Source organism: Vibrio galatheae (assembly GCF_000967545.1).
Classification (GTDB): Bacteria; Pseudomonadota; Gammaproteobacteria; order Enterobacterales; family Vibrionaceae; genus Vibrio; species Vibrio galatheae.
Genome location: NZ_JXXV01000011.1, coordinates 57,672 through 173,014 on the forward strand (window position 1 = coordinate 57,672; position 115,343 = coordinate 173,014).

Annotated in this window: 103 protein-coding genes and 5 pseudogenes (2 of these 108 cut by a window edge); 55 read left to right on the forward strand and 53 right to left on the reverse strand. The window is 44.2% G+C overall.

Going from position 1 to position 115,343, the window contains the following annotated elements:
* The 3 genes from lpxL to coaBC all read right to left on the reverse strand — a co-directional run.
* Positions 1-402 carry the 5' end (the start) of an LpxL/LpxP family Kdo(2)-lipid IV(A) lauroyl/palmitoleoyl acyltransferase gene (gene lpxL, locus TW81_RS04800; RefSeq protein WP_045954592.1) on the reverse strand. The gene continues 549 nt to the left of window position 1, outside the view, so the window shows 402 of its 951 coding nt (coding positions 1-402); the start codon lies at positions 400-402; the stop codon falls past the left edge of the window.
* A gap of 5 nt (positions 403-407) precedes the next feature.
* Positions 408-998, reverse strand: coding sequence for a nucleoid occlusion factor SlmA (slmA, locus tag TW81_RS04805; RefSeq protein ID WP_045954593.1), 591 nt, complete (start codon positions 996-998; stop codon positions 408-410).
* Positions 999-1,120: 122 nt separating this feature from the next.
* Entirely contained in the window at positions 1,121-2,326 is a 1,206-nt protein-coding gene (gene coaBC / locus TW81_RS04810) for a bifunctional phosphopantothenoylcysteine decarboxylase/phosphopantothenate--cysteine ligase CoaBC (protein WP_045954594.1), read from the reverse strand.
* Between the two features lie 237 nt (positions 2,327-2,563).
* Here coaBC and radC point away from each other — a divergent pair, with 237 nt between their 5' ends.
* The 5 genes from radC to mutM all read left to right on the forward strand — a co-directional run bounded on the left by radC (position 2,564) and on the right by mutM (position 5,590).
* Complete coding sequence (gene radC / locus TW81_RS04815; RefSeq protein ID WP_045954595.1) at positions 2,564-3,232, forward strand: RadC family protein; 669 nt, start codon at positions 2,564-2,566, stop codon at positions 3,230-3,232.
* 452 nt (positions 3,233-3,684) lie between these two features.
* Positions 3,685-3,921 carry a 50S ribosomal protein L28 gene (rpmB, locus tag TW81_RS04820; protein WP_004743834.1) on the forward strand — a complete coding sequence of 79 codons (237 nt, stop codon included), beginning with the start codon at positions 3,685-3,687 and terminating at the stop codon, positions 3,919-3,921.
* Positions 3,922-3,934: 13 nt separating this feature from the next.
* Entirely contained in the window at positions 3,935-4,105 is a 171-nt protein-coding gene (gene rpmG / locus TW81_RS04825) for a 50S ribosomal protein L33 (RefSeq protein ID WP_004410866.1), read from the forward strand.
* Between the two features lie 141 nt (positions 4,106-4,246).
* On the forward strand, positions 4,247-4,732 hold the full coding sequence (locus TW81_RS04830) for a hypothetical protein (RefSeq protein WP_045954596.1): 486 nt from the start codon (positions 4,247-4,249) through the stop codon (positions 4,730-4,732).
* Between the two features lie 51 nt (positions 4,733-4,783).
* On the forward strand, positions 4,784-5,590 hold the full coding sequence (gene mutM, locus TW81_RS04835) for a bifunctional DNA-formamidopyrimidine glycosylase/DNA-(apurinic or apyrimidinic site) lyase (protein WP_045954597.1): 807 nt from the start codon (positions 4,784-4,786) through the stop codon (positions 5,588-5,590).
* 26 nt (positions 5,591-5,616) lie between these two features.
* On the opposite strand, the gene coaD is transcribed toward mutM, so the two are convergent.
* A complete protein-coding gene (gene coaD, locus TW81_RS04840; RefSeq protein ID WP_045954728.1) occupies positions 5,617-6,111 on the reverse strand; it encodes a pantetheine-phosphate adenylyltransferase in 495 nt (164 codons plus the stop codon).
* 107 nt (positions 6,112-6,218) lie between these two features.
* On the opposite strand from coaD, the gene TW81_RS04845 reads away from it, so the two are divergent.
* Positions 6,219-7,253, forward strand: coding sequence for a glycosyltransferase family 9 protein (locus TW81_RS04845; protein ID WP_045954598.1), 1,035 nt, complete (start codon positions 6,219-6,221; stop codon positions 7,251-7,253).
* 43 nt (positions 7,254-7,296) lie between these two features.
* Here TW81_RS04845 and TW81_RS04850 read toward each other — a convergent pair whose 3' ends face one another.
* Both TW81_RS04850 and TW81_RS04855 read right to left on the reverse strand, forming a co-directional pair.
* The gene (locus TW81_RS04850; protein ID WP_045954599.1) at positions 7,297-8,085 is read right to left on the reverse strand and encodes a glycosyltransferase family 2 protein; all 789 of its coding nucleotides are present in this window, start codon (positions 8,083-8,085) and stop codon (positions 7,297-7,299) included.
* Positions 8,082-9,137, reverse strand: a complete 1,056-nt coding sequence (locus tag TW81_RS04855) for a glycosyltransferase family 9 protein (protein WP_045954600.1) — start codon at positions 9,135-9,137, stop codon at positions 8,082-8,084. Before TW81_RS04855 ends, TW81_RS04850 begins: the two co-directional genes overlap by 4 nt.
* Before the next feature lie 105 nt (positions 9,138-9,242).
* Between TW81_RS04855 and TW81_RS04860 the strand changes: the two genes are divergently transcribed.
* Complete coding sequence (locus tag TW81_RS04860) at positions 9,243-9,950, forward strand: 3-deoxy-D-manno-octulosonic acid kinase (RefSeq protein WP_045954601.1); 708 nt, start codon at positions 9,243-9,245, stop codon at positions 9,948-9,950.
* Here TW81_RS04860 and TW81_RS04865 read toward each other — a convergent pair.
* From TW81_RS04865 to waaF, 8 genes are read right to left on the reverse strand one after another with little or no spacing between them, the layout of a single operon-like run.
* The gene (locus TW81_RS04865) at positions 9,947-10,870 is read right to left on the reverse strand and encodes a WavE lipopolysaccharide synthesis family protein (RefSeq protein WP_045954602.1); all 924 of its coding nucleotides are present in this window, start codon (positions 10,868-10,870) and stop codon (positions 9,947-9,949) included. The two genes, TW81_RS04860 and TW81_RS04865, sit on opposite strands and share 4 nt — an antisense overlap.
* 4 nt (positions 10,871-10,874) lie before the next feature.
* Positions 10,875-11,609 carry a glycosyltransferase family 2 protein gene (locus tag TW81_RS04870; protein WP_045954603.1) on the reverse strand — a complete coding sequence of 245 codons (735 nt, stop codon included), beginning with the start codon at positions 11,607-11,609 and terminating at the stop codon, positions 10,875-10,877.
* On the reverse strand, positions 11,606-13,189 hold the full coding sequence (locus TW81_RS04875; RefSeq protein WP_045954604.1) for an aminoglycoside phosphotransferase family protein: 1,584 nt from the start codon (positions 13,187-13,189) through the stop codon (positions 11,606-11,608). Before TW81_RS04875 ends, TW81_RS04870 begins: the two co-directional genes overlap by 4 nt.
* Positions 13,180-13,560 carry an HAD-IIIC family phosphatase gene (locus TW81_RS04880; protein WP_045954605.1) on the reverse strand — a complete coding sequence of 127 codons (381 nt, stop codon included), beginning with the start codon at positions 13,558-13,560 and terminating at the stop codon, positions 13,180-13,182. Before TW81_RS04880 ends, TW81_RS04875 begins: the two co-directional genes overlap by 10 nt.
* A gap of 12 nt (positions 13,561-13,572) precedes the next feature.
* Entirely contained in the window at positions 13,573-14,841 is a 1,269-nt protein-coding gene (gene waaA, locus TW81_RS04885; RefSeq protein WP_045954606.1) for a lipid IV(A) 3-deoxy-D-manno-octulosonic acid transferase, read from the reverse strand.
* Positions 14,842-14,843: 2 nt separating this feature from the next.
* On the reverse strand, positions 14,844-15,620 hold the full coding sequence (locus tag TW81_RS04890) for a glycosyltransferase family 32 protein (RefSeq protein WP_045954607.1): 777 nt from the start codon (positions 15,618-15,620) through the stop codon (positions 14,844-14,846).
* Between the two features lie 18 nt (positions 15,621-15,638).
* On the reverse strand, positions 15,639-16,664 hold the full coding sequence (locus TW81_RS04895; RefSeq protein ID WP_045954608.1) for a glycosyltransferase family 9 protein: 1,026 nt from the start codon (positions 16,662-16,664) through the stop codon (positions 15,639-15,641).
* Complete coding sequence (gene waaF / locus TW81_RS04900) at positions 16,645-17,700, reverse strand: lipopolysaccharide heptosyltransferase II (protein ID WP_045954609.1); 1,056 nt, start codon at positions 17,698-17,700, stop codon at positions 16,645-16,647. The genes TW81_RS04895 and waaF overlap by 20 nt, the downstream gene beginning before the upstream one ends.
* Positions 17,701-17,891: 191 nt before the next feature.
* Between waaF and TW81_RS04905 the strand changes: the two genes are divergently transcribed.
* Positions 17,892-18,617 (forward strand): glycosyltransferase family 25 protein, encoded by a 726-nt coding sequence (locus tag TW81_RS04905; protein ID WP_045954610.1) that lies wholly within the window; start codon positions 17,892-17,894, stop codon positions 18,615-18,617.
* The gene (locus TW81_RS04910) at positions 18,617-19,780 is read left to right on the forward strand and encodes an O-antigen ligase family protein (protein ID WP_045954611.1); all 1,164 of its coding nucleotides are present in this window, start codon (positions 18,617-18,619) and stop codon (positions 19,778-19,780) included. The genes TW81_RS04905 and TW81_RS04910 overlap by 1 nt, the downstream gene beginning before the upstream one ends.
* Positions 19,781-19,797: 17 nt before the next feature.
* Here the strand turns inward: TW81_RS04910 and TW81_RS04915 are convergent, their stop codons facing one another.
* The 3 genes from TW81_RS04915 to rfaD all read right to left on the reverse strand — a co-directional run bounded on the left by TW81_RS04915 (position 19,798) and on the right by rfaD (position 23,166).
* Positions 19,798-20,352 (reverse strand): acyltransferase, encoded by a 555-nt coding sequence (locus tag TW81_RS04915; protein ID WP_045954612.1) that lies wholly within the window; start codon positions 20,350-20,352, stop codon positions 19,798-19,800.
* Positions 20,353-20,361: 9 nt separating this feature from the next.
* A complete protein-coding gene (locus tag TW81_RS04920; protein ID WP_045954613.1) occupies positions 20,362-22,128 on the reverse strand; it encodes a bifunctional glycosyltransferase family 4 protein/polysaccharide deacetylase in 1,767 nt (588 codons plus the stop codon).
* Between the two features lie 96 nt (positions 22,129-22,224).
* The gene (gene rfaD, locus TW81_RS04925; protein ID WP_045954614.1) at positions 22,225-23,166 is read right to left on the reverse strand and encodes an ADP-glyceromanno-heptose 6-epimerase; all 942 of its coding nucleotides are present in this window, start codon (positions 23,164-23,166) and stop codon (positions 22,225-22,227) included.
* Between the two features lie 833 nt (positions 23,167-23,999).
* On the opposite strand from rfaD, the gene cysD reads away from it, so the two are divergent.
* The 25 genes and pseudogenes from cysD to TW81_RS18980 all read left to right on the forward strand — a co-directional run bounded on the left by cysD (position 24,000) and on the right by TW81_RS18980 (position 50,638).
* A complete protein-coding gene (cysD, locus tag TW81_RS04930) occupies positions 24,000-24,911 on the forward strand; it encodes a sulfate adenylyltransferase subunit CysD (protein WP_045954729.1) in 912 nt (303 codons plus the stop codon).
* 78 nt (positions 24,912-24,989) lie between these two features.
* On the forward strand, positions 24,990-26,639 hold the full coding sequence (locus tag TW81_RS04935; RefSeq protein ID WP_239424286.1) for an SLC13 family permease: 1,650 nt from the start codon (positions 24,990-24,992) through the stop codon (positions 26,637-26,639).
* A gap of 19 nt (positions 26,640-26,658) precedes the next feature.
* Positions 26,659-27,285, forward strand: a complete 627-nt coding sequence (cysC, locus tag TW81_RS04940) for an adenylyl-sulfate kinase (RefSeq protein WP_045954616.1) — start codon at positions 26,659-26,661, stop codon at positions 27,283-27,285.
* Between the two features lie 2 nt (positions 27,286-27,287).
* On the forward strand, positions 27,288-28,253 hold the full coding sequence (locus TW81_RS04945) for a hypothetical protein (RefSeq protein ID WP_045954617.1): 966 nt from the start codon (positions 27,288-27,290) through the stop codon (positions 28,251-28,253).
* Between the two features lie 9 nt (positions 28,254-28,262).
* The gene (gene cysN / locus TW81_RS04950) at positions 28,263-29,675 is read left to right on the forward strand and encodes a sulfate adenylyltransferase subunit CysN (protein WP_045954618.1); all 1,413 of its coding nucleotides are present in this window, start codon (positions 28,263-28,265) and stop codon (positions 29,673-29,675) included.
* A 64-nt stretch (positions 29,676-29,739) separates the two neighbouring features.
* Positions 29,740-31,008, forward strand: a complete 1,269-nt coding sequence (gene tviB, locus TW81_RS04955; RefSeq protein ID WP_045954619.1) for a Vi polysaccharide biosynthesis UDP-N-acetylglucosamine C-6 dehydrogenase TviB — start codon at positions 29,740-29,742, stop codon at positions 31,006-31,008.
* A 12-nt stretch (positions 31,009-31,020) separates the two neighbouring features.
* Positions 31,021-31,968, forward strand: coding sequence for a Gfo/Idh/MocA family protein (locus TW81_RS04960; protein WP_045954620.1), 948 nt, complete (start codon positions 31,021-31,023; stop codon positions 31,966-31,968).
* 8 nt (positions 31,969-31,976) lie between these two features.
* Positions 31,977-32,567 carry an acyltransferase gene (locus TW81_RS04965; RefSeq protein WP_045954621.1) on the forward strand — a complete coding sequence of 197 codons (591 nt, stop codon included), beginning with the start codon at positions 31,977-31,979 and terminating at the stop codon, positions 32,565-32,567.
* 13 nt (positions 32,568-32,580) lie between these two features.
* Positions 32,581-33,678 carry a DegT/DnrJ/EryC1/StrS family aminotransferase gene (locus TW81_RS04970; protein WP_045954730.1) on the forward strand — a complete coding sequence of 366 codons (1,098 nt, stop codon included), beginning with the start codon at positions 32,581-32,583 and terminating at the stop codon, positions 33,676-33,678.
* An 8-nt stretch (positions 33,679-33,686) separates the two neighbouring features.
* A complete protein-coding gene (locus tag TW81_RS04975) occupies positions 33,687-34,631 on the forward strand; it encodes a sulfotransferase family protein (protein WP_156980916.1) in 945 nt (314 codons plus the stop codon).
* Between the two features lie 7 nt (positions 34,632-34,638).
* Positions 34,639-35,610, forward strand: coding sequence for a GNAT family N-acetyltransferase (locus TW81_RS04980; RefSeq protein ID WP_045954623.1), 972 nt, complete (start codon positions 34,639-34,641; stop codon positions 35,608-35,610).
* Positions 35,611-35,616: 6 nt separating this feature from the next.
* Positions 35,617-36,897, forward strand: a complete 1,281-nt coding sequence (locus TW81_RS18825; RefSeq protein ID WP_052706148.1) for an MATE family efflux transporter — start codon at positions 35,617-35,619, stop codon at positions 36,895-36,897.
* 71 nt (positions 36,898-36,968) lie between these two features.
* The gene (locus tag TW81_RS04990) at positions 36,969-38,351 is read left to right on the forward strand and encodes a DUF7033 domain-containing protein (protein WP_052706150.1); all 1,383 of its coding nucleotides are present in this window, start codon (positions 36,969-36,971) and stop codon (positions 38,349-38,351) included.
* 224 nt (positions 38,352-38,575) lie between these two features.
* Complete coding sequence (locus TW81_RS04995; protein WP_045954624.1) at positions 38,576-40,399, forward strand: glucosamine 6-phosphate synthetase; 1,824 nt, start codon at positions 38,576-38,578, stop codon at positions 40,397-40,399.
* A 23-nt stretch (positions 40,400-40,422) separates the two neighbouring features.
* Entirely contained in the window at positions 40,423-41,679 is a 1,257-nt protein-coding gene (locus TW81_RS05000) for a glycosyltransferase (protein ID WP_045954625.1), read from the forward strand.
* Positions 41,680-41,683: 4 nt separating this feature from the next.
* Complete coding sequence (locus tag TW81_RS05005) at positions 41,684-42,883, forward strand: hypothetical protein (RefSeq protein WP_156980917.1); 1,200 nt, start codon at positions 41,684-41,686, stop codon at positions 42,881-42,883.
* Positions 42,884-43,093: 210 nt separating this feature from the next.
* Complete coding sequence (locus tag TW81_RS05010; protein WP_045954627.1) at positions 43,094-44,083, forward strand: acyltransferase family protein; 990 nt, start codon at positions 43,094-43,096, stop codon at positions 44,081-44,083.
* Positions 44,083-44,973, forward strand: coding sequence for a glucose-1-phosphate thymidylyltransferase RfbA (gene rfbA, locus TW81_RS05015; RefSeq protein WP_045954628.1), 891 nt, complete (start codon positions 44,083-44,085; stop codon positions 44,971-44,973). Before TW81_RS05010 ends, rfbA begins: the two co-directional genes overlap by 1 nt.
* The gene (gene rfbC / locus TW81_RS05020) at positions 44,970-45,515 is read left to right on the forward strand and encodes a dTDP-4-dehydrorhamnose 3,5-epimerase (RefSeq protein WP_045954629.1); all 546 of its coding nucleotides are present in this window, start codon (positions 44,970-44,972) and stop codon (positions 45,513-45,515) included. The genes rfbA and rfbC overlap by 4 nt, the downstream gene beginning before the upstream one ends.
* Positions 45,516-45,528: 13 nt before the next feature.
* Positions 45,529-46,593 carry a dTDP-glucose 4,6-dehydratase gene (rfbB, locus tag TW81_RS05025; protein WP_045954630.1) on the forward strand — a complete coding sequence of 355 codons (1,065 nt, stop codon included), beginning with the start codon at positions 45,529-45,531 and terminating at the stop codon, positions 46,591-46,593.
* Position 46,594: 1 nt separating this feature from the next.
* Positions 46,595-47,452 carry a dTDP-4-dehydrorhamnose reductase gene (rfbD, locus tag TW81_RS05030; RefSeq protein WP_045954631.1) on the forward strand — a complete coding sequence of 286 codons (858 nt, stop codon included), beginning with the start codon at positions 46,595-46,597 and terminating at the stop codon, positions 47,450-47,452.
* The gene (locus TW81_RS05035) at positions 47,440-48,201 is read left to right on the forward strand and encodes a glycosyltransferase family protein (RefSeq protein ID WP_045954632.1); all 762 of its coding nucleotides are present in this window, start codon (positions 47,440-47,442) and stop codon (positions 48,199-48,201) included. The genes rfbD and TW81_RS05035 overlap by 13 nt, the downstream gene beginning before the upstream one ends.
* A gap of 11 nt (positions 48,202-48,212) precedes the next feature.
* On the forward strand, positions 48,213-49,163 hold the full coding sequence (locus TW81_RS05040) for a UDP-glucose 4-epimerase family protein (RefSeq protein ID WP_045954633.1): 951 nt from the start codon (positions 48,213-48,215) through the stop codon (positions 49,161-49,163).
* 2 nt (positions 49,164-49,165) lie between these two features.
* The gene (locus tag TW81_RS05045) at positions 49,166-49,714 is read left to right on the forward strand and encodes a sugar transferase (protein ID WP_045954634.1); all 549 of its coding nucleotides are present in this window, start codon (positions 49,166-49,168) and stop codon (positions 49,712-49,714) included.
* 168 nt (positions 49,715-49,882) lie between these two features.
* Positions 49,883-50,638 (forward strand): annotated as a pseudogene (locus TW81_RS18980) (integrase core domain-containing protein).
* Positions 50,639-50,720: 82 nt separating this feature from the next.
* Here TW81_RS18980 and TW81_RS05050 read toward each other — a convergent pair.
* Both TW81_RS05050 and TW81_RS05055 read right to left on the reverse strand, forming a co-directional pair.
* Positions 50,721-50,971 (reverse strand): annotated as a pseudogene (locus TW81_RS05050) (DUF6444 domain-containing protein); the annotation flags it as partial.
* A gap of 144 nt (positions 50,972-51,115) precedes the next feature.
* On the reverse strand, positions 51,116-53,074 hold the full coding sequence (locus TW81_RS05055; RefSeq protein ID WP_045954636.1) for an acyltransferase family protein: 1,959 nt from the start codon (positions 53,072-53,074) through the stop codon (positions 51,116-51,118).
* Between the two features lie 172 nt (positions 53,075-53,246).
* Here TW81_RS05055 and TW81_RS05060 point away from each other — a divergent pair.
* From TW81_RS05060 to TW81_RS05070, 4 genes and pseudogenes are all read left to right on the forward strand, one after another.
* Positions 53,247-53,532 (forward strand): annotated as a pseudogene (locus TW81_RS05060) (transposase); the annotation flags it as partial.
* 41 nt (positions 53,533-53,573) lie between these two features.
* Positions 53,574-53,848 (forward strand): annotated as a pseudogene (locus tag TW81_RS19515) (IS110 family transposase); the annotation flags it as partial.
* A gap of 223 nt (positions 53,849-54,071) precedes the next feature.
* Positions 54,072-54,775 (forward strand): annotated as a pseudogene (locus TW81_RS05065) (IS3 family transposase); the annotation flags it as partial.
* 126 nt (positions 54,776-54,901) lie between these two features.
* Positions 54,902-56,839: a polysaccharide biosynthesis protein gene (locus TW81_RS05070; protein ID WP_045954637.1), complete on the forward strand. Its 1,938-nt coding sequence runs from the start codon at positions 54,902-54,904 to the stop codon at positions 56,837-56,839.
* Positions 56,840-56,888: 49 nt separating this feature from the next.
* Here the strand turns inward: TW81_RS05070 and pssA are convergent, their stop codons facing one another.
* The 3 genes from pssA to murB all read right to left on the reverse strand — a co-directional run bounded on the left by pssA (position 56,889) and on the right by murB (position 60,344).
* The gene (pssA, locus tag TW81_RS05075; protein ID WP_045954638.1) at positions 56,889-58,229 is read right to left on the reverse strand and encodes a CDP-diacylglycerol--serine O-phosphatidyltransferase; all 1,341 of its coding nucleotides are present in this window, start codon (positions 58,227-58,229) and stop codon (positions 56,889-56,891) included.
* Between the two features lie 109 nt (positions 58,230-58,338).
* A complete protein-coding gene (birA, locus tag TW81_RS05080; protein WP_045954639.1) occupies positions 58,339-59,301 on the reverse strand; it encodes a bifunctional biotin--[acetyl-CoA-carboxylase] ligase/biotin operon repressor BirA in 963 nt (320 codons plus the stop codon).
* Positions 59,298-60,344 carry a UDP-N-acetylmuramate dehydrogenase gene (gene murB / locus TW81_RS05085; RefSeq protein WP_045954640.1) on the reverse strand — a complete coding sequence of 349 codons (1,047 nt, stop codon included), beginning with the start codon at positions 60,342-60,344 and terminating at the stop codon, positions 59,298-59,300. The genes birA and murB overlap by 4 nt, the downstream gene beginning before the upstream one ends.
* Positions 60,345-60,412: 68 nt before the next feature.
* Here murB and TW81_RS05090 point away from each other — a divergent pair, with 68 nt between their 5' ends.
* The 7 genes from TW81_RS05090 (at position 60,413) to TW81_RS05120 (ending at position 66,399) form a co-directional block, all read left to right on the forward strand.
* Positions 60,413-60,826 (forward strand): GNAT family N-acetyltransferase, encoded by a 414-nt coding sequence (locus TW81_RS05090; protein WP_084715804.1) that lies wholly within the window; start codon positions 60,413-60,415, stop codon positions 60,824-60,826.
* Between the two features lie 66 nt (positions 60,827-60,892).
* Positions 60,893-61,525, forward strand: a complete 633-nt coding sequence (locus TW81_RS05095) for a helix-turn-helix transcriptional regulator (protein WP_045954642.1) — start codon at positions 60,893-60,895, stop codon at positions 61,523-61,525.
* Positions 61,526-61,631: 106 nt separating this feature from the next.
* Entirely contained in the window at positions 61,632-61,967 is a 336-nt protein-coding gene (locus TW81_RS05100) for a DUF3135 domain-containing protein (RefSeq protein WP_045954643.1), read from the forward strand.
* A 111-nt stretch (positions 61,968-62,078) separates the two neighbouring features.
* Entirely contained in the window at positions 62,079-62,849 is a 771-nt protein-coding gene (locus tag TW81_RS19520) for a GNVR domain-containing protein (RefSeq protein WP_045954644.1), read from the forward strand.
* 213 nt (positions 62,850-63,062) lie between these two features.
* Complete coding sequence (locus TW81_RS05110; RefSeq protein ID WP_004410737.1) at positions 63,063-63,353, forward strand: co-chaperone GroES; 291 nt, start codon at positions 63,063-63,065, stop codon at positions 63,351-63,353.
* Between the two features lie 74 nt (positions 63,354-63,427).
* A complete protein-coding gene (groL, locus tag TW81_RS05115; RefSeq protein ID WP_045954645.1) occupies positions 63,428-65,074 on the forward strand; it encodes a chaperonin GroEL in 1,647 nt (548 codons plus the stop codon).
* A 155-nt stretch (positions 65,075-65,229) separates the two neighbouring features.
* Positions 65,230-66,399, forward strand: a complete 1,170-nt coding sequence (locus TW81_RS05120) for a nucleotide sugar dehydrogenase (protein WP_045954733.1) — start codon at positions 65,230-65,232, stop codon at positions 66,397-66,399.
* Here the strand turns inward: TW81_RS05120 and TW81_RS05125 are convergent.
* Both TW81_RS05125 and TW81_RS05130 read right to left on the reverse strand, forming a co-directional pair.
* Positions 66,396-66,980 (reverse strand): uracil-DNA glycosylase family protein, encoded by a 585-nt coding sequence (locus TW81_RS05125; protein ID WP_045954646.1) that lies wholly within the window; start codon positions 66,978-66,980, stop codon positions 66,396-66,398. The genes TW81_RS05120 and TW81_RS05125 overlap by 4 nt on opposite strands.
* A gap of 41 nt (positions 66,981-67,021) precedes the next feature.
* Positions 67,022-67,948 (reverse strand): D-2-hydroxyacid dehydrogenase, encoded by a 927-nt coding sequence (locus TW81_RS05130; protein WP_045954647.1) that lies wholly within the window; start codon positions 67,946-67,948, stop codon positions 67,022-67,024.
* An 84-nt stretch (positions 67,949-68,032) separates the two neighbouring features.
* Between TW81_RS05130 and TW81_RS05135 the strand changes: the two genes are divergently transcribed.
* Complete coding sequence (locus TW81_RS05135) at positions 68,033-68,620, forward strand: YjaG family protein (protein ID WP_045954648.1); 588 nt, start codon at positions 68,033-68,035, stop codon at positions 68,618-68,620.
* Between the two features lie 189 nt (positions 68,621-68,809).
* Here TW81_RS05135 and TW81_RS05140 read toward each other — a convergent pair whose 3' ends face one another.
* Positions 68,810-69,925, reverse strand: a complete 1,116-nt coding sequence (locus TW81_RS05140) for a CNNM domain-containing protein (protein ID WP_045954649.1) — start codon at positions 69,923-69,925, stop codon at positions 68,810-68,812.
* Between the two features lie 331 nt (positions 69,926-70,256).
* On the opposite strand from TW81_RS05140, the gene hupA reads away from it, so the two are divergent.
* Both hupA and TW81_RS05150 read left to right on the forward strand, forming a co-directional pair.
* On the forward strand, positions 70,257-70,529 hold the full coding sequence (gene hupA, locus TW81_RS05145) for a nucleoid-associated protein HU-alpha (RefSeq protein WP_045954650.1): 273 nt from the start codon (positions 70,257-70,259) through the stop codon (positions 70,527-70,529).
* Positions 70,530-70,616: 87 nt separating this feature from the next.
* The gene (locus TW81_RS05150) at positions 70,617-71,312 is read left to right on the forward strand and encodes a DUF1481 domain-containing protein (protein WP_045954734.1); all 696 of its coding nucleotides are present in this window, start codon (positions 70,617-70,619) and stop codon (positions 71,310-71,312) included.
* An 80-nt stretch (positions 71,313-71,392) separates the two neighbouring features.
* Here TW81_RS05150 and purD read toward each other — a convergent pair whose 3' ends face one another.
* Together purD and purH are read right to left on the reverse strand one after the other, a co-directional pair.
* Positions 71,393-72,682 (reverse strand): phosphoribosylamine--glycine ligase, encoded by a 1,290-nt coding sequence (gene purD / locus TW81_RS05155; RefSeq protein WP_045954651.1) that lies wholly within the window; start codon positions 72,680-72,682, stop codon positions 71,393-71,395.
* A gap of 155 nt (positions 72,683-72,837) precedes the next feature.
* Complete coding sequence (purH, locus tag TW81_RS05160) at positions 72,838-74,430, reverse strand: bifunctional phosphoribosylaminoimidazolecarboxamide formyltransferase/IMP cyclohydrolase (protein ID WP_045954652.1); 1,593 nt, start codon at positions 74,428-74,430, stop codon at positions 72,838-72,840.
* 285 nt (positions 74,431-74,715) lie between these two features.
* Between purH and zntR the strand changes: the two genes are divergently transcribed.
* Positions 74,716-75,132 carry a Zn(2+)-responsive transcriptional regulator gene (gene zntR, locus TW81_RS05165; RefSeq protein ID WP_045954653.1) on the forward strand — a complete coding sequence of 139 codons (417 nt, stop codon included), beginning with the start codon at positions 74,716-74,718 and terminating at the stop codon, positions 75,130-75,132.
* A gap of 26 nt (positions 75,133-75,158) precedes the next feature.
* Here the strand turns inward: zntR and TW81_RS05170 are convergent, their stop codons facing one another.
* The 10 genes from TW81_RS05170 to TW81_RS05215 form a co-directional block, all read right to left on the reverse strand.
* Entirely contained in the window at positions 75,159-76,139 is a 981-nt protein-coding gene (locus TW81_RS05170; RefSeq protein ID WP_045954654.1) for a GGDEF domain-containing protein, read from the reverse strand.
* A gap of 176 nt (positions 76,140-76,315) precedes the next feature.
* Entirely contained in the window at positions 76,316-76,612 is a 297-nt protein-coding gene (gene fis / locus TW81_RS05175) for a DNA-binding transcriptional regulator Fis (RefSeq protein WP_000462885.1), read from the reverse strand.
* A gap of 73 nt (positions 76,613-76,685) precedes the next feature.
* Complete coding sequence (gene dusB / locus TW81_RS05180; RefSeq protein WP_045954735.1) at positions 76,686-77,648, reverse strand: tRNA dihydrouridine synthase DusB; 963 nt, start codon at positions 77,646-77,648, stop codon at positions 76,686-76,688.
* Between the two features lie 138 nt (positions 77,649-77,786).
* Positions 77,787-78,674: a 50S ribosomal protein L11 methyltransferase gene (gene prmA, locus TW81_RS05185; RefSeq protein ID WP_045954655.1), complete on the reverse strand. Its 888-nt coding sequence runs from the start codon at positions 78,672-78,674 to the stop codon at positions 77,787-77,789.
* A gap of 177 nt (positions 78,675-78,851) precedes the next feature.
* A complete protein-coding gene (accC, locus tag TW81_RS05190; protein WP_045954656.1) occupies positions 78,852-80,195 on the reverse strand; it encodes an acetyl-CoA carboxylase biotin carboxylase subunit in 1,344 nt (447 codons plus the stop codon).
* Positions 80,196-80,210: 15 nt separating this feature from the next.
* Entirely contained in the window at positions 80,211-80,672 is a 462-nt protein-coding gene (accB, locus tag TW81_RS05195; RefSeq protein ID WP_045954657.1) for an acetyl-CoA carboxylase biotin carboxyl carrier protein, read from the reverse strand.
* A 79-nt stretch (positions 80,673-80,751) separates the two neighbouring features.
* Positions 80,752-81,201, reverse strand: a complete 450-nt coding sequence (aroQ, locus tag TW81_RS05200) for a type II 3-dehydroquinate dehydratase (RefSeq protein WP_045954658.1) — start codon at positions 81,199-81,201, stop codon at positions 80,752-80,754.
* Positions 81,202-81,497: 296 nt separating this feature from the next.
* Entirely contained in the window at positions 81,498-83,447 is a 1,950-nt protein-coding gene (gene acs, locus TW81_RS05205; RefSeq protein WP_045954659.1) for an acetate--CoA ligase, read from the reverse strand.
* 211 nt (positions 83,448-83,658) lie between these two features.
* A complete protein-coding gene (locus tag TW81_RS05210) occupies positions 83,659-84,291 on the reverse strand; it encodes a 3'-5' exonuclease (RefSeq protein ID WP_045954660.1) in 633 nt (210 codons plus the stop codon).
* An 11-nt stretch (positions 84,292-84,302) separates the two neighbouring features.
* A complete protein-coding gene (locus TW81_RS05215) occupies positions 84,303-86,129 on the reverse strand; it encodes a DUF294 nucleotidyltransferase-like domain-containing protein (RefSeq protein ID WP_045954661.1) in 1,827 nt (608 codons plus the stop codon).
* A gap of 233 nt (positions 86,130-86,362) precedes the next feature.
* On the opposite strand from TW81_RS05215, the gene TW81_RS05220 reads away from it, so the two are divergent.
* Positions 86,363-87,547, forward strand: coding sequence for a 3-phenylpropionate MFS transporter (locus TW81_RS05220; RefSeq protein WP_045954662.1), 1,185 nt, complete (start codon positions 86,363-86,365; stop codon positions 87,545-87,547).
* Between the two features lie 109 nt (positions 87,548-87,656).
* Positions 87,657-91,085, forward strand: a complete 3,429-nt coding sequence (locus tag TW81_RS05225) for a PAS domain-containing hybrid sensor histidine kinase/response regulator (RefSeq protein ID WP_045954663.1) — start codon at positions 87,657-87,659, stop codon at positions 91,083-91,085.
* A 99-nt stretch (positions 91,086-91,184) separates the two neighbouring features.
* On the opposite strand, the gene TW81_RS05230 is transcribed toward TW81_RS05225, so the two are convergent.
* From TW81_RS05230 to aspA, 15 genes are all read right to left on the reverse strand, one after another.
* On the reverse strand, positions 91,185-91,667 hold the full coding sequence (locus tag TW81_RS05230; protein WP_045954664.1) for a hypothetical protein: 483 nt from the start codon (positions 91,665-91,667) through the stop codon (positions 91,185-91,187).
* A gap of 95 nt (positions 91,668-91,762) precedes the next feature.
* A complete protein-coding gene (locus TW81_RS05235; RefSeq protein WP_045954665.1) occupies positions 91,763-93,490 on the reverse strand; it encodes a sodium:solute symporter family protein in 1,728 nt (575 codons plus the stop codon).
* A gap of 12 nt (positions 93,491-93,502) precedes the next feature.
* Positions 93,503-93,766 (reverse strand): DUF4212 domain-containing protein, encoded by a 264-nt coding sequence (locus tag TW81_RS05240; protein ID WP_045954666.1) that lies wholly within the window; start codon positions 93,764-93,766, stop codon positions 93,503-93,505.
* A gap of 217 nt (positions 93,767-93,983) precedes the next feature.
* Positions 93,984-94,610 (reverse strand): MarC family protein, encoded by a 627-nt coding sequence (locus TW81_RS05245; RefSeq protein ID WP_045954667.1) that lies wholly within the window; start codon positions 94,608-94,610, stop codon positions 93,984-93,986.
* Positions 94,611-94,714: 104 nt separating this feature from the next.
* Positions 94,715-95,350, reverse strand: coding sequence for a response regulator transcription factor (locus TW81_RS05250; RefSeq protein WP_045954668.1), 636 nt, complete (start codon positions 95,348-95,350; stop codon positions 94,715-94,717).
* A gap of 231 nt (positions 95,351-95,581) precedes the next feature.
* Complete coding sequence (locus TW81_RS05255; protein ID WP_045954669.1) at positions 95,582-97,369, reverse strand: protein-disulfide reductase DsbD; 1,788 nt, start codon at positions 97,367-97,369, stop codon at positions 95,582-95,584.
* A gap of 157 nt (positions 97,370-97,526) precedes the next feature.
* On the reverse strand, positions 97,527-98,015 hold the full coding sequence (locus TW81_RS05260) for an arginine repressor (protein ID WP_045954670.1): 489 nt from the start codon (positions 98,013-98,015) through the stop codon (positions 97,527-97,529).
* 296 nt (positions 98,016-98,311) lie between these two features.
* On the reverse strand, positions 98,312-98,776 hold the full coding sequence (gene pyrI / locus TW81_RS05265; RefSeq protein WP_045954671.1) for an aspartate carbamoyltransferase regulatory subunit: 465 nt from the start codon (positions 98,774-98,776) through the stop codon (positions 98,312-98,314).
* Positions 98,777-98,793: 17 nt separating this feature from the next.
* On the reverse strand, positions 98,794-99,723 hold the full coding sequence (pyrB, locus tag TW81_RS05270; RefSeq protein ID WP_045954672.1) for an aspartate carbamoyltransferase: 930 nt from the start codon (positions 99,721-99,723) through the stop codon (positions 98,794-98,796).
* A gap of 425 nt (positions 99,724-100,148) precedes the next feature.
* Positions 100,149-101,159: an ornithine carbamoyltransferase gene (locus tag TW81_RS05275; protein WP_045954673.1), complete on the reverse strand. Its 1,011-nt coding sequence runs from the start codon at positions 101,157-101,159 to the stop codon at positions 100,149-100,151.
* A gap of 175 nt (positions 101,160-101,334) precedes the next feature.
* Positions 101,335-102,246, reverse strand: a complete 912-nt coding sequence (gene arcC / locus TW81_RS05280; protein WP_045954674.1) for a carbamate kinase — start codon at positions 102,244-102,246, stop codon at positions 101,335-101,337.
* Between the two features lie 57 nt (positions 102,247-102,303).
* Positions 102,304-103,527 carry an arginine deiminase gene (arcA, locus tag TW81_RS05285; RefSeq protein ID WP_045954675.1) on the reverse strand — a complete coding sequence of 408 codons (1,224 nt, stop codon included), beginning with the start codon at positions 103,525-103,527 and terminating at the stop codon, positions 102,304-102,306.
* Between the two features lie 720 nt (positions 103,528-104,247).
* Positions 104,248-105,696, reverse strand: coding sequence for a YfcC family protein (locus tag TW81_RS05290; protein WP_045954676.1), 1,449 nt, complete (start codon positions 105,694-105,696; stop codon positions 104,248-104,250).
* 480 nt (positions 105,697-106,176) lie between these two features.
* A complete protein-coding gene (locus TW81_RS05295; protein ID WP_045954677.1) occupies positions 106,177-107,484 on the reverse strand; it encodes an anaerobic C4-dicarboxylate transporter in 1,308 nt (435 codons plus the stop codon).
* Between the two features lie 150 nt (positions 107,485-107,634).
* Positions 107,635-109,086, reverse strand: coding sequence for an aspartate ammonia-lyase (gene aspA, locus TW81_RS05300; protein ID WP_045954678.1), 1,452 nt, complete (start codon positions 109,084-109,086; stop codon positions 107,635-107,637).
* A 505-nt stretch (positions 109,087-109,591) separates the two neighbouring features.
* Between aspA and TW81_RS05305 the strand changes: the two genes are divergently transcribed.
* From TW81_RS05305 to TW81_RS05320, 4 genes are all read left to right on the forward strand, one after another.
* Positions 109,592-110,623: an HD-GYP domain-containing protein gene (locus TW81_RS05305; RefSeq protein ID WP_045954679.1), complete on the forward strand. Its 1,032-nt coding sequence runs from the start codon at positions 109,592-109,594 to the stop codon at positions 110,621-110,623.
* Between the two features lie 93 nt (positions 110,624-110,716).
* Positions 110,717-111,220 (forward strand): FxsA family protein, encoded by a 504-nt coding sequence (locus TW81_RS05310; protein WP_045954736.1) that lies wholly within the window; start codon positions 110,717-110,719, stop codon positions 111,218-111,220.
* 345 nt (positions 111,221-111,565) lie between these two features.
* Positions 111,566-114,163, forward strand: coding sequence for an ExeM/NucH family extracellular endonuclease (locus TW81_RS05315; RefSeq protein ID WP_045954680.1), 2,598 nt, complete (start codon positions 111,566-111,568; stop codon positions 114,161-114,163).
* A gap of 127 nt (positions 114,164-114,290) precedes the next feature.
* Complete coding sequence (locus TW81_RS05320) at positions 114,291-114,893, forward strand: aminodeoxychorismate/anthranilate synthase component II (protein ID WP_045954681.1); 603 nt, start codon at positions 114,291-114,293, stop codon at positions 114,891-114,893.
* Here the strand turns inward: TW81_RS05320 and TW81_RS05325 are convergent.
* Positions 114,890-115,343, reverse strand: partial view of an NAD(P)/FAD-dependent oxidoreductase gene (locus TW81_RS05325; protein WP_045954682.1) — the final stretch only. 836 nt of this gene lie beyond the right edge of the window; only the last 454 of its 1,290 coding nucleotides appear in the window; the start codon falls outside the window, past its right edge; its stop codon occupies positions 114,890-114,892. The two genes, TW81_RS05320 and TW81_RS05325, sit on opposite strands and share 4 nt — an antisense overlap.

Genomic DNA, 115,343 nt, shown 5'->3' on the forward strand with positions numbered 1-115,343 from the left:
TAGCAGCGCGCCTTTGCCTTGTTTGTCGAGTTGTTTGAGTATTTCTACATCTTTCGCTACCAAGATGCGTTTGAAGCGCCAAGTTGGCCAAAACCAAGTAATGCCAGTTTCGATTAACGCCATCCCAGTATTCTTGAAATTTTCCTCAACCACACGTTCAATTTCAGCTTGCTCCATGTCGGGAAAGGCAAGTTCTAGGTTACGTCGAGCAATTCGAACTCGTGACTTACCAAAACGCATCCCAATGCGACCTATGCTTTGGCCTAAACGTAGCAGAAGGGCATAAGGGAGTAGGTTGACAATCAGGGCGAGCAGTCCGAAACCTAGCCATACCCCCCAATACTTAGGGTGCAATAAAGAGAGGGAAAATGGCGGTGCCTGATTGAACTTATCTTTACTCATAGTGATTACTTAATTTGTGCACTCAGTAGTGACCAATATTCTTCAAAATTAGCGGTTGGTTGATATTTAAAGTCGCTGCGAACAAAGCGGTTTAAGCTACCTTCCACTTGACCTAACAGTTGCGCTGCCAGTACTTTTTCATCGACAGGGAAAGCTTTGCCTTCACGTAGCATGCGCTCGCGCAAAATCTGACGGATTGAGGTTTCGATGCGTTCAAACAGTTGATTGATGCGCTCGCGTAAGCGTTCATTTTCAAACATTAGCGCATGCCCAGACAAAATGCGGCTCAGGCCCGGATTACGCTCCGCAAAAGCCAAAATCAATTGCAGTACTAAGCGGATACGAGTCAGGGTGTCTTTCTCTTCATCCAAAATACGGTTTATTCTCGACATCAAAGACTCTTCAATAAATTCGATTAAGCCTTCAAACATGCGAGCTTTACTTGGGAAGTGTCGATACAGCGCGGCTTCTGAAACGCCAACTTGTTTAGCCAGTTTTGCGGTTGTAATGCGTGAAGCCCCTTCGTTAGACTCCAGCATTTCAGCCAGTGCTTGCAAAATTTCATCTCGGCGGTTGGTTTTTCTTGTTCCAGCCATGAACCTTTTCCTTATTGTTACCATTCTGAATAAAGGCTTTGAGTGCGTGCCTCAAAGCCAAATGAGTTATGACAAATCCATTTATCGCGAAGTTCGACTCTTACAGAGCTGATGTATGAGCTTTACGCTTCTAGTTTTTCCGCGATGGTCATAACGATTTGTGTTGCAATGTGCTGCTTTGATGCAAGGGTAAGTGATTGCTTACCATCTTTCCAGTATAAGGTGATTGCGTTGTTGTTGCTATTGAAGCCTTGCCCTTCGACGGAGACGTCATTGGCGCAAATCATATCGAGATTCTTTTTACTCAACTTAGTTCGTGCGTAGTGTTCGACATCCTGAGTTTCAGCGGCAAACCCAACTGTAAATGGGCGATGCTCGTTAAGTGCAGCCACAGAGGCGATGATGTCTGGATTTTTGACCATGGTAATAGTCATTTGATCGCTCTCATCGGTCTTTTTGATTTTGTGCTCTGCGACGGCTTGTGGGCGATAGTCAGCCACCGCTGCACAGCCTATAAATATGTCATGCTTTGTGGCTTGAGCTAGAGCCGCGTCATGCATGCTTTGCGCGCTATCAACATCAATGCGTTCTACACCCACCGGGGTGGCTAAGGCGACTGGCCCGGCAATCAAAGTAACTTGTGCTCCTTGCATGGCAGCAGCTTGAGCCAAGGCAAAGCCCATTTTTCCTGAACTGTGGTTAGAGATATAACGTACTGGGTCAATTGCTTCACGCGTTGGCCCTGCGGTAATCACAACCGACTTACCTTTAAGTGGCTTATCGGCAAAAAATAGCTCACAACGCTCAACCAATTGCATCGGCTCAAGCATGCGCCCTGGGCCTACATCACCACACGCTTGCTCGCCCGCTGCTGGGCCCCAGATATGCATGCCACGACGTTCAAGGGTGGCGATGTTTTCTTGGGTGGCAATATTACGATACATCTGCTGATTCATTGCGGGAGATACCGCAACAGGAGAATCCGTTGCCAACACTAACGTCGTTAATAAATCATTGCCCATGCCAGCTGACATACGAGCAATGAGGTCTGCCGTAGCAGGAGCAAGCAGCACTAAATCCGCCCACTTAGCAAGCTCGATATGCCCCATTGAGGCTTCAGCCGCCGGGTCTAGTAAGCTATCGGAAACTGGCCTGCCAGAGACGGCCTGCATAGTCAGCGGGGTGATGAACTCTTTGGCGGCGGTGGTCATAACGACCTGAACCTCTGCACCGCGTTCGATGAGTCGGCGAGTCAATTCGGCGCATTTATAAGCAGCAATACCGCCGCTAATACCTAGTAGGATCTTTTTACCTGCGAGTGTTTGCATGATGATCTTCCTTAAAATTTCTGCCCGTAAGATACCACGGCTGACAATTATGTGCCTAGGGTGAGGAGGTGAGTTGGCCGTTTTGAAGCTTGATATGGCGCAAAGTTTGCCATACTGAAGGCGCGCGCAAGTTGCATGGTTAATTTTTGTCTGCTCGCACACTGCTACTCTATATTATGGCGACTAAGCCTCTTTCATTACTCTGTGCTGAGATGTTTGCCTGATAAAGAGAGATAAATGAAGCTGCTACCCAAAGAGTCTATGCCAAGAGAGAAATTGCTTTCCCATGGTCCACAAGCGCTAACCGATGCCGAACTACTGGCAATCTTCCTTAGAACGGGCACGCAGGGAATGAATGTATTAGCGCTGTCTGACCATCTGATTAAAGAGTTTGGTTCGCTAAGAAAGCTGTTTTCTGCTGATTTAAGCAGCTTTTGCCACCACAAAGGATTAGGCGTCGCAAAATATGTCCAGTTGCAAGCCGTACTTGAAATGACCCAACGTTATCTGGCCGAAGCACTTCAGCGCGGTGAAGCGCTCACCAGCCCAGAGCAAACGAAGCTTTATCTTTCTGGCTTACTAAGAGATAAACAGCGCGAAGAGTTTTTTGTCTTATTTTTAGACAACCAACATAGAGTCATTTGTGGTGAACCTTTGTTTCAAGGCACGATTGATTCGGCTTCAGTCTACCCGAGAGAAATCGTCAAACGCGCTTTAGAGCATAATGCCGCCGCTTTGATTTTAGCCCACAATCATCCGTCTGGTATTGCTGAACCAAGCCAGAGTGATCGCCGCATCACTCGTCGAATATGTGATGCATTGGCATTGGTCGATATTCGTGTCCTCGATCATTTTGTGGTCGGGGATGGAGAGATTGTTTCCTTCGCAGAACGTGGTTGGATATGATTTTTAGCTTGGGTTGATTGAAATTGAAGACGTTAAGCGCACAGATAGCTCAATCCGTGAGATAAGTAAGATGTTTTCTTGGATGATTTGAAGTAAATCCGGGGTGCTTAAGTAGCTGTAATCTCTCTAGGAACTAGGTACTAGGAACTCGTATCTATTATTTTCTGTGATTTTGTTTAAGTTTTGGTTGTGAGAGCGCCGATTTCTGCTACAATCCCCCGACATTTTTTAGCACATAAATCAGCTCTGCCTAAAAAAAGATCACGAAAACCTGTAAAAAGGATCTGTTCGGGTCTTGAGCAATGGTACTCAAGTTAGTATAATGCGCGACCTTTGATAGCCTTGTATGGGTTTCCATAGCGGTATAAGACCTCGACATTCTTCTTTGAGAACTAGAGAGGTTCGGCCACCAAGGTTGATATCGAGCTGAAACGATTTTGGAGAAGACATTCATGTCACGAGTATGCCAAGTAACTGGTAAGCGTCCAGTAACGGGTAACAACCGTTCACACGCACGCAATGCTACTAAGCGTCGTTTTCTGCCGAACCTACAAACTCATCGTTTCTGGGTAGAGAGCGAAAAACGTTTTGTTAAACTACGTCTATCTGCTAAAGGTATGCGTATCATCGACAAGAAAGGCATCGATGCTGTTCTTGTTGATATCCGTGCAAACGGCGTAAACGTTTAAGAGGAAATAGACAATGGCAAAGAAAGGCGTACGTGAGAAAATCCGTCTAGTATCTTCTGCAGGTACTGGTCACTTCTACACGACTGATAAGAACAAGCGTAACATGCCAGGCAAATTTGAGATCAAAAAGTTTGATCCAGTAGTTCGCCAGCACGTTATGTACAAAGAAGCGAAAATCAAGTAATTGATTCTTCTTTGAACTTCCCTCGGGAAGCGTGAATTGAAACCCAATCATAGCAATATGGTTGGGTTTTTTATTAGCTGCAATTTATACTCGATGTATCTGATTCAAATACTTAAGTGGTCATTCACTAAAGGAAATGATATGCGAGTTTCACCATCACGCCGTCGGCGTTGGAACAATATTCTTATCTTAGGCATTATTGCCTTTATTGCCTTGCTTAACCTTCCGACCCTAATTAAAACGTATTTGATTGAGCAACCTGTAGTGGAAAGTGCTCACCCATATCTATTGAATCCGCAAGCCGATCTGCAAGCCTTGTACTTTTCCAACTGGTCGCTTGAGAAAAATCAAGGCCGCTGGCGCAGCACCATTCATACCTCGATTCCAGAACAAGAGCTTGCTGAGCGTTGGATGAATTTAGTCGGAACCGAAGTCAGCCCTGAAAATTTTGCCAACTTAAAGCCACAGTTAGGTCAGCCGAGCTCAATTGAAGTGTGGTATCTCGATCAAGAAGAGCCGCAAAGGATCACGTATTATCAAACTTCGCAATTTTGGTTGTTAAAAAACTGGCAAGACAAGTGGATAGCGATTTCGGTGGATAGTGGTTATTTAGTTCCTAGAGATTAACGGCTAGAAACTCTACACTAGGCGCTACGATTTCTATGCTAGGAACTCTTTATGCCGGAACTACCAGAAGTTGAAGTTAGCCGAATGGGCATTTCTCCTCATCTAGTTGGTGAGACTGTTGCTAAAATAACCTTTCGTACGCCAAAACTCCGTTGGGATATTCCTCAGGATCTTAAAAAAATGCAAGGCCAAGTGATTCGCAACATCACGCGTCGAGCCAAGTACTTATTGATAGAAACGGATGTTGGTTGTGCGATTGTCCATCTTGGGATGTCTGGCTCTCTGAGAGTACTTGATGCCGAGATCTCACCCGCTAAACATGATCATGTTGATCTCAAACTAACTAACGGCAAGGTGCTACGTTATAATGACCCAAGACGTTTTGGCGCATGGTTATGGACTGAAGATGGCACACACGCCGCACTAGGTAAGATGGGGCCAGAGCCGCTTACCTCTGAGTTCAATCATGGCTATATGGTTGAAAAGGCGAGCAATAAGCGTGTCGCGGTGAAGCAGTTTATTATGGATAACAAAATTGTTGTTGGGGTGGGGAATATCTATGCCAATGAGTCGTTATTTAGCTCAGGAATTCACCCCACACGATCAGCAGGTACGCTGACCGCGAACGAATGGCAAAGGCTGGTCTATGAAATTAAGCGCGTGCTCGATACCGCAATCAAGCAAGGTGGCACAACGTTAAAAGATTTCGCTCAAGCGGATGGTAAGCCCGGTTATTTTGCTCAAGAGCTACAAGTCTATGGTAAAGCGAGTGAGCCTTGTCCAACGTGTGGCGAACTAATCGAAGAGCAGAAGATTGGCCAACGCAATACCTTCTTTTGCAATCAGTGCCAGAAGTAAAACAAGCGGCGAATCAGCCGCTTGTTTTATATGTGTGCTTTGCTTTTTAATGCCTCAGCGACCACCTCAGGGACAAAGTTGGTCACATCGCCGCCATGGATAGCGACCTCACGGACTATGGTCGACGAAATAAATGCGTGCTCTTCCGCTGGGGTTAAAAAGACACTTTCTAAACCTGGCATCAGCCGACGATACATATTGGTTAGGCCGAACTCGTACTCAAAGTCGACAGTGGTGCGTAAGCCACGAATCAATACGTTAGCTTGCTCTTGCTTGGCAAAATCAACCAACAGGCCAGAGAAACCTTTGGAGCTGACATTATCCAAATGCTTTGTCACCGTTTGTGCAAACTGAACTCGCTCATCCAATGTGAACATGGTGTTCTTACTTGGGCTGGCGGCGACCGCGATAATCACTTCATCAAACATATCCGCTGCGCGCTCGATAAGATCTAAGTGCCCGTTGGTAATAGGATCAAAGGTACCCGGATAAATCACTCGGGATAGGCGTTTTTTGCTCACGATAAAGATACTCAATTCATTCCATCTGTTTCAATACTAACAAAAAGGCTCACAATTACCCACTGAAGCCGCTATCATTGGGGCAAAAGAACCGTGTGGAAAGAGTGATGAAAAAAATACTGGTTGTGCGTAACGATAAGATTGGCGACTTCATGCTGGCTTGGCCAAGCTTTGCTATGTTGAAATCCTCACTACCAGATAGTCATATCACTGCGTTAGTCCCTAACTATACGGTGGCGTTAGCTGAGCTATGTCCTTGGATTGATAGTGTGTTGGTTGACCCGACAGAGAAAAGTGACAAAGCAAAACAAACCGAATTGATAAAGCAGATCCGCTCCGAGCAATTTGACGCCTCAATCAATCTATTCTCAACCACTTATAACGCCAAGTTAGTTTGGAAAGGCAAAATTCCTTACCGTTTAGCGCCCGCGACTAAGCTGGCGCAGATTTTCTACAATAAGCGTATTAAGCAGAAGCGTTCGCAATCTGCTAAACCAGAGTTTGAATATAACCTCGATCTTATTCGCGCTTTTCTGACGGATAACGGCGTGAAGATTGTCGAGCCCTCTGCTCCTTTTCTTTCATTTACTGCTCCGCAACTTACTGAACAAAAATCAAAACTGGCTCAGCAGTTAGATTTGAACGCTGATAAGCCATGGATTTATGTGCATGCAGGAAGTGGCGGCAGCGCCAATAACTTATCATTGCACCAGTACACTCAGCTTGTAGGTGGCTTAGAGGGCGACTTTGAGGTGATACTGACCGCTGGTCCTGGTGAAGAGCAAAAAGCCGCTGAGCTGCAACAATTATTAGCTGTGAGCGGTCGTAGTGCTGCGCTTTATGACAAAAATGATGGCTTAGTGGATTTCTCTTGCTCGATTGCGTGCGCAGATATGTTTATCGCTGGCTCTACTGGACCGCTGCATATCGCCGCAGCAATTGATGTTCCTACCGTTGGATTCTTCCCGAGTAAACGTTCTGCGACACCGCTGCGCTGGCAACCGATTAACTCACAAGGTAAGCATATCGCGTTTTGCCCACCGCAAGCGGAGGATAAAGCGAGTCAGGAAGATATGGCGCGTATTGATATTGCTCAAGTGTTAGAGCAGCTCAAACCTTGGGTACACCAAGTACTGAAATGACAAAGGGCTCTGATGAGCCCTTTTTAATGCGCTTAACGGTGACTTATTGCTTATAGTGAGGATCGTTATCGCGTGCCCATAAATCTGCGTACTTAACAAAGGTCGAGTGAGCAGAAAGCACCGCGATCAAGAAACCCTGTTTGCCATCAAGGAAACCACGTTTAAGTAGATACATTTTCAGGAAGCAACCTAAAGCATGAATAATCCCTTGCGACAGAGATGCCTTTTTGCCACGCGCTTGGCGTTGATCGGCCCACGCTTTGGCGTAGCCTGCCGACTTAACTAGGTAGTGATTTAGATTTTGATACGAGTAGTGAAGAATATCGCCATCTAACTCGGCCACCTTGCAACCTTCTGGAATAATCACCGACTCGTGTACTAGGTTGTCGTTGTACTTGGTGAGTTTATTTGGGTAGAGGCGTACGTGACGGTAGTACCAGCCTGAGTGTTTAAGGAAACGGCCAAATACCCAAGTAAGCTCGTTGAGGTTATATACCGTATTTTCAGGTGGGCTTTCTAGCATTGTGAGGATGTTTTCACGCAATGTCTCGTCAATACGTTCATCGGCATCTACTGCAAGAATCCAATCACTGGTGGCATAACTTTGCGCCAACTGCTTCTGTTTACCAAATCCCGGCCACTCGGCATTAACGTAAAAATGCTCGGTATACTCACGGGCGATAGCTTCAGTATTATCCGTACTACCTGAGTCAACGATGATGATCTCATCGACCCAACGTAAACTCTCTAGGCAATCGCGCAGACTGTCCTGCTCATTCTTGGTAATAATGACGGCGGCAATCGTCGCTCGGTTTTGACTGGCTTGATTCATAATAATGACTCTTTTTCACAGACCAAGTCGAACATAGTGATGACTTGATCAGAAGTAATTCTGTTCATGGCTTGTTTGTCTTTCACTCGCGATCGCCAACTCAATTGTTCGGCAGATTGACCTGTTTGCTCTTCGATCGCCCTTTGCCAAACACTGACCACATAGTCGAGGTATTGATATGGGCCGGTTCGCTGTGGATTGTGATGTGCGTACAAGCCAATCACGGGCGTATTCATCGCATTCGCCATATGGGCTGGGCCTGTATCTGGTGCGATCACTAAATCACATTTGTCTAATAAAGCGAGCATCTGCATCAATGAGCTCTGTCCGACAAGGTTGGTCACCTCACCTAGGCACAGTTCAACAACTTGTTCCGCCAAATCCGTTTCAACTTTGGCCGGACTGCCCGCTAAGATGACATTCCAGCCTTTACTTCGCGCATGCTTAATGAGTTCGCTATAGCCTTGCGCATGCCAGTTTTTATATGACTTGCTTGCTCCGGGTACGAGTACCAAGTTACGTTTACTGGTACTTAAGTGGCTTTGTGCCCATACGCCATCCTGCTTTGAATAACTTAACTGCCACTTAGGTGTTATATCATCAACACCAATCTTGTGAGCAAAAGCCATTAACCCATCAAGGACATGAGGCTTGCTCGGAGAGGGCACTTTGACATTGGTAAACAGGGTTTGAAAATCTTGACTACGCTTTGCATCAAATCCGATCTTATATCTGGCTTTGATACCTAATGTAGCAATGCTTGCTCTGAATGCGTACTGCATATGTAGTAGCGCATCGAACCGATGTCCTTTGAGCTGGGACCATAATTGCTGATAAGCTCGCCAGCCTTGTTTTTTATCAAAAACAATCAGTTCAACCCCATCGATACTCTCAAGCAACTTTGCTTCGAGTGCTCCTGTTATCCAAGTTATTTTGGTATTTGGCCACTGTTCTTGAATGGCCTGAACCGCGGCGATGGTATTACACACATCGCCAATTGCAGAAAGGCGCAATATACATAGAGAATGTGGAGCGGTATCAAAAAGTGCCATAGCATTGAGTAACTCATTGTTAGTGATATCGAATTATGCAGAGCTAACGAATAAATGTAAAATAGAACCGATTTTCGCCAATTTTAGGTCGCGTTGCTAAGTACAATGAAGAGTGTCACCGAGAACAACCAAGCGTTTTGGTATGATGAACAACTACTGAAAGAGCCAGTAGAAAAAGCCTTTGATGCCGAGTATTGGCAGCAAGCGGGCAAAGTGATTGGCAGTGCGGCAGGTCGCGGGACAACTTGGTTTGTGCAAACCGAGACCGTTGCGGCCGCGCTACGCCATTACCGTCGTGGCGGCCTGTTTGGCAAGTTGGTCGCAGACAGTTACTGGTTTTCTGGCTGGGAGAATACTCGTTGTTACCAAGAGTTGCAGTTGCTCAAAGCACTGCGTGAAGCTGGTGTGAATGTGCCTAAGCCTCTCGCTGCGAGAGCCATACGCACAGGTTTCACTTATCGCGCTGACTTGCTGAGCGAAAAAATCGCCAATGCGCGTGATTTAGTCGCGATCTTAACTGAAGCTCCACTCGGCGCTGAGATGTATAAAAAAATTGGTCAACAGATCCGAAAAATGCATGACGCTCAAGTCAACCACACTGACCTCAATATTCACAACATCTTGATTGATGACCAACAACAAGTATGGATCATCGATTTTGATAAGTGTTACCAGCAACCCGGCGACAGCTGGAAGCAGGGCAACCTAGAAAGATTGCAGCGATCTTTTGTTAAAGAGGTGGGTAAGCGTGACATCTCGTGGCAACAGAATGACTGGCAACCTCTTCTTGAAGGCTACCAGTCAAAGAGCTAGCTTTTTAGCTTGCGCAAAAGGCTGCCCGTAAGGTTTTTATAGCTTCGATATAGACGTTTAGTATCACGTGGTTTACCTGATTTATTGTTGAGATAAAGCCAGTCTGATAGGTCGTACTCTAAGGCCAAATTACCGCGTTTATAAAATCTCTCGGTGACATCTAGCCCCAACTTCTCTGGTGCATCCACTATGATGTTGTTGGCAATAAACTGCGGCCAAAAATCAGTACCTAACCCCGCGTCTTCACCCGTCAGATTATTAATCTTAAGTGGCTTGCCAATCAGTTTGGACAACCAGTTGAGGGTTAAAAACTGCTCGGTCGTGGTGTAGCGCGCTTTGTAACCTTGTTTTAGTGTGAAGCTCAACTCTTCTATCCAGTTCGAGGACCAAATGGTGAGTAAGTCTTCTGTGAGTCCGAAGTCAAACAGATCGCTTTTATGAAAATAGACAGGGCGGCCGTGATGACTCGAAATAAAGAAGGTACTACTGGTCAAGGTTCGCTGGTTAAAAAAGGAGAACGACTCTTGCCTTGGTAGATCCGCGTATTGGCAGTATAAATCGACAAACTGTCGACCAACAAGCTTGCTATCGGAACGAATTTTGACCGCGTATTTAGTGGTTACTGCTTTGAGTCCATAGTGAGAGCTGACCATTTGGCGATTGTTGTTTAGGGTCTGCGGTTTTCCATCATGAAAGATGATGTTTGAACCTGGATCATCGAGTTCTATCACTTGGTCATAATCCAAACCTTGATGAGGTTGACCTTTCCAGGTTGATAAGATGATGGTCGACGCCGGAAAATAGCTGCGGATGGAACTCAGACATTCTCTTGTGATGCCAGAGATCTGAGTCCGGTCACCGCTCGCTTGAACTGGGCCTTGCACAACAAAGGTGATGTCTTGGTCAGTAATCTGAATCATTTCGCTACCTGTTTAGAAAGTCAGTGTACTCTTGTGGAACACCACAGAAGGTCACTTCACTTCGCTCTATGAGATGGTAGTGAACTTCTAAGCCTTGCTCTACCAGTAAGTTATACAAAGGTGCAATGTACAGCTCACCTTTTTCCCACTCTTGTTGTGGTTTGGCTACATAAGCTTGATAGGCATCTAGGTAGGCTTGTTTGCGATTAAAATGATAAAGGCCAGTACTACAAAGATCGGATATTGGATTCTTTTCAGCAGTTTTGATGACTTTGGTTGAGCCTGCTTTTTCTGGCAGGGCAAAAGACCAGTTATCACCAGAGCCTTTAAACACTTCTAAGTACCCATCGCCTTTATGACTGACGTCAGGAAAGATAAAATTAGGCCTAAAAGTGTCAATGTTAAATACGGTAATTGCACCTTGATAGTCTGGACGTTGTTGTTCTAGTAGATCCAAACCTAAACTAACCGTTTCCGCTTGTCCTCTTGTCTCTTGGTCTAGAACAACAATGTAGAATTCTATGATCCCAAGTTTTTGTGCTCGTTGTTTAACAAAAGCTTCTGTTTCATAAACATTTCGGACGATAAACAGAAAAGGTAACGTAGAGAAGTAGGCTCGAAAGCTCTTCACCGAGTGATCAAATAGCGTTTCACCATGTGCTTCTAGCATGTATTTAGGTTTGGTGTAACCTGCTTTGAAAAAGCGCGAGCTCATACCCGCCATAGGAATCACTATCATTGTTCTAATCTCTGTAAAATTTGATGCAGTCGGAAAGCATTAGCGAACAAAGCGTCTTGGCGGCGCTTATCATCGGCATGTAATGGCAACATGGATAAAAAGAGCTGAATCTGCATGGCATACAAGTGCTGGGCTGTAATACTAAACTCTTCCTCGACCAATTGGATAAAGACCTGCTGTGTTTCCCTATGGGCACCGTTATCTTCAATTGTTAAGGTGATCTTTTGTTGCTCGAGTGAAACATCGTAGTAGCCAGCAATGATCCAGTCATATAGTCCCAAAATAGAGTGACTCAATTTGGCTAGGTCATAGCGAATATCACCGTAGATAGTCTTGCGCCCATCCGGAGTCATCCCTCGTGGGTCAATGGTTTTGACCTTACCCGCTCGAAAATCATACAGAATATTACTAAAGCAGAAATCTCCGTGTAATACGCCAAGCTGATCTTGTTGGGGTGGTAGATGTTTTTCACTTAATGCTAGGACGTCTTGCAAGCTTACAGTTTGGCCTTGATAAGTCCATTTGCTGTCAATATTGATATTTCGCGCTTGGCAGAACTCTGCTAAGCGTGTAGGGGTTTTACCGCCAAAGAGAACATCTAAGGTGTTAGCGTGAGTACCCGCTTCAACGAACTGTTTGCCGCAAGCAGATAGGAACTCAATACAGCCTGTTAGGATTTGCTGCCAAACTTGAGTCGGCAATTTGGAAAAAACGAATAACTCGTTCAAAGCGGTAAGATGTAGGTATTCAAGTTTGTAAGAAACTTTGCCTTGCTCGTTACTGCAGCCTAAATACTGTGGGATGTAACCTCGCAGTGGATATGGAAGCTTCTCAAACCAATTGGCCTCTGCGGCAATTTTATCGTTTTTAATGCTCGCTTTTTCAATCCATTTTGGTGTTATGGTCAGCTCATTAAAGGCTCTTTGAGTTGTGTGTTCTGCTTTTGAACGGTAGTAAGTGTTTACATGACCGAAGTCGAGCCAACCATTAGCATCGACTGGAGTAAGCCCGACGGATTGATGGTAGCGATTGAGCCCTTCGATGAAATTCCACTCACTTTGGGTAATACAGCGTACTAGCTCACGTGGTTGGCTGAACTTAAAGTAACCATCAATGATACGATGGGTTTCTGTGTTCAGTTGCTGTTCGGCATCTTTGAGCCAATGAGCCTTATCGTCAGTCAACACTGCCCAGTTATAGCTGTCTTTGGCGGTTGACACACTAGCTATGTCATCACCGATAGGCAGCTGCGAAAAAAGCGTATCACCATAGAGGATATGTAAAGGTGTATTCAGTGAGTGCCCACTGATATTAATTGCGGCAACTAAAGATGCGCCTAAACTTAGGCTATCCGGTGTAGCGATTAGCTTTACATTGTGGTGTTCAAGCCATTTCTTATCCAGCTCTGATACCGAGTAAGTTTCAGGTACTGAGAGATAGATGTCGACTCCGCTAGGAGCGAGAGCAATTTGATGTTGAAACAAGCGTCGGTTTCCAAGTGGTAAAAAACTTGGCGGAATATGTCCAAATTCTGATTCTAGCTCTTGGCCAACGTAGGCTCCAGACATGATTAGGAACATTGTTTTTCCTTTTCAAACAGCTGATTAATTTGCTCATAACTTAGTTTGGCGAATTCTGATGGGCGCACGGATCTATCGTCAATATAGAAGCCTTCGTGACCACACCATGGTTTGCCCACGATGATTTCGTCATAAGGAACACTATGCTTGTCTAACCATTCGGTAATGATGGGTAAAGTGTGGATATTGATTTTGCCAACATTACCTTCATAGGTACGCATGTTACGTGCAGTGGCGATAACTATTTCAAAACCTTGCTCTTTATAGCTTTTTAACTGCTCAATTACGTCTGTGCGCGGTAGGACATTTCTATAGTCTGAAGTATTGGCTTGCGTAAGTGTTCCGTCTAGGTCGACGATTAGCTTTTTCATATTATTCAATTCCTAATCTAGAGCTATTTGAGCAAGAGATCGTTTTATGGCGCCGGTATTTTTATTGACTACAGATAGGGCCTGTTGGCCGCAGGCTGTCCGCTGCTGTTTGTCTGTCAGCCATACCGTTAGTTGCGTTACAATATCTGCTTCATCATGTGTGATTTTACATGCATTGGCAGCGACAAGAGCGTGAGTGATATCAGTAAAATTGTAATAGCTTGGGCCCGTCAGAGTCGGTATACCAAGCGCGGCTGGCTCGAGCAGGTTGTGCCCCCCTACTTTTTTACCAATTAGGCTACCGCCCATAAAGCAAACGTCGCTGGCTTGCATCAAGGTAAGCATTTCACCCATGGTATCGCCCACATAAACTTGTGTATCGCGATTGATTGCATTGCCACTACTGCGGCTCACTGTTGAGAAACCCAGCTCTTGAGCTAGCTTAGTAACATGAGCAAATCTTTCTGGGTGTCTGGGTACTAGGATCAACAAAGCCTCTGAAATGGAGGAGAGAAGTTGTCGATGAACAGATAGCAGCTGTTGATCCTCACCATCGTGAGTACTTGCAGCAATCCAAATCGGTCGATCGTTGCCTAACTGCTCTCTCAAACGATTGCCTTGCTCAACAACAGTCTCCGTAATCGAGATATCGAACTTTATCGAACCAGCAACAATTAGCTTTTCTCTCGCAACCCCGAGCTTAGCAAAGCGAGTCGCATCATCATCGTATTGACACAGTACTGTGGAGAGTTGCTTTGCCATGGGGGTAAACAGTGGCATAACTTTTTTATAGCCACGGTACGATTTCGCTGATAAACGCGCATTAAGCAAGGTAATTGGGATATTGGCCTTACTTACCGCGTTAAGCGTATTGGGCCACAACTCCGTTTCTACAATAAGCAACTGCGCAGGCTTGATGATTCGAATAAATTTATTAATCGCAAAAGAGAAGTCTACAGGGGTATAGCGGTGTGTGACTAAATCTCCTAGCCGTTCGGCTTGCTCGGCACCTGTTGAAGTGGTGGTCGTGAGTACAATCTTGACCTCAGGATGGCGAGACTTGAGCTGTTTAATCAACGGAGTAACAGCGATCGTCTCACCGACAGAAGCTGCGTGAATCCAAATCGGCTGGTGGCAATTTGGAATAGACGGAGTGAAACCGAAGTGTTCCTTCCACCTTTGGCCCACACTTGGCTTCCCCTGCTTCTTTTTATAGAGACTATAGAGAAGAAGCGGGGCAAGCAGCGTTAAAAGAAGTGAGTAAAAAAATCTTGCTAGCACAGTTATTTAACGAGATCTTCTGGGTTAATGTGTGTCCACTTACCACGTGGTTTATCAATATATTGAAAATGCTCGTTGGTAAAGCTGCCTTGGATACAAACGTATTTTCTATCTTGAGTATTGACTGGCTTATCTTGCAGTGCTTGGTTGAGCACAGTTGGGCCCGTTGAGTGGTAGACACCCATTTCAGGTTTATAGTGGTTGATGTTATAAACCACTTGGTCAATCGTCGCTTGCAAGTCTTGGTTGTTCGGCGCTGATGCAATAAAGTAGTTGGTAATCTCAGTGTTGTTGCTGACTTTGATATACAGCTCTTTGTCGTTACCTAGTAGCTTATCTAAAGACCAAACTAGCGTAGCGTCTATATCCATATAGACACCACCTTGTGTATTTAGTACGACGAGGCGCCAAAGATCGGCCTGTGCTGCGCCATTGGTTAGACGAGAGTAGGCCGCATACACTTCAGGGGAAGCATTCTCTTTTAGAAATTCTCCTCTAGCCTCAGTACTCACGTAGCGGTAGTCACAGTTTAATGACATTAGGCGATTGAAAAGATAGTTTAGGTAAACTGGAAGACTTGCCTGATCGGTAAAGTTGGTTTGCCAAATAGTTCGCGGAATGGCCTTGTCACCAATTAGTCTGACTTTCGCTGGCGAGTGGGCCGGAATTGTAAAGCGAAGCTTGGGAAATACCCAGTGAAACGGATAGGAAAGCACCTTAAAAATATTTCCCGTAAGGCGAATTAATCTATTGGCGACTAATATCTTAAGTTGGCTCATTATTTTAATTTCCTATCTTTAATTATCGTTTGATTTTAATGCGTGGTCGATCGATTCAACAACCTGATCGCTGGTCGGTTTAGTGCCATTGGCATTCATTACTACCCAATGCTTCTCGTACAGCGGTGTATAGCGGAATGGAACTGTAGCGTAGAAGATACCAACGGTGGGGGTATGTGTTGATATCGCGACATTGCGTATTCCTGTATCAGGCGCAACAACCAAAGAGGCTTTTGCGATAAACTCGACCAGTTCCTCTAGCGGCAGGCATGGTTGAATTGTGAGTTTGCCAGCATCAACCAGATCTTGCAAAAATTCACCTTTCTCAAAGTCATTTTTCCCTTCAAGGAAAATGTGTTTGATAGTTGGTTGATGATCGATAGCCTGTTCGATAACCTCGCGCATCTCTGGTTTAGAAAGTATCTTTCTTAACTGTGAGGCTCCACTAAAGTAAACCACATAGGGTTGTTCGGAGTCTTTTAGTTCACGGTGATCCGGATAAGCGAAGTTGAGTGGGTAGCTTGGGTTATGGCCAAGGATTTTTAGCATATCGAGCATGCATTCCACTTCTGGCTGGAAATCGGATCTGAATACAGCGAGGTTATATAAAGTACCGCATAAGAATGATTTGTATGGAAATCCGACTTTTAGTTTTGCTTTTGTTAATAAAGTCATCCAATAGGAGCGGTTAGTTCCAGCAACATCAAAAACAATATCTTGCGCTTCAAGCTGATTGTAATCTTGAAACTTCTCTTTTAAGGTTAGGCCTTTTGAGTCTTCGCGACTTTTCATCACGATAGTTCTATCTGCTAACTCAGATGGGGTTCCGTATAGGTAGTTTGAAACGGTAACCAGCGTAATTTCAGCATTAGGGAATAACTTTCTCGCTTCGACTAAGAAAGGGCGCACGATAACTTGATCGCCTAGTGCAGCATGACGAATTACGGCTATTTTTTTTATATTCTTGGGTTCGAACTCGTCCTCAATATATCGACGAGCACTTTTTGCGGCATAAGCGCCTTTCTCAAACCAAAGGTGTTTCATTATTTTCCTTTCCAATGAATATATTTAGGGCATCGATAACTTGCTTAGGCATTAGTTTATTTAGGCAGTCAAGGTGTCCATATGGGCACTCTCGCTTAAAACAAGGGCGACACTCTATATCGGTATGCACCATAGTAAGGTTATCGGTAAGCGGTGGAGTGTATTCTGGCGAACTTGAACCATAGATGGCGACAATATTACAGCCAACCGCGGCTGAGACATGCATCAGACCAGAATCGTTAGTGACGACAGTATGGCATGCTGCGAGTAAGTCTACGGCTTCAATCAATGATGTTTGACCAGCAAGATTATGTACGAATTGTTGCTCATCCTCTTTAAGTGCCGAGCGAATCAGTTCACAAACAGGATGGTCTTTTGCTGAACCAAACAACCAAATCTGATAACCACAGTCAATCGCGTGTTTGGCTACTTGAGCATAATAGTGATCAGGCCATCGCTTGGCAGGACCGAATTCAGCGCCAGGGCACAAACCAATAATGGGTTTGTCGGACGTAAGTTGCAATCTTATTTTGGCTTTTAGCTGACTATCTGCATCGACAGTTAACTTAGGCGTTGGGCAGTTCTTCAATTCCACTTTTTGTCGCATAGTTACTTTGCTAGACGATAAGGCAACATAGCGTTCGACCATATATTGGAAGACGCGTTTGTCTGGTCTTACATCGGTCAGCAAGCCATAGCGGAATTCACCTTTCCAGCCTGTTCTGTTTGGTATGCCCGCAAATACTGGGATCAATGCTGATTTGGCTGAATTTGGCAATACAAATGCGTGGGTGTAATGATTCTTATGCAGATTTTTGCCAATTTTTCTTCGAGCAAAAAAGTCAAACTTACCATGTCCAATCGGCATTTCGATTGCGCGAGATACTTGCGGCATACGCTCAAGAATCGGCTTGCACCAAGCGGGAGCAAGGACATCAATCTCTGCTTGTGGGTACTGGTTTTTAAGCGATATATAAAGGCTTTGAGACATGACCATGTCTCCCACCCACGATGGGCCAATGATAAGAATTTTCATCTAACTGTAATCTGCATATGAATCGACGTTGAGGATAGCATATTGTTGACGTGATGATAACGTCACGGTTTTATCTACTTTTACCAATAATGCGTGTTCTTGCTTGGAAAATAATTCAAACAGAAGCACGATTATGGTCTAATTAGCGCCCAGTTTACTGTAATCAGTTCATGTAAGTGAGACATCAATCAATGAAAATCTGCGTCATCAGCTTGAAACGCTCGCCTGAAAGAAGAGAGAACATAAAAAAACAGCTTGATGCCTTAGGGTTAGAGTTCGAATTTTTTGATGCAGTAGATGGTCGGGCAGAACCTCCTCACCCACTATTTGCTAAGTATGATTACTTCAAACGCCTGTGGTTAACTAATGGGCGCATGCCTTCAAAAGGTGAAATGGGTTGTTATGCGAGCCACTACCTTCTGTGGCAAAAATGCATTGATATAAATAAGCCGCTCCTTGTTCTGGAGGACGACGTTGTCGTAAGGCCTCATTTGAGCCAATTCTTTGAATCTATAAGTAAAGTGACACAAGAGTACGGATTTGTCCGTCTTCAGGAAAAAGGCGAACGAAGCCAAGCATACGTAAAAGAAAAAAATGACGAATTTTCGGTTAGCTTTTTAGATAACAATTTTGGTGGTTTACTCTGTTATGCTATTTCTCCATCTGCAGCCAAAAAGTTAGTCAATGGATGTGCTCGGTGGACTCTTCCGGTTGATAACTATGTAGGCTCTTTATACCTACATGACACGCCGAGTTACCTTTTCTCTCCTAGTATGGTCGAAAGTATTCAAGACTTTGATACAACGATTCAGCTTGGAGAAGAGAGAAAGCCACCAATTTATAGAAAGTTGACAAGAGAACTATACGTCATTTACCGCAAGGTGATGATGAAGATATATAATAATAGATATAAATAATGAAAAAGAATATTGAAACGCTATTTTTGCTGTCACCAGCATTTATGGTTTTTGCTGTTATATTTAATGTTCCAAGTACAAAATTTATCGTTTCCAGACTAACTGTCTTGGTTTGTTTGTATTGTTTGATTTTTTATAGAAAAGCAATTGGTTATAACTTTGAAAATCATAGATTTAAGTTTTTCATTAAATCTTCTTGTGCTGTTATCGGTTATTTCACTCTATTACACATAGCGAGAGGTGATGACTTTTCATTTGCTAGGTCTTTGCTAGTAACTACATTGTATTTGGCAATGGTTCCTTGGAATAAAATCGATAAAAAAATATTTGTTTATTTAATATTAGGTTCTGCTCTTGTAAATAGTGGTTGGTCGATTTATGAGCATTTTACTTTAGGGCATGGGAGAGTTGGGAAGAGTGTTAATCCTATACCGTATGCTTTGTATTGTGTGTCCATGTTGCTATGTTGTGTGTATGTTCTGAGAACGGTCCTGTTACCCGTGTATGTCAAGATTGTCGCTGTAATTGCGTCTTTAGGTTGTACTTATGCATTGCTACTCACTGACGTGAGAGGGGTTTGGCTAGCCTTACCATTTGCTTTATTACCATTATTTATTACCAAGGTATCTTTTAATGGTGTAACGAAGAAGAACGTTATAAGCCTGACGTTAGCGGTAGTAGTATTTGTTGGTATTGCATCGACCAATACTGTTCAAGAACGCTGGGAGAGAACAACCCAAGAGTTTCATAGGATTAGTCAAGGTGACTATAGAACATCAATCGGTATTCGCTTAACTTTATGGAAAAATAGCGTAGAAATGATGAAAGCTGGACCTATTATTGGTATCGGATCCGATGAGTTAAGAAACCGTTTGGATAATATTACGGATAAATGGGCGAGAGGTTTTGCACATTTGCACAATCAATACTTACAGATTCTAGTAGAAAGTGGGCTACTTGGGTTATTAATTGTGATTGTATGGTTGGCTTCATCAATGGTGCGTTTTAATCGTCACGGGTTAGATTTTATATATCACTCACTTTGTTGCTCGATATTAGTTCTATTTTCAATTGCCTCGTTGACGGATGTTCCTTTTATGCATGGCCATATTGTGTATTTGATTAGTCTATTGCTTGGAGGCGCCCTATTGCTAGATAAATAACTACCTAATGAGTCAACCTAATAAGTAAGCTCATTTTCCCAGGTGGAGCCTTCTTGTATCACTCTTGCTGGGTTACCTACAGCAACGACGTTTTGGTTAATGCTTTTAGTTAAAGTCGAATTTATTCCTACCACAGAGCCATTGCCAATAGACGCACCTTTTAACACAGTTACGTTGTCTGCCAGCCAGACGTTATCGCCGATATGAATACTTTTGGCTGGGTTAATCCGCTGGTCTTGCTTGAGAATGTTATGTCCATCGCTGGTCATCACTTTTACATTGCGTGAAAACATACAGTTGTCACCTATCGTAAGTTGAGTTCCTCGCTCCCGACAAGAAATAAAGCAATTTTCACCAATAACGCAGTCTTTGCCAATAATTAGCGTGCAATCATTCCCATCTAACTCAATGCAGACGCCTTTCAAATTGGCACCATCTTTGAACACTAACTTATTTCCACTACCAGTCACATGGATGTCACAGTAGCGGATACGGGTTTTCTCACCAATTTCGACAGTATTACCTGACCCAATACGTATTTTATTGCGAAGACGCAGAGAGAAATGTGCCATAAAAACCTTCTATTTATTTTTTCTAAATACATAATTACCGGTAACTTTTCTCCACAATCCTAACACTGAGGTTTTAGGAAAAATCGCAATACGGCGGATTTGGTATAGGTCTTGGTGAAAAGCGCGGGGGCCGCTATTGGTCGCAACCGCGAAATCAAACTCGAGTTCTCTGGCAATTTCTTTTGAGTGTTCGTTTAGGTCACCATACGGGTAAGCAAATGAAGTTAGCTTCTTACCAATAATTGATTCTAACGCTTGCTTATTTTGTTGAATTTCACTCTTTTGCTCTTGATATGAAAGCTTACTCAAAAACGGATGGGTCAGAGTATGGCCACCAATCTCAATATAGCCAGACTCTGCCATGGCATTAATTTGCTCTGCTGACATTAGTGGGAAAGGCTTGTCTGGGTTCTCACTTGCTTCGACATCCCACCGGTTATAGGTTTCGCCTGTAACAACATAGACTACCGCTTTAAAACCATACTTTTTCAGTAGCGGGAGCATTAGTTCATAGTTATCGACGAAGCCATCATCCACCGTGAGCATAAAATAGCGTTTGCCAGATCTTAATCTTTCAATCGTTCCTTTAGCGGCGAAGTCTTCAAAAGTGAGGCTTTCAAATCCCATCCGCTTAAGCAGCTGTAAGTGTTTTTCAAACAGATTAATATCGATATACGGGCCGCGAGTGCCTTTTTGCGATTCGTTGTCGATAAAACGGTGATACATCAAGATGGGCATTTCTTTTCGCAGTTTAGTAATCACCACATCTTGATAAATCGTTTCGACCTGAGAAACAATATTGCTGAGGTCATAGTTCTGTCGAATGGTATCTGTTACGGCTGGAGAGCATGACGAGTGATTGAGCCCTTTTTCGACTTCTTTCGCGATATCGCTAAAGTCGATATCGAGGATATTTGGGCCAATATCACCGAAGTTTGTCGCCATTGCGTGGGTTAGGTTATTTTTATCGACAATGCCGATTGAAATTGCTTCACCAATGGCAAGTGTTGGGCGGCCGCACAGTAAAGATTCCATCGCCACTCGACCTGCACCAATGACCAAATCTGACTGATGCAATACATGAGCAACATCATTGGTATAACCTGGGAATGAAGCTTTGTCTGTGAACTTCTCAAATCTTGCTTCCATGGCTGAACCCGTCAAAACACGGACATCATATTTATCGAGATCTAGACACTCATCTAACAAACGATAGCATAAATCGCCTTTTGGTCCGGTTAAGCGGCCGACAATGGTGATGATAGGTTTCGCGTTATTTGGCGGCTCAGCAGGTGAAAAAGATTGGGTCTCGATACCATTTCGACTGACAGTTAACTGAGATGAAGGTACTTCCAGCTCTTCAATCAGCTGTTGCTCAATCGCTTCACATACAGGCAGCGCTTTGTCTCCCATCGCATGAAAAGCTTTGCGCGAACGGTGCACTGGCTGACGACCATGTACCGTCGTGACCATTGGCGTACCAGTTATTTTGCAAGCTAGGTGACAGCTCCAGCTTGATGCCCTTGAGTGAGCGTGCACTAGCTGAATGTTATGCTTTTTGATGAGATAGGTTAAGTAAGCAACATGCCAGAAACGACGCGGAATACTGCGTTTATTGAAGCGCAGTTTAAAAAACTGACCAATAAAGGGCTTAGTTAGAGTGTCAGAAACGTAATGTACTGTGTGGCCGCGTTGAGTCAGCTGATTTCCAACAGTTGTTGCATACACTTCAGCACCGGTGACTTCCAACTGTGAAAGTGCCATTAAAATATTCATCAACTAACTCATGAAACTTGGATATGGGAGGTTGTATTCTAATCTGGCAAAGTGCGGAGTTCAAAGTTGAACTCCGCATATTTTGCGCTGAGAGGTTTATTTATTGATAGTAGCCATATACTCAGCCACACCTTCTGCAACTGTTTTGAACTTATGGCCGCAGCCCGCAGCGCGCAGCTTGGTGAGATCGGCTTGAGTAAATTCTTGGTAAGCACCTTTTAAATGCTCTGGGAACGGAATGGTTTCCACCTGACCTTTGCCGTGGAACTGAATTACCGCTTTGGCCACTTCATCAAACGACTCTGCGTTACCTGTACCAAGGTTGAAAATGCCAGATTGACCGCTTTCCATAAACCAAAGGTTAACCGCGGCTACATCACCAACGTAGACAAAGTCTCGTTTGAACGTTTCGCTGCCAGCAAACAGTTTCGGGTTTTCGCCCGCATTCATTTGATTGTTGAGGTGAAAGGCAACAGACGCCATTGAGCCTTTATGCTGTTCACGTGGGCCATACACATTGAAGTAGCGGAAGCCAGTAATTTGCGACAGTTTTTCACCGTGCTGTTCAGCATCTTGCCAAACACGACGTACATAGTTATCAAACTGTTGCTTCGAGTAGCCATAGACGTTGAGTGCGCCTTCGTACTCTTTCTCTTCAATAAAGGTATCTGTCTCGCCGTAAGTGGCGGCAGAAGAGGCATATAAGAAAGGAATCTCACGCTCTAAACAGTAGTGAAGTAGCTCTTTTGAATACTCGTAGTTGTTGAGCATCATGTATTTGCCATCCCACTCAGTCGTTGCCGAGCAAGCACCTTCGTGGAACACCGCATCAATTGGGCCAAAGTCATCGCCAGCCATGATTTGAGTCAGGAAGTCATCACGGTCCATGTAATCTGCGATGTCTAGATCAACCAAGTTTTGGAACTTTTTGCCATTCTTGAGGTTGTCGACAACCAAAATGTCATTAATGCCTTTTTCATTTAATGCTTTAACGATATTGCTGCCAATCATGCCAGCGCCGCCAGTTACGATGATCATACCTACGCCTTACTAATGTTCGTTTATTGCCGTGAGTATATCAGTTAATAGTGGCGAGTTCCTAGGTGCTATTTTCTACAAGGGGAGTTGAGACGGAGGTCGTCATTCCAAAAGTGGGGCTCGAACTAGCTGGAATCTAGTCAATATTCGCCATTCGAGAAACGAGGGATGAGTTATTTGGAGTCTGGGTTTTATGTGGGTTGGATAGATTCTGAATCACGCTTGTTCTTCGCTGTTCAGAATGACGAGGTAAAAGTTCCAGACGCTTCTTTGTCTAGAGTTGCTCTTTCCAGGAGCTTGCACCCCAGAGCCTAGTTGATAAGTTGATAGATATGACGATCCTAAACGGCAGCAGAGGTGTTACTGCATATATTGTGCAGCCGTAAAGTGGGCTCAGTGCATGACGTAAATGAATGCATTGGTTTGAATGATGAGCTGTTGTACAATAAGTACCAATTTAGGCAGTGAAGCCATCTTGCCTTCGAGCTAGGGAGAGAGAAAACAATCGCTTAGATAAGTTGTATGAGCTATTGGTCCCGGCGTTTTTAAGCGTATCTGTGTGATCCAACCGTAATACATTCTTTATTTTCCTGATATGAACTTAAGCAGTTCTCGATGCCTTTGCTGTGTTTGGCGCAACTGTGGCTTGCCGTAAGCTAGTTAACTGCGTTGATAGGTAAGGGGGTGTTGGTAAACTAGCCCACACCAAGATTTTTAGAGGATGGCCATTGAGGCATCCATAATGAATAAAAATACATACCAGTAAGTAACATTTACTGGAAAGAATATTAAATTTAGTACTTAAATGGCATGGACAAAGCAACATGACGACAATGATTACTACAGAAAGAATGACGCACTTAAAACAGCTTGAAGCTGAATCAATCCATATCATGCGTGAAGTTGCCGCTGAGTTTGATAACCCAGTGATGCTTTATTCTGTAGGTAAAGACTCATCTGTGATGTTACACCTAGCAAAAAAAGCGTTCGCTCCAGGTATCCCGCCTTTTCCTTTAATGCATGTAGATACGACCTGGAAGTTCAAAGAGATGATCCAGTTCCGTGATTACATGGCAGAGAAACTCGGCATGAAGCTGATTGTTCATCAGAACCCTGAAGGGCTAAAAATGAACATTAGCCCGTTTGTGCATGGCGGCTCTAAGCATACTGATATCATGAAAACGCAAGGGCTAAAGCAAGCGCTAGATAAGCATGGTTTTGATGCGGCGTTTGGCGGTGCGAGGCGCGATGAAGAAAAATCACGCGCTAAGGAACGGGTATATTCTTTTCGCGATGAACACCATCGATGGGATCCTAAAAACCAACGTCCAGAGCTGTGGAATATCTACAATGGCAAAGTCAATAAAGGTGAGAGCATTCGTGTATTTCCTTTGTCTAACTGGACAGAGCTCGATATTTGGCAATACATCTATCTAGAAAGCATCGAAATTCCAAGCCTATACCTTGCTAAAAAGCGCCCGGTTGTCGAACGTGACGGTATGTTGATCATGGTTGACGATGAGCGAATGGAGCTAAATGAGGGAGAGGTCATTGAAGAAAAGATGGTTCGCTTCCGTACTTTAGGCTGTTACCCGTTAACAGGTGCTGTGGAATCAGAAGCGACGACACTGCCAGAAATTATCCAAGAGATGCTACTCACGACCACCTCTGAGCGCCAAGGGCGCGCTATCGATCATGATAGCTCAGGGTCAATGGAGAAGAAAAAGCGCGAAGGTTATTTCTAACCTATTCACGCTATGCTTATTACTGCAATTGTCATTGTTGTCTTACTCACTAGCTTGATATTCTCAAAGTATCGAGCTGTGTACCTGTTTATTGGCGCGACGGTCGTTTTATATGTATGCGGTCAAATTGAGCAAAGCCGCTTAATCGGCAATATCACTAATAGCTCTGTGCTGACCTTGGTGTGTTTAATGATAGCTTCTCTCGCGTTAGAGAGAAGTTACTTGTTGCCATGGCTATCGAGTAAAATATTTGATGACAGTTATGGAAAAACACTTTTCAGGCTCGGTATATCCAGTGCTGTAAGTTCGGCCTTTCTTAACAATACCGCGGTTGTTGCGACATTGATGGGTGGTGTACAGCGTAATCAAGATCACCCACCATCCTCTTTGCTTATCCCTCTGTCTTATTTTGCTATTTTGGGCGGTACCTTAACCCTAATAGGGACCGCGACCAATTTGGTCGTCAATGCTTTACTGGGCGAGTACGGTCAAACCGAGTTAGATTTCTTTAGTTTCTTGCCTGTTGGTTTATCTTTGGTTGTCGTGGTTGGTGGCGTGATTTTTGTTAGCTCTCGAAAATTGACACGTAAAGATGAGCTTAACATTCAAGATACTCACTACTTCATCGATGCGGAAGTGAAGCCAGATAGCCAGCTGGTGGGCAATACGGTGAGAGAAAATAAACTGCGGTCACTAGATGGCCTGTTTTTGGCAGAGATTGTTAGAGGTGATCAGCTCATCTCTCCTGTTACGCCTGATACTCGTATTCAAGCTAATGATAAGTTGGTTTTCACTGGGGATGTCGAAAACGTTAAGCAAATTCATTTGCTTGATGGGGTCGAGATTTTCGCTGATGAGAGTCAACTTCTCTCCTCCAACCTTACCGAGGTTATTGTAAGCCCAGAATCGGTTTTGATTGGAAAAACGCTTAAAGTCACCGACTTCCGCTCACGCTTTGATGCCGCAGTGGTCGCTATTAGTCGTGAGGGGCATCGCCTGTCTGGCAAGCTTGGTGAGCAAGTAATTCGCTCTGGAGATAAGTTAATGTTGGCGATTGGTGATGACTTCAATAAGCGGCAAAACTTAACTCGAAACTTTTTTATTATCAGTGGTATTGAGCTCAATCATACACTGTCCACCAGCCAAAACTTACTGGCTATATTCGGTTTTCTCGGTGCGGTTGCAACCTCGGCGATGACGTCGGTATCCCTACTAGAATCGATATGTGCTTACATTTTGTTGATGCTCGGAGTTGGAGTACTTGACGGTACAACCATTCGCCGCCGTTTTCCGTTTGAACTGTGGACAGTTTTGGTCTGCGCACTTTCTATTGCTTATACTTTTACTTCGTCTGGTTTGGCCGAGTGGATTATACAAGGGCTTTATGGCTTATTAGGCGAACAACAGCCCTATGTGGCGTTAGTATGCTTATTTCTGGTGACGGTATTGCTGACAGAAATTATCACCAATACTGCTGCAGCGGCGATTATGTTACCGATAGGACTAGCACTGGCCGATGCTTATCAGGTTTCTACACTACCTTTTATTATGGCCGTCGCATATGCAGCAAGCGCGTGCTTCTTGAGCCCATATGGGTACCAAACCAATTTGATGGTAATGAATGCAGGCGGTTACCACTTTAAAGACTTTATTAAAGTGGGGTGGAGAGTATCACTGACCTATAACGTAGTCGCATTAGTCGCGATACCACTATTTTTTCCTTTTTAATCGTTTTGAAAGTAGATTTATGAACCCGTATACAAATAAACAGCATGATTCAGTGAGCGACGATATTGTTTGGCATAATACTAGTGTCTCTGCGCAAGAGCGTGCCCAGCTAAAACAGCAAAAGCCGGTAGTGCTTTGGTTTACTGGCTTAAGTGGTTCGGGTAAATCGACCGTTGCCAATGCAGTAGAAAAAAAATTGCTTGCACTCGGTAAGCATAGTTATCTGCTTGATGGTGACAATGTGCGCCATGGACTCAATAAAGACCTAGGTTTTAGCGATGAAGATCGTGTTGAAAACATTCGCCGTATTGGTGAGGTAGCCAAATTGTTTGTGGATTCGGGCACTATTGTGTTAACTGCATTTATCTCTCCATTTATTGCCGACCGTGCACAAGTAAGAGTCTTATTGAGCGATGAGCAGTTTTTAGAAGTGTTTATCGATACACCGCTAGACGTATGTGAGCAGCGCGACCCTAAAGGATTATACAAAAAAGCTCGCGCTGGTGAGATTAAGCACTTTACTGGGATTGATTCTGAGTATGAAGCGCCAAGTAATGCTGAAATTCACGTGCAAACAGCAGGCGTATCGATCGAAGCTTGCGCTCAGCAGATTATTAATCTACTTATCGAACGCGAGTATATCTAATTATGCATTACGATGTGTTCAATGGTGATGCAGATGGCATCTTATCTTTGGTTCAACTGCGCAGGTTTGATCCTAGAAGTTCAACTTTAATCACTGGTGTGAAGCGAGACATCAAGCTAGTGCAGCAAGTGGTTGCTCAACTTGATGTGAGTGGAGTAACGGTTTTAGATCTTTCGATGGAAAAAAACCTAAGCGCGCTTCACCAGCTGCTAGACAAAGATATCCCGGTTTTTTATTGTGATCATCACCGTACGGGAGAAGTGCCGCAAGCCGATAACTTTACCGCGCTAATCAACTTGGATGCGCAAATGTGTACCAGTTTACTTATCAATAAACATATCGGCGGGCGTTATGTACATTGGGCGATTGCGGGCGCGTTCGGTGACAATCTCAACTCTCAAGCTGAACATTTAGCCATTGAGTGTGGGTTAACACAAAAACAAACAGAATTTTTAAAACAGTTGGGCGTTTTAATCAATTACAATGGCTATGGTGCGAGCTTATCTGATTTGCATATCGCCCCCGCAGAGCTCTTTACCCAGTTGATGCAGTATGAGTCTCCGTTTGAATTACAAGCAGATGCGAATTCACCCTACTATGTGCTTAAACAAGGGTATGAAAGTGACGCCAATCATTTAACAAGGTTACAGGCGAAATATTCTACATCTGAAGCTGAAGTATATATATTGCCATGTGAAGCTTGGGCAAGGCGTATCAGAGGAGTGTTCGGCAATCAGTTGGCTAACCAGTCACCAAGTAAAGCTCATGCAGTGTTAACGCTTAACGCAAGTGGTGAAGATTATACCGTGAGCGTGAGAGCGCCTTTAGAAAACAGAACTGGCGCCGATGAAGTATGCAGTCAGTTTGCCACTGGTGGCGGCCGTAAGGCAGCGGCTGGAATTAATCAATTACCAGAGTCTGAAGTTGAACACTTTATTCAGGCTCTAAATCAGTTTTATAAGAAGTAGGAATAGGACATGTCACACTCTTCAGAGCTTATCGCGAAAGATATCGAAGCATACCTAAAAGTGCATGAAAACAAGGATTTATTGCGTTTTTTAACCTGTGGCAATGTGGATGATGGTAAATCTACTCTTATCGGACGCTTACTTTACGATTCAAAACTGATCTATGAAGATCAGATGGCCGCGATTGAAAAGGACTCTCAGAAATTCAACACCACAGATGGAGCGTTTGACTTGGCCCTATTGGTTGATGGGCTTCAATCTGAGCGTGAACAAGGCATCACCATTGATGTTGCTTACCGCTATTTCTCGACTGATAAACGTAAGTTCATCATTGCTGATACCCCAGGGCATGAGCAGTACACACGTAATATGGTGACTGGTGCATCGACTTGTGACTTAGCGATCGTAATGGTTGATGCGCGCCGTGGTATTCAGACCCAAACCCGCCGACACAGCTATATTTGTTCTCTGTTAGGTATCAAGCACATCATTGTTGCGATTAACAAAATGGATTTGATGGACTATAGCCAAGAGGTATATCAGCAAATTAAAGCAGATTATCGTGATATGGCGAAAAACTTCAATATTGACGATATTCGTTTTGTGCCTATCTCTGCGCTGAAAGGCGACAATGTGGTGGCACCAAGTGAAAAAATGGATTGGTACCCTGGCGCTACACTAATAAAGTTGCTGGAAACAGTGAAAGTCGATAAAGATAAAGACCTCGAGCACATGCGCTTTCCAGTTCAATACGTTAATCGCCCAAATTTAGACTTTCGAGGATTTTGTGGAACCTTGGCATCTGGTCAAGTCCAAGTCGGTGATGATGTGACAGCGCTGCCTTCTGGCAAGACATCAAAAGTGAAATCTATAGTCACGCATGACGGTGAGCTAAATACAGCGCAGCCAGGCCAAGCAATCACCATAACATTGGAAGATGAAATCGATATTTCTCGTGGTGATATGATAGTTCACACCGGGCATGAGCCTAAAGTGACCAATCAATGCCAAACACACTTGGTGTGGATGGGTGAACAGCCAATGCTGACCCACAAAGAGTATTTATTTAAATTCGCTACCAAGAGCTGCTCAGGTAAGGTTGCAAGTATTACGCATAAAGTTGATGTAAATACATTAGATCAGCACGCCGAAAATGCAGAAAGCTTAGAGCTTAATGAAATAGCACTTACCAACATCAAGCTTACTGATTACGTAGCATTGGATGAGTATCACAAGTTGCCTCAAACAGGAGCTTTTATTGTGATTGACCGTATCAATAACGTCACGGTGGGGGCGGGTATGGTAAATGCCGTTTCTGATGATGATAAAAACTCTGAGGAGCGTGTTTACACTGAATCTGAAAGAGCGCTGAATGCATTTATCTGTGAGCAGTTCCCTGAGTGGGGTTGCAAAAGTATTTAGAACAATAAGCTGTTTTTTGGGCTTGTGATATTGTGGCTAGGTGAAGTTTTAAAGGTTTACAAATATGTTTGATTTGAAAATAGCAGTTATTGGTCAAGGCTATGTTGGTTTGCCCTTAGCTGTTGAATTTGGGAAAAAATACCCCACTATCGGTTTTGATATTAATGCCTCTAGAGTGAAAGAGTTGAGTGATGGGGTGGATAGTACCCTTGAATGCAGTACCGAGCAGATTCGCTCCTCGGTCAATTTAACATTCACAGCCGAGCTTGAAGATATCAAGTCGGCTAATTTTTATGTCGTAACAGTCCCAACTCCAATTACGGATGAGAATACACCAGATTTAACGCCGCTCAAAAAAGCTTCTGAAGCTCTAGCTACTGTTATCTCTAAAGGGAATGTGGTTGTCTTTGAATCAACAGTTTACCCAGGTGCGACAGAAGAAGTCTGTCTGCCAATAATTGAAAAACTATCGGGTCTAAAGTTTAACCAAGACTTCTTTGCTGGTTATAGTCCCGAGCGTATTAATCCAGGAGACAAAGTAAACACTCTGACCAAAATTATGAAAATTACTTCAGGCTCCACTCCTGAAGTTGCTGAATATGTTGATAATGTTTACCAAAGCATTATTACCGCTGGGACGCATAAAGCTTCGTCTATTAAAGTGGCTGAAGCAGCTAAGGTAATTGAAAATACGCAGCGTGACTTGAATATAGCTATCATCAATGAATTTGCAAAAATATTCAATCGATTAAATATTGATACTGAAGAGGTTTTAAAAGCAGCGGGTACGAAATGGAACTTCTTACCATTTAAGCCAGGCCTGGTCGGTGGTCACTGTATAAGTGTGGATCCTTATTACTTAACTCATAAAGCGAAGGAAGTCGGTTACTCACCTGAGGTTATACTCGCTGGTCGTCGCATTAATGATGGAATGGGTCAATATGTGGCGACCCAGATGGTCAAGAAGTTATCAAGTAAAAAAATTCACATTGATGAATCCAGAGTGTTGATTATGGGGTTCACTTTCAAAGGTGATTGTCCTGATGTACGCAATACTAAAGTGATTGAAATCATTAAAGAGTTAAAAGATTTCAATGTCCAAGTCGACGTTTTTGATAACTGGGCGGACCCTCAAGAAGTTGAGCAAGAATATGGTCTTAAGCTCATTAACAAGCTTGAAGAAGGAGCTTACGATGGCATCATTCTAGCTGTGGACCATGAGGAAACTAAGGCTATGGGTATCGAAGCGATTCGTAAGCTTGGTAAAGAAAAGCATGTTGTATACGATGTTAAGTACGTGTTTGCTCCAGGTGTTACTGATATTCGTCTGTAAGGAAAAATAACAATGAAAAAATTCGCTCTGATTGGCACAGGGGGGTATATTGCACCTCGTCACCTTAATGCCATAAAAGACACTGGTAACACACTGGATGTAGCAATGGATGTGAATGACTCTGTGGGTATCATGGATATGCACTTTCCAGAATCTGAGTTTTTTACCGAGTTTGAAGACTTTGCCGCATACGTTGAAGATGAAGCACTTAAAGGCAACAAATTGGATTACATCTCAATCTGTACACCTAATTATCTGCATGCACCACAAATGAAGTTTGCTCTTAAAAACGGTATCGACGTTATTTGTGAAAAGCCGTTAGTGCTTAACTCTGAAGAGCTAAATACGTTAAAAGCTTATGAAGAAAAGTATGGAGCGAAAGTTAATAGTATCTTACAGTTGCGCTTACACCCTTCTATCATCTCGCTCCGAGAAAAAGTGAGAAATGCACCAGCTGATAAAGTGTTTGATGTTGAACTAACTTATATGACATCTCGTGGTAAGTGGTACCTAAAATCATGGAAAGGAGTGAATGAAAAATCGGGTGGCGTCGCAACCAACGTCGGTGTGCACTTCTTTGATATGTTGCACTTTATCTTTGGTGATATAAAAGCAAATGAAGTTCATTATAAAGATGAACAAACGGTAGCTGGCTACTTAGAATATGAACGTGCGCGGGTTAAATGGTTCCTATCTATTGATGCCAGTTACCTACCAGACAATGCGGTGCAAGGTGAGAAAAAAACTTATCGCAGCATCATGATTGAAGATGAAGAGCTAGAATTTTCCGGTGGTTTTACAGACCTTCACACCCAAAGCTATCAAAATATCTTAGCGGGTAACGGCTATGGCTTGGAAGAAAATCGTGCTGCGATTGAAACAGTTGAAAAAATCAGAGAGCAAGAAACCGTTTTTGTACCAGAGCACCACCATACGTTACTTTGCAAAATTCTTAAATAGGCTTTGTTATGAGTTTTATGAAACATGATACGGCGATCATCGATGATGGTGCGGTAATAGGTGAAGGCTCTCGTATTTGGCACTGGGCACATGTGTGTTCTGGTGCCTGTATTGGAAATGGTGTCTCGCTTGGTCAAAATGTGTTTGTTGGGAATAAGGTAACCATTGGCGATTACTGCAAAATCCAAAATAACGTTTCTGTTTACGATAATGTACATCTAGGGGAGGGAGTATTTTGTGGGCCTAGCATGGTGTTTACCAACGTATACAATCCGCGCTCCCTTGTTGAACGTAAAAATGAATACCGTGACACCATAGTAAAAAAAGGAGCCACGCTGGGGGCCAACTGTACTATTGTGTGTGGCATAACCATTGGCGAATACGCGTTTGTGGGCGCGGGTACAGTAGTAAATAAAGATGTCAAACCGTTTGCTTTAGTTGTGGGAGTACCGGCTAAACAAATAGGATGGATGAGTGCGTTTGGACAAAGGCTTGACCTACCTCTCAATGGCGACGCTGAAATCACCTGTGAGAAAACAGGTGATAGATACCAACTAGCCGATGGCTATCTAAATTACCTACCCAAGGCCAATAAGTAATATGTCGAAACCAATTCAATTTATTGACTTAAAAGCTCAATATCAGTATCTAAAAGAAAATATAGATAAGCGGATCCATACTGTTCTGGAGCATGGCAAGTACATCATGGGCCCAGAGGTACAGGAATTGGAAGAAAAGCTGGCGAGCTATGTCGGGGTAAAACACTGCATCACTTGTGCTAACGGTACTGACGCACTAACACTATCCATGATGGTATTAGAAATACAAGAAGGTGACGCAGTCTTTTGCCCTACGTTTACGTTTTTTGCTACCGCCGAAACGATAGCTTTTCAAAAAGCCACACCAGTGTTTGTAGACTCTGATGAACAAACGTTTAATATTTGCCCTATCGATTTAGAGAAGCGAATTGAGCAAGTTATATCCGAAGGAAAATTAAAGCCAAAGGCGATTGTGGCAGTGGACTTATTTGGTCTTCCTGCTAATTATCCAGAACTAGAGCGTATTGCCAAAAAATATAAATTAAAACTTATTGAAGATGCTGCTCAAGGTTTTGGTGGAGAAATTGAAGGCCGAAGAGCCGGGAGTTTTGGCGACATTGCAACAACTAGCTTCTTTCCCGCTAAACCATTAGGGTGTTATGGTGATGGAGGGGCGATTTTTACGAATAATGACGAATATGCACAGTTACTAAGATCATATCGAGTTCATGGGAAAGGAAAAGACAAGTATGATAATGTACGAATTGGTGTAAATTCAAGATTAGATACCATACAGGCTGCAATATTAATAGAGAAGTTAGAAGAGTTTCCAGCTGAGTTGAAGGCAAGAGGAGGTTTAGCATCAAAATATACACAATTGATAACTTTAGATGTTAAGAAACCTTATACCCCAAATGGATATGTTAGCTCTTGGGCTCAGTATACTTTAATATCTCAAAATAGAGATATACATATGGAAGCATACAAGAATAAATCTATACCAACAATGGTTTATTATGGGACATGTATGCATCAGCAGACTGCGTTCTCTTATTTAGGCTATTCTGACTCTGACTTTCCAATTGCATCTATGTTATCGGCAAGTGTTTTTAGTTTACCAATGCATCCTTACATGAATGACGATTCTCTTAATAAAATTATTGAAACATAGTGAACAAAATGTCTAAAAGTATATTTTTGGTTAAGATAAAAGACCTCTTTATAAGAGTTGCTTTTAGAATACTAACAATTCCTCTTGTTCCTATAAACTCATATTTATTGAGAAAGTATGGAGAATATGATGAGGAGCTATCTCCTATCTTTATTATCGGAGCGCCGAGAACAGGGTCTACTATACTATATCAAGGTCTAACTAATCAGTTTGATGTATTATATTTTAATAATTTAAATACTAAGTTTTGTAATATTCCACTTATTGGATTTTGGCTAAGTGAGAAATTTTTTGAGGGTAAGGCACATAACTGTTTTGATTCAAAGTTTGGAAATACGAATGGGTTAAATTCTCCTAACGAGTCTGGTGAATATTGGATTAGGTTTTTACCGAAGGATCGACATTTTATTGACTTCTCGGATATCAATTCTATTGATGTAGCTAGAATTAGAAGAGAGTTAACTGCATTATGTAATATGTTCGGCAAGCCACTTATATTTAAAAATCTAAATGCCGGACAGCGCATGCGTCTTCTACATGTTATGTTTCCAAATGCTAGATTTATTTTCATTCATAGAGATCCTTTTTATACAGCGCAATCAATATTAGAATCTAAACGGAAGCAGGGAATAAATGACAATGAATACTGGTCTATTAAACCTGCAAACTATGATTATCTTTGTGGTCTGAAATGGTATCGACAGATACCCGAACAGATTTTTTATTTAGAAAAACAGATATTAGAGGATAAGTCTTTGTTTCATAAAGAAAATTTTTATGATATTTCTTACTCATCTCTGAGCTCTAAAATTATCGCAGAATTAGGGTGTTCATTAAATTTAAGGGAAAAAAATTCTTTTGAAACACTCAATCTAAAAATTAAAGAAATAGAAACGCTGACATTAGAAGAAGTGGATTTGTTAAAAGAATCAATAGGCTCATTAAATTGGTAGCTGATAAATGACAAATAAAGAAAAGTATAGAGCTCTATGTAAAAAAGAATCAACAATAGCGTTGTTCCAAACCGACTGGTGGTTAGACAGTGTATGTGGGGAGGAATGGGACGTTTGCCTAGTTGAAAAAGGTGAATTAATAATGGCTGCGCTTCCTTACCATACTAAGTCTAAATATGGTCTCAAACTATTGACTCATCCTCACTTAACTCAGCACTTAGGCCCGTGGTTTAGACCTCAGAGTGTTAAATATGGAAAGTTACTAGGTAAACAGAAAGATTACATAGAGGAGTTAGTTGCTCAACTACCGAAGTTTGATTACTTCAATCAAAACTGGAGTTATTGTAACACAAACTGGCTACCATTTTTTTGGTTGGGTTTTGAGCAAACTACTCGATACACCTATGTGATTGAAGATCTCACTGACCTGAGCAAGGTGTGGGGGCAGTTTGAATCTAAAGTACGGGGAGATGTTAGAAAGGCTGAAAAGAACGGTGTGAGAGTTGATGGGTCAGCGTCATTGTCTGAGTTTATGCAGCTCAATAAACAGGTTTTTGAAAGACAAGGTTTAGATTTGCCATATGATGAATCTTTCGTAGACAAATTAATTGAGGAAGCTGGTAAAAGAAATCAGGCTCGATGGTTTGTGGCTAAAGATGAGAGTAATAGAAATCATGCTGGAGTGCTAATCGTTTGGGACGAGAACTCTGCTTATTATATTATGGGCGGAGGGGACCCAAATTTAAGGAACAGTGGTGCTACAAGTCTTTGTATGTGGGAAGCTATTAAGTTTGCTTCTTCTGTCACTAAAAAATTTGATTTCGAAGGTTCAATGATTGAGCCAGTTGAGCGTTTTTTTAGAGGGTTTGGTGCTAAACAAAAACATTACTTCACAGTTTCAAAGGTTAATTCATTATTAGTTCATCTGGGTATGAGTTTAATGAAAATTAAAAAAATACTGAAATTAGAAAGGCAATGATTAGTCGTGATTAATGATTTACTGATTAAGTCTATTCAAATTTTTTTAGTAAGAGGTTTTGGTGGGAGTGCTGCATTCTTAGTCACGCTAGCTGTTTCAAATATGCTATCAGTCAGTGAGGCGGGAATTGTTTTATTTGCAATAGGTGTAATAGCATCTTTAGGACAAGTAATGACACTTGGAACTTCAGAAGTGATTTTGAAGTTCGTATCTGGATATTATAAAAAATCGTGGTTTAAGGTTAATAATGTATTTTCTTCGCTGTTAAAAATGGTTGTTTTTTTCGGTATTGGAGTGGCTATTTTCGGGGCGATATTTAGAGATTATATATCGGTTTATTTCTTCCATAGTTTAGATCTATCTGCATACTTTATCTTAGTGCCGGTTGGTATATTGGCCATGTCACTGGTCCTGACTACAAGCTCGGCTATATTAGGGCTACAAAAGACCTTCTTAGCTAGTATTTTTCAGAGCTGCTTGGTGCCTGTACTATTTTTGCTGCTGTGCTTTTTACTTCCAAACGTTAAAACCCATGTTGATAGTCTTGACTTAACTATCGCCTATGTGAGTAGTGTTTTCCTTGTATCGGCGATTGTCTTGTTTGTATGGTTTAATAACAAGAACGTCAAGTTCGTAGCCCGTTCAAAGTTAAGTGCCGACGTTTGGTCTAGCACAAAGCCACTATTTGTCGTCATGATCATGCAGGTTTTTACAATGTACGCAGGGCAATATGCTACAGCATTTCTTCTTTCCTCCTCGGATATAGCACTATTTTCAGCAGCACAGAGAACCGCAATGCTTGTCGCATTGACACTGAATGCGGTAAATCTTGTGATTGCTCCTCGTATTTCTCTTGCGTCACACAAAAATGAAAAGCTTGATATTCTAGCACTGAAGTCTAGTCAACTCATGCTTACATTAGCTAGCCCGATAATAATTGTTTTTATTTGTTATTCAGAATTGATTATGAGCTTGTTTGGAAATGAGTTTACAGCGGCTTCAGGCATACTAGTAATTTTATCTGTTGGCCAGTTTGTGAATGTTGCTACTGGTTCCGTAGGATACCTATTGATGATGACAAACCATGAAACGGATTATCGTAATGTAATTATCGTCTCTGGTACGTTTACTTTGATGGTATCTTTTCTTTTGACGTATTTTTCAGGGTTATACGGTGCAGCAATTGCTACCGCTTTAGGCTTATCGATGCAGAATTTACTTGCAGCTTATTTTGTTAAGTTGAGACTAGGATTTAATACATTGAATGTTTTTAGAAAGGTTAAATAACGCATGGTACATAGCGTTGATTGCCTCTATTCTGAATACTTTTCGTTATTTATTGTTATAATGGTAGTTGCATGATTGTTGTAGAGTCCCCCCGTAAATGTGAGCAAGAAATTAGCTATGTATGTTCCGTTATATTTGAGGAGTTACTAGCTACAGATTACAAGCTAGTATTTAGTGATACTCAAGATTTTCATATAAAACATAACCTTGAAGAAGGTAGCGTAGTAGTTAAGAGTTCATTTTTTAACAAGATAAAGTCTGATTTGTTGAAAAATGAATATATGCCTCAACTGCCATTAAAAGAATGGAATGTTGACAAAGAACCTTTTGCTAATTATTTGCTGACTAAAACTCTTCCTGTGATTTTTGGAGAGCCTGGGGTGACTTATAATGAACAGGTGACTAGGGTCAATATTGACATATTTGGCTCCGTATTTTTTATGCTATCCCGTTTCGAAGAGTTTGTTACATCAGAAAGTGATGAACACGGAAGGTTTCCTGCGAATGCATCATTGGCAATGAAGGCGGGTTTTCTAGAACGCCCAATCGTAGATGAATATATAGAAGTTTTAAAGTATTGTATTCAAGAAAGATTTCCGAGTGTTTCATTTTCTAAAAATAAATTCGAGAAGATCATTACTTGCGATGTTGATTGGCCTTTTTCTCCTCATTTGGAGAGTTTGAGAGCTGCAGTTAGGAAATCAGCAGTTTCTCTAATAAAACAAAAAGATACTAGAGGGGCAATCAAGACTCTATTACGTTACTTGTATGCAAAAAGTGGTCGGGAGTATATTGACGAACATCGAGAGGCTATAAGTTGGCTGCTCAACGAGAATGAGAAAAATAGCAATATCGTAAGGCTTTACTTTATACCTTTAAAAACACATAGGTTAGATAACACGGAGTGTTTTTCTTCTGAGAGAATGAAGTCTCTCTTAAGAAATATACACGATCGAGGACATGAAATTGGCCTCCACCCAGGCTATCAAACATTTAATAACCAAGAGCTATTTTCTGCGTCAGCAATGAATTTTTATATGGTGCTAGATGAATTAAATATATCTCAGCCGGTATATGGAGGAAGGCAACACTATCTACGTTGGAATGCGGCTCATACACCAGCATGTTGGGAAGAGCAAGGGTTTGGATATGACTCTTCTTTGGCATTTGCCGAAGTAACGGGATTTAGGGCTGGTACCTGTCAAGAGTACACAATGTATGACCTAAATCACCGTAGACCTTTTAGGTTAAAGCAAAGGCCTCTAATCACGATGGAAGATACAATTATTTCTCCAAGGTATGAGGGATTAGGGTTAGGAGAACAATCTCTAGATAGGTTCCTTAAATTCAAGTCCATTTGTCAAAAATATGAAGGAAAGTACACCTTACTGTGGCACAATTGTAGGTTAGTTGATGGAAGAGACAGAGAGATCTACTCTGAGTTGATAAAATGAATCATGTTATGTTTTCATTTCCGACATGAAAGTTGGTTAGTGTGTAATAAATTGCATACTACTTTAGTGTCTATGTTCACTGTACCGCCTAGGTGTGGCTACTGAGTTGAACAAAATGCATGGTTAATTCTGCTCAAAGACTATAGTGCGACTGAGCGTACTTGTTGTTTCCAAGATCGAATGTTAAATACTAGGCGTGTACTTGCAAAAAATTAAGGTTATTTATGTGCGGAATATTTGGGGTAATCTCCGATAAATTTATTAATAAAGAGCATTTCAAGGTACTGGCGAAGCACTCTAGGCAGAGGGGGCGAGACTCTAGTGGGATAGTCAAGTATGACGAGAATGGCTATGCAACAATTCGCGCTGACTACGATATCAAAAAATTGCTAAATCAGGTTGAGTTAGGTCAAAGTAGTTTGGCTCTTGGCCATAGTCGTCTTATTACTAATGGGCTTTCAGATAATCAACCAGTCATTCGTGATGGCATAATTGCTATTCATAATGGCATCATCGTTAACGATGATGAGCTATGGGGTGAAATTTCAATCGATCGAAAATTCCAAATTGACTCAGAAGTTATTATAGGTATTGCATTAGATTGTTTGAGCAAGGGTATGGGGTTGGAAGAAATTCCAGATATAATATTGAGTAAGTGTAAGGGTGTAATTGCTTGTGCTCTTTTATTCCCTGAGTTAGGTAAGGCTCTACTATTTTCTAATAATGGAAGCTTATACGTGTCTAACAATGCTGGCTCTCATTACTTTTCCTCGGAGAGTTATCCCCTTTCAAAATTGAATTTACCTAATATAGAAAAGGTTATGGGGCAGGCAATTGCACTGGATATACCTAAGGCCGAAAAATTAGATAGTATTGTTGATTATCAATCTAGAAAGCTAGACTTGGTGCCAGCCTTGTCATTTAACCCGGAGAATGAAGCACTTCTAGAGTACCATAAACCTGGTATAAAACGCTGTACGAAGTGTATCTTACCTGAAACGATGCCTTTTATTCATTTCGATAATGATGGTGTATGTAACTACTGTCACTCTTATAAGCCCCGTAACCAGCCAAAGCCTAAAGAGCAATTATTTGAATTGGTTGAACCATATAGAAGAAAGGGTGAACCAGACTGCATCGTTCCTTTTTCTGGAGGGAGAGATAGTTGTTATGGGTTACATTTAATTGTTGAAGAACTAAAAATGAAACCGATAACCTATACTTATGACTGGGGTATGGTTACAGATTTAGGACGAAGAAATATTAGTCGAATGTGTTCCCAACTTGGTGTTGAAAATATCATTGTTGCAGCTAACATCGATAAGAAAAGACAAAATGTAGCTAGAAATTTGAAAGCTTGGTTGAAGTCACCGCATCTAGGAATGATGAGTATCTTGACCGCAGGCGATAAACATTTCTTTAGGCATGTCGAAACGGTAAAAAAACAAACTGGTATTGATATCAATCTTTGGGGAGTAAACCCTCTTGAAGTTACTCACTTTAAAACCGGCTTTTTGGACATTCCACCAGATTTTGAAGGTAAGCATGTCTATACCAATGGAGTCATGAAGCAGCTGCATTACCAGAAAAAACGTTTTGGTGCGATGCTTGATAGTCCGGGTTATTTTAACTCTTCGTTGTTTGACACTCTTTCAGGTGAGTATTTTAGAAGCTTCACAGAGAAAAAAGATTACTTCCATTTGTTTGACTTCTGGCGGTGGGATGAGCAGAAAATAGATTCTACATTACTGAATGTATACGATTGGGAGAAAGCAATAGACACTCCAACTACATGGCGTATCGGTGACGCTACGGCTGCCTTTTATAACTATGTATATTATACAGTTGCTGGTTTTACCGAACATGACACATTTAGGTCCAATCAGATCCGAGAGGGTGATATAACGCGTGAGCAAGCACTAGCTTATATAGAAGAAGAAAATAGACCTCGTTATCCGAACATAAAATGGTATTTGGATGTTTTGGGGTTAGATTACAAAGAAGTAATTAGAGTTGTGAATTCTATTCCGAAATTATATTCACGCTAGTCTTCAAGGAGAAGTATTATACAATGTCGTTTAAAGGTAAATGCGTTGTCTATTTGACCTGGGGGGAGACTCCCAGGTCTTATGGTGTTTTTGGTAACCAAGTGATAGAGCAATTTAAGTGTACCTCGAGTAACTCTCATGGTGAGTTTCATTTCATTTCAGGAGTTCCAGTTATACACAGCGGTATGGTGAGAGAAAAATGGCACTATGGGCGAGAAATTGAAGCTATTAAAGTTCGGTTAGGTGCTGTTACTTTTAGTCGTATTCCCATATTAGCACCGCAGAACTTTGTTAATTCTAGCAGTAAAACATTTTCCTATTTTCACGGTCCTGCTCACGTACTACTTGCTAAGAAATTGAGAGTAGTTAGACCTAGCATTGTACATTGTCGTTCTTATCATGCGGCGTGGGCAGCTCTGAAAGTAAGAGAAAAATACGGCTTTGATTACAAGATCATTTTTGATGGTAGAGATATGTGGCCTGAAGAAATGGCGCTGAAAAATAACTATCGACAAGACTCTTCTGATTATATATATCTTAAGAATGTAGAAAGAGAGTTATTAGTAAGGTGTGACGTTAGCGTAGGTGTTTCTGACGAAATGTGCTCTTATTATAAATCTTTGGGCGCCAAGCATGTTGAGTGTATTTATCTTAGTGCTGATACGGATGTTTTTTCTTCTGCGCTTAACTCAAATAAGTATGAAGCAGATATGGTGAATTTTTGCTATGTTGGTGCGCTATCCGAAACGGGGTGGCATAAGATATCGGAGTTGCACAAGCTCTATAGCTTTTTAAGGAAATCATTTGGAAAAACTCATTTGACTATTGTTTCTACATCAGATCACGCGTCAATTAGGAAAGTGTTTAGTGATATACCAAGTGAAGAAGTTACTCTAACATCATCAAAGTCAAAGCATGAACTCATGGATATTCTGGCAACTCAACACTTTGGGTTGATGTCCTACTTCGTACCGAACAATTCTCTACACATAGCTCTCGGTAAAATTCTTCTCGCAATCAAAACAGTTGAGTATTTATCCTCAGGCCTGCCTATGATATGCAGTAGATTCTGTGGTGGAGCAGCACGACTAATTGAGAAGCATCACTTGGGCCTAAGCTATTGCCCTGAAAAGATTGATCTGGATAGTCAAAAGGTTTTAGAGCTTAAGAACTTCGATTCTGCTCGACGTTGCTTACAGTTCGCACAAAACAACTTTGATATTAACGCGAATGCGAAAAAGTATGCTTCGTTGTATGAAGACTTAGTCGGGAGAAGTTAATACAGTGATGGGTTCTTCTAGCTCATTTCTTCCTACTCGTAGAGGAAGAGTAGAGGTGAGTAATTATAAGTTGCTGAGATACTCCTTATATTGCGCACTATTTTTTATTCTTCTCTCTGGAGTTTACAGAGGGATATTACCCTTTGGGGATGAGCCAGACTTTGATGTTAGAGCTCCCCGTATTGTTTTGGATAGTCATCCAAGTTGGTCTCCATATAATTGGCTATCTCCACTTTATGATGACATGCAGTATTTGTCCCATTGTGAGATAGACGCAACGCCTCTTTCTCTTTCTGCAACGATAGATGCCGAAAGTTGTAGTGAAAGTTTATACCAAAGAAGCACTCGTTGGTTTTTGATGATAATACTAAGTGCTCCATTGCTATTTAGTAGTGTTTTTTATTATCGAAAGAACGATGGTGTCGATGTTCGCCATCGCATGCATTCTTTGGCTCTTAGTTTAATATTTCCAGGAGCTATTTATTACCTCGGCGTTTTTGCTGAAGAACAGTTTTCTTTGATTGTATCATTATTATGTTTTATGTACTGGAAGAGAAAGCTTTTGATACTTTTCCTTATAGCAATAGTCCTTTTGTTGGATTTTGGTAGTGGGTTAGTCGTTGCATCCTTCTTTTCTATGGCCTTGTTTTATACTTTTGTGAATAAAAGGTTAGGGTTTGGAAATGCATGTTTAATAATGCTAATACAAGTTGTTTGTTGTTATGCTATAGGTTTTTCTATTTTAGAATATACGAAGAGCATAAGTTTTTTAGCTAACAAATCAGAGGCTATTTTATTGGCTTTAGAAAGCAAGGTATTGATAGATAAGTACCCTTTGGTTCTAAGGCCTATTATTACATTTATGTCCTTTGTTTTTTATACTCCTGCTTTTTTAAAAGTGCCAGTGGTTTATGTAATAGTTGGAATCGCTTGCCTGTTTTCGTTATTTAAAACTTATATGAAGAGAGGAAGCATTAGTGGGAATGATTTTTTAGAATCCTTGTTACTTAGTGTAATATCTATTTCTTTTATTGTTTCATTTGTATTCCTTTTTCCTAGCTATGCAAATGCTAAATATTACATATTCCTTCTTCCTTTTGTAATATGCCCGTTGCTATATATATATGACAACTATCTATTACTATTGTTTTTTGTAACTTTGAATATTTTTGTTTTTTTGCATGTTATTTATTTTTCTATATGAATATGATTGTCATGTTCTTTTACTTGCTGCCATAGTGCTAATTATTCATTACAGAGGTGGGTTTGGTTTTTTTTATCAGAGGCGTAAGATAGATATGAACGTCGTGACATGCCAGTAGTTCAAGGTCATATGATGTGGTGCTTATCGTTCTTTCTTTTAATATACTTGTCTGAAAGAGTTTCTTTTATTTAAATTAGTGTTAAGTTTGTCATGGTAGATAGTAAAAGAATTGAAACAATTCAATTTATTCGTGGTGTTGCTAGTATATTAGTTGCTTGGATTCATGCAATTCAGTTTTTTCCAGGTCATTTTAGCAACGACCTTTTTGACGAGTCCTCGAACGTTGTTTCCATTGGTGGTTTTGGCGTTGATATATTCTTTATTATCAGTGGTTTTGTAATTGCATTAAACGTAGATAAAAAACCTAGTTTGCGACAATTTGTTGTTAGTCGCTTTGTTAGGGTCGTTCCTCTTTACTGGTTGTATACAATAGCATTTTACTTGTTCATGTTGTTCTTTGCGAGTTCTTACGATTTTTTACCTATTGAATTACTATATAGTATGCTCTTCATTCCTTATGAAAATCAATTCGGTGCTTTTCAACCAATCTTAGCTGTAGGTTGGAGTTTGAACTATGAAATTCTATTTTATGTTATAATGTCAATTTTGATTCTAATGAAAGTAAGGAACTTCCTTTTGTTTCTATTCTTAGCTTTCATTCTTGTGCTACCATTTTTTTACAAAGTTATTATTCTTGAATTTCTTTTTGGATATATCCTTTTCTATTTCTATAGGAATGATTTTTATCTAAATATTAAGCTCGCTTTTTTTATTTTAATCAGTTCTTTGGTTCTACTTTTTACTACTGCAACTTATGTTTACGAAACTGGTGGTAGTGTTCGCTTGATAATCTGGGGCGGTGGTGGAGCAGTTTTACTCTATTCAATTATCCACTTCGAAAAGTATGTTTGTTTGTTGCCTAAGTCATTATTCAGTTGGTTGACTTTGTGGGGAACTGTGTCTTATACGCTTTATCTAAGCCATTGGTTTGTAGGTTTCGTTAGCTATAAGATACTAAATTTTTTACCTGATACCCTCCAAGTTCTAGTTACTTTTGCGATAATGCTTGTTATTGCTGTTCCACTCTATTTTGTTTTAGAAAAGCCAATTATTGGCCACATGAGAAGGTTGATTAAATAATGGACAATGAAGTTAAAGGAATAGTTCTCGCCGGAGGAAGTGGCACACGTCTTTACCCGTTGACTAAGGTGGTCAGTAAACAGTTAATGCCAGTATATGATAAGCCGATGGTTTACTACCCAATTGCGACCTTAATGAATGCGGGCATTCAAGACATCTTGATCATTACAACCCCCGAAGAGCAAGACCGCTTTATAGAATTACTTGGTGACGGTAAGGCTTGGGGTATTGACCTCAGTTATACGGTCCAACCCTCACCGGATGGCCTTGCACAAGCATTTGTTCTTGCTGAAGAATTTATTGGGTCTAGCAATGTAGCCTTGATCCTAGGAGATAATCTGTTCTATGGCCATGACTTAGTTAAATCTTTACGGTCTGCCGCGGAGCGCGAAAATGGTGGAACAATCTTCGGATATCATGTGGCCAGTCCTCAAGCATATGGTGTTGTTGAGTTTGATGAAGAAGGTAAAGCAATATCAATTGAGGAAAAACCTCAAGAGCCCAAGTCAAATTATGCTATACCTGGCCTCTATTTCTTTGATAATAAGGTTATAGAATACGCAAAAAATGTAAAGCCTTCAGCGCGTGGTGAGTTGGAAATTACAGATGTTATTGAGCGGTACCTTCAGTCTGGGGCGTTGAGGGTTGAAATCATGGGGCGAGGCACTGCTTGGCTTGATACTGGTACTCACGACAGTCTTCTTCAAGCTGCTCAATTTATCGAGACCATAGAAAAGCGCCAGGGGCTTAAAGTAAACTGCCCCGAAGAAGTCGCGTTCAGAATGGGGTACATCACAGAAGATCAATTACGTGAGATTGCTGGGCCATTACGTAAGAGTGGTTACGGAGAGTATCTACTAAATTTGTTATCAAACAAGGTTTTCTCATGAGAATAATTGAAACCGAAATTACCGACGTAAAAATAATTGAGCCAAAGGTTTTTGGCGATGATAGAGGTTTCTTTTTAGAAACCTTCAAAGAAGAATGGTTTCGAGAAAACGTAGAAGATGTCTCTTTTGTTCAGGATAATCACAGTAAATCTAAGCAAGGGATTTTACGTGGTTTGCACTATCAAACGAAGCAAACACAAGGTAAATTAGTTCGAGTCATTTATGGTGAAGTTTATGATGTAGCTGTTGACATGAGAGCCAATAGCCCGACTTTTGGAAAGCACGTAGGTGTACTGCTGAGTAGTGATAACAAAAGACAGCTTTGGGTTCCTGCTGGGTTTGCACATGGCTTTTATGTAATAAGTGAAAGTGCTGAATTTGTGTACAAGTGTACGGATTATTATGCGCCTCAGTTTGAGGTAAGTATTGTTTGGAATGACCCAGCTCTCAACATTAACTGGCCACTGGTAAACGGGAACACACCAATATTGTCAGATAAAGACAAAGGTGGCTTGATGTTGGTAGAAGCCCCGACCTTTTAAGAGTATTAGTAGAATGAGCAAAACAATTTTTATCACAGGTGGGGCAGGGTTTATAGGCTCTGCACTTGTTCGTTACTTGATTAATGAAACTGACAATATAGTGATTAATTTCGATAAGTTGACTTACGCTGGTAACTTAGAATCTTTAAGTACTATTGAAAAGTCAGATCGCTATTATTTTATTAAAGGTGATATTTGCGACCGTGATAAGGTCAGCCAAGCATTTGAAAAACATCAGCCCAACTTTATTATGCATCTAGCGGCCGAGAGCCATGTTGATCGATCTATCGATGGGCCTGACGAGTTTATTCAAACCAATGTTGTCGGTACTTACGCGCTCCTAGAAGAAGCAAGGAAATACTATAACTCGTTGGATGACGAGCAGAAAACTACATTCCGATTTCATCATATTTCTACCGATGAGGTATACGGTGATTTGGGCGAATCAGGGCTATTTACTGAACAAACTCCATATGAACCAAGTTCCCCTTATTCGGCCTCAAAAGCGGCATCTGATCACTTGGTTCGAGCATGGCACCGCACCTATAAACTACCGATTGTATTGACAAACTGCTCCAATAACTATGGCGTTTATCATTTTCCTGAGAAGTTAATACCGTTAATTATTCTAAATGCGCTTGAAGGGAAAGCGTTGCCAGTCTACGGAAATGGAAAGCAAGTCAGAGATTGGCTGTTTGTGGATGATCATGTTAGAGCGTTATACAAGGTAGTGACTGAAGGTAAAATTGGTGAAACTTACAATATTGGTGGTTTCAATGAAAAGAAAAATATCGAAGTCGTTAAAGCAATTTGTAATCACCTCAATGTTATGATCGAAAATAAGCCAGAAAATATAAATGATTTCAAAGAACTGATATCTTTTGTCGACGACCGTCCCGGTCATGATGTTCGTTATGCAATCGACGCAAGTAAAATAAATAATGAACTAGGATGGTATCCCGTAGAGACCTTTGATACGGGTATATTGAAGACGATACAGTGGTATCTCACTAATCTAGACTGGTGTAAGAGGGTCCAAGATGGTAGTTACCAGCGCGAAAGGTTAGGTAAGTATTGATATGGAAGTGTTGATTGTAGGTAAAAATGGACAATTGGCTTGGGAACTTCAAAGAACTTGTCCTAGTAGTATTGATATGCATGTCTGCTCTAGCCAAGATATTGATATTACCTCATTAGAAAGTGTAGATAGAATCGTCTCTAGTATCCAGCCTGATGTCATCATAAATGCGGCTGCGTACACAGCCGTAGATAAGGCTGAGGTTGATAGAGAAAGTGCATTTCTTATTAATGAAACTGGGGTGGAAAATATATCTCAAGTAGCAAAAAGATATGACGTTCGCCTTCTCCATGTCTCCACGGACTTCGTCTTTGATGGTTGTAAGAACTCAGCTTACGAAACAAACGAGCAAGCCAATCCTATTTGTGTTTATGGTCTGTCAAAGCTCAAGGGTGAGCAGGCGATAAAGAAGTTACATAAAAATGCAGCAATTATTCGCACTTCTTGGCTTTACTCGGAGCATGGCCAGAATTTCGTGAATACTATGCTTCATCTAATGAAGGATAGAGAAAAACTCGATGTGGTTAGTGACCAAATTGGTTGCCCGACTAGCGCACATGGACTGGCAAAATTCTTATGGTCACTAGCGGAAATAGATGAGATATCTGACATATACCATTATTGCGATTTGGGTGTTGCTAGCTGGTATGATTTCGCTATTAGTATTCAAAGTTTGGGACTAAAGTATGGACTTTTGGACAAACGCATACCAATCACGCCCATCTCGAGTAGTGAATATCCGACATTAGCTCAAAGGCCAACGTTTAGTCTACTGAGCTCGTCAGTAGAGGCTAAGGGATATCAGAAACATTGGACAGAGGCTCTAGAGGATACTTTGGAGAGTCTATGCAAAAGCTGATTGTTGGGATAGTGTCTCATGGTCACTACGACTATATCTCAAGCAACGAAGAACTTATAGATATAGGGTTCATCGAAAATGTAGAGATTGTAGTGAAAGATAATCTAGGTGATAGTAATCTAGCTGAATATTGTGAAATAAATAATTATACATATATTGCCAGTGAATCTTGTTTAGGGTTTGGAGAAAATAATAACAGTATTTTTCGCTATGCTTTGGAAAGCTTGGACGCAAGTGGCAGTGACTGGTTTATTATTCTTAATCCTGATGTGGAAATTAAAAAAAATGATTTTTCCACTCTAATTTCTGAGTTGAATGGCGCCCTGGGTGACTTTTACGCTCCAAATCTATTTAAGGACGTATCACATTCAATACCCGAAAACTCGGCACGGCTATTCGCGACATACAAGTGTCTATTTAATCCCTTCCTAGGAAAATCCATTAATAAGCCCTATCTCAAAGAAAGGTTGGTGGATAAACAAACAATTGAATGGGCTTCTGGAGCTTTTTTATGTATTAAGTTTTGTGCATTCCAGAAAGTAGGGGGATTTGATTCGAAGTACTTCATGTATTTTGAAGATGTGGATTTATGTTATCGATTGAGAGAACATGGAATTCCCTTAAGGTTTTTGAAGAACGTTAAAGCAGTCCACAAAGGAGAATATCGAAATCGTTCTATTTTCTCAAAACATTTCAGGTGGTATTTAAGTAGCTTATTTAAGTTTTTAGAGACACAACGGACGGGATAAAGCGATTTTTCATGAAGAAGTTATTAATTACGGGTTATTCCGGATTCGTCGGTGCCTGCCTTTGCAATACCCTGAAAGGACTATATAATTTAAACTTGTTGGGGCGGAAGAAGTCAGACCAAGGCATACTATTTAAAAGTACTATCGGCAAAGACAGTGAGTATGCTGAAGCGCTTCAAGGTGTTGATGTTGTAGTTCATTGTGCTGCTCGTGTTCATGTAATGAACGATTCCGTACCAAGTTCAATTGACGAGTATCGGACAGTAAATACTCATGGTACTGAAAATTTAGCACGCCAAGCCGCAGCAGCGGGAGTTAAGCGTTTTATTTTTGTAAGCAGTATAAAGGTTAATGGAGAGTGTACACCTTTAGACAAACCATATACCTCAGCTGATCCGCATGCACCAGAAGATGGCTATGGACTATCTAAATCAGAAGCTGAGCAACAGCTCTTTGATATTGGTAAAGAGACAGGGATGGAGATCGTGGTCATCCGGCCAACGCTTGTTTATGGCCCAGGAGTCAAGGCTAACTTTGCCTCACTAATGAGCTTGGTTGGCATGGGCATCCCTCTTCCTTTTTCTTGTATCAACAATAACAAGCGTAGTTTGGTTTCGGTCACCAATTTGGTTGATCTTATCGTGACCTGTATCGATCACCCCAAGGCTGCGAATGAAGTCTTCCTTGTTTCCGATGATCAGGATGTGTCTACATCTGAGATGGTGAAGTATATGGCTAAAGCTCTGGGTAAGCCTACATGGCAGATTCCCGTTCCGTTTTGGTGTTATAACTTGGTTGGAAAGATCTTAGGCAAGAAGGACGTTGTTGATAGGCTTACAGGTTCACTTCAGGTTGATATATCCCATACAAAAGACACACTTGGTTGGGCTCCTCCTCAGTCTCTAGAAGATGGGTTTAGAGAAACCGCTCAAGCCTTTTTACACAGTAAACATAAGCAATGACAATGATCCGATTACTAGATTTTCTCGCAGCCTTTTTCGGCTTGCTATTTTTGTGGCCCCTTTTACTTGCCGTTACCATCATTGGTTTGTTCGATACTGGCTCGCCTATTTTTGTTCAAGAGCGTGTAGGGCGAAACAAAAAGCCGTTTAAACTGATTAAGTTCCGTACGATGTCTATTGAGACGACATCGGTGGCTAGCCACTTAGCTAATAATGCTTCGATTACAAAGTGGGGTGGATTCTTACGTAAAACCAAAATTGATGAGCTGCCGCAGCTTATTAATGTACTCAAAGGCGAAATGAGCCTAGTAGGCCCACGTCCGAATCTGTTTAACCAAGAAGAACTGATCAATGAGCGTGAAGTGTTCGGTGTATATGATGTACTTCCCGGTATTACTGGCTTGGCGCAAGTGCAAAACATCGATATGTCGACTCCACAGCTGTTGGCTCAAATCGACAAAAAGATGATCGATTCGCTGACGTTGAAAAACTATTTCAAGTACATCCTGATGACGGTTACAGGGAGTGGTGCGGGGGATGCAGTTAAGTAACTTGAGATCGGTTTAAGTGATCCGCACCATCAGTTTGGACACCCAGTGGTTATCTACGACTATCAGGTGTAGAAAAGAAGGCAAAAGGACTCAATGAGGAGTCTCGTCACAAATTACGACAAGAAGATGTGTGATTCATAGGCATCCTTTCAACTATACTGGGTGTCTATGGACAGAGAAATCCAACAAAGACTACAGTGGGTAAAAATGTATGAGGAATGTGGCGATGTAGGCCTCGTATGTCGACGCTGTGGTATTTCCAGACCAGCATTACGCAAGTGGGCTAAGCGATATAAGCAGTTTGGAATCGCTGGCCTAGAAAGCCAGAGCAGACGCCCTTATTCATCTCCAGATACCAAAGTCACTGATGAGCTAAGAGCATTGATCCTTACGATGCGTGAGAAACGCAATTTAGGAGCGCGGCGTTTACAAACGGAATTAATCCGACTTCACCAAATACACCTAAGCACCGCGACACTCCATAAAGTTTTATCCGAGCATCAGTCAAACCCATCGTAACTTACCGACGCAAAAAAGATTTCCAAAGATATGAGCGCCCAATTCCTGGTGATAGAGTCCAGAAACAACTTATGATTTATGGAATCAAGTTTCGCCCAAATAAGTCTGGCTCACCTCACTTGAATGGCAAAGTGGAACGCTCGCAGAAAACAGATAAAAGTGAGTTCTATCCGACTATAGATGTCTCAATGGGATTGGAAGAACTGGATCGGCTACTAGCTGAATGGCAACACTACTACAACTGGGAACGGCCCCACAGCTCGTAAAGACAGGATTACTGAGATATCTGATCAAACCCCTTTGTCTGAAGAGGTATCTCAGCACTACCAGATCAAGAAAGAGTGGTTTCAAGAGCAGAATTACAAGTTCGATCTTCAGCTAAGAAAATTGAAACCATCTCTATGAATCACACATCTTAGATGAGTTCAAGCAGTGGCTTGATTATCAAAACGTTCTGCCAAAAGGGTTACTCAGAAAAGCCATTACCCCGCTGACTCCCTGAGTGACCCTGTTTAGCTCCTCTCGGATTGCGGTCACCAGAGCTTTGAGCTTTTTTCGCTCAGCCCGCTCTTTTGGTCCATCCGAAGACGGTGGTTTTGAAGAGTTAGAGCAACTGGTTTTCAGCTTATCTTCATAATGGCGAAGTTGTTCCCACAACTCTTCGATGAGTGCGTTAGCTTCATTGATATCAGAGGCAACTGGCGGAGCCTCGGCGAATTTGGATTTCTTCTTTTTCATACCTTCATCATGAAGGCTGTAAATGAGCACTCAATAAGAAAAAGTGGATCAAGTGTGGAGAGTCACACTTGATTGTCAATGGGGGACCGGTGAACGCTTACCACGATCTCACCCAGGCTGAGTGGGTGAAATCCATACAATTGGTTACATGCGCCCCATTGGTAAACGCGTGTTAATATGATCTATCAAAAGTTTAGCCCCATGTATAGATAAATGGTTGTCATCATAGTAATACAAATGTGATGGAGAGTTTCCTTTGCACCATTCTAGAGAACAAAAAATCTCACTAGGATAAATCCTCGTCACTCCATCTCCTGTAACGGCATCAAAAACTTCGAACCCATGCTTAGACTGTTCTACATAGCCTTTATATGGAGTTATAATCTTTACATTTTTATATTCTTTGGCCATTGAAAAAACACTTAAGGAGGTGGTGAGTTTTTTCTTTGCTTGCTTAGGAACATCATCAGAATGCTTAGGAACAGCGTAAATTAAAATGATATTGTGCCCTAAACTTTCCCAGTAATTTAATTTGTCTTTAATTACTTTTTTGTATTTGATGGCACTATCACTATTAAATCTAGAATCAACCCGTAAAGAATAAATAATATCAAGTTTTTTATCGTTCTTTTCTATGAAGTTTGCAATTTTAGGGATGTTGCTGTTACACCTGTGTTTAGCAGCAGATTCTGAACCAGTCATTGGATACCCATCAATCCCAGAACAGGATGATGATGAAAAATTAGTGTATGTCCATTTTCGGCTTTTCGTCAAAAGGTAAAGGTGCTCACTTAGCATGGCTGCATGGCTATCACCAAGTAATACCAAATTTCTGTCCCCTTCACCCATGAACTTACAGGCATTTTCAAACTTCTTGTCGGAGCACTGCTTCACACCATCTTCTTTGTATGACCTATTACGGTTCAATTCATCAAATAAGCTAGCTAATGCTCCTAAACGGTTTGGAAATCCTTTTTCATGAACAAATAACTCAGATATAAAAATGCATAATACAATAGATAAAGATAGCCCTATCTTCCCAATCATAGGTATGGATGGCTTTCTAAATACCTTTTCAACAAAGACATATGATATAAGTGCAAAACATGAGGTTATAGCAACAAGTAGTATAAATTGTTCATATCTAAAGTAGTCATGCTTAATAAATCTAAAGAACACAAATATTGGTTGGTGCCATAAGTATAGAGAGTAAGAAATAAGACCTATTCCGACTACCGGCTTTAAAGACATTACATCACTCGATACCTCTCCTTTATGGGCGAACATAATGAAAAGACATGTCCCCAAAACTGGCAATAATGTAATGAATGATGGATGATGAACGTGATGACTAATAAAAATCATTGAATGAACAATTAAAAAGAGTCCGATAACGGGAAGTGATTGGTATGCTATTACTGCAAAACTGCCCTTAACTGAACTTTCAATATTCGTCCGATTATAAAAAGTAACCAGACCACCAAGTATTAGCTCCCAAGCTCGTGTAGGTAGTAGATAGAAAGCCATATCTGTATTGATTTTAACAATAAAGCTAGAAATTTGTATGGATATTAAAGCTAAGGCAAGGAGTATCCCGAACATGTACCGAGGGCAAAAACGATTAATTGTCCAGATAACAAATGGAAAAATAACATAGAACTGCCATTCGACAGATAAGCTCCAAGTATGAAGTAAAGGGCGGTAAATACTCGCAGCTGCTGTATAGCTATCCTCACCATAGAAAAAATGATTAGATCCAAAGTATAAAGCTGATTGGAGAGATTTGGCATAAACAACCAAATCATCAGGTAACAAAATTAAGTAAGCTAAACCAGATGTGACCAGCAACACAGTCAAGAGAGCTGGTACAATTCTTTTAGCTCTTCGCCAATAAAAATCTCGAAATGAAAACGTTCCTTGTTCCATCTGGTTTCTAATTATCCCAGTAATTAGATATCCAGACAGTACAAAAAAAACATCCACGCCCAAAAATCCACCTTGGAATAGTTGAAATCCAAACAGTTTCAAATTGGCGTGGTAGACCATCACAGCAAAAACGGCCAATGCTCTGAGTCCATCAAGCTCTCTACGATAAGACAACATACAAAATAACAATAGAAAATTTGGTTTCATTGTAAAGGCAAAGCAAGAACTTATAAAGACAAAGGAAAATGAAGTGTGAATATGACCACTATCATAGACTGAACCTTAAGTGATCTGCACCAACAGTTTTGGACACTGAGTTAAGTGAGTACAATCACTAACGAGGTGAACCATGACAAACAAGAAAAAATGTATTATCCATTCTTCTAAATTTAAAGCCAAAGCCCTGAAGCTAGCAGAGAAGGTGGGCGTAGCTGCGGCAGCAAGACAGCTCTCCTTACATGAATCTCAGATCTAAGGTTGGCGTAAGGCTGTAAAGAAAGACACCACAACCAGTCAACGAGAACAAGAGCTAGCCGCTGAAGTAGCCAACCTCAAAAGGCAGTTAGCAGAACAAGCAGAAGAACTAGATATCGTAAAAAGGCCTCCACCTACTTCGCGAAAAATCTAAAGTAGATAATTGGACTCCCCTCCTCACAAGTCGTAGGTAAGCGTTCACCAGTACTCGTCTGGAAGTAAGGTAAAATTAGGTTCTGTTGGCAGACGAGTCAAGAATACCCAGTTTAGGAGCCAATTGATTACGGGGGCAATGTCTGTTGTCAGCTACATCGCTAATAGACCTGCAAGAACTAAAAAGGAGTTATGGCTAAAAGCTTTGATAGAACGCCGAGGAAAAAGTGTGCTGCTGTAGCATTGGCAAACAAAAATGTCAGAACTGCTTTCGCTATTCTGACTCAAGGGACTGAATATCAGTCTGAATCTATCATAGCCTGAATATAAAAGTGTCAAAACAGTAAAAATGCATAAATAAGATTTGAAAATTAGTTAGTAAAAAAAATAGAAATCAATAGCTTAGATCTTTCGAGGTAGATAATTGGTTACTAGTCAGCGTAAATATCATGGAGCCTGAGTTAGCTACTCATTAAGAGCTAGTACATAAGTGCGCATCTGTTTTTTATTAAAAATTTTTGCTGTTGACAATGGGGAGTCCACATAAGATTGCTATGAATTCATGCTCGAACACCTGCTGTGCTTCAGTATTGTCCTCATGGCTAAGGTGTTCAGGGTTTCTCTAAGTGGGTTTTATTATTGGATTAAGCATCGCCACAAGGCTATTTAACGCAACTCGCCAAGAGTTTGATACAAAGGTCAAAGATGCTTTTGACAACAGTAAAGGTCGAGATGGGTCAAGACGCATCCAGAAAGAACTGGCTGAGAACGGTTATTGCCATAATGTAAAAACGATTGCAGCCAGCATGAAGCGTCAGGATTTAACGCCGAAAGCAGCACGCAAGTTTAAGTGTACAACGGACAGCAAGCATAAGATGCCTGTCGCACCGAACTTGCTAGCTCAGGACTTTAATGCAACGGCCCCGAGTCAAAAATGGGCGGGTGATATCACGTACCTTGCCACAAGCGAAGGCGGGCTGTATTTGACTGTGATCATTGACCTTTACTCACGACAAGTAATCGGTTGGTCAATGGAGACGAGGATGACGGCAACACTGATCTGCGATGCATTATCAATGACTCTGTTCCGTCGAGGGTTTCCAGAGGGAGTGATAGTGATAGTGATAGCCAGTATTGCTCGCAAGATTATCGAGAACTCATAACGGCTTATAATCTAAACAAAGTATGAGTAGGAAAGTAAATTGCTGGGATAATGCGTGTGTTGAGAGCTTCTTCCACTCAATGAAAGTGTTTAGTACCGTAGATAAGAACAATCCGATCTCAATGAACCCAATATGTATACTTGCAAGGCGCTTTTCTACTGACAGTTGGGGGCATAGTGGGTATTATTAATGCACAAAAATAACTGGAAGAACTATGGCTAGGCTAAATCTATTTTGGAACCTTTCTCGTTTTTACAAACGCTTGATCAGTGTGTCTATTGATACACTGTTTATCTTGTTTTCCTTTTTTACTGCATATTGGACGCGCATTGGTAGTATTAAACTTGCTTATGATCCAGAGACGTTTTGGGTGTTAGTCGGTACAGTCTTATTAACGCTTACAGCATTTACTAAGTTAGGCCTATATCGTGCCGTATTACGGTATTTAACCTTTCATGCGCTTGCTGTTGTCAGCATCGGCACTTTTATCTCTGCGCTATCGGTTGCGGTATTGGCTTTTTATTTTGATGCTCCAATTCCAAGATCGGTGCCAATTATCTACGGTGCGTTTCTTTGCTTACTGAGTGGTGGGACAAGGTTAATAGTACGCGTTTTGGTTAATCAGGCGAATAGCAAAGGTAAAAAACGAGTATTGATCTATGGAGCAGGTTCTGCAGGTCGGCAGTTAGCTGTCGCGCTTCGCAGCTCAGAAACTCATCATGTTGTGGGCTTTATTGACGAAGATTCAACCCTTGAAGATACCGTTATTATGGGGCTTAAGGTTCAAGATATTAGCAAAGCTGAGGTTTTGGCAGAGAAGCATGGGGTTAGCCAAGTATTATTAGCCGTTCCTAGCGCTTCAAGAGCACGTCGTAAACAGATATTGGACTCCTTGGTTCATCTTTCAGCAGAAGTTCTTACGGTCCCTGACATGAAAGATATTGTAGAGGGTCAAGCCAAAATTGATGAGCTGAAAGACGTTGCCATTGAAGATTTATTAGGGCGTGACTGTGTCGCTCCACAACAAGCGTTGATGGAAGCCAACATTAAAGGCAAAGTGGTTATGGTGACTGGGGCGGGAGGATCTATTGGTTCAGAACTCTGTCGTCAAATTATTCGTCAAAAACCTAAAGCGCTTATTTTGTTTGAGTTATCAGAATTTGGTTTGTACCAAATAGATCGGGAACTATCTGGAATTATTGACAGTGACGGGCTGAATATCCAAATTATTCCACTGTTAGGATCAGTACAGCGAATAAACAGGCTTTCAACGGCTATGAAGAGTTTTGGGGTGCAAACTGTTTACCACGCCGCAGCCTATAAGCACGTTCCACTGGTAGAATACAATGTGGTTGAAGGTGTACGAAACAATGTGTTTGGCACCTATTACACAGCCAATGCAGCAATTGAAGCAAAAGTGGAGTCTTTTGTTTTGATCTCGACAGATAAAGCGGTGCGCCCAACGAATGTCATGGGTACGACTAAGCGTATGGCTGAACTGGGCCTGCAAGCGCTTGCTGAGCAGGAAAACGCCAAAGAAAATGGGACACGCTTTTGTATGGTACGCTTTGGCAATGTGCTCGGTTCGTCTGGCTCTGTTATTCCTCTATTTAAAAAGCAAATTGCCAGCGGCGGTCCCATCACAGTTACTCACCCTGATATTATTCGCTACTTTATGACCATTCCTGAAGCGGCGCAGTTGGTTATTCAAGCGGGGGCCATGGGTAAAGGTGGCGATGTGTTCGTGCTTGATATGGGCGAACCCGTGAAGATTACTGATCTCGCGGTCAACTTGATTCAGTTATCCGGACTGGATGTAAAAGATGAGAATAACCCGTATGGGGATATAGAGATAGAGTTTTCCGGACTTCGCCCAGGTGAAAAGCTGTATGAAGAGTTATTGATTGGCGATAATGTCTCAGAGACTGCTCACCCAAGAATTATGACTGCTAACGAACGCTTCCTGCCATTGGAAAAATACATTGAGCTGACTGATCGTTTGGATAAAGCGTGTCACAATTTTGAGCATGACAAAATAAGAGAACTCTTGCTAGAAGCGCCAACAGATTTTAACCCGACTGATGGTATCGGCGATTTGGTCTGGCAAAAGCTTCATGACGATCAGGACCAACCACAAGATACTATTCACTAGATGTAAAAGAGCTCCTTTGAATTAGGAGCTCTTTTTTAAGACACACTACTCACAAAATCCGCTTCAGCACTCTATCTGCTTTCACTCGTGTAATCTTACGCATTAGCTTTTGCACCGCATCAGGGTAGTCTTCGGCTTTTTCTAACTGCCGATAGGTACAGATCAGTTGAGTATGCTGAAGAATATTTTCCACTTCTTGCTCAAACTGAGGAGTGAGGTGGTGGTAATGATCTTGAATGAAAATCGCGTTTTCTAGATCTAAGCTCCACGCTCTTGGGTTTAGGTTGTTGCCCGTGATCAGCATATAGCGTTTATCAACCCAAATACCTTTGAGGTGGAAGCTGTTCTCTTCGTGCTTCCATAAGTGAATAGAGAGCTTACGGCTGGCGATATTGGCCTCATTGGCTTTGGCAAACTGGCGTAAATTGCGCTCATATAGATAAGGCAAACCGCCAATGGTTTTGAACTCTTCTTGCGGAGAGATGTAGAAGTCATTCGCCGTTTTATCACCGACCACAATCGTCACTTTGACACCGCGCTTAAGGGCCTTTTTCACCTCTTTCGCTACACTTGCAGGAAAGTTGAAGTAAGGCGTACAAATGAAAATCTCGTCTTTGGCCTTGGCTAATAGCTGGTTGATGCCTTGGTTGAGTTTGTTGCGCTTTTTACCCACCCCGACTATCGGTGTTACGGCCACTTGTTCTGGCTTGACTTCTTGCGGTTCGAACTGGTAGCTCGACTTGGCTAGAGAGGCACGTAGCTGGCGAATTTGCGCTTTAATCTCTTTGGTTTCAGGTTTGCTTGGGCAGGCTAAGTCGTTGACCGCAGGGTGGCCAATCATCTCTTGCTTAACGAAGTTGACCATGCTGTCAGCCAAAGCTTTGTTAGCGATAACATGATAACGGTCAAAGCGATAGCGATCTTTGTAGTTGAGGTAAATATTGTTAAGGCTGGCGCCACTGTAGATGACTTGATCATCAATGATAAAACCTTTTAAGTGCAACACACCAAATACTTCACGGCCGCGCACGGGGATGCCATAAACCGGAATTTTATGTTCGTGCTTGTCAGCAAAGCTTTTGTACATGGCGGCGTTGGTTTCACCAGGCTCTGCGCCAATTAACCCGCGCTGCGCACGGTGCCAGTCAACACACACATTAATCTCTAAGCCGGGGTTACGCTGCTTGGCTTGGTAGAGTTCCGTTAAGATCTCTCTGCCTGCTTCGTCATCCTCTAAGTAAAGCGCAACCAGGTAGATTCGTTTACTGGCCTGACGAATCGCTTCGATTAAGCGAGTCCGAAAGTCTTTAGCCGAAAACAGCGTCTCAAACTTCGCTGGATCTTGAGCCAAAGTAGGCAGTTGTTCGAATAAATTCCTATTAGTCATCATGTTGGATGAGTTACCTTTACTTAAAGTGGAACAGGATATTAGCAAAATGTGTAAACAGTTCCTAGTTACTAGATCCTAGTCCGGTAATCACAATTGTAAAAAGCGGTGTTTAACTGTTCGGGCGCAAACTTATCTCACCACCAATAAAGCTTTCCATACCATTGCCGGTTTCTAAAAGTACCGCACCTTGTTCATTAATGCCGCGTGCGACGCCGCTTATCTCCCTCGGCCCCATGATCAGTTTTACTTGGCGACCGATAAAGTTATCAAGGCGGTTCCAGCGCTCAACAAACCCCGCCATCCCATGCAGTTCGTAGTCATTTAATGCCCTGTGCAGGGTTGTGATCATAGTGATCGCCAGTTGGTTTCTATCAATATGCTGGCGGTTGGCAACTTCAAATAAGCTTGCCCAAGGCTGAGTGATGCCTTGCGTGTTTTCTGACATCATCAGATTCATGCCCATGCCGATCACTAAATTGGCTGCGGCGCCTGCTTGGCCCGACATTTCAACTAAAATACCCGCCAGCTTGCGGTCTTGATAGTAAAGGTCATTTGGCCATTTGAGTTTTACTCCAGCGAGTCCCATCTCTTCCAGCGCTTCAACAATCGCCACGCCAACCACTAGGCTTAGGCCCATTGCGGCTGCCATTCCTGCGTCTAAGCGCCAATACATAGATAGGTATAAGTTAGCGCCAAACGGTGACACCCATTCTCGCCCGCGGCGTCCGCGTCCTTTGGCCTGATATTCGGCTAGACAGACTGCGCCAGACTCTAAACTGTCAACTTTGTCGAGTAAGTACTGGTTGGTTGAGTCAATAATCGGTATCAGCTCGACGTTATTGCCAAGGCTGCGGCTAAGTATCTCGTGGTCGAGAAGCTGCATCGGTTTGGCTAATTGATAGCCTTTACCTTGAACGCGGAAGATATCGACGCCCCACGCTTGAATGCCTTGAATATGCTTACTAATTGCCGCGCGTGATATCCCTAAGCGTTCTCCCAGCTCTTCACCTGAGTGAAAGCCACCTTGAGATAAGATTTTGAGTATCGATAGTTTGACTGAATGATCTTTCATGACTGGCTATCCAAAATAGTTTGCAGATTGGTCTCGCCGTGTGAGCCCATAAAGCGAACTTCATGCTCTAATTTGACGTGAAACTTACTAAACACCTCACGGCATACTTTGGCGGCAAGATTAATCACATCATCGGCTGTCGCATTGCTTTGATTGACAAGCACCAGCGCTTGATTCGGGTGTACCTGAGCACCACCAATTTGTGCGCCTTTGAGCTGGCACTGGTCAATTAGCCAACCAGCTGCGAGCTTAACCCCGTTTTGCGCGGGATAAGCGGGAAGCGTTGGGAACTGGGCGTGTAGGGCGTCGAACTGTGTTTGTGAAATTACGGGGTTTTTAAAGAAGCTGCCTGCATTACCGATTTTATTTGGATCAGGGAGCTTTTCGATACGGATTTGGCACACACGCTCAAACACATCGTGCGCAGTCAGCGTTTCTCGGTCGAGAGATTGCAGTGGTCCATACTCAATATTGGCTTGCCACTGTTTACTCAGTTTTAAACCAATAGCGACGATGATTACCTTGTCGAATAGCTCGCGCTTAAAGATAGAGTCGCGATAGCCAAATTGACACTCTTCAGGTGACAGCCTGCGCGATGCAAACGTCTCTAAACACAGCACATCGACGTATTCACACACGTCTTTCAGCTCCACACCATACGCGCCAATGTTTTGGATTGGTGCACTGCCCGCACAGCCTGGAATCAGTGCGAGATTTTCGAGGCCGTAGTAACCTTGCTCAACGCTCCACTTGACCAGATTTGGCCAATCTTCACCGCCCGCAATATGTAGATGCCAATAATGGTCAGACTCGGTGACTGACTTACCAAGCAGTTTATTGACCATCACCACACCTTGATAAGCCTCAGTGAACAGCATATTGCTGCCTTTACCTAGCATCAGCTTAGGCAAGTCTTGCCACTTAGGCTCTTGATAGACAGTTTTAATCTCGTCTGAGGATTGCACTTCTACCAGATAGGCGCATCTCTGCGAGATAGAAAAGGTATGAAAGGGACGGAGGTCGGCGTTAGCTAATATTTGCATCGGATTTATTGAGTAATCTACACTGCCAGCATTCTAACCTAATTTGAAGTTTGGTGATAATGAGCACGATGCAGATCGAAACCTTAGACCCGATTAAGCTGCCACTTGTCTCACGACTGTACAAAGCCTACTACCCGTCCGGCAAAGCCAAAAAAGACGAATTGACCATCACGGGCAGTATCGAAAACCAGCTGGTGGCCGTGGTTCGATTTCGCACCATTGAACAGTATCGCTTATTAACGGGAATGTTGGTCACGCCAGATCATCGCGGCGCAGGGCTAGGCCATCAGTTGATGGCGCACTGCACAGAGCAGGTATTGTCAGAGCAAGATTTCTGTTTTGCTTATGCTCATTTAGAGGCATTTTATACTCAGCACGGCTTTAAAACGATAGAGGTTGAGCTGTTACCCAATAGCCTCAAGGGTTTGTTTGACCGTTATTCCCTCAAAAAGACATTGATTCCCATGCAGTTCCAACACTGACAACGGTAAAGCATTTGCTTTATAAATTGGTTGTCTCATAATATTTATGTGATTGAGGGAACCAGCATGAAAAGCGCCGACAGAATATTACAAACCATCAAACGTGAAGGAGCAGTAACCGCCAAGCAGCTTGCGGATGAGCTCGATATGACCACTATGGGGGCACGGCAGCACCTGCAGGGGCTTGAGGTGGATGGTTTGCTGACGTTTGAGGACTTAAAGGTCAAAGTAGGGCGACCGACACGTCATTGGTCGTTAACCAAAAAAGGCCATGCGCGATTTGCCGATCGCCACGGGGAGCTGACAATTCAAGTGATTGACGCGGTAGAATCCTTGTTTGGCTCTGAAGGGTTACAAAAAGTCGCAGCTGAGCGTGAAGCGAAAACACATGCCCTTTATGCCAGTGAGCTGGATAAGTTCTCAACTCTCGAAGGCAAACTGACAAGGTTGGTCGAGCTGAGGCAGCAAGAAGGGTATATGGCTGAGTTTGAAGCTCAAGATGAAGGGTTTGTCCTAATAGAAAATCATTGTCCAATCTGCAAAGCTGCCACCCGTTGTCCTAGCCTATGTCAATCCGAACTGAATATCTTTCAGAGCCTATTAGGGGATAAATGGTCGGTCAGCAGAACTGAGCATATCGTTGCCGGTGAAAGACGTTGTGTTTATCAAATTGAGGTAAAATCGCATTCGCTCCCTTAGTGCGTCTTAAAAATGAGAATGTCAACTCCACCATTCGCTCAATCTTTATCCATCGCCTATCCTTAACAAGTGATGTTGATAGTTTAATCAGCATTGGGGAGGCAGTATGAGTTCACCACTAATCAATCAAACCTTACCTTCTTTCGATGAGTTAATGGATCTTGCACAACACAACCCTGAAGGTTTTGAACAACTCAAACAAGATATGTGTGAGGAGATGATCCTCTCTGCCTCAAAAGAGATGCAAGACAGGCTTTGGGCACAGCAAAGCCATATCGACCGTGTAATCGGTAGTTGTAAAAATCCTAACCACGCCAATGTCGTGCTTATGCGCGAGCTTGTTTCTCAGATGGTGAAGTTTCAAGATGTACTCGATGGTGATGTGAATGACATTGACTCCCAACCTAAAGCGCAGATTATCCACTTGGATGAGTGGCGTTAAGCTAATATCTCATCGATATGGCGGATTTTATTCACTACCTGACGATGATTCGTATGTGATAGTATTTCCTTTGAAGAATTTTTCATAAAAAGCTTATTCAAAGGAACTATTGTGAGCGGGCAAAATCAACAACCAGTAGCTAATCATTCTTATCCACCTCAAATCCCTAACTCTTTTTCCACTGGTGATGAAATCGACTTAAGAGAGCTTTTAAAAGCACTCTGGGATGGTAAGTTGATTATCATCGCGGCAACTTTTCTATTGGCTATTTTCGCAGCAGGCTATGCGTTGTCGACGCCTAATGTATACAAAGCAGGCTCGTCCTTTCTAATTGATAAGAACTTCTTTAATGCTATGGGGGTCAATGAACCGAATATTACCTCTGAACTTGTTGCCAGTCAGGGCTTTAAACATAAATTGACTCAGTATGCGGAGGTAGAGCAATCTGTGTTCTCAGGTGTTAGTTTGACTCTCGATCAACGGACTAAAACCATTTCAATATCTCAATTTTCGACAGACCTAAAATTTGCCTTTGATGGAGTGAATCAAGTTAGTTTGATTCTAAATGACGTTTTGAAGCAGCAAGAGCTAAATAAAGTAGAAATAACGCTTAAGGCATTACAGTCCAATCTAGCCGACGGTGCTATTACGCCCAAAGCGCAGGATTACTTAGATGAATTACTAGCGCAACAACTTTACAGAAAAGCGATGTTGGAAAACCCGAATACCGAGCTTGTCAAAGTGATTAAGCAGGCGGTGTTACCTACGTCTCATGTCAAACCAAAGCGTCCTCTTATCATCGTTTTGGGTACGTTGCTAGGTGGCATGCTAGGTGTGGCGATTGTGCTTGTTCGTTTTGCATTTCGTCGCGAAGACGATTAACTATCAATAAAGTGGTGAGTTCGGACTTCGTCCTTTGAGTCGCGAGTCCGGTTTCGCCACTCGCTTCTCAGATCTCCGTCACAAATTTTTAATCTTTCCCCCTTGGGTTTCTAAAAATTGTCCCTCATATAGTTAGCACAAGCTTTTGAGCCTTGTGCTTTTCGCGCGAGGCGATTATCAAACTAACATGGAAACTATCAGGAGAGACGACCGATGAACATTCGTCCATTACACGACCGAGTTATCGTAGAACGCCAAGAAGTTGAGTCTAAATCAGCCGGTGGCATTGTTTTGACTGGTTCAGCTGCCGAGAAGTCAACTCGCGGCGTAGTTCTAGCTGTTGGCAAAGGCCGCATCCTAGAAAACGGTACAGTTCTGCCGTTGGATGTTAAAGTTGGTGATACTGTTATCTTCGCTGAAGGTTACGGTACAAAAACTGAAAAAATCGACGGTAAAGAAGTGCTAGTGATGTCAGAAAACGACATCATGGCAATCGTTGAGTAATAGCAATCATTGAGTAATTTTGTGCTCAGATTCAAAAACTAATCAAACGAAGAATTTAGAAAAGGAAACTAAAGATGGCTGCTAAAGACGTTAAATTTGGTAATGATGCACGCGTAAAAATGCTAGAAGGTGTCAATGTTCTAGCGGACGCAGTAAAAGTAACATTGGGCCCTAAAGGCCGTAACGTAGTGCTAGACAAATCTTTCGGTGCACCAACAATCACTAAAGATGGTGTCTCTGTAGCGCGTGAAATTGAACTTGAAGACAAGTTCCAAAACATGGGCGCGCAAATGGTTAAAGAGGTTGCCTCTCAAGCAAACGACGCGGCGGGTGACGGTACGACTACTGCAACGGTACTTGCTCAAGCTATCGTTAACGAAGGCTTAAAAGCAGTTGCTGCAGGCATGAACCCAATGGACCTTAAGCGCGGTATCGACAAAGCAGTCGTTGCTGCGGTTGAAGAGTTGAAAGCACTGTCTGTTCCATGTGCTGACACTAAAGCAATTGCTCAAGTTGGTACTATCTCAGCTAACTCTGACGCAACGGTTGGTAACATCATTGCGGAAGCGATGGAAAAAGTGGGCCGTGATGGCGTTATCACGGTTGAAGAAGGTCAGGCGCTACAAGATGAGCTCGACGTAGTAGAAGGTATGCAATTCGACCGCGGTTACCTGTCTCCTTACTTCATCAACAACCAAGAAGCAGGAAGCGTTGATCTAGAAAGCCCATTTATCCTTCTTATCGACAAGAAAGTATCGAACATTCGTGAGCTTCTTCCAACACTAGAAGCGGTAGCGAAAGCATCTCGCCCACTACTTATCATTGCTGAAGATGTGGAAGGCGAAGCACTAGCGACTCTCGTTGTGAACAACATGCGTGGCATCGTTAAAGTAGCAGCAGTTAAAGCGCCAGGTTTTGGTGACCGCCGTAAAGCAATGCTTCAAGACATCGCTATCCTAACAGGTGGTACAGTAATCTCTGAAGAAGTGGGTCTAGAGCTAGAGAAAGTGGTTCTGGAAGATCTTGGTCAAGCGAAGCGCGTGACGATCACCAAAGAAAACTCAACTATCATCGATGGTGCGGGTGAAGAAGCAATGATCCAAGGTCGTGTTTCTCAAATTCGTCAGCAAATCGAAGAAGCAACGTCAGATTACGATAAAGAGAAACTGCAAGAGCGCGTAGCTAAGCTCGCTGGTGGTGTCGCTGTAATCAAAGTTGGCGCTGCAACTGAAGTTGAAATGAAAGAGAAGAAAGACCGCGTTGAAGACGCACTTCATGCAACTCGCGCAGCGGTTGAAGAAGGTGTCGTTGCTGGTGGTGGTGTTGCTCTTATCCGCGCAGCATCTAAAGTGGCTAACCTTGAAGGTGACAACGAAGAGCAAAACGTCGGTATCCGTGTAGCTCTACGTGCAATGGAAGCGCCTATCCGTCAAATCACTAAGAATGCTGGTGATGAAGAGTCAGTAGTAGCGAACAATGTTCGTGCCGGCGAAGGCAACTACGGTTACAACGCGGCGACGGGTGAATACGGCGATATGATCGGGATGGGTATCCTAGATCCAACCAAAGTTACTCGTAGCGCACTACAATTTGCAGCATCGGTTGCGGGCCTAATGATCACAACAGAAGCTATGGTGACTGACCTACCACAAAAAGATGCGCCAGCAATGCCTGATATGGGGGGCATGGGCGGTATGGGTGGCATGGGCGGTATGATGTAATCATCCTCTCGCTACTTATAGCCAATCTAAAAACGGAGACTTCGGTCTCCGTTTTTTTGTCTCTAAACTGTCAACTCTTTGCATTATCTCTGCAACCTCACTCAACCACTCTTAAATCGGATATCGAGCATATCAACAAAGATAAGGAGCTTGAGGTGAAAATAGCGGTAGTCGGATGTGGATACGTGGGGTTGTCAATTGCTGTGCTATTGTCCCAGCGAAACAGTGTGGTGGCGCTTGATGTGGTCCAGCGCAAGGTCGAGCTACTTAATGACCGAATATCACCGATTCGAGATGAGGGTATAGAGGAATTCTTAAGTGCAAAATCGCTTAACTTAACGGCGACGACAGACAAATATGAAGCGTATCGTGATGCTGAGTTTATCGTAATCGCAACGCCGACCGACTATGATCCCCAAACCAACTATTTTGATACCTCATCGGTCGAAGCAGTAATTCGAGATGTGATGGCGATAAATCCCAACGCAACGGTTGTTATCAAGTCAACGGTACCTGTTGGTTATACCGAACGAATCAGACATGAGCTCAATTTTGACAATGTCATTTTCTCTCCTGAATTTCTGCGTGAGGGGCAAGCCCTTCACGACAATCTGTACCCCTCACGTATTATTGTTGGAGAGCAAAGTGAGCGAGCTAAACGCTTCGCTCAGCTACTGCTTGATGGAGCCAAAAAACAAGATATTGAAGTGCTACTGACAGACCCCACGGAAGCGGAGGCGGTTAAACTCTTCTCCAATACTTACCTTGCTATGCGCGTTGCCTATTTTAATGAGCTTGATTCCTATGCCGAAGCGCACGGTTTAGATACGCGGCAAATTATTCAGGGGGTGGGATTAGACCCGCGTATTGGTGATCATTACAATAATCCGTCGTTTGGTTATGGTGGCTATTGCTTACCCAAAGACACCAAACAGCTATTGGCTAATTATCAAGATGTGCCCAACAACCTGATTGCGGCGATTGTGGCGGCGAATAAAACGCGTAAAGACTTTGTCGCAGAGTGTATTTTAAAGCGTGAGCCCAAAGTAGTCGGTATCTACCGATTGATTATGAAAGCGGGATCGGACAATTTTCGCGCCTCATCGATTCAGGGCATTATGAAGCGGATTAAGGCGCGTGGTATTGACGTTATCGTTTATGAGCCAGTACTAGAAGAAGAGCGATTTTTTAACTCAGAAGTAGTAGGCGATCTGGCGAGTTTTAAATCACGCGCGGATATTATTGTTTCTAACCGTTTAGCTGAAGAGCTGTTGGATGTCGAAGATAAAGTCTATACGCGTGATTTGTTTGGCTGCGACGCTTAATTGGCGTTTAAATGGTCATGCACATAGCGGCGAATATAAGGCACTACTTCTCGCTCAAACCAAGGGTTTTTCTTGAGCCACAAAGTGTTACGCGGCGAAGGGTGAGGCAATGGTAGGTATCTTGGTGCCCAGAGCTGCCACTGCCTTACGGTTTCAGTCAGAGTTTTCGGTTTATCTGGCAAATAGTAGTTCTGTGCGTATTGGCCGATAAGTAACGTCATACCGACTTGAGGCAGTTGCTCTAGCACTTGGTTATGCCAAAGCGGCGCGCACTCTTTACGCGGAGGGAGATCGCCGCTTGTCCCTTTACCCGGATAACACAATCCCATTGGCATAATGGCGATTTTCGATGGGTCATAAAATGTTTCTTTATCGATCTGTAGCCAACCACGTAGTCTCTCGCCGCTTGGATCGTTCCACGGGATGGAGGTGTTGTGAACTCGTGTTCCCGGTGCTTGACCGATGATCAGCAAGCGAGAAGTTTCACTCGCTTGGATAACTGGATTGCATCCATGGACTAAGTGAGGTTCGCATACCCGACATCTGCGCACTTGGCTTAATAGCTCATCTAAACTATTCACTTTCTTGACCCACTATCTATAACCGAGACAATAACTCGCCACTAATACCCTTTACTTATATCGACTAGGTTGAGTAGACCAAATCCATCATGCCAACGTAGATAGTTGTCTTTAAAAATATCGACGACTTGTTCAGGAAAGCTCAACGCCGCAATATGAGGGGTGACCGTGATAGCGCTGTGATTCCAGAAAGGATGGCTCTCGTGCAAAGGTTCTTGCTTAAAAACATCTAAGTAGGCATGGCTGATATGCCCACTCTCAAGCGCCAATAGCAGTCCATCTTCGTTGATAGCACCACCGCGGCCTACATTGAACAGAATCGCCTGTGAACAATGGCTTAAACTCTCTGCGTTAAGGATGTCTTGTGTCTCTGGCGTATTGGGCAGTGTATTGACGACAATGTCAGCTTGCTTCAATGCTGTGGTAAGTTCGTGAACGTGATAGGTAGCATCAAACGGAGAGTTCTTAGCGGGAATGCCACTTCGGTTGACGCCTATCGGTTCAATGGCGAAGCTTTTGGCCACATTGGCAAGATGAGCGCCAATGGTCCCAGTGCCCAAGATAACCATCTTCTTATTTGCCAGCGATTGATAATTTTTAGGTTGCCATTGAAGGTCTGATTGCTGTTGACGATAGTGATTAAAGTGGCGGAAGTATTCAATCGAATAACCCAATACATACTCGGCTATTTGCTGACCGAAAATGCCTTTCACGTTGGTTAACTCACCTGCAAACTCTTTGAGGTGGGGAATAAGAGCATCGACTCCAGCATAGATGGACTGTATCCATTCGACATTAGAAAACTCATCAAGGCATTTAGCGGCCATGGGGGGCGAGGCAAGCAAGATGGTCGCCTCGCTGCGTGATTCCGTAATTTCCAGCGCAGGGAGCGCCGCTTCTTCGAGTAATTGTTTGTAGAGCTCGTCATACTCGGTCAGAAGATAGACCTTATGAGTGAAATTGTTCATTGGCTTGCTTTTTTCCCTGTTGGTTATCAAGTACACTTTCGCTGTCTAAATCAGCAACCCGGTCAATAGGCCCTAAGAGTCTCTATGCTACAGAACCCTCTTCAGCTTCGTCTTGAGAAGTTAGAACCTTGGAAACAGATTACCTTTATGGCGAGTCTGTGTGAACGTATGTACCCAAACTATGCCATGTTTTGTGATAGCACAGAGTTTGCAGAGGCACGTGTTTATCGTGATATTTTAGATAGTATCTGGGAGCAACTTACCGTTAAAACGGCGAAGGTCAACTTTGAGCGTCAGTTAGAAAAGCTCGAAGAGATCATTCCAAGCTCAGAAGATTTTGATTTCTATGGTGTCTACCCAGCGATTGATGCCTGTGTTGCTTTGTCTAATTTATTACATGGTTTACTCGATAGAGACTACCTGTATGAAAACATGCATAAGGTCAGTCAACAGTCGGTGACGACAGTGGCGCAACTTGAAGAAGCGCAAACGGGCGAAGAAATCACTAACGAAAACCAGAAAGAGAATGAAGCCGTGTGTGGTGAGTGGGATGTGCAATGGGCAATATTCCGTCCGCTGCGTGAAGCAGAAGAGCGCGATATAGAACTTATCAAAGACCTACGCGCGGAGCTGCGTGAAGAAGGCGTAAGCAATATTGGGATTAGTGTTTAGATAATAGTTCCTAGTTCCTAGTTCCTAGTTCCTAGTTCCTAGAGGTCGATTTCTGGGAACTAGGCAGGTAATTTTAGAATGGTGAGAAAGTGTCATTCCGTAAGTGAGGAACGAGCTATACGGAATCTGGGTTTTGATCCTATTTGATTAGATTCTGAATCACGCTCGTGCCTCGCTGTTCAGAATGACTTACCTTTTAGAGTCTAGGTGTTTTTCTCTTTCTGCTGGCTCGTCGGCCATTTTGTCTTCCTCATCTTCATCACGACGCTCAATCACACCGTGTTTTTCTTTCCACTTTTCCCAACGCTCAAAGGCCAGCTCCTGCATATCCGTTGCACGGTCAGCTTCGTCAACAATCTCTTCACCAACTAAGTGCTCGAAAACGTCTTCAAGGGTTAAGATACCTTGAATCGTACCGTATTCATCGACCACCATAGCCAACTGGAGACGTTTTGCCATCATCTGTTCAAACGCTTTCGGTAGGGCAATGGTATTGAGCAGCACATGCACTGGGCGCATCACCGCACCAAGCTGTTTCTCTCCACAGCCAACTTGCTGTAATTTAAACAGTTCTAAACGATGGACAAAACCGATGATATTGTCAGTCGATTGGCTGTATACCAGCGGGCGTGAAAACGGCGTGTCTTTGTGTTTATCGAGAAACTTGTTGATCGTCGTTTCGGCATCGACTCGAAATACTACTGGGCGTGGTGTCATCACTTGGGTGACAGGCACATCCTGAATGCCCAATAGATTATTGAGTATTTTAGACTCACCTTCGGCAAATTCGCCGCTCTCTTTGGCTAGAATCGCCATCGCAGATAACTCGTCACGCATCTTTGGCGCTTCATGACCACGGGCTAACCGTTTGGTGATTTGTTCAGAGAACCAGACGAAAGGAGTAAGTGCCCATACCATCCAGCGTAGCACGAGTGCCGAGACTGGCGCTAGCTGACGCCAATAGGTCGCCCCAATTGTTTTCGGCACGATTTCGGAAAGTACTAAGATTCCGAGAGTTAGCACCCCAGAGAATACCCCAAGCCATTCGCTACCAAATACAACAGCGGCCTGTGCGCCTGCACTCGCTGCGCCTATGGTATGCGCAATCGTGTTGAGAGTTAGAATTGACGCTAGTGGTCGATCAATATCGGCCTTTAGCTTAGCCAAGTGATTCGCTGAAGGGTGGCCTTGCTGGCGCATTTGAGCAATATAACTTGGTGAAATACTCAGAAGAACCGCTTCTAATACGGAGCAAATAAACGATACGCCAATAGCAATAGAGACGTATAGGGTGAGCAACAGCATAAGTGTCCTATGTAGATTTTATACCTTTCAAGTTTTGCATGAAAAATGTCAATTTTTCGTACCTGTGCATCGTTGAAATGAGCATTTTATATTCGCTATAAGTCCCGAAATATCAGGCTTTACGGGCTATCGCATGTGTATAAATAAGGCTAAATAGGGTGAAAAACAAGGTTTAAGTTTTGCTGACAGAGTAACAAATTGTGAGTTAATGCTCAGAATATGGTTAAAAGTAAGGCGTTAGAGCCAAAGATCGCCGACAAACCTTTGCCAGATGGGGCATTTATGTTTTAGAGTGGGTTGAATTCGATAACATATGAGAAGGGAAACCTACATGAACAAGACCCAATTAATCGACTTTATCGCAGAGAAAGCAGATCTATCTAAAGCACAAGCTAAAGCTGCTCTTGAAGCAACTCTTGACGGTGTGACTGGTGCACTTAAAGAGGGTGACCAAGTTCAACTAATTGGTTTTGGTACATTCAAAGTTAACCACCGCGCAGCACGTACTGGCCGTAACCCTAAAACTGGTGCAGAGATTCAAATCGCTGCGGCAAACGTTCCTGCATTCGTAGCCGGTAAAGCTCTGAAAGATTCAGTAAAATAATTTATTGCTGATTTCGGCGTTTAACGCTCGCAATTGTATATAATACGCTAAGGTAGTCGCTATCTTGGCGTATATTTTTTTATGATGATGAAAAAACTTCTAGTCCCTTCACTAATCGCCTTTTTGCTTGCTGGGTGCTCATCGAGCCTGCCAACGGCCAATCTTGAACAGTTTTCCAATTATACTGGAGGACAGACAATCGGAGATGCAACCAGCCTTTACTGGTATACCGAGAGACTGACATTTCCTCATACCGCCGCTGACTATGTTAGTGCTGGAGACTATGGTTGGTACCAATCGGACTATCGATGGGAAAATGGTAACTTGCGAGAGTTGATTCGTGAAGGTCAGCAGCTAAAAGATAGTCAAGGCTTGGTGCCATACCGTATCCACGTTCGTTTCAACAAAGAGGGTGAAGCGATTTACCAACAGTATCGCTTTGATGAGAAAATCTTGCCGTTGACGTCCGATAAGTTAGCTTGGCTTAAACAAGAAGCGGTCAATATATCTCAGCGAACGAAAGAGCAGAGTAATTCGGGGATTCGTTTGATTCAAGGCTACTGGGATGGTTCAAGTTTTGATACTTGTGCAGGGCAAAGCTACCAGCAAGTTGAGTTTAACGAGACTTTGCCGAGTTTCGTGGTCAATCGCTTATCTAGTATCGACAGCTATGCTGCGTTTTTAGGCACTACACGTGCTAATAACGTGGTGGTTAACCAGCTATTGATGCTTGACGATGATAGCCACGATTGCATCGAACGGCCGAGTCTAATTGAAGAATAGATGGTATAGAAAAGGCTTGGTTTCTCGACCAAGCCTTTGTACTTTTTTATTACGCGAAACTCGCCTCTAGGAATTCGAACCTATTCACCTTGTTCGCGGGCAATGGCTCTGTAACCAATGTCATTGCGGTGGAACATCCCATTCCAGCTCACCTGCTTAGCAAGTTCATACGCCTTCTGTTGGGCTTCTGATACGCTATTACCAAGAGCAGTTGCGCATAATACACGGCCACCGTTGGTCACGACTTCACCTGCGGCGTTATTTGTTGTGCCAGCATGGAAGATTTTCTGACCATCAACTTGCTCTGTCGGCAGAGAAATTACATCACCCTTAGCGTAATCCCCAGGGTAACCACCCGCTGCAAGTACTACGCCGATCGATGCACGTGGATCCCATTTCGACTCTGCTTCATCCAGCTTCTCGTCGATCGCCATCAAACATAGCTCAACTAGGTCGGATTCCATACGCATCATAATCGGCTGAGTCTCTGGGTCACCAAAGCGGCAGTTGTACTCGATCACTTTTGGCGTACCTTGGCTATCGATCATCAAACCAGCGTAGAGGAAACCTGTGTATGGTGCGCCTTCTGCATCCATACCACGAACCGTTGGATAGATAACTTCTTCAAGAATACGGTTATGGATTTCAGGTGTTACTACAGGTGCAGGGGAGTAAGCACCCATGCCACCCGTGTTCGGGCCAGTATCTTTGTCGCCAACGCGTTTGTGATCTTGGCTGGTGGCCATTGGTAGTACGCTCTGACCATCGACCATAACGATAAAGCTTGCTTCTTCACCGTCGAGGAATTCTTCGATCACCACGCGGCTACCCGCTTCACCAAAGGCATTACCTGCTAACATGTCTTTGATGGCGTCTTCCGCTTCTTCTAGCGTCATCGCGACGATAACGCCTTTACCGGCTGCCAAACCGTCTGCTTTCACCACGATAGGAGCGCCTTGTTCGCGAACGTAAGCCAGTGCGGGTTCAATTTCAGTGAAATTAGCGTAAGCCGCGGTCGGAATGTTATGACGCGCTAAGAAGTCTTTAGTGAAAGCTTTAGAGCCTTCAAGCTGCGCGGCGGCTTGTGTTGGGCCGAAAATAGGTAGACCTGCTTCGCGGAACGCATCGACCACACCGATGACAAGTGGCGCTTCAGGGCCAACGATAGTCAGCTCAATTTGGTTCTCTTTGGCGAAGGCCACCAATTCAGAAATGCTTTCAACGCCAATATTGACGTTCTCTAGTTTTGGCTCAAGCGCCGTGCCCGCATTACCTGGTGCAACAAATACTGTTTCAACGTTTGGGTTTTGTGCGGCTTTCCAGCCCAGTGCATGTTCACGACCGCCAGAACCAATGATTAAAACTCGCATATGAAAATCCTTAATCTTATAAATACTGTTTACTCAAAGTAGTTGGTGATGTGGCTAGGCAACAATTGAGCCCATCCCCAGTCACATAGCCCGCTATGTGACTGGGGCGGGCGAAAGCAGTTAACGACGCCACAGTGCCAAATACGATGAGAAAATTAGTGGCGGAAGTGACGCATACCCGTAAAGATCATCGCCATACCGTGTTCATCTGCTGCGGCAATCACTTCGTCATCACGCATAGAACCACCTGGTTGAATCACACACTTAATGCCTGCTTCTGCTGCTGCGTCGATACCATCGCGGAATGGGAAGAAGGCATCAGAAGCCATCACACAACCTTCAACTTGTAGACCTTCGTCTGCTGCTTTAATGCCCGCAATTTTCGCTGAGTAAACACGGCTCATTTGGCCAGCGCCAACACCAATCGTCATGTCGCCTTTAGAGTAAACAATCGCGTTTGATTTTACGTACTTCGCAACTTTCCAACAGAATAGGGCGTCTTTTAGCTCTTCTTCTGTTGGTTGACGTTTAGATACCACTTTAAGGTCATCTAGGCTTACCATGCCTTGGTCACGGTCTTGAACTAGTAGGCCACCGTTAACACGCTTAACGTCGAAACCAGTGGTCTTGGTAGACCATTCGCCACATTCAAGTAGGCGAACATTTTTCTTCGCCGCAACAACTTCAATTGCTTCAGCAGAAACAGAAGGTGCGATAATCACTTCAACGAATTGGCGCTCAACGATAGCTGTCGCTGTTTCTGCGTCTAGCTCTTGGTTGAAGGCGATGATGCCGCCGAACGCTGACGTTGGGTCAGTTTTGTAGGCGCGGTCATAAGCTTCAAGAATGTTGCTACCCAGTGCCACACCACATGGGTTAGCGTGCTTAACAATCACACATGCTGGTTCGTCGAACTCTTTCACACACTCAAGGGCTGCGTCAGTGTCGGCGATGTTATTGTAAGAAAGGGCTTTACCTTGGATCTGGCGAGCGGTTGATACAGAAGCTTCTTCTGGGTTGGCTTCGACATAAAACGCCGCATCTTGGTGACTGTTTTCACCGTAGCGCATGTCTTGTTTCTTAATAAATTGCTGGTTGAAAGTGCGAGGGAATTTGCTCTCTTCATCACCTTCTTTGTTCTCGCCGTAAGATGGAACCATAGTGCCGAAGTAGTTTGCAATCATACCGTCGTAAGCGGCCGTGTGCTCGAATGCCGCAATAGCAAGGTCAAAACGAGTCTCTAGCGTTAGAGACTTATCGTTAGTATCCATCTCTGCGATAACGCGCTCGTAGTCGTGAGCATTTACAACGATAGTGACGTCTTTGTGGTTCTTGGCTGCAGAGCGCACCATAGTAGGGCCACCAATATCGATGTTTTCTACCGCGTCAGCAAGAGTACAACCTTCTTTTGCTACCGTTTCAGCAAATGGGTAAAGGTTAACGACAACCATATCGATAGGGTTGATGCCGTGTTTTTCCATTACGTCGTCATCTTGACCACGACGACCCAATACACCACCGTGTACTTTAGGGTGAAGCGTTTTAACACGACCGTCCATCATTTCTGGGAAACCAGTGTAATCTGATACTTCAGTTACTGAGATGCCTTTTTCGGCCAATAGGCGAGCCGTACCACCAGTTGATAAGATATCAACACCACGGTTAGCAAGAGCTTGGGCAAACTCAACAATACCAGTTTTGTCTGATACGCTGATCAATGCGCGGCGAATAGGACGAGCGTTAGTCATGCTTCCATTTCCTCAAAGTCACAGAGTTAATACGTAAGATAAAGATATTTGCCAAAAATGAACTTGTTCTTATGTTTTGCTATAACTAAGCGATAAGATATTGGCCAGTTTTGGTAAAGACCTTTCCAACATTTGTTGGTGATAATGTAGTCTCTGAGTTTGATGGCGCACATTCTAACTAATTTATTACAAAAAAGCTCGCGCAATCGTTTGGCATCGCAAAAATAATTGTAAAAAGCTTATGTTTAAGCCTTAAACGTAACGAAATGGTTAATAGGAAAAGTTATGTACCAGATTGGAGAATTAGCCAAGCGCTGCAATGTCAGCTCAGATACCTTGCGCTTTTATGAAAAGAATCAGCTGATTAAGCCTGCGGGTCGCAGTGCTTCTGGCTATCGTCTTTATAACCAAGAGAACCAGCATCAGGTGAGTTTTATCCTCAAAGCGAAAGATTTAGGTCTGAGTTTGGACGAGATTCGTGAGTTGTTAGAGATAAAGCTTGAAGCGACGGAGCACAGTTGTGCTGAAGTTAAAGCGATAACCAGTGCTAAGTTGCACGTGATTGATGACAAGATTAACGAATTAACTCGTATTCGAGCAGCACTAAAAAAAATAAATGATGCCTGCTGTGGGCATGTTGACGATGATGCAAGTCATTGTTCGATTTTAGAGGCGTTGGCGAGCGAAGTCGATGAGAAATAAGTGTGCAGCAGTCAAACGGGTAAGCGTTATGAAGCGCGGCGGATATTCACTTTCAGCTCTGTTGAAGATTTTATGTCAGGCAGATTTTCATAGTAAATCGTGACCTGATTACGCCCAGTTTGCTTGGAGTAATACATGGCTTTATCTGCTTGTACCATTAACTCTCTTACTGAGGAAACGTTGGCATTTAACTCGGCAATACCGATGCTGACGGTGGGCAAAATGATATGCTCGTCGACCTGACATGGGGTGGTCTCAATCGAATGGCGAATGCGCTCCGCAATATCGTAGGCTTGAATAGCATTGGTGCGTGATAAGACCACGCCAAATTCTTCACCACCCAAACGGCCAATGTAATCACTGGTTCGGATCAAACCCTGACAAATTTGTGCGACTTGGACAATGACGTCATCCCCAGACAAATGGCCCACTTGGTCGTTGATCTCTTTGAAATGGTCGATATCAACCATCAAGCAAGAAAGGTGTTGTTGCTTCGGTTGATCGAACTCACGTTCAAGTCTAAGCATAAAGGCACGGCGATTTAAGATCCCTGTTAACTCATCCGTTTCGGCTTGCTTCTTTAGCTCTGCTTGATGAAGGTAAGCATTTGTTATCTCTTTCTCTTGCCATAAAACATATTGAGCACCACTGGTAAGCGTAAGCGGTTTTAGAGACGCTTCAAACCAGCGCTCATCAAGACCGTTCCATGCGTCTAATTCTTCAATGGAAAGCTGCAATTGCTGACCCGCTGCCAAGGCGTATTGCAAGTTAGTACGTTGGCCTGTGCGTAGTACTTGGAGAAAAGCATGTTCTAGCTTCTCTGCCACGCTAGGAGGAAGGATATCTTTAAACGTGCGGTTGAGGTAATGATCGATGGTTGCTGGGGTGGTTTGGCCTGCTTCACCAAAGCTATCAATGATTCGCCCATGATCATCGACGATCAGTAGGCGATCAGGTAACTCGCGGAGCATAAGGCTCAGCCATTCTTCCCTTTGCATATCAACCATGTGGAGTAACCCAAACCCAAACGTAATTGATTATTATATCGACCACTTTGAGCATATCAATCGCAATAGATCACAGATTGTTGAATATTTGAGCGGTCGGTATTGATAGTAATGATAAAAAAACCGGGTTTACTAAGGTAAACCCGGCTTCTAAATCAAAAATAGAGAATGAACGATTAGTTCATGCCGTATTTTTTAAGTTTCTTGCGAAGAGTACCGCGGTTGATACCCATCATAGTTGCTGCGCGAGTTTGGTTACCGCGAGTGTACTGCATGATGGTGTCTAGTAATGGCTGTTCAACTTCAGCTAGAACTAATTCATATAGTTCTGTGACTTCTTGGCCGTTTAGTTGAGCCAAGTAGTTTTTAAGAGACGCTTTAACAGAGTCACGTAATGGTTTCTGAGTAATCTGGTCTTGTGACGTTACTGTAGTTACTGTTAATGCTTCTGAAGTCAGATTTTGTTCGAACATATTCGGTCTAGCTCTTCTCTTAATTATGATGCAACGTTATAGCCATGATATTTGAAGCTGCAGCTCCAACTATTTAGGCTAAATCAAAGTAACCCTCTAACGCCTCAAGCTGCTGATCGGCGGCATCGAGTGCGTTGAAGGTACGGCGAAACTCACTCGCTTGCTCATGTTCTTTTAGGTACCAGCCAACGTGCTTACGCGCGATACGTGGGCCTAAATACTCGCCATAAAAGTTATGTAGAGCGTGAACATGACCAAGCAGGATGTCTTTCACTTCCTGGTAAGGAAGTTCAGGCATCGTGGTGCCGGTTTCTAAATAGTGTTGGATTTCCTGAAAAATCCACGGACGACCCTGGGCAGGGCGTCCAATCATTAAAGCGTCCGCACCGGTGTATTCCAGTACATGCTTGGCTTTCTCTGGGCTATCGATATCACCGTTAGCGATAACCGGAATTGAGATGGCTTGCTTGACCGCTTTAATGCTGTCGTATTCGGCCTCACCTTTGTACATACACGCTTTTGTTCTGCCATGCAGAGCAAGTGCCTGAATGCCGCAGTCTTCGGCTAATTTAGCGATTTGGACACAGTTTTTATTGTCTGTATCCCAGCCAGTACGGGTTTTTAATGTCACAGGGACATCGACTGCGTTAACAACAGCTTTCAGAATATCTTCGATAATTTCTGGATACTGAAGTAAGGCAGAGCCCGCGAGCTTTTTATTCACTTTTTTTGCTGGACAGCCCATGTTGATGTCGATGATTTGTGCACCGTTTTCAACACTAAACTGAGCAGCATCGGCCATCAGTTGTGGATCAGCGCCCGCAATCTGTACTGAACGAATGCCCGATTCGCCTTCATGCACCATGCGTTGCTTTGATTTAGACGTTTTCCAAAGTTTTGGGTTTGACGACATCATTTCACTGACGGCCATTCCCGCACCATAACGGAGGCACAACTCACGGAATGGTCTATCGGTGACACCTGCCATAGGGGCAACGATGAGATTATTCTTAAGTTGGTAATTTCCGATTTTCAAAACGTCTTCACACTGTGAACCAGCAAGGGCGCGCATTTTACGCATTTTTTAGCGCTGTGAAAAGACTAATATTTGAGCATTTACAATTTGTTTTCGCAAAATGCCCAAAAATCAGTCAATTAAGTGGCAAAGTCTTATCTAGCCTTGCTTTCGGCCAGAGATACGACACCATTCACTTTGCTCTTTGATAGGATCAATGTGAAATTCATCACGGTAATAATTAGCAACATCTTCGGCTTGCGTATCGAGTACGCCCGACATCGCAAGTTCGCCATTTGCTTTGACCAAAGACTTAATGATTGGAGACAATTCACGTAGTGGGCCTGCTAAAATGTTGGCAACAACTACATCGGCGATCAGACCTTGCGGTTGATCTTGAGGCAGGAAAACCTCTAGTTGTTCGGCAACACCATTGCGTTCGGCATTGTCTTTTGATGCCAGTAACGCTTGAGGATCAATGTCGATCCCAATCACTTTCTCTGCACCTAGTTTGATCGCAGCGATCGCGAGGATGCCAGAGCCACAACCAAAATCGATAACTGTCTTGCCAGAGAGATCCAACTGCTCAAGCCACTCGAGACACAAAGCCGTCGTTGGGTGCGTACCGGTACCAAATGCCAGGCCAGGGTCGAGCATGACGTTAACCGCTTCTGGTTCTGGCACTTCACGCCAGCTTGGGCAAATCCATAGACGTTCACCAAACTTCATCGGGTGGAAGTTATCCATCCACTCGCGTTCCCAGTCTTTGTCTTCCAACTGCTCAATTTTGTAGGCAAAGCCTTGCGCCAGTAATCCACTGAGCTTGGTTTGCTCGATAATAAAGTCTGTGTCTGCTTCTGCGTCATACAGTGCGAGGATATCCGTATCACCCCATAAACGAGTCTCTCCGGGTAGCGGTTCAAATACGGGGGTGTCGTGTGCGTCTAGAAAGGTTACCGACAGTGCCCCCGTCTCTTCCATTAACATATCGCCAATTTGTTCCGCGTTTTCATTGGTCGCGTTGAGTTTTATTTGAATCCAAGGCATGAGTATGAGCTCTTTACATTGTTGATGTGATTTGGCGCAGAGTTTAGCAGAAATTTGCGGGTTTTATAGGCGAATAAGTGGCTAGAAACAAAAATGCCCACCGAAGTGAGCATTTTGGGAGAGTTAATAGATCCTAGTGGCTAGTTCCTAATTAGGGTGCCTCAAGGAACCAATCACTTATTGCAGTCCAAGTTTCTTCTCAAGGTAGTGAATGTTGGCACCACCATGCTGGAAGTTTTCATCGTTCATGATGCTAACTTGAAGAGGAACGTTGGTTTTGATGCCTTCAACGATCATCTCACCAAGGGCGTTTTTCATACGCGCAATAGCAACGTCACGGTTCTCACCGAAGGTGATCAGTTTACCGATCATTGAATCGTAGTGCGGTGGTACTGTGTAACCTGCATAGATGTGCGATTCCCAGCGAACGCCCATACCACCTGGTGGGTGGAAACGCTCGATTTTACCTGGAGAAGGTAAGAAACGCTCTGGGTCTTCAGCATTGATACGACATTCAATCGCATGGCCACGGATCTTAATGTCATCTTGAGTGAATGACAGTGGCTGGCCTGCTGCAACACGTAGCTGCTCTTTGATTAAGTCAACGCCCGTAACCATTTCTGTTACTGGGTGCTCAACCTGAATACGTGTGTTCATCTCAATGAAGTAGAACTCGCCGTTTTCATACAAGAACTCAAATGTACCTGCACCGCGGTAGCCAATTTCAAGACAAGCACGGGTACAACGCTCACCGATGTACTTACGCATCTCTTCTGTGATGCCCGGTGCTGGCGCTTCTTCAACCACTTTCTGGTGGCGACGTTGCATTGAACAGTCACGTTCACCTAAGTGGATTGCACCACCTTGACCATCAGCGATAACTTGAACTTCAACGTGACGTGGGTTTTCTAGGAATTTCTCCATGTAAACCATATCGTTGTTGAAAGCTGCTTTGGCTTCAGCACGTGTCATAGCAATAGCTTGTACTAGTTCACCCTCAGAGCGAACTACACGCATACCACGACCGCCACCGCCACCAGAGGCTTTGATGATCACAGGGTAGCCTATGCGCTTAGCGTGGGCTTTGTTCTTGACTTCGTCGTTATCCAGCGGACCATCAGAACCAGGAACACAAGGTACGCCTGCTTTTTTCATTGCCGTAATTGCTGAGACTTTGTCACCCATAATACGGATAGTCTCCGCTTTAGGGCCAACGAAGATAAAGCCGCTGCGTTCTACTTGTTCAGCAAAATCAGCGTTTTCTGATAGGAAGCCGTAACCAGGGTGAATCGCAACCGCGCCAGTCACTTCCGCCGCTGAAATAATGCGTGGAATGTTTAGGTAGCTGTCGATACCGCGCGCAGGACCGATACAGATGGCTTCATCTGCAAGCAATACGTGTTTTAGGTCACGGTCAGCAGTTGAGTGAACCGCTACTGTTTTGATGCCTAATTCTTTACATGCGCGAAGGATTCGAAGCGCAATTTCGCCTCGGTTCGCGATGACTAATTTATCTAGCATAAGAGAGAGCCTCTATTATTCGATAACAACAAGTGGTTGGTCGAATTCAACTGGCTGGCCGTCTTCAACTAGGATAGCTGTCACTACGCCAGACTTGTCCGCTTCGATTTGGTTCATCATTTTCATCGCTTCAACGATACATAGCGTGTCGCCAGCTTTTACCGATTGACCCACTTCAACGAATGATTTTGCATCTGGGCTTGGAGAACGGTAGAAAGTACCTACCATTGGAGAAAGAACCTGGTGACCAGCTGGAGCTGCCGGTGCTGCTGCTTCAGGTGCTGCTGCTGGAGCTGGTGCTGGTGCTGCCGCCGGAGCAGGAGCTGCTACAGGTGCTGCTGCATATTGAATTGGTGCTGGAGCTGCAGTGCCATTACGGCTGATGCGTACCGACTCTTCACCTTCAGAGATCTCTAGCTCAGCAATGCCAGACTCTTCTACTAATTCGATAAGCTTCTTGATTTTACGGATATCCATCTTTTCTTTCTCTTTTATCTTGTGATTAAGACAGCTTTATAAAGCTGCAGAGTGTTTGTTTACTGTTAAAGTAATCAGGTTACTTGGCCTGTAGCTTGTTGATTGCTGCAGACAAAGCGAATTCGTATCCTTGTGCCCCGAGGCCGCATATGACTCCCTCTGCCTTATCGGAGAGGTAAGAGTGATGACGGAAAGGTTCACGAGCATGCACATTGGACAAATGTACTTCGATAAATGGGATAGCCACACCCAGCAAGGCGTCTCTTAACGCTACGCTGGTATGAGTAAAAGCGGCAGGGTTGATGATAATAAAATCCACCTTGTCGTAGGCCGCATGGATAGCTTCAATCAGTTCATATTCACGATTGGACTGAAGATGTTGAAGCTCAACGCCAGCGTCATTGGCTTGCTGCGTTAGTCGCTCAACGATCTGATTGAGAGTTGAAGAACCATAATGTGCCGGTTCTCGTAATCCCAACAGGTTTAAATTTGGACCGTTTAAGACAAGAATGCGTAATTTTGCTGTCATTGTGCTGCCATCTTCCTACTTCATGATATGAATTGGAATATTCCCATATTATCGCTGATTCAGCATGCAATTTTTATTGCAAACAGCACTGAATCTTTGAAATAGACCCAGATTATAGCTAATTCAGCGCAAATCGCAGCAATTTACTGGTCTAATCTCCTAGTTTGGTGCGGAGAAATTGCAACCAAGGTAACACTTTTGCTTGCTGTGAAGGGGAAGTGGGCCGGTGTATTAAGTCGTAAAAACAACAAAACCGCCACACAAGGTGACGGTTTTAAAGGAGCTTTGCTGAGTAATTAAGCCAGTTCAGCTTTCTCGGCAATCAGCTTATCAACCACACTTGGGTCGGCAAGCGTTGAGGTGTCACCTAAGTTGCTGGTATCGCCAGTGGCAATCTTACGTAGGATGCGGCGCATGATCTTGCCTGAGCGAGTTTTCGGTAGTGAGTCTGTCCAGTGCAGTACATCTGGGGTCGCGATAGGACCAATCTCTTTGCGCACCCAATCTTTCACTTCTTTGTGTAGCTCAGCACTTGGGAATTCACCATCGTTGAGCGTGATGTAAGCATAAATCGCCTGACCTTTAATGTCGTGCGGAATGCCAACAATCGCTGCTTCGGCAATCTTCTCGTGCGCAACCAGAGCAGATTCAATTTCTGCAGTACCCATACGGTGACCAGAAACGTTTAATACGTCATCGACACGACCAGTGATCCAGTAGTAGCCATCTTCGTCTCGACGCGCACCGTCACTAGTAAAGTACATGCCTTTGAACGTCGAGAAATAAGTTTGCTCAAAACGGTCGTGGTCGCCGTAGACGGTACGCATTTGACCTGGCCAAGAATCAAGAATCACTAGGTTACCATCAGTCGCGCCTTCGATGATGTTACCCATGTTGTCAACCAACGCAGGTTGGACACCGAAGAACGGGCGAGTTGCCGAACCCGGTTTAAGGTCAGTTGCTCCCGGTAGTGGGGCAATCAAGATACCGCCTGTTTCAGTCTGCCACCAAGTATCAACAATCGGTGAATCTTCATTACCGATGGTTTTGTAGTACCATTCCCACGCTTCAGGGTTAATCGGCTCACCGACTGAGCCCATAATACGTAGGCTGCTGCGTGACGTACCTTCTACGGCTTCGTTGCCTTTTGCCATCAGGGCACGAATCGCGGTCGGTGCCGTGTAGAGAATATTCACTTGGTGCTTGTCGACCACTTGGCTCATGCGGTTGGTGTGAGGATAGTTCGGCACACCCTCAAACAGAATGGTTTTAGCGCCATTCGCCAATGGGCCATAAATCAGGTAAGTGTGACCAGTAATCCAGCCCACATCGGCGGTACACCAGAAGGTTTCACCCGGCTGGTAGTCAAACACATATTTAAACGTCATTGCCGCGTAAACGAGGTAGCCGCCTGTGGTATGTAATACGCCTTTCGGTTTACCCGTTGAGCCGGAAGTGTAGAGGATAAACAGCGGATCTTCGGCTTTCATCTCTTCTGGTGGGCAATCTGCTGGTACATTGGCTGTCGCTTCATGCCACCACACATCACGATGATCGTGCCAATCAACATCACCACCAGTACGCTTCATCACGATCACTTTATTGATGGTTTTCACTTCAGGGTTAGTCAGCGCTTCATCAACGTTCTTTTTCAGTGGCACTGAGCGACCACCACGGACACCTTCGTCGGCGGTGATAACGACTTTGGCATCCGAGTCGATAATACGGCCAGAAAGCGCTTCAGGAGAGAAACCACCGAATACCACTGTGTGCACGGCACCTATGCGAGTACAAGCGAGCATGGCAACCGCCGCTTCAGTAACCATAGGCATGTATAAACAGACGACGTCACCTTTGCGTACGCCTTGTTCTTTTAAGGCGTTAGAAAACTCACACACTTCTTTGTGCAGTTGTTTAAACGTCAGAGTTTTATCATCATTCGGGTCGTCACCTTCCCAAATGATGGCCACATCGTCACCGCGTTCGGCTAGGTGGCGGTCAATACAGTTGGCAGAAACATTGAGTGTGCCGTCTTCAAACCAGCGAATATCAACATGGCCAGTATCGAAAGAGGTGTTTTTGACTTTAGTAAATGGCTTGATCCAATCGACGATTTTTCCGTGCTCACTCCAGAAAGCCACTGGGTCAGTCACCGACTGTTGGTACATAGCTTGGTAGGTATCGTTATCCGCGTGGGTATTTTTTTTGATGTTCTCTTTTACCGGATAAATATGGGCTTCACTCATTGCTTATCTCCTTGTGCCTAATTCGTTATGAATTGAGCAAGTGTCCGTTTAAAACGATAAGGTCACGTGACCCTGACGTTGTAAAATCCCTATAGCCCTAACTTTCAATCACAGGCGGCCGTTCGACAATTAGACTTTAGGATGAGAGGGACGGATCCGCTGTGAAATGAAGGAATTAAAACGCAAATTGAGAGCTTGGTCGTAACTTGATCTAGCGGGTATAGGGCAAATTCAGGCTCGGCAGATCACCTTTTGTCAGGCGGACGAAGATTAAAGCGGCGGAAATCGCGTCTTGCAAGGCATCGTGTTTGTCTTGTAGTGGCAAGTCTAAATGGCGACATATCGCATCTAAGCTGAGATCAAAATAGGCGTTGGGCAGATGTTGCTCTAGCTTGTCGTGATAGATTTGGCTCACTTCGATCAGAGGGTTGGGCAAAGGGAATCCGAGTTGCTTACGACAGGCGAGATCGAGGATTTTTTTATCGTAGCGAATGTGATAGCCAACTAGAGGTCGATTACCGATAAATTCCAACAGCTGAATCAAGGCTTGCTTCTCATCAATGCCATCAGCTAAGTCTTGATGGCGAATTTTGTGGATTTTTACCGATCCTGAGTCAAGAGATTGCGGGGCTCTAAGTCTGACCTCAAAGGGCTTACTGGTGATAATGCGATTGTCGATAATTTTGGTCGCCGCGATCGTGACCAGTTCAGCGCGATTGGGGTCAAGGCTGGTCGTCTCGCAATCGAGAGACACGTATTCCCCCTTTTGTACCGAAGCAAATAACGGCTGATAGGGCGAACCTTTCAACTTGTAATACCAGTAACGGCGCTGCAACCAGTTCATACTACGAACCTCTAGTCTCTTATCTGATAATGATAGCCCAAGAACTGTTTGAACTTTTTCACCACATGTAAGCTATGGCGTAGTAGATCTCGCTCAGTGCGCTCTATTTGCTTGAGGTCGATACGGTTGTGGCTGTGTTGATTGGTTAGCTGTTGATTGAGGCGTAACTTGAACAGCAATTTTAGTGCTTCGCTGAGGTTGTCTGCCGTGTCAGGTTCGAGGATTTTCTTGTTGCGCAGCGCTTCAATGCGCTCAAAGGTGTTCTTCTCTGCTATGCCATATTCGAGTGATAGGGTGCGAATACCATGCACGATAGGGAAAATGCCGCCGCTTTTGACATCAACGCCTTGTTTATCTTTTTTGACATTGCCAAACAGCGTCAGAGGTAAAGAGAATTGTAGTGCCGGACGACAGAAGTCTTGCAGAGCGAGCATATTATTGAGCATGGTTTGTTTAAGATGCTGCTCGATAGGTTCCAACAAAGTTAGGTTACCGGCAACCGCGTGGGCATCACTGAAGATGGCTAAGTCCATAACTTGCTCGGCCGAACTCGGTTTAGACCATTGGCTGATGGTGTGTTTCCACTCCGTCTGTGTTTTGACCCATTTCGGGTTGTTGACCATCACATTACCCGGACACAGCGGATAGCCGAGTTGTTGCAAGGTGTGGGTCAACTCGGCCATCACGGTTTCACATTGATGCCAATGGAGGCCGTCTTTGATGATCAGCGCGTTGTCTTGATCGGTTTTGAGAATTTGTTCTCCACGCCCTTCTGAGCCTAAAACGACCAAGCAGCAATGGTCGTGAAGGGCGGGAGGAACAACCAGTTCAAACGCTTTCTCAATGATTTGCTCATTGACTGCAGAAATCAGCTCCATGATAAAGCGCGTGCGAATGCCATTGCGAAATAGGCTGTCGACCAACTGCCTTTGTCGATTCGATGCCAAGGCGAGCTCTTCTATACTGGTTGCGCGCGCGATACTCAAAGTTAAGACATGAGAGTGGGTCGAGAAAGCACTCAGGATCTGGGTCATATCCAGCATGCCTACCGCGTCTTTTCCATCGGCAACCATGACCCGCTTCATGCGTTGGCGAGTCATTTTTATCATTGCGTTAAAGAGAAACTCGCCATCTTCGACATGCACCACAGGGTAGGTAGCAATTTTGCCAACCGGAGTGTCGAGTGGATGGCCTTCAAGCATAACGGCATGCAGCATATTGGTCCGAGTCACAATCGCGTAGGGCAGTGAATGTTCGTCTTCAACCAAGCGGACATCATTATCGTTTAAGCGTACCAGCGCCGCGTCAATGCCGTTTTTTTTGAGTGTTAGTGTGACTTCATTGAGCGGTTGTTCAGGAGCAAGCACCATCGGCGGGTGATAAATCTCTTTATCCACTTTGGTCAGGATAAATTCAGCGAGGTTTTGCTGTTGTTGGGCTGCTTCTATCAGTTCTTGGCGACGAGCGAGGTTGTTATCAAAATAGGCTGCAAACTGTCCATTCTCATTGTACAGCTCAAGGAACACGGATTTAGGCAGCAAATAAGACAAGGTGTCTTCTAGGGCGACGTAGCGATGTTTCACACTCGGTTCAAACAAGGCGCGAACATCAAAAAGATCGTCGTTGGCGTAGTGGGCAAAAATTTCTTTATCATCTTCGGAGCGCTCTTCCACCGCACCTTTGATCAGAATATGTAAGTGCTGACTCTCGATGCCCGGCTTAAGCAAGGTCTCTTTGGCGCGAAAATAGGCAACATCCAGCGAACTACGTAGCCGATTTTGTTGTTGGCCATTTAAGCGGTCAAAAGGGGGTGACTGCATATTAAATTTATCTGGCATCGCGAACTGACCCTGGTGGCAACTCTTTAGGCTAAGTGTGCAGGATTAACGGAAATGTTCCAGACGACTTTGGTCTAATTGGCGAGCAATTTGTCACCGAATGGGGGGGCATGAATAAAGATTAAGTGAGAATAGGGAAACGCACTGGTGACGATTATTCCCTTTTTAATCTTGGCAAAGCAAACGATAATATCCGCCGCTGTTGTCACTCTTTTATGCATTCAGAGGTAATGATGCTTACCCCATCTCCCTATGGCTGGATCTCCCAGTATTTTGTCGGTTTCTTTTTTGCTTATGGCGTCTATTTGCCATTTTGGGCCTTGTGGTTTGAAGAACAGGGCGTATCCGCGACCGATATCGGCTTGCTGGTGGGCATCGGCTTTGCGACGCGTTGTGTGGCCAATATGCTTATCACACCACGTATCCACAAAGTGGAGCAATTGATCCCGGCATTGCGCTGGCTGAGCTTCGCGGCCATTATCTTTATTGGTTTCCATTTCTTTACCGGCGGCAGTTTCTGGTTGATGGCTCTGGCAACAGTGCTGTTTAACTTGTGCTGCGGACCGTCTGTTCCATTATCTGACTCTATGGCCAACTACTACTCTCGCTTGCAGATGCTGGATTATGGTCGTACACGTCTGTGGGGCTCGATTGCCTTCATTGCTGGTTCAACTGTGGTGGGCTTTTTAGCCGCGCAGTATGGCAGTGATATGATTCTGTTCACTGCACTAGCGGGTGTAACTGCTGCCTTGGTGTTCTCAATGCGTAATATCAATCCGATGCCCGTCACCATGGATGATGAGAATACCGAGCGACCAAAACTCGCTGACATGTTGCGTGAACGGCCTGTGATTAAGTTTCTTGTCTTGGTATCCCTGATTCAAGGTAGTCACGCGGCCTATTACAGTTTCAGTTCGATCTACTGGAAAGAAGCGGGTTACTCGGAAGATATAATCGGCTATCTATGGAGTTTAGGTGTGGTGGCTGAGGTGGCGATTTTCGCTTTTAGCAAGCGTCTATTTTCTGGCTGGACACTAAGAGCGCTGTTTGCCGTGGCGGCATTAGGTGTGGTGGTTCGCTGGGGACTAACGGCGTCCACGACAGCTTTGGTGGCATTAGTCTTAATCCAGCTTTTGCATGGCGTCACTTTTGCCATGGCGCATATTGCGGCGATTCAATACATTCAGCACTCTGAACAACGAAAAATGGTTGCCCTCCAAGCGCTGTACAATGCTATTCCTCTCGGCGCCTTTATCGCCTTAATGACCGCATTGAGTGGTTGGGGCTATGAAAACTGGGGCGCCAATGTATTTTGGGCAATGGCGGCAATGGGTGTACTCGCGCTACTGATTAAAGTGGAACAAAAGGGGCACTGTGCCAATCCGCTCGCGAAAGCGGAGCCTAATGCACAGAATTAACTCGAACGGATTGAGTTGACTTAACATCCCTAGTTAAATGAAACCTCTCCAATATGGAGAGGTTTCTGTTTTATCGCGCAAAAATGAACTCAAAAGATAAGGATATCTGATGCAGGGCTGGCTAGTGATCGCCGTATCACTGTTGTATCTTGGACTACTGTTCCTCATTGCATGGCATGGTGATAAACGCCACAACTGGTTAGCCAAATGGCGACCTTGGGTGTACAGCCTGTCTATCGCGGTCTACTGCACCTCATGGACCTTCTATGGCACGGTTGGTCAGGCAAGTAACAACCCTTGGTCTTTCTTGCCTATCTATGTTGCGCCGATACTGGTCTTCACACTCGGATGGCGAATCCTCGCTCGCCTCATCATTACCGCTAAGCGTGAACATATCACTTCGATCGCCGATTTTATTGCGGCTCGTTATGGAAAATCACAAGGTTTGGCGGTGGTGGTCACCTTGATAGCGGTTGCGGGTATCTTGCCCTATATCGCCCTGCAATTGCGCGGAATCACTATGGGTTTGGAGATCATTTCCCCTGATCTGCCCAAAAGTTTTGAGAGTGTCGGCCTGAATGTGTCGTGGTTTGTTGTTGGCGCTCTAGCGGTGTTTACCATGCTGTTTGGTACGCGTCATATCGATAACACTGAACATCACCGCGGCATGATGATGGCGATCGCGTTTGAGTCGATTGTCAAACTGCTGGCCTTTTTAATTGTCGGTCTGTTTATTTTGTTCTTAGCTTTGAGTCGCAATGATGTCGATTTGATTGACATTGCCAGTCAAACTTACCAATCGCCTAACGTACCGACGCTGCTGATTCATACCGTGCTGACGATGCTTGCTATCGTCTGTCTGCCACGTCAGTTCCATACAATGGTGGTTGAAAATGAGCGCGCGCAAGACTTGCATACTGCGCGTTGGTTGTTCCCGCTCTATTTAGTCTTGATGGGTCTATTTGTGTTGCCAATTGCGTGGGTGGGTCAATCTCTGCTCAGCGATGCTAGCCCAGACACCTATGTGATCAGCCTACCTATGGCGGTGGGTGCGCAAGATATTGCGATATTGGCGTTTTTGGGCGGCACTTCAGCGGCCAGTGGAATGGTGATTGTTTCAACCATTGCTTTGGCGATTATGGTCTCCAATGATTTGGTGATGCCTCTGTTGCTGCGCCGGATGCGATTGTCGCAGCGTACTCATCGCCATTTTTCTGGCCTGTTGCTGGTTATCCGCCGAGCACTTATCTTACTTTTGCTGCTCGGTGCGTGGGGATTCTATCAGGCGCTAGGCAATATTCATTCGCTGTCTGCGATTGGTTTTCTCTCGTTCGCTGCGATCACGCAATTTGCGCCCGCGCTACTCGGGGGGATGTACTGGCGTCAGGGCAATCGCAAAGGGGTTTATGTTGGTTTAGCGGTTGGCTTTACCTTGTGGTTGATTACCCTGATGAGCCAAACCGATATGCTGGCGGGCAGTGCGCAAGACAACTTCTTGTTGTGGGTCATCACACCACCGGATTGGCTGCAAGGCTTAGATGTTAAAAATTCAGATTGGGGCATTGTGTTAAGTGTCGCACTCAACACGCTTTGTTATGTGGTGGTCTCACTTTTTACTCGCGCGAGCCTAAGTGAGCGCTTACAGTCTGCATCTTTTGTTGGCACGCCGTTGCCAGAAAGCGAGAACATGAGCCTGTATCAAAGCCGAGTGACGGTCGGCGAACTTGAGATGCTGGCTTCGCGCTTTGTCGGTCGGCAGAGAGTGCGAACCGCTTTCAGGCATTACTGGCAGCAGCAAAGAGAGACTTTATTACCTAATCAACAAGCGCCATCGACTTTGATTCGCCATACCGAAAGGGTTCTCGCCGGCGTGTTCGGTGCATCTTCAGCTAAGTTAGTCCTTACTTCGGCTCTGCAAGGGCGCAATATGCAGCTAGAAGAGGTTGCGACGATTGTTGATGAAGCCTCTGAGTTGTACGACTTTAGCCGTGGATTGTTGCAAGGGGCGATTGAACATATTGGTCAAGGCATCGCTGTGGTTGATAAACAGCTGCGGCTGGTGGCTTGGAATCAGCGTTATCTTGAACTCTTTACTTTCCCTGCGGGTTTGATTCAAGTCGGCCGACCGATTGCGGATGTGATTCGCCACAACGCTCAGCAAGGTTTATGTGGCCCGGGCGATCCCGAAGAACACGTGCGACGGCGTGTATACCATTTAGAACAAGGCACGCGTCATACTTCGTCACGAGTTCGACCCGATGGCCGAGTCATTGAAGTGCAGGGTAATCCGATGCCCGGTGGTGGCTTTGTGATGAGCTTTACCGATATCACCGTATTCCGTGATGCCGAACAGGCGCTGAAGGATGCTAATGAAACGCTTGAGGAACGTGTACGTGAGAGGACACAAGAGCTTGAGCAACTGAATAAAAAGTTAGTTTCAGCCACACAGCGTTCGGAGCATGAATCGCAATCTAAATCGCGCTTTTTGGCTGCGGTCAGCCATGACTTAATGCAGCCGCTTAATGCAGCGCGTCTGTTTGCCTCGACCTTGTCTGAAGTGGCCAAAGAAACAGAAACCAAGCAATTATCCCATCATATTGAAAGCGCTTTGGGCGCGGCAGAAGACTTAATCGGCGACCTGCTTGATATCTCGCGACTGGAGTCTGGGAAACTCGATACTCATGTGCATGGCTTTGCGATAAATGACGTCTTGTCCAATCTCAATGCAGAGTTCAGTGCGCTTGCCAAGCAGCAGGGGATTGAGTTCAGTATGATCCCGAGTCAATTGTTGGTTGAGTCTGATCCTAAGTTGTTGCGTCGCGTAGTGCAGAACTTTCTCACTAATGCATTCCGCTATAACCCCAAAGGAAAGGTGGTGCTTGGTGTCCGGCGTGTGGCTGGCCAAGCCCGGATAGATGTGTGGGATAACGGCATGGGGATTGATGAAGACAAGCAGCAAGAGATTTTTGAAGAGTTTAACCGCGGAAGCCAGGTGCGCTCCGACCAAGGTTTGGGTTTAGGATTGGCGATTTCCAAAGGGATTGCCCATGTACTTGGTCACCAAATTACGATGCGTTCTTGGCCCGGAAAAGGCAGCGTTTTCTCGATTACGCTTGCGCGCAGTGCCAAGGCGCTGGAACCTGTACAAGCTGAACCTGCCAGTGCCGTGACCGATCTCAGTCACCTCAAAGTATTGTGTGTCGACAATGAAACCGACATCTTAGTCGGTATGGAAACTTTGCTTGGCCGTTGGGGCTGTGACGTGCGAACCGCGGTGGATTTAGTGCAAGGTTTACAAGCGATAGAAGAGACTTGGGTGCCGGATGTGATTCTGTCTGACTACCGATTGGACAATGGTCGTACTGGGCTAGAGGTTTTGCAGCAATGCCGATTACGCTTGGGTAATCGCTTTATTGGGGTCATTATCAGTGCCGATCGCACCGATGACATGCTCGATGGAATTAAATCCAATGGCTTTAGTTTTATCCCTAAACCGGTCAAACCACTTAAATTACGCGCGGTATTGAATCGAGTGTAGGTGGGCTTGTAGAGGCTCTGCTCTCCACTTTATCCTACTGACAAACAAATAGGGTTGGCATATATGGCCAACCCTGAGAATTTAGTTTCTAGTTGCTGCCTATTCCGTAAACAGGGTTTCGTATTTGACAAATGCGGTCTGAGTTTCGCCATAGTAAAGTGTTCCTTCCGCTTGAATTGCGACGCGTAGCCAGCTCTCTTCCGATGCGGGTTTCACCAGTGAAATTGCCCAGTGTTGTCCTGTACTATCAGTGGCTTGCATATCAATAGGTTGAGCGGTTTTATCTGGGCTGGCGACAATAGACAACTTAACGCCTTCAAGAGGGTAAGCCGCTTTTAATGATAACTCTAACCCCTTAGCCGTAAGCTTATCTGAACGAAACTGCACTTTAAACTCGCCATTTTCCATATCACATAGCCCACTGGTGTAGCGGCAATTTGATTTAGCGGCGAGTTTGTAGGTTTCGCCCTCTTTGGCGGCATGAGGTTTTTCGCTGAGCGCTAAATCGGTGCCGAAATAGGCAATCAAAGAAAGAATTGGGGCAATCAGTAATGCGATTAGAAAGTGCTTATTTTTGAACATCTTGTCTTCCCTGCTACGACGTTATTGGGCTAAGTTAACGCAATTTTTCGAATAAAAAAGCCCCCGAGGGGGCTTTTGTGGTTCAGGTATTACTATTAGTGATCTACAGCGCCGCCAGCACCTGCAGGAACACGCACGTGTTCAACTAAATCTTTCACTTCTTGTGGTGTTTCTGCTGTGACTTTCGATACAGCGAACGCGACGATGAAGTTAAATACCGCACCAATTGCACCAAATGCGTTTGGCTCAATGCCTAGGAACCAGTTGCTACCCCAGCTTTCTAGGTATTTCCAGTCAGCAATGAATAGGATGCCTTTGTGTTGGAATACGTAGAACAGAGTGATACTGATACCTGCAACCATACCCGCGATAGCGCCTTCTTTGTTGATGTTCTTGCTGAAGATACCCATCATCAACGCTGGGAATATCGACGATGCTGCCAGACCAAAGGCGAGGGCTACCGTACCGGCGGCAAAGCCTGGTGGGTTGAGGCCGAGATAACCTGCGACTGCAATCGCCACCGCCATCGAGATCCGACTCGCCATCAGCTCTTTCTTCTCAGAGATATTCGGGTTGATAACACCCTTGATTAAGTCATGGGATATCGCGGACGAAATTGCCAACAATAGACCCGCTGCGGTAGAGAGTGCCGCTGCCAGACCGCCCGCTGCAACTAGTGCAATGACCCAGTTTGGAAGTTTTGCAATCTCAGGGTTCGCCAGTACCATGATGTCGTTATCCACTTTTAGCTCGTTTGTCGCAGCATTAGAAGTGTATTGGATATTGCCATCACCATTCTTATCATCAAAACCTAGCAGACCTGTTTTCTCCCAGTTTTTGAACCAATCTGGACGCTCATCGTAAGCAAGATGCTCACCAGGTGCTGGGTTTACTGTATTCATTAGGTTTAGGCGCGCCATTGCAGAAACCGCTGGTGCTGTTGTGTACAGAATCGCGATAAATACTAGTGCCCAACCTGCCGACGTACGTGCGTCACGAACTTTAGGTACAGTGAAGAAACGAATGATTACGTGTGGTAGACCTGCAGTACCAATCATGAGTGACATAGTGTAAACAAACATGTTGAGGGTATCGCCGCGCACTTGAGTGGTGTATTCACTAAAGCCGAGTTCGGTCACCACTTGGTCGAGCCTGTCGAGCAGATAGACATCGGTGCCCGTCATGGTACTACCTAGACCGATTTGTGGCAGTGGGTTACCTGTTAGTTGCAGAGAGATAAAGATTGCAGGAATAGTGTAAGCTAAAATGAGTACGCAATATTGAGCAATCTGCGTGTAGGTAATGCCTTTCATGCCGCCCATAACTGCGTACATGAAGACGATACACATACCGATCAATAGACCTGTTGAGTAATCGACCTCTAGGAAGCGGCCGAACGCAACACCGACACCTTTCATCTGACCGATTACGTAAGTCACCGATGCAATGATAAGACACACAACGGCTACGATACGTGCTGCGTTTGAGTAGAAACGCTCACCCACGAACTCAGGTACAGTAAACTTGCCGAACTTACGTAGGTAAGGCGCAAGTAGTAGTGCTAGAAGTACGTAACCGCCTGTCCAACCCATTAAGAATACGGAGCCGCCGTAACCCATGAAGGCAATAAGACCCGCCATCGAGATAAATGATGCGGCCGACATCCAGTCTGCTGCGGTTGCCATGCCGTTCGCGATTGGGTTAACGCCACCGCCTGCTACATAGAACTCTTTTGTTGAGCCAGCACGCGCCCAAATCGCAATACCGATATAAAGGACAAAGGTCGCACCAACAACGAGGTAGGTGATAGTTTTCAAATCCATCTGAGTGACTCCTTACTCATCTACGCCGAATTCACGGTCGATTTGGCGCATCTTCCATGCGTAATAGAAAATAATACCTAGGAAGGCATAGATGGAACCTTGTTGAGCAAACCAGAACCCCAGTTTGTAGCCACCTAGTTGAAATTGATTAAGCACATCTACAAATAAGATGCCGCAGCCGAAAGAAACGACAAACCAGATAATCATAAGAGTGATCATCAGTTTAACGTTCTTATCCCAGTAGGCTTTGGCTTTATCCTGACTTTCAAACGCCATTGCCGTCTCCTTACGTGTCTGTTGTTAAGAAAATGTTTCAATATCTACATTAGCAAGGGTGGCGCAAGAACTCTTTTCAACTTTAGTCGGGGGAGAAAAAACAAAAAGCGCCCATAAATAAGGCGCTTAAGGTATAAAGGATGGATTTTTGTGATGTTAATGTGGTGTTAAATTAGCCTAAAGTCTAACGTTTTATCCCAACGTAAGGCGGATTTAGTTAGCCGACGTAGAAATCTTTGATCCCCATCAGCAAATTACTGACCGCGACGGCGGCAAGTATCAAGCCCATGACCCGACTGATGATGGCTGCACCGACATTGCCTATCCACTTCTGGATATGGGTAGCACCGAGCAGGAGTAGTAAGGTAATCAACAACACAGTCACCATCACGGCCGCAGTAATGCTTTGCTCGATAAGCGCAAATCTGTGATTGTCAGTCAGCATCACGATCGCCATCATTGCCCCGGGCGACGCGATGGAGGGGATAGCGAGTGGGTAGACAGCCAGATCGGCTAAATCTGAGTGATTGAGTTCTTCGGACAATTTTGTCTCTTGCTCTGGCTTAGATTCACCGAAGATCATGGTCAAAGCGAACAAGAGTAGAACTAAGCCTCCAGCGGCCTGAAAAGCTGGAAGAGGTATCTGCATCGCCTCAAGCAGGATTTGTCCGACAATTAAGAAGAACAGTAACACGCCAGTTGCGATGGCGACGGCTTTTATCGCGACGACACGACGTTGCTTGGCGGTAAGGTGTTGTGTTTGAGATAAGTAGACAGGGACAGAGCCGATTGGATCGATCACCGCCCAAAGGACGACAAATTGTGTGATTAAGATGCTGAGCATGAGATGTACTCCCGGAGTTTATGGAACAGAGGGGTAAATCAGATTGGTGCCTGATTAACCATGTTAACAATAAAAGGGAGGGTTTGCTGTTAGTTTTTTGTGAATTAAGCTTCTGATTCTAGCTGTTGAAGTAAAATGACGGCTTGAGTTCGGTTTTTTACCCCTAATTTGCGAAATATCGCGGTCATATGAGCTTTTATTGTTGCCTCTGAAACATTTAACTCGTATGCAATCTGCTTGTTGAGTAGGCCATCAGATAGCATTCCTAACACTTTGTACTGCTGCGGGGTTAAAGTGGCAATTTTTTCCGCTAAATCATTGCAAGCTGCATTGTTGGTAATTGAGCCCTCTGGGAAAAAGGGTTCGCCGTTGAGTACTTGATTCAGCGCGCTGACCAGTGCACGCATATCGCTTGATTTAGGGATAAAGCCAAATGCACCGTGGCTTTTAACCTGTGTAACAACGGCAGGCTCTTCGCTGGCAGAAACTACCACAATAGGCAAATCTGGGTATTCAGCACGTAATTGGATAAGACCTGACATGCCATTTGCCCCCGGCATTTTTAAATCGAGCAGCAGCAGATCCGGTTCGTCTTCTTTGGCGAGCAAGGCTAACAGCGCTTCCAGCGAGTCAGCTTCAAGTAGGTTAGCGCCGCTGATAGCCATATGCACTGACTGGAACAGAGCGTTGCGGAACAGTGGGTGATCATCAGCAATGATTATGGTGTAAGTCGAATCCATGACGTTAACTACTTATGACGGTTTAGTTAATGGAATTATTGTCATCTTTACGATAGTGGACAATGTTTATCCGCTAAAAGTCTGAACTGTATCGGGTTTTATTAGCAATATTGCATATTGATAGCAACTGAAGCGAAGTAAGGCCGCATTTTGTGGGATATGCTTTGAAGAAGCTGGGTTAAAACAGCGTATTTCGCTGCGCCGATTTGCCTTCAGCGCAGCGTGGATAGCTTAGAGGTTATGGGTGTCCAAATGCTCGAGAAAGCGCTCTGCATTCATAAAACCGCTAATGCGTGCGTTTGAAATTGCTTCGCCTTTGCTGTCCCAAAATTCAATCGTCGGCAAGCCAAGCACATTCATCTCTTTGAGTAGTTCAATATCTTGTGGTTGGTTACGCGTCACGTCGGCTTGCAGTAAGACCATGTTTTTTAGTCGAGATTCCACCTCTGGCTGGTGGAAGGTGTATTTCTCAAACTCTTTACAGGCCACGCACCAGTCGGCGTAAAAGTCGAGCATGACCGACTTACCCTGCTGCTTGGCCTCGGCCAGTTGTTGATTGAGTTCAGCCACATTGGCGATACGAGTAAACTCAATTTGCTGTGCTGCTGGCGCCGTGTCGCTGCGATTAAAATAGTAATCGAGTGCAGGCTGAGCGGAGGCAAATAAGCCAAGCACAGCGACAATGCCCACCGCGCTTTGCTTCCAGCCACTGAACGGTAGCGAGTTCTTCACATGATAGAGCCAGCCAAAGGCAGCAATACCTAGAGCTGACCACAGGCCTGTCGCCCAGATCTCTGGCAAAATGCGTTCTAGGAGGAAGATAGGTGCAGCAAGCAAAATAAAGCCGAATAAGGTTTTTACCCTATCCATCCAAGCGCCTGCTTTGGGCAGCAGTTTATTGCCAAACACAGCGACTAACATCAGTGGAATGCCCATCCCAAGTGCCAGTGCGTAAAGCGCGATCCCCCCTGTAAAGAGATCACCACTTTGCGCGACATAGAGCAGCGCTCCCGACAAGGGCGCAGTGGTGCAAGGAGAGCAGACCAAACCAGAGATAGCGCCCATTGCAAATACGCCCAATGAGCTGCCACCTTGCTGTTTGTTGCTGAGATTATTAAGCCATGTTTGCATTCCACTGGGCAGTTGCAGGCTGTAGAGGCCAAACATCGACAAGGCGAGGGCAACAAACAGCATGCTAAGACCAATCAATACATAAGGGTGTTGCATAGCGGCTTGAAATTGCATTCCGGCTGAAGCAACGACCAAACCAAGTAAGGTATAGGTCACTGCCATGCCTTGGACATAGATAAACGCCAAGCCTAACGCGCGAGCGTGACTTAGTTTACCGCTGCCAAGCACAATACTGGTCAAAATCGGATACATTGGCAGCACGCAAGGGGTAAAAGCTAAACTGACACCTAAAGCTAAAAACAGTAGAGGTGTCCACCAACTATCGCTCAGTTTTGATGCGAGGTTAGAGTCATCAGACACGCGAGTCGTGGCGGATTGAGTTTGGGCACTCGCCTTATCGCCGGCTTTCTTCGCTGGTATAACGGTGTTGGCCTCTTGAAATTCAAAGCTGGTGATATCAACAATTCGCGTTTCTGGTGGGTAACAAAAGCCCGCTTTAGCACAGCCTTGGTACTGGACAATTAAACGCGCTCCGACCTGATAATCAGCCAGTGGAACTTCAACAAACAGTGGCGTGGTATAGATGTTGACCTCGCCAAAAAATTCATCTTTGTAGGGCTCACCGTCACGCATCTCCACTTCACCGATGGTGACGTTTTCACCGCTAACTGAAATGCGTTGTTGGTAGAGGTAGTAATCTTCTTTGACTTGCCAATCGAGAAATACCCGATTCCCTTGTTGAAAGGCGTTGAACGGAAAAGCCTCGTCAACTGGAACGAAACTATTGCTGTTACCAAAGCTAACTGTATTTGTGTTGCCAAAAGAGGCCAAAACTGGTGCTGATACAATCGAAAAACACAGTAATATCAAAGAAAAAGCGAAGCGCATACCTGAGTCACTTAAGTTAAATTTTGATCATTTTAACTCAATCAGACAGAGGTTAGGGGGAATAAGTTTCAGGCGATGGGCATTTATCTGAAATTTTGCGTGCTAGTACTCGCTCTCCTCTCGCAACTCACTTGCGCAGAGGAGAGGAAATTTATGGTCAGGCAACCCCTAATCTGGCGCGGACCACGCGTTCACAAGCGTCGATGTGCTCGGTATCTTTGGGAATAATTAATACAGTGTCATTGCCTCCGACCGTGCCTAAAATCTCCGTATGGGGATCGATATCCACCAGACGCGCGACAAGCTGAGCGCTACCTGGGTGAGTTTTCACCACTACCATGGCTTGGTTATGGGTAATAAACTCGATTTGAGATGAGATAGAGGATTCGACTCTAACTGGGGCGGTTTCAACCGTGATGCAGTAAACCTTTTTACCGCAAGCATTTTGCACTTTTACCACGCCGAGCTGCGAGAGTAATCTTGATACTGTCGATTGGCTAATGCCTTCAAAACCAATATTGATCAGTGCTTCGCGTAGCTCATTTTGAGTACTAAAACTTTGTTGTTGCAGCAGACGTTTACATGCAGCAGTCAGCGTTTTGTCTTCGCTGTAGTCGATCGTGGATGAATTTAGAGTTTCACTCATGGGAACTCCTTAAAAAACATGACGTAGGGTTAAGTCATCCATGTCACTTTCAGCACTTAATTCCGTCTAGGTGCCACGTTATTTGAGCCGCCACTTCTTTGGTGGCTTAATTTGCATGGAAAGATAATATCACCAAAATATATATGGCTTTGTGAGGGTGATCGCCAAATAAATAACTACTTATTTGGGTGTTTGTTGGCTGTATATTCTGATTGATAATGGATATTTATTCTCGACTGGGAATAAATATCCAGCTTGATTGGACGAAAAATTGAGCGAAGTAATCGAGAGAACGCTTAACGCGCTTCGGTCATGATTTCACGTGAGAATACTTTTTCACAGTAGTGACATTTTAACTGCACATTATCGTGTTTTTGTTGCACAGAAAAACGACTTTCTACCGGCTCACCATGTGAAATACAGTTGCTGTTTGGGCATTCAAACACGCTCTCAATACTGTGTGGAAGAACAAGATTTAGCTTATTCACTACCTTGTATTCTTCAATTTGGTTGACGGTTGCTTTAGGTGCATAAAGAGCAAGCTGGTTGGCTTGTTCTTTGGTCAGATAGATATTTTCAATCTTGATTAAATCTTTCGCCCCCAATGCAGATGAAGGGAGGTTTAGGCCAATCGTGATACGTTGGTTCGACTTATGCATCTTGAACAGCTTTAACACTTTGATGCCGATATTGGCAGGAATATGGTCAATAACGGAGCCGTTGCGAATCGCTTCTACTTGTAGTTGGGTTTCTTTTACCATCATGGTTCTCCTGCAAATTAAAGAGTTTCGTTCAAGACTAGGGCAAGTAGAGCTTCACGCGCATAAACGCCGTTTTCAGCCTGCTCGAAGTAGTAAGCGTGTTTGGTTTTATCGACATCTGTCGTTATCTCATCCACACGTGGCAGTGGGTGGAGCACCTTTAGATTGTCGCGCGCGCCTTCGAGTGTGGCGGCGGTCAAAATAAACGCCGACTTCATATGGGCGTATTCGGATTCATCAAAACGCTCTTTTTGCACGCGGGTCATGTACAACACGTCTAGTTCAGGCACGACCTCTTCAATATTACTGTGCATGCTGAACCTAATGCTCGCATCTTCGAGCTCTTCACAGATATAGTCCGGCATGGCAAGCGCGTCTGGGGCAATAAAGAAAAAACGCACATTGTCGAATTTCGCCAGAGCTTGTGTCAGTGAGTGCACGGTTCGGCCGTACTTAAGGTCACCGACAAAGGCGACGTTAAGGTTATCTAAGCTGCCTTGGGTCTCAAAAATAGAGAACAAATCGAGTAGAGTTTGTGTTGGATGTTGGTTCGCGCCGTCACCGCCGTTGATGATAGGTACACCGTTAGAAAACTCTGAGGCTAAACGCGCTGCGCCCTCTTGTGGATGACGCATGACAAAGGCGTCAACGTACGATGAAATGACCTGCACCGAATCTGCCAGCGTTTCCCCTTTCTTCGCCAGTGATGTATTGCCGCCGTTATCAAAGCCAATCACTGAGCCGCCTAAGCGCTCAACGGCGGTTTCAAAAGAGAGTCGAGTACGAGTCGACGGTTCAAAGAAACAGCTTGCGACTACTTTGTGTTTTAGCAGTTCTGGATTTGGCTCCGCCTTTAAGCGTGCAGCCGTATCGACGATAAGCTCAAGCTCACTGCGACTGAGTTCAGGGATGGAGATGATGTGCTTGTTAAATAACGAATGCGCCATAGCAGTATTTCCTCGCCTCTAAATGACAGACAAAAAAAAGCCCCCTAACAATAGGAGGCTGATAGATGATCGAAGGAGACACAAAACACAATAGCTAACGTCCCTGATTCAGGGCGCGTTTTGTAACAACGATGAGTTGAAACTGGCTGCTGCATGAGTGGTCTCCTAGACAAATTGCGCTGGATTATACGGACAAAATTATCGGGCGCAAGCGTTTGCGTAAAGTATCCAAAAAATGGATTTTTATGCGAAGTTGGCTTGTTTTACTCTGCGTTTCGCAGACGTTTAGCCTATTAGCTTCGCTGGCAAATTTACGCGGTTTTACCGTTTGAGTAATGAAAAAAAATGCGAGCTTTATTCAGTGTATTTTTGAGCATGCTGAAGTCCACCCGCATTTCCCTGCAAATAGTTTGCTTAGTCAGGGATTAGTCACCTAGCGTTGCCACCATGACCGCTTTGATAGTGTGCATACGGTTTTCTGCTTCATCAAATACGATTGAATAATCAGACTCAACCACCTCATCGGTCACTTCACAACCATTCTTCAAGATAGGGTATTCTGCAGCGAGCTGTTTACCGACTGTGGTGTCTTCGCCGTGGAATGCTGGCAAGCAGTGCATAAATTTCACGTGTGGGTTACCCGTTGCTTTGATCATATCCATATTGACTTGGTATGGCAGCATCAGGTTAATACGTTCTGCCCATGCTTCTTTCGCTTCACCCATAGAAACCCAAACGTCAGTGTAGAGGTAATCACAACCTTGGACGCCTTCTTGAACATCTTCAGTTAGGGTGACTTTTGCTCCTGTTTTGTCCGCGATTTCACGGCATTGCGCGACAAGTGCTTCTTCAGGCCAGAACTGTTTTGGTGCGACCAAACGAATATCCATCCCCATTTTTGCAGCGCCGACCATCAAGGAGTTACCCATGTTGTTGCGTGCATCGCCTAGGTAGGCAAACTTCATTTCGTGCAGTTGTTTGCCTCGGCCGTGTTCCATCATGGTTAAGAAGTCAGCCAAGATTTGCGTTGGGTGGAATTCGTCGGTTAGACCATTCCATACTGGAACACCGGCGTAGGCACCGAGTTCTTCAACGATTTCTTGACCAAAGCCGCGGTACTCGATGCCATCATACATACGGCCAAGTACACGAGCGGTATCTTTCATCGATTCTTTATGACCGATTTGCGAACCCGATGGGCCTAAGTAAGAGACTTGTGCACCTTGGTCAAAGGCGGCCACTTCAAATGCACAGCGAGTACGAGTTGAGGTCTTTTCAAAGATAAGTGCGATATTTTTGCCTGTTAGGCGCGGTTGTTCATAGCCATTGTATTTCGCTTTTTTAAGTTCCGCCGACAAGTCCAACATGTGTTGAATTTCACGTGGAGTAAAGTCTAGTAGTTTTAGGAAGTTACGGTTGCGTAGATTGAAAGCCATGATGTTTTCCTTCTTATCGGTGCGCACTCTCTTGTTGCAGGGAAAGAGGTAAGAAAGTGCAAAAATTGACAATATCTATTGGTGTATCTTGTGCTACCACGGTAGGGAGCGAGAGAAGAAAGGCAATGTCGTTGACTTTGCACTCACCCGCTCCAGTTGTGGAGTATGTATTCAGTTAGCCTTTAGTGATGTTGGTGCCCGCCGTGCCTTGCAAAATGCGTAGGCCGTCTTGCAATGAACCGATACCGACCACTTTGCCGCCTTGCTTAATGAACTCGCACGAGGCTTCGATTTTTGGCCCCATTGAACCAGCGTCAAATTGGTATTTCGCCAGCTCAGTCGGTGTGGTACTGCGCAGCGCATGTTGGGTTGGTTTGCCCCAATCTAAATAGACAGCTTCGGCATCGGTCAAAATTAACAGCGCATCGGCATCAAGCTGTTTAGCTAAAAACGCGGCTGACATATCTTTGTCGATCACCGCTTCAACACCCACCAGTTTGCCGTTTTCACGTTTGACTGGAATACCCCCCCCACCAGTACAGATCACTAAGTGACCTTGGTCGATAAGGGCTGTGATGGCCTCATGCTCGACGATTCCTGTTGGTTGCGGACTCGGAACCACACGGCGGAAATGCTGACCATCAGGTTTAATTGTCCAATGGTATTTCTCAGCCAGCTCACGAGCTTCTGCTTCCTCGTAGATAGGACCGATAGGTTTGGTTGGGTCTGCAAACGCAGGATCGCTTGGGTCGACCGTCATTTGCGTCAGCATGCAAGTGGCATTGATGCCCGGCATTTGGTTTTTGAACTCTTGCATCAACATGTAGCCGATCATGCCTTGGGTCTCGCTGCCCAATACGTCGAGCGGGTATGGTGATACTTTTTTGTATTCCAAACCTTGCAGGGCAAGTAAACCGACTTGCGGGCCATTGCCGTGCACCAACACTACGTTGTACTCATTGGCAATTTCACAAATGGTTTTCACTGCGATTTCTATGTTGTGGCGCTGAACTTCGGCTTCGAGTGGCTCACCGCGACGAAGCAAGGCGTTGCCGCCAAGTGCGACTACTACAGTTTGTTTAGTCATTGTTTTAATCTCTCTGTCGGGGCAGGAGTGAATCACTCCTGCCAACACGTTACTTAGTTAGATGCCATCACGTTCAATTGGGCAGCTCATGCAGCGAGCGCCGCCACGACCACGACCTAGCTCATCGCCTGGGATAGGCAGTACGGTAATGCCTGCTTTGTCGTATTTTTCATTGGTGTAAGTGTTTCCTTCGTAACCAATCACCACGCCTGGTTTGACGGTAAGGACGTTGTTGGCATCGTTCCACTGTTCGCGTTCTGCGTGGAAGTTGTCACCACCTGTTGTGATTAGGTTTAGTTTGTCTACGCCGAGTGCTTTTTCGATTGCAGTAACGAAGTAACCTTCTTCTTTAATGCTCACCGCTCCAGATTCATCGCCAGTGAGACTCCAGCATTTGACGTCTTTGCGTACCACTTCTGGATAAACAGAGAAGGTATCTTCACGCATGTGAGTCATAACGGTATCTAAGTGCATGCAAGAGCGGTGTTTAGGCAATTCCATGGCAATGATTTGTTTCGCTTGACCATGTTTAAACAGCCCCGAAGCTAAATGCTCAACACCTTGTGCAGTGGTACGTTCAGACATACCGATCAAAACGGTGCCACGACCAATCACCAGCACATCGCCGCCTTCGATCGTTGAGTTGTCATAGTTGATGTTTTCGTCGTCACCGAAGTACTTAATGAAATCTTGGCCCGCAAAGGTCGGGTGCCAGCGATAGATAGCACGAACGTGGTTGGTTTCACGCTGGCGTGCAGGCTTGGCCATTGGGTTGATCGACACACCACCGTAAACCCAGCATGAGGTATCACGTGTAAACAGATGATTTGGCAGTGGTTCAATGATGAAGTCTGTTGGTGCATGCAGACCTTGCATCATAGAAGATGACGCGAGTGGCATTTCAGCGTAAGAAAGCCCGCCTGTGAGGATTTTTGCCAGTTCTAAGTTAGGCAGATCGCCTAAATAGCAGCGAACATCATTGGCGAAGATCTTACCTAAGCGGTAATCTGATACTTGACGGTTTAGTAGCCAATCTTTTGCTTCTGCTACCGCTAAGGTGTCAGCCAATAAGTCGGTAAGCAGTAAAACTTCCACGCCTTGATCGCGCAATGTTTGAGTGAATACATCGTGCTCTTTACCAGCGCGTTCAACCGCCAGTACGTCATCAAAAAGTAGATCGTGACAATTAGATGGAGTTAGGTGAGTCAGAGCTCGTCTTGGGCGGTGTACAAGAACGCGACGTAATTGACCGATTTCAGAACCTACGTATAACTTACTCATGATCGTCTCTCTCTTATTTTTATTAGCTTTAATATTTTAAAACTAATATTTAATTTGTAGGGGTTGGATACGTGAATTTATATATTCACTTATTTTGTTTCTGAAACTCATATTACGCCAGGTAGCAGGGGATTCTTCGAGGTTAATCACAGTTCGTTTTTTATGTGCTAGGCCTTGGTATATAAGGGTTTTAACAATATCTATGCAGTTGTTATTGCGCTGTAACAGCCCTAATTAGCCACTTGGTCGGGAACTTTATTCAGATTGATATTCAAATGTGTAGATATATCGACTTTGTTAGGAATAATATGCATTGTGATATTATTGACAGGAGGGTGAATAAAGCGGAAATATGCAGTTAATCTTTCTAGATAATTAAAAAATTTGTTAGTTTAATGGTTTTATAACAAAATGCTTTTCCATAATTGTTGTCTGGATCACATATTGATTTCTAGGGTGTTTTAAATATAGCTGTCGAATGAATTAATTTAAATTATGGGTTGGGATAGTTTTTCTAATTAACTTGAGGCTTGAAGTAATATTTGAGTAGATTCTGAATTGCGGTCGTGCCTTCCTTTTCAGAATGACGGCGTAGGCTTGTCATTGCGAAAGTGAGTAACCCAAATCCCGTCATTCCAAACACAAAAAAAGCCGCACTAAGGCGGCTTTGAGGGCGGCTCACATCCTGTGAGCCAGGTAAGGAAAAGAAGGTAACTAACGTTAGATGAGCGCACCAATGCTGAGTACCACAACACAGAACAGGGTTAGAATCGCCAATAGTGGCGCGACCCATTTCACCCAGCGGACATACGGTACTCGAGCGATTGCCAAGCCACCCATCACCACTGCAGAGGTTGGCGTAATCAAGTTCACCAAGCCAGAAGCCGATTGGTAAGCAGTCACGACTAGATCGCGTCCTACTCCAGCAAAGTCAGCCAGTGGTGCCATGATTGGCATAGTCAGTACCGCGAGGCCAGAGGTAGAAGGCACTAGGAACGATAGCAGCAGCTCTAAGAAGAACATCACGTTAATGAACACCACAGAAGATAGACCCGTTACCATTTGTTCGGCAGAGAACAAGATGGTGTCGGTGATCATCCCGCGGTCCATCACTACTACGATACCGCGAGCAATACCGATAATCAGTGCTACACCTAACAGGTCACGTGCGCCGTCGATAAAGCTACTAGTGAACTCTTCTTCACTCATGCGAGCGACGATACCGACAATAATCGCTGCCGCTAGGAATACGACTGAGATTTCCGCCATCCACCAGCCTGCTACTGCTACGCCGTAAATCATCACACCGAATGAGCCACCAAAGATGGTCAGAATCACTTTACGGGTTGTAGTGAACTCAAGGCCTTCTTCGGACTGGTCACCTAGGAAGTGCGCTTTGTTTTCTTCGTACTTGTCGTAAACAATCGATTTTGTTTGGTCTTGGCGTACCATGCGCGCATAACGCATCACGTAAGCCACACAGATAGCCCAGCCAGCCACCAGCATAACAAGGCGAAGAATGATGCCATCGGTAAATGGAATGCTAGACGCGTTAGCAGCAATAACGGTAGCAAATGGGTTGATGGTCGAACCCAAACAGCCAATGCCCGCACCTAATAAAACGGTTGCAGCGGCGACCACAGGGTCAAAGCGCGCCGCCATCATTACCGGAACCAGCAGCGTATAGAATGGCAATGACTCTTCTGCCATACCGTAGACTGTGCCGCCCGCGGCGAACAGCGCCATCAAGATGGGGATCATCATCTCCTCTCGCCCTTCAAGGCGATGGGTGACTCGCTCAATACCTGCGTCAATTGCCCCAGTCTTAGTCACTAAGCCAAGGAAGCCACCGATAATCAAGACAAACAGTGAAACATCAATGGCAGCAGCTTCGTAACTGTTGTGGTCATAGAAGCCATCAATTGGCGCGAGCAAGACATCAATGACCCCTTGAGGATTACCATCAACTGCTTGATAAGTGCCTGTTACGGGAACTTCGCGGCCCAAGTCTTCATTCATAGCACGGTCATATTGACCAGCAGGAACAATCCAAGTCAGCATTGCCACAAGAGCAATTAAGACAAAAAGAATGGTGTAAGCGGAAGGAAACTTAAAGTTGGCAAAGAAGCCGCGTTTTTTTTCTTCGGTCGGTACGGTTTGCGTTGTCATGGCTATCTCCTTACTTTTATTTATATACCAATAAATAAAAGTGAATCAGCGACTAATCGTTATTAATAGTAAATAACTTATTGTAGGGTAAGTTATTGGTATTTAGTTATATATTGGGCATAACTGTCAAATATGTCCTTTGGTATTATTTTAAAAGTAGTTGTAGTGGTGAACTTTGGACACCTTCACAAAATAAACAGGCAATAGAGTGAGCCTTTTACGTTTACCCTAGTAGCACGATTATTTGTTTGAAATGGATGGATTAATATTCCCTGATAAAATACTAAGTCGATAGGAGCTAAGGCTAATGTCCGTTATTTAATATTTGACTGGAATTTTATTCATATCTTGGAATTTAAATGCACGAAGAGTTTTCGAATAATTTATTGATTAATATCAAAAATGAAATGTGATCTCGATGTTTTTACGAAAGACAAAATAAAAAAGGGAGCCGTAGCTCCCTTATTCTTATCGCTAGGTTTAGATTAATAAACCGCCGAAAGTAAAGCCTAGGGCAACCGCAGAGGCAATAGTCGCTACCCCAGGGATAAAGAATGGATGGTTGAAGACATATTTACCGATGCGGGTTGAGCCCGTATCGTCCATTTCAACTGCCGCCAAGAGTGTTGGGTAAGTAGGCAGCACAAATAGCGCACTCACGGCGGCAAATGAAGCCACTGCCGTTAACGGAGCCACACCAATTGCGAGCGCTGCTGGCATAAGGGCGACTGTGGTTGCCCCTTGTGAGTAAAGCAGCATCGAAGCAAAAAACAGCACCATGGCCAGCATCCAAGGGTAATCAGCCAGCAGTGCACCAGAGACTTCTTTGATGCTATCTACGTGGGCATTAACAAACGTCGAACCAAGCCATGCAACACCCAGAACACAGACACACGCGGTCATACCTGAACGGAAGGTTGCTGCAGACGGAATCTTCGCAGGGTCAATTTTGGTGAAAAGGACAATGGCAGCAGCAGCGGCTAGCATTACTGTCATGATCGCTTCGTTTCGTCCTAGAGCTGGATCTTTGATAAGTCCAACTGAGCCAGAAATCGCTGCCGCATAACAAACAACAAAACCAATCGCAGCTAAAAAGATATACGTCGCGGTTTTTGCTGTAGGTAAGATCTCCCGCTTAGTTTCTGAAGAGAGCTTGATTAATCCCTGCTGCAAACGCTCTTGATAAATAGGGTCGTCTTTGAGTTCGCCACCCATAAAATTGGCGACAAAAGCACCAATCATACAAGCGGTAAAGGTGGTGGGAATGCACACCGCAAGCAGAGTCAGGTAATCCACGCCCATCGGTGCAAGCATAGCGGCAAATGCCACTACAGCCGCTGAAATTGGCGAAGCAGTAATGGCGATTTGTGAAGCGACAACCGCAATAGAAAGTGGGCGAGAAGGGCGCACACCTTGGCCTTTTGCCACTTCTGCGATAACAGGTAGTGTCGAGAAAGCAGTGTGACCAGTACCGGCCATGAGTGTCATTAAAAAGGTCACAATTGGCGCATAAAAGGTGATGCGTTCCGGGTGTTTACGCAAAAAGTTCTCTGCCACTTGAACTAGCCAGTCCATACCACCTGCGACCTGCATTGCTGCAATGGCGGTAATCACTGACATAATGATCAGAATAACGTCTACTGGAATAAACGCTTGGCTAGTGGGTACACCCATTACTAAAGAGAGCGCAATGACACCCGCCCCACCGGCTAAACCAATCCCAATTCCGCCCATTCTGGCTCCCAAATAGATAAAGAGCAAAACGACAATGAGTTCGATCGCAACCATTTTGATACCTCTACAAGTTAATTTTGATTCTAATTATCTAACCGCTCAGGACGTAAACAGTTAGATAATGCGAATGGAAAAACCTTTAATTTACTGTGACTACTTATCTTGAATCCTAAAAAGGGCTCCGCGGAGCCCTAGAATGCAAGCCTATTCGTAGCGTTTGGCTTTATACTTAGGATGCATAAAGTTTTCGACACACAGGATCTCATCGATTTCTTCTTCGCTGAGCAGACCTCGCTCAAGAACCACTTCACGAACGCTCTTACCCGTTTCCGCACAAATCTTACCCACAATGTCACCTTCGTGATGGCCGATGTATGGGTTGAGGTAAGTGACGATGCCAATTGAATTGTAGACGTAGTTTTCACACACTTCTTTGTTAACTGTGATGCCATCAATACACTTGTCGCGTAAGTTGACACAAGCATTAGACAGCAGTGAGATTGACTCAAACATGCTTTGTGCGATCACTGGCTCCATAACGTTTAGCTGGAGCTGACCACCTTCGGCGGCGAACGAAATGGTATTGTCATTACCAAGAACTTTAAAACACACTTGGTTGACGACCTCTGGCACCACAGGGTTCACTTTCGCTGGCATGATCGACGATCCTGCTTGCAGTTCCGGAAGGTTAAGTTCATTAAGACCTGCACGTGGACCAGAAGAGAGCAGACGTAAATCGTTACAGATTTTCGAAAGTTTAACCGCGAGGCGTTTTAACGCGCCGTGGGTCATAACATAAGCACCACAGTCAGAGGTGGCTTCAATCAAGTCTTCTGCAGGCACGACTTCTAATCCAGTCACTTGCGCGAGATGTTTGACGGCTGCCGCTTGGTAACCTTGTGCTGCATTTAAGCCGGTACCAATCGCGGTAGCACCTAGGTTGATTTCAAGCAGCAACTTGGAAGTGTATTCAAGGGCACGAATCTCTTCGTTCAGTGTCACAGCCCAAGCATGGAACTCTTGACCAACAGTCATAGGCACTGCGTCTTGCAACTGAGTACGTCCCATCTTGAGTATGCCGCTAAATTCTTGACTCTTAAGCTCAAATGCGCCTTTGAGATATTCAATCGCTTCAATCAGTTTTGCTATGCTGTTGAATACTGCAACACGAAAACCAGTTGGGTAAGCACAGTTGGTTGATTGGCTCTTGTTGACATGATCATTAGGGTTAATAAATTGGTACTGGCCTTTTTCTTTACCCATTAACTCAAGAGCAAGGTTGGCAATTACCTCGTTAGTATTCATATTCACTGAAGTACCAGCACCACCTTGGAAGACATCCGAAGGGAATTGATCCATACATTTGCCTGTCTCAAGGATCAGATTACACGCTTCAACAATGTGGTTGGCGACGTCTTTCTCAATCACGCCCAACTCTTTGTTAGCCAACGCGGCGGCTTTTTTGGTCATCACCATGCCGCGAACAAACTCAGGTACGTCGGAAATGGTCATGTTGGAGATGTTGAAGTTTTCCATCGCACGTAGGGTGTGAATGCCATAATAAGCGTCGGCAGGGACATGACGCTGGCCGAGTAGGTCTTCTTCGATACGAGTTGCTTGATTAGCCAAGTGAGAGGTTTCAGTTAGGGTAGCCATACAGGATCCTTAGAGATTTATTCTGATAATAAAAAGTTTTTATCGCCAATCTGTAATCTAAGAATCCATTCGACAGAATTTTTGGCTGTATAATCCGTCCTGACTTATGTAGCACATAATACTGTACTGGACGCATAAAAATAGTAACTGGATCACCTTTTTCATTTTCTTAAGTCAATTATTTTACCTCTTAGTAGGTAGGTATTGATTTATCCTGTTTATGTTTTTTTTAACAGGATAGATGTGAGATATCGGTTTTGTTGAAGGTGTTCTGTTATTGCTCACGATAAACGATTTGAGAGTGGGCGAAAAACGCTGCTGGGTGCAGAGTTAACCGCCAAATTGGGCAGAGTATATCCACATCGTTGTCTATACTCGCAAGTAAGGTCGCTTTATATATTCGCGAGTTTAATCGATCTGAAGTCATCGACTTGATGGCGAGATGTTAAGAAATAGTGGCTGCTTGATACGACCACCAGTACTGTTTTTCATATAAGGAGAGCGTATGACAGAGAAACCGATAGTCCTTGTGGTCGACGACTCCCCAGAAAATATTTCAGTCCTGAGTGGTGTGCTGCGCGATGATTACAAAGTTAAAGTGGCACTCAATGGGGTTAAAGCGATTCAAATAGCAGAAAGTGAGCCGGATTTGATGATGATCTTGCTCGACGTGATGATGCCAGAAATGGATGGCTATGAGGTGTGTGAGCGACTCAAATCTAATCCAGTTACGGCGAATATTCCGATTATTTTTGTCACAGCGAAAGAGCGCGACATTGATGAAAAGTTTGGTTTCTCTTTAGGTGCCGTCGATTACATCACCAAGCCAGTGAGTCCTTCAATTGTGCGTACCCGGGTGCGTGCACATATTGCGGTGTTTGAGCAAAGTCGCTTGCTCGATCAAAAAGTGCGTGAGAGAACGGCAGAACTAGAACGAACTCGAATGCAGATTGTTCACTGTTTAGGTCGGGCGGCGGAGTTTAGGGACAATCAATTGGGATTACATGTCTATCGGATTAGTCACTACAGTCGTTTAATCGCACAAGTTATCAGCCCAGACGATCATGACTGGGTTGAACTCGTCTACCATGCGTCACCTTTGTATGATGTCGGCAAGCTTGGTATCCCTGATAGTGTATTGCTCAAGCCGGGTGAGCTGATCGAACAAGACTGGCAAGTAATGCGTCAGCACCCTGCGATAGGGGCTGAGATCATTGGCGAACAAGATTCAGATCTCATGTTATTGGCCAAAGAGATCGCCTTAACTCACCATGAAAGATGGGATGGTTCTGGGTATCCGAATGGTTTAAAAGGCGAAGATATTCCTCTTGCTGGAAGGGTCGTTGCCGTCGCGGATGTGTTTGATGACTTAACTTGCCAGCGTCCTTATAAACAGGCGTGGTCAGTTGAAGAGACGGTTGATTATATTTGCGACGAGTCGGGTAAGCATTTTGATCCGCAAGTGGTTGCGGCATTTCTGCTCGTTTTGGATGATATTTTGGCCATTCACGAAAAATATAAAGATCCTATCCACTAACGAAGTGAGCTGTGAGGGAAGGCGCTACAAGGGATTGTGGCAGTTGAGCTTAGTGGCAAGAGTCAGTACACTGACCTCAACAAAGGAGGGCGCGTGTTTCCTATCTTACTACTGTTATTTATCTTCGTTCCTATCATTGAAATAGGTCTATTTATCCAAGTCGGTGGATACCTTGGCTTATGGCCAACCATCGCCTTAGTTTTGCTTACTGCCTTCGTTGGTGCCTCGTTAGTGCGCAGCCAAGGTTTACAGACCCTGATGTCGGTGCAAAATCGACTTCAACAAGGCGAACTGCCTGCTCAACAGATATTTGAGGGCGTTATGCTGGCGGTGGCGGGTGTGTTACTGCTCACTCCAGGCTTTATGACCGATGCGCTCGGTATGTTGGTATTGCTTCCCTCCCCAAGAGCAGCGATTGCCAAATATTTAATGGGTAAGATGGTCGTTAAGTCGGTGGGGGGCGGTTTCCATGGTGAGCAGTTTGGCCAGAACCCGTTTGAGCAAGGGCCGTTTCACAAAGGTGATTCGAAACAAGGCTCAACGTTTGAAGGTGAGTTTGAGCGCAAAGATGACCACGACAAGAATCGCCTCAACTAGTTAAATCCCTTTATAGAGGCGCTTGATTAGCGCCTTTTTTGTACGCTTTCTCAGCGGAATACTCCCTGAGTACTTACTCTATTTATTAGCTAAAGCTTAATTAATTCAATAAGATATTCTCACATTTGCAACTGCTGTTATCACCATGCGTTGGAAATTTGATTGCGGTTCAATTATTCATCATATCTATGAGATCAAAATCTCATTGTCACTGAATGTAATTTTTAGTTTCATAAAAAACATCAACACTGAGCATGGTTTATTAATAAGTCGTCACGGAAAAAGTGACTTGGAACACGCTTCTTGGTTGTTGTGTGACATCGGAAGCGATGCATGGTGGATAACATGAAACAAAAATTAACTCCAACGCTACTCGCTGCAGTGGTAGCCGGTGCGTTGTCGTCTCCAGCGATGGCAGACATCATTATTTCTCAGTATGTTGAAGGCGGTAGCAACAACAAGGCGATTGAGATTGCCAACACAGGTGATACGTCAGTCTCGCTTGATGGCTACACTTTGGCAAAATCAACCAATGGTGGCGGTGAGTGGGGCAGCTCGCTTTCCCTCGACGGGCGGGTTTTAGCGGCACAAAGCGTTCTTGTTATCGCTCATTCAAGTGCGAGTGATGACATCAAAGCGGTTGCGGATATCATCAACGGCTCTGTAACAGGCTTTAATGGTGATGACCCAATGGCACTGTTAAAAGACGGCGTAGAGCACGATGTTCTAGGCGTAATGGGCGATGTTGATTTTGCTAAAGACGTCACACTGGTACGTAATTCGGATGCGATGACGCCATCTTCTACTTATGACGCTTCTCAATGGTCATCCCTACCGAAAGACAGTATCGAAGGCCTAGGCATTCTGGATAGTGGCTCAGCACCAGAGTCGTTTGCTTGTACCCAAGATGGTCAGACGCCGAACTTCACAGCGATCCAAGACATTCAAGGTGAAGGCGATACCTCGCCATTTATCAACGGCTACCCATATATCACAGATCAGGATTTCTATGTGCAAGGGGTAGTGAGTGCAGTCACCACAGGTTTGACCAAAGGCTTCTACCTGCAAGCATTATCGGATGATTACAACCCTGACACCTCGGAAGGTTTGTTTGTTCACACTAATCAATCCAGCTCAGAGCTACAGCCAGGTGATGTAGTGTGTGTTAAAGGTAAAGTTCAAGAGTATTACAATCATACTCAGCTGAAAACCGAGAGCAACAACTGGGTTAAGCAAGGGGAACAAGCGGCACCAAGCGCAACAGAAATCGAGATTTTGCCAAGTGATAGTGACTTTGACCGCACGCTAGAGCGCTATGAAGGCATGCTGGTAAAAACCACTCAAGCGTTGGATATGCGTGTAACACGTACCTTTGGCTATGACTACGCTGCGCGCCGTAACAATATGGTTTTAGCGCAAGGCCGTATCAATATGCAGCCAAACCAAAACTTTGCTGCAGGTTCCGTGCTGGCCGAGCAACAATCGATAGAGAACGCGCAGCGCCGTCTATTTGTTGAGTCGGATGCTAAAGCGGCGGATGGTGAAATCCCATACTACCCAGATTTTGGTCGTACAGATGTGGATCAAGATGGTTCGACGGAAGATTACATTCGCATCGATGACACCATTATTGGTCTAGAAGGCGTGCTGACATACAGTTACGGTGACTACCGTCTGATTACCACCAATACCTTGACGAGCGAAAACTTCGTCCGCAACGATCCACGCAGTCAGAAGATTGAGATGAAAGAGGGCGATCTGCGTATTGCAACTTTCAACGTACTCAACTATTTCAACTCCCCATTCGGTGGTGACACCAACCCACATGGTGACAACCGTGGTGCTAACAGTTATGAAGAGTTTGAGGTTCAACAAGCCAAGATCGTCAATGCGATTCTGCGTCTAGATGCCGACATTATTGGTCTGATGGAAATCGAAAATAATGGTTTCGGTGACAGTGGCGCGATTCGCCAACTGGTTGATCAATTGAACGCGCGCATCGATCGCAAGAAAGACCGTTACGATATTGTCGCGATTGATAGTAATGGCGATAAAGTGACCGACGAGAACGACTACATTGGTACCGACGTAATTACCACCGGGGTTATCTACCGTCCTAAAGTGGTTAAGTTGCAAGATTCACGTGTGATTCCGATGCCAAGCCAGCAAGCACCAGAAGTGGTCGATGACAAGGGCAAAGTGATTGAAGATGGTAAAAACTACCAGCGTGACTCATTGGCTCCGACCTTTAAAGTCAAAGGCACCAAAGAGAGCATCACAGTCGCCATCAACCACTTTAAATCAAAAGGCTCAAGCTGCTGGGAAGATGCTGCGCCAGTTGAGCAAGGCGGCCAAGGTGGTGACGATCTGGATAAGCAAGGTTCTTGTGAAAACTTCCGTGTTGCCGCTGCGGTAGCATTGGGCGATGCGCTTAATGAAATCGATGGTCACAAAGTGATTTTAGGTGATATGAACTCGTACGGCATGGAAGATCCTATGCTGGTTCTGACGGACTACAGCCAAGAGAAATACGGTAAGACGATTACCGCTGCTCGCAACACCTACATTGTTGGCGCAGTCCAGTTTGGTGATGAAGGCGCTGTGATCACTGATAACTACGGCTACATCAACGCGGTTGCCAAAGCGCATCCGATCAGCTGGAGCTATTCATACAATGATGAAGTGGGCGCACTGGACCACTTGCTGATCAGCCCAAGCCTAGAGAAGCACTTTGTTGATGCCACCGATTGGCATATCAATGGTGGTGAATCGACGTTGTTTGATTACAACGATGAGTACAAAGGTGACCTACCTAAGTACCAAGATCATTTCCGCGCTTCTGACCACGATCCTGCGGTACTTGAGCTCAACATGGCTGGTTCATTTAGCTTCGGCGCAATGATGTCATTGTTCGGTCTGGCGTTGTGGCGTCGTCGTCAATAATCACACCCATGTAAAACTTTAAGGTCAGCCAGTGCTGGCCTTATTTTTTACAAACGCTTGCCTTTCCCAATAGCTACGGCACAATACCGCCCCTATATAGACATTTTTCAACGCTCGTTTCTAAGTCATGCTGTTAATCATCGATAATTACGACTCTTTTACTTACAACCTCTACCAGTATTTTTGTGAGCTGGGCGCAGAGGTAAAAGTGGTGCGTAATGACGAGATTAGCCTTGCACAAATCGAAGCGTTAAGTCCGACCCACTTGGTCATCTCCCCCGGCCCTTGTACGCCGAATGAAGCTGGAATCTCCCTTGCTGCGATTGAACACTTTGCCGGGAAGCTGCCTATTCTTGGTGTCTGTTTAGGTCATCAGGCCATCGCTCAGGTGTTTGGTGGTGAGGTTGTTCGCGCACGCCAAGTGATGCATGGTAAAACCTCGCCGATTCGTCACACCAATCGCAGTGTATTTGTTGGTTTGAACAATCCGCTAACCGTGACGCGCTACCACTCTTTGGTAGTAAAAAGCGACTCCTTTCCTGATTGCTTTGAGTTGACGGCCTGGACTGAGCGAGAAGATGGTTCAATGGATGAAATCATGGGCTATCAACACAAATCGCTGCCAATCGATGCGGTGCAGTTTCACCCCGAATCAATCAAAACAGAACAAGGCCATCAGCTACTGGCGAACTTTTTACGTCGTTTACATCATGACCTTGTCATTGGCTAGTGATCAACCGAACTTGGTTTGGTGCGTTCGACCCCAGCCGCTTTCAACAGATATTTTTCATAAATAGGCTCACTGGTGCCTTTCTTAACCTTGTAGAGAAAATATTTCTCAAACGCGATTTTAGCTAGGTGCACCCATTGTCCCATTCCCGTCCAGTTGGTATTGCGCGGTGGGTTTTGTGGCAGGGCGACAAACGCCGCTCCTTTATCCCCCATATCGGCTAAACACAGGGCATTGAGTGACGGCTTGGTGTGCATGGCTTCGCCTTGTTCGAGGCTCAGAATATTTTCCACGATAGCCGTGGTCATTGACTCAATCATAAAACCGGTTTTCGGCGCGCCTACAGGAACAGGCGTCTCTTCGAGTGGTGGTATCGCAACACAGACACCTGCGGCAAAGATCTCTGGGTAGTTAGGACTGCGTTGGTATTCGTCGGTAAGCACAAATCCT

Coding starts and splice junctions, on each gene's coding strand:
- TW81_RS04960 (WP_045954620.1), top strand. CDS start 31,021: ATGAAAAAATTCGCTCTGATTGGCACAGGGGGGTATATTGCACCTCGT.
- TW81_RS04915 (WP_045954612.1), bottom strand. CDS start 20,352: ATGGCACATTTCTCTCTGCGTCTTCGCAATAAAATACGTATTGGGTCA.
- TW81_RS05010 (WP_045954627.1), top strand. CDS start 43,094: ATGGTAGATAGTAAAAGAATTGAAACAATTCAATTTATTCGTGGTGTT.
- TW81_RS04845 (WP_045954598.1), top strand. CDS start 6,219: ATGAAAAAAATACTGGTTGTGCGTAACGATAAGATTGGCGACTTCATG.
- aroQ (WP_045954658.1), bottom strand. CDS start 81,201: ATGACAGCAAAATTACGCATTCTTGTCTTAAACGGTCCAAATTTAAAC.
- TW81_RS04865 (WP_045954602.1), bottom strand. CDS start 10,870: ATGATTCAGATTACTGACCAAGACATCACCTTTGTTGTGCAAGGCCCA.
- TW81_RS04870 (WP_045954603.1), bottom strand. CDS start 11,609: ATGATAGTGATTCCTATGGCGGGTATGAGCTCGCGCTTTTTCAAAGCA.
- TW81_RS04965 (WP_045954621.1), top strand. CDS start 31,977: ATGAGTTTTATGAAACATGATACGGCGATCATCGATGATGGTGCGGTA.
- purD (WP_045954651.1), bottom strand. CDS start 72,682: ATGCGAGTTTTAATCATTGGTTCTGGCGGTCGTGAACATGCACTGGGC.
- TW81_RS04905 (WP_045954610.1), top strand. CDS start 17,892: ATGAAAATCTGCGTCATCAGCTTGAAACGCTCGCCTGAAAGAAGAGAG.
- TW81_RS05220 (WP_045954662.1), top strand. CDS start 86,363: ATGCTTACCCCATCTCCCTATGGCTGGATCTCCCAGTATTTTGTCGGT.
- groL (WP_045954645.1), top strand. CDS start 63,428: ATGGCTGCTAAAGACGTTAAATTTGGTAATGATGCACGCGTAAAAATG.
- cysN (WP_045954618.1), top strand. CDS start 28,263: ATGTCACACTCTTCAGAGCTTATCGCGAAAGATATCGAAGCATACCTA.
- TW81_RS05090 (WP_084715804.1), top strand. CDS start 60,413: ATGCAGATCGAAACCTTAGACCCGATTAAGCTGCCACTTGTCTCACGA.
- arcC (WP_045954674.1), bottom strand. CDS start 102,246: ATGACTAAACAAACTGTAGTAGTCGCACTTGGCGGCAACGCCTTGCTT.
- TW81_RS05000 (WP_045954625.1), top strand. CDS start 40,423: ATGTCGTTTAAAGGTAAATGCGTTGTCTATTTGACCTGGGGGGAGACT.
- TW81_RS05235 (WP_045954665.1), bottom strand. CDS start 93,490: ATGGATTTGAAAACTATCACCTACCTCGTTGTTGGTGCGACCTTTGTC.
- accB (WP_045954657.1), bottom strand. CDS start 80,672: ATGGATATCCGTAAAATCAAGAAGCTTATCGAATTAGTAGAAGAGTCT.
- rfbC (WP_045954629.1), top strand. CDS start 44,970: ATGAGAATAATTGAAACCGAAATTACCGACGTAAAAATAATTGAGCCA.
- coaBC (WP_045954594.1), bottom strand. CDS start 2,326: ATGCAAACACTCGCAGGTAAAAAGATCCTACTAGGTATTAGCGGCGGT.
- aspA (WP_045954678.1), bottom strand. CDS start 109,086: ATGGCTACCCTAACTGAAACCTCTCACTTGGCTAATCAAGCAACTCGT.
- rfbD (WP_045954631.1), top strand. CDS start 46,595: ATGGAAGTGTTGATTGTAGGTAAAAATGGACAATTGGCTTGGGAACTT.
- zntR (WP_045954653.1), top strand. CDS start 74,716: ATGTACCAGATTGGAGAATTAGCCAAGCGCTGCAATGTCAGCTCAGAT.
- TW81_RS04855 (WP_045954600.1), bottom strand. CDS start 9,137: ATGGCACTTTTTGATACCGCTCCACATTCTCTATGTATATTGCGCCTT.
- cysD (WP_045954729.1), top strand. CDS start 24,000: ATGATTACTACAGAAAGAATGACGCACTTAAAACAGCTTGAAGCTGAA.
- TW81_RS05315 (WP_045954680.1), top strand. CDS start 111,566: ATGAAACAAAAATTAACTCCAACGCTACTCGCTGCAGTGGTAGCCGGT.
- TW81_RS05040 (WP_045954633.1), top strand. CDS start 48,213: ATGAAGAAGTTATTAATTACGGGTTATTCCGGATTCGTCGGTGCCTGC.
- TW81_RS04895 (WP_045954608.1), bottom strand. CDS start 16,664: ATGAAACACCTTTGGTTTGAGAAAGGCGCTTATGCCGCAAAAAGTGCT.
- TW81_RS05170 (WP_045954654.1), bottom strand. CDS start 76,139: ATGGTTGATATGCAAAGGGAAGAATGGCTGAGCCTTATGCTCCGCGAG.
- TW81_RS05135 (WP_045954648.1), top strand. CDS start 68,033: ATGCTACAGAACCCTCTTCAGCTTCGTCTTGAGAAGTTAGAACCTTGG.
- prmA (WP_045954655.1), bottom strand. CDS start 78,674: ATGCCTTGGATTCAAATAAAACTCAACGCGACCAATGAAAACGCGGAA.
- TW81_RS05215 (WP_045954661.1), bottom strand. CDS start 86,129: ATGCCAGATAAATTTAATATGCAGTCACCCCCTTTTGACCGCTTAAAT.
- TW81_RS04850 (WP_045954599.1), bottom strand. CDS start 8,085: ATGAATCAAGCCAGTCAAAACCGAGCGACGATTGCCGCCGTCATTATT.
- TW81_RS05150 (WP_045954734.1), top strand. CDS start 70,617: ATGAAAAAACTTCTAGTCCCTTCACTAATCGCCTTTTTGCTTGCTGGG.
- TW81_RS05055 (WP_045954636.1), bottom strand. CDS start 53,074: ATGTTGTCTTATCGTAGAGAGCTTGATGGACTCAGAGCATTGGCCGTT.
- rfaD (WP_045954614.1), bottom strand. CDS start 23,166: ATGATCATCGTAACTGGCGGCGCTGGCATGATTGGCAGCAATATCGTT.
- TW81_RS05140 (WP_045954649.1), bottom strand. CDS start 69,925: ATGCTGTTGCTCACCCTATACGTCTCTATTGCTATTGGCGTATCGTTT.
- TW81_RS05045 (WP_045954634.1), top strand. CDS start 49,166: ATGATCCGATTACTAGATTTTCTCGCAGCCTTTTTCGGCTTGCTATTT.
- TW81_RS05320 (WP_045954681.1), top strand. CDS start 114,291: ATGCTGTTAATCATCGATAATTACGACTCTTTTACTTACAACCTCTAC.
- rfbA (WP_045954628.1), top strand. CDS start 44,083: ATGGACAATGAAGTTAAAGGAATAGTTCTCGCCGGAGGAAGTGGCACA.
- TW81_RS04995 (WP_045954624.1), top strand. CDS start 38,576: ATGTGCGGAATATTTGGGGTAATCTCCGATAAATTTATTAATAAAGAG.
- rpmG (WP_004410866.1), top strand. CDS start 3,935: ATGGCAAAGAAAGGCGTACGTGAGAAAATCCGTCTAGTATCTTCTGCA.
- TW81_RS05095 (WP_045954642.1), top strand. CDS start 60,893: ATGAAAAGCGCCGACAGAATATTACAAACCATCAAACGTGAAGGAGCA.
- TW81_RS05305 (WP_045954679.1), top strand. CDS start 109,592: ATGACAGAGAAACCGATAGTCCTTGTGGTCGACGACTCCCCAGAAAAT.
- TW81_RS04990 (WP_052706150.1), top strand. CDS start 36,969: ATGATTGTTGTAGAGTCCCCCCGTAAATGTGAGCAAGAAATTAGCTAT.
- TW81_RS04830 (WP_045954596.1), top strand. CDS start 4,247: ATGCGAGTTTCACCATCACGCCGTCGGCGTTGGAACAATATTCTTATC.
- TW81_RS04890 (WP_045954607.1), bottom strand. CDS start 15,620: ATGAGCCAACTTAAGATATTAGTCGCCAATAGATTAATTCGCCTTACG.
- birA (WP_045954639.1), bottom strand. CDS start 59,301: ATGAAAGATCATTCAGTCAAACTATCGATACTCAAAATCTTATCTCAA.
- TW81_RS05245 (WP_045954667.1), bottom strand. CDS start 94,610: ATGCTCAGCATCTTAATCACACAATTTGTCGTCCTTTGGGCGGTGATC.
- murB (WP_045954640.1), bottom strand. CDS start 60,344: ATGCAAATATTAGCTAACGCCGACCTCCGTCCCTTTCATACCTTTTCT.
- pyrI (WP_045954671.1), bottom strand. CDS start 98,776: ATGGTAAAAGAAACCCAACTACAAGTAGAAGCGATTCGCAACGGCTCC.
- TW81_RS05110 (WP_004410737.1), top strand. CDS start 63,063: ATGAACATTCGTCCATTACACGACCGAGTTATCGTAGAACGCCAAGAA.
- rpmB (WP_004743834.1), top strand. CDS start 3,685: ATGTCACGAGTATGCCAAGTAACTGGTAAGCGTCCAGTAACGGGTAAC.
- TW81_RS04880 (WP_045954605.1), bottom strand. CDS start 13,560: ATGAAAAAGCTAATCGTCGACCTAGACGGAACACTTACGCAAGCCAAT.
- accC (WP_045954656.1), bottom strand. CDS start 80,195: ATGCTAGATAAATTAGTCATCGCGAACCGAGGCGAAATTGCGCTTCGA.
- TW81_RS05290 (WP_045954676.1), bottom strand. CDS start 105,696: ATGACAACGCAAACCGTACCGACCGAAGAAAAAAAACGCGGCTTCTTT.
- purH (WP_045954652.1), bottom strand. CDS start 74,430: ATGACTAACGCTCGTCCTATTCGCCGCGCATTGATCAGCGTATCAGAC.
- waaF (WP_045954609.1), bottom strand. CDS start 17,700: ATGAAAATTCTTATCATTGGCCCATCGTGGGTGGGAGACATGGTCATG.
- radC (WP_045954595.1), top strand. CDS start 2,564: ATGAAGCTGCTACCCAAAGAGTCTATGCCAAGAGAGAAATTGCTTTCC.
- slmA (WP_045954593.1), bottom strand. CDS start 998: ATGGCTGGAACAAGAAAAACCAACCGCCGAGATGAAATTTTGCAAGCA.
- TW81_RS04975 (WP_156980916.1), top strand. CDS start 33,687: ATGTCTAAAAGTATATTTTTGGTTAAGATAAAAGACCTCTTTATAAGA.
- TW81_RS05035 (WP_045954632.1), top strand. CDS start 47,440: ATGCAAAAGCTGATTGTTGGGATAGTGTCTCATGGTCACTACGACTAT.
- TW81_RS05100 (WP_045954643.1), top strand. CDS start 61,632: ATGAGTTCACCACTAATCAATCAAACCTTACCTTCTTTCGATGAGTTA.
- TW81_RS04945 (WP_045954617.1), top strand. CDS start 27,288: ATGCATTACGATGTGTTCAATGGTGATGCAGATGGCATCTTATCTTTG.
- TW81_RS05255 (WP_045954669.1), bottom strand. CDS start 97,369: ATGCGCTTCGCTTTTTCTTTGATATTACTGTGTTTTTCGATTGTATCA.
- TW81_RS05260 (WP_045954670.1), bottom strand. CDS start 98,015: ATGAGTGAAACTCTAAATTCATCCACGATCGACTACAGCGAAGACAAA.
- TW81_RS04980 (WP_045954623.1), top strand. CDS start 34,639: ATGACAAATAAAGAAAAGTATAGAGCTCTATGTAAAAAAGAATCAACA.
- TW81_RS04910 (WP_045954611.1), top strand. CDS start 18,617: ATGAAAAAGAATATTGAAACGCTATTTTTGCTGTCACCAGCATTTATG.
- TW81_RS05240 (WP_045954666.1), bottom strand. CDS start 93,766: ATGGCGTTTGAAAGTCAGGATAAAGCCAAAGCCTACTGGGATAAGAAC.
- mutM (WP_045954597.1), top strand. CDS start 4,784: ATGCCGGAACTACCAGAAGTTGAAGTTAGCCGAATGGGCATTTCTCCT.
- TW81_RS05210 (WP_045954660.1), bottom strand. CDS start 84,291: ATGAACTGGTTGCAGCGCCGTTACTGGTATTACAAGTTGAAAGGTTCG.
- fis (WP_000462885.1), bottom strand. CDS start 76,612: ATGTTCGAACAAAATCTGACTTCAGAAGCATTAACAGTAACTACAGTA.
- TW81_RS04920 (WP_045954613.1), bottom strand. CDS start 22,128: ATGAATATTTTAATGGCACTTTCACAGTTGGAAGTCACCGGTGCTGAA.
- TW81_RS04860 (WP_045954601.1), top strand. CDS start 9,243: ATGAAGAGTGTCACCGAGAACAACCAAGCGTTTTGGTATGATGAACAA.
- pssA (WP_045954638.1), bottom strand. CDS start 58,229: ATGATGACTAATAGGAATTTATTCGAACAACTGCCTACTTTGGCTCAA.
- cysC (WP_045954616.1), top strand. CDS start 26,659: ATGAACCCGTATACAAATAAACAGCATGATTCAGTGAGCGACGATATT.
- TW81_RS05295 (WP_045954677.1), bottom strand. CDS start 107,484: ATGGTTGCGATCGAACTCATTGTCGTTTTGCTCTTTATCTATTTGGGA.
- tviB (WP_045954619.1), top strand. CDS start 29,740: ATGTTTGATTTGAAAATAGCAGTTATTGGTCAAGGCTATGTTGGTTTG.
- TW81_RS04875 (WP_045954604.1), bottom strand. CDS start 13,189: ATGTTCCTAATCATGTCTGGAGCCTACGTTGGCCAAGAGCTAGAATCA.
- TW81_RS05070 (WP_045954637.1), top strand. CDS start 54,902: ATGGCTAGGCTAAATCTATTTTGGAACCTTTCTCGTTTTTACAAACGC.
- TW81_RS05130 (WP_045954647.1), bottom strand. CDS start 67,948: ATGAACAATTTCACTCATAAGGTCTATCTTCTGACCGAGTATGACGAG.
- pyrB (WP_045954672.1), bottom strand. CDS start 99,723: ATGGCGCATTCGTTATTTAACAAGCACATCATCTCCATCCCTGAACTC.
- acs (WP_045954659.1), bottom strand. CDS start 83,447: ATGAGTGAAGCCCATATTTATCCGGTAAAAGAGAACATCAAAAAAAAT.
- TW81_RS05250 (WP_045954668.1), bottom strand. CDS start 95,350: ATGGATTCGACTTACACCATAATCATTGCTGATGATCACCCACTGTTC.
- TW81_RS05230 (WP_045954664.1), bottom strand. CDS start 91,667: ATGTTCAAAAATAAGCACTTTCTAATCGCATTACTGATTGCCCCAATT.
- TW81_RS05225 (WP_045954663.1), top strand. CDS start 87,657: ATGCAGGGCTGGCTAGTGATCGCCGTATCACTGTTGTATCTTGGACTA.
- arcA (WP_045954675.1), bottom strand. CDS start 103,527: ATGAGTAAGTTATACGTAGGTTCTGAAATCGGTCAATTACGTCGCGTT.
- hupA (WP_045954650.1), top strand. CDS start 70,257: ATGAACAAGACCCAATTAATCGACTTTATCGCAGAGAAAGCAGATCTA.
- rfbB (WP_045954630.1), top strand. CDS start 45,529: ATGAGCAAAACAATTTTTATCACAGGTGGGGCAGGGTTTATAGGCTCT.
- TW81_RS05275 (WP_045954673.1), bottom strand. CDS start 101,159: ATGGCTTTCAATCTACGCAACCGTAACTTCCTAAAACTACTAGACTTT.